A 113,996-nucleotide genomic window follows, 5' to 3' on the forward strand; every position below is an offset into this window, starting at 1 on the left:
CGCATCACCGACTCCCAGGGCCGCACCGTCGACTTCCGCAACACCGTGATCATCATGACGTCCAACATCGGCTCCGAGGCACCCCTGTCCTGTCCGGAGGCCCGCTGACCGGGAGGGGGCATCGCATGTGACGGAAGTGACACGTGTGACCCATGGGGGGAGTGGCCGTCCACCGGGCTGTCCGCGATGCGGGACGGCCCTCTTGACGCCGCCCCGACCTCGATCGACACTCCAGTTGGGGAATCCTAGTGAACAGGTAGGGAAAAGCATGAGGCGCCTTGAACCGGTCACCGTACGAGCGGGCCGTTCGCCTCTCCTTCTCACCTCCCGCCGTCATATCGACCTGCAGCGCGTCTGCAGCGCGATCCGGTTCCAGGGCTGAGCCGCGCCCATCCCGCGCCGACGGCGTCCCCGTGACGTTCACCCGTCCGGCGCGCACCGGGTGAGCCCTGCTCCCTCGCCCGACGTCGCTTCCGCCGCGTGTACGTCCGCGCCCGCTCCCGGGGAGAGTCATGACCGTCACACCGCTGGCCGCCCACGCGTCCAACAGGCCCACGCCCGCCTTCCGGGGGCGTATCGGCCGGGACGCGCGCAGTGGCCACTACGCCGTTCCGGGCCGTTACCGGCTCCATCTGTCGACCGCGTGTCCCGACGGTCTGCGCATCGCCGTCGTGCACAGCCTGCTCGGGCTGGACACGGTGTGTCCGGCGACCTTCCTGTCCGCCGTCCCCGACTGTCCCGAGGGCGGCCACTCGGCCCTGCGTCCGCTGTACGAGGCGAGCGCGCACCGCTACACCGGCCCGGCCAAGGCGCCGGTGCTCAGCGACGACTGGTCCGGACGGATCGTCAGCACCCACGCCCCGGACATCATGCGCGACCTCGCCCGCCGGTTCGGCGGCGACCGCCTCTCGCTCTACCCGTGCGGCGCGGAGTCGGAGATCGAGGCGGTCGAGCGGATGTGCGCGGAGGGCATCGAACAGGCGGCGCAGCGGGCCGGATCGGTCGGCGGGGAGCCAGTGGTATGTCACACAGCACTGGACACACTGCTGGAAACCCTCGGTGCCCTCGAACGCTGGCTCGACGGGCGCACGTACATGATCCGCGACGAACTCACCGCCGCGGACGTCGAGTTGTGGACCGCGCTGGTCCAGCTCGACACCGTGCACCGCAACCACCTGGACGCCTCCGCCGTGCAGCGCATCGCCGGCCATCCCACCCTGTGGGCCTACGCCCGGCGTCTGGCCGCCCACCCGGCCTTCGGTGCCCACCTCGACCTCGACGGCATCGCCCGCCGCCACCACGCCCGCTGCCAGGGGCTGGAGGCCGCCGGAGCCGCCGTCCAGATCCTGGACTGGGCGGCCCACGCCGCCTGTTAGCCGTTCCACCTGGTGGACCGGCGTTGACATCCGTTCGGGCAGTTGTCTTAATTGCCACTCAGAACGGTCATGAGTGTCAGCGACAAGCCCTGGCTTGCTGACCGGCAACCCTCGCGCCGCGGTGGGGTGCCCCAGGTGACGACCGGACCGACGACGTTTCGGTAAGCGCGAGGCCCACAAGGGCCGGAAGAGTGACGGTGACGCCATGTACGCAGCCCCCAGGACGGCCGTACGCCGCCCTCAGGGCTGCGTACGGTGGCACATGAACCTGCTCGTCGCCGATCGCAGCGTCGACCTTCTCCGCGTGAACAGCGCACTGTGTACCGCACCGGGCCGTGCCCGCTGTCGGGGCTGACACCTCCCCTCAGCCCCGCACCCCCTGACCGACACCGCCCGAGCGGTGTGCCGTCGCCCTCCCCGCCCCCGGTGCCCCCGCGAACCCGTGCGCTGAACCAGCCGTAGCAGCGTGCGTCCGACGTGGTCTCCGGGACGTCCGACTCCGCCGGAGCCCACCATGAGTGAACCCCCTGGCACCGCTGTGTCCCTCGCCGAGGCACCGCCCGCCGACGCCCCGTCAACACCCCTGGCGGCACAGCGAGTTCTGCCGCTGCGCCGTCCCGGCCGGTGGATCGCCACCGCCGTGGTCGTGGTCCTCCTGGCCCAGTTCGTGCACGGGCTGGTGACCAACCCCTTCTACCAGTGGGACCGCTGGGGTTACTGGTTCCTGCGCCCCACCATCCTCGACGGCCTGCTGATCACCCTCCAAGTCACCGCCTACAGCGCCGTGTTGGGACTCCTCGGCGGTGTACTGCTCGCCCTGGCCCGGCTGTCGAGGAGCCCGGTGCTGCGCGCGGTCAGCTGGACCTACGTCTGGGCGCTGCGCTCGATCCCGCTCATCGTGGTGCTGATCTTCCTCTACAACTTCAGTGCCCTGTACAAGACGTTGAGCGTCGGCATCCCCTTCGGGCCGGCCTTCTTCTCCTTCGACGAGTCGAGACTCGCCACCGACATGGTCGTGGCCGTCATCGGCCTCAGCCTCAACGAGGCCGCCTACGCGGCCGAGGTGGTACGCGGCGGCATCCTCTCCGTCGACCAGGGCCAGCACGAGGCGGCCGCGGCGCTCGGCCTGCCGAAGGGCTACCAGTTCCGGAGAATCGTCTTCCCGCAGGCGCTGCGCTCGATCATCCCCAACTACGTCAACCAGCTCATCGGCCTGATCAAGGGCACCTCACTGGTCTTCTACGTCTCCCTGCTCGACCTGTTCGGCTCCGCGCAGACCATGGGCTCCACCTACCCCGGCGACATCGTGCCGCTGCTGCTGGTCGTCACCGTCTGGTACCTGATCCTGACCAGCGTCGTCTCCGTCATCCAGTTCTACGTCGAGCGGCACTACGCCCGCGGTGCCACCCGCAGCCTGCCGCCGACACCGCTGCAGAAGCTCCGCACGGGTCTCACCGACCTGCGGGCCCGCATCCGCCGGGAGGCCGCCGTATGACCGCCGACACGCTCAACGCCCTGGCGGACGTCGAGGCCGCCACGGTCGAGGTGCACGACGTGCACAAGTGGTACGGCACCCACCGGGTACTGGACGGCGTCGACCTGACCGTCCGCCCCGGCGAGGTCACCGTGATCCTCGGCCCCTCCGGGTCCGGCAAGTCGACCCTGCTGCGGGTCATCAACCACCTGGAGAAGCCCGAGATCGGCCACGTCAGCATCAACGGCGAGCTGATCGGCGTGAAGCGCCACGGCGAGCGGCTGAAGGAACTCAGCGAGCGGGCCATCCTCACCCAGCGTGGCCGGATCGGCTTCGTCTTCCAGAACTTCAACCTCTTTCCGCATCTGACCGTCCTGGACAACGTGGCCGCGGCCCCCGTCGCCACCGGCCGCCTCGGCAGGGCCGAGGCCCAGGACCTCGCCCGCGAACTCCTCGACCGGGTCGGCCTCGCCGACAAGGCCGGCGCCTACCCGCGCCAGCTCTCCGGCGGTCAGCAGCAGCGCGTCGCCATCGCCCGTGCCCTCGCCCTGCGCCCGGGTGTCATCCTCTTCGACGAGCCCACCTCCGCGCTCGACCCCGAGCTCGTCGGCGAAGTCCTCGCCGTCATCAAGGACCTGGCGTCCACCGGCACCACGCTCGTCATCGTCACCCACGAGATCGGTTTCGCCCGCGAGATCGCCGACCGGGTCGTGTTCATCGACGGCGGACGGATCGTCGAGCAGGGCACGCCCGCCGAAGTCCTCGAACGACCGCGGCACGAGCGCACCAGGGACTTCCTCAGCAAGGTCCTCTGACCGCCGCCGCACCCCCGACCTCCCCCCACGCCACTCCTCTCTCATCACTCAGCGACAAGGAACGGCCATGTCTACCCACTTCACCCGACGCAGCCTGATACGCGGCATCACCGCGGCGACCGCCGTCGCCTCCCTGGCCACCGGGCTCGCCGCCTGCGGTGGCAACAGCGACGCGGCCACCTCCACCGACTCCGCCGCCAAGACCGGCGAGGTCGTCGTCGGCCAGGTCTCCAACGGCGCCGCCAAGCAGACCTCCATCAAGGTCTCCGAGGTCAAGTCCATCAGCGCCGAGCTGCCCGCCGCCTTCAAGAAGAGCGGCAAGCTGGAGATCGGCATCGGCGCCCTGCCGGCCGGCTTCCCGCCGCTGGCCTACGTGGGCAGCGACCAGAAGACCCTCACCGGCGCGGAGCCCGACTTCGGCCGCCTGGTCGCCGCGGTCCTCGGCCTCAAGCCCGAGGTGAAGAACTCCACCTGGGAGAACCTCTTCGTCGGCATCGACAGCGGCAAGGTCGACGTGGCCTTCTCCAACGTCACCGACACCGAGGAGCGCAAGAAGAAGTACGAGTTCGCCTCCTACCGGCAGGACAACCTCGCCTTCACGGTGCCGCAGAAGAGCACCTGGAACTTCGACGGCAACTACGAGAACCTCGCCGGCAAGACGGTCTCCGTGGGCTCCGGCACCAACCAGGAGAAGATCCTCCTGGAGTGGAAGGCCAAGCTGGCCAAGGAGGGCAAGAAGCTCAACGTCAAGTACTTCCAGGACAGCAACAGCACCTACCTGGCCCTGTCCAGCGGGAAGATCGACGCCTACTTCGGCCCCAACCCCGGTATCGCCTACCACAACCGCCAGGTCGCCAACACGCCCAACGCCACACGTACCGCGGGTACCTACTCCGGCGCCGGCGCGAGCCTGCAGGGCCTGATCGCGGCCACCGCTAAGAAGGACAGCGGCCTCGCCAAGCCCCTCGCCGACGCCATCAACTACCTGATCAAGAACGGCCAGTACGCCGAGTGGCTCAAGGCGTACAACCTCTCCAACGAGGCCGTCGCCAAGTCCGAGGTCAACCCGCCCGGACTGCCGCTCGACAACTCCTGACCACCGCGCCCCGGGGACTCCGCCGCCGCTCCGCGGTGGAGTCCCCGCGCCGGACACCCGAGCCGCACACCGGAGACCGCCACACCATGTCCGTCATCGCCCTCGACGCCGCCTCCTCGCACCTCCTGGACAACCCCGCCTGGGCCGCGCTGACCGGCCCGCACGCCCGCTTCGCCGAACTCCCCCACTCTCGAATTCGCTCGAGCGGGGGGACCCCCATCGCCCACGCCGTCCGCTACCAGCAGGACGTGGCCCCTTTCCACGCCCTCTCCGACGAGGACGACCCGCGCGCCTGGGCCGACCTCGCCGCACTCGTCGGCCCCGGCGGCACCGCCGCGGTGCGGGGCGTGACCGAGGCGGCCGAGGGTTGGGAGATCGTGCGCACAGGGCACGGCGTCCAGCTCGTGGACACCGCCCTGCGTGCCGAGCCCGACCCCGAGGCCGTACGGCTCGGCCCCGACGACGTGCCCGAGATCCTCGACCTGGTCGCCCGCACCGAGCCGGGCCCCTATCTGCCCCGCACCGTCGAACTGGGCACCTACCTCGGCATCCGCCACGAGGGGCGGCTGATCGCCCTGGCCGGTGAGCGACTGCACCCGCCGGGCTGGACGGAGATCAGCGCCGTGTGCACCGACCCCGCCCACCGCGGCCGGGGCCTGGCCACCCGTCTGGTCCGCGCGGTCGCCGCCGGCATCAAGGAGCGCGGCGAACGCCCCTTCCTGCACGCCGCGGCCACCAACGCGGACGCGATCCGGCTGTACGAGTCGATCGGGTTCACTCTGCGCCGCCATACCGTCTTCTCGCTCGTCCGGAACACCGGAGCGGCCGTCCTGGAAGAAACGGCATAGCCGTGCGGTTGTCCTTGTCGAAGGTGATGTATCGAGTGGAGGTGGGCCCGATGACACGTGTACGGCGTGCCGTCCGCCTCCACACCCGGCCCCACATCGACCTCCAGCGCGTGGCCGGCGCCCTCTGTTGCTCCTGACCCGTTTCCCCTCCGCCGGCCCACCTCCTCGCGGCCCCGGCGATCTCGTACGGACCTCCAGGAAGGCACCCTCGTGTCCTCGACTCCCTCTTCACATCTGCACCTCGCCGTGGCCCTCGACGGCACCGGCTGGCACCCCGCCTCCTGGCGCGAGCAGGTTGCCCGCCCCCGGGAACTGTTCACCGCCGGATACTGGGCCGACCAGGTCGCCGAGGCCGAGCGCGGGCTGCTCGACTTCGTCACCCTGGAGGACGGACTCGGCCTCCAGTCCTCGGACTACGGCGAGTTGGACGGCCGTACCGACCAGGTGCGCGGCCGTCTGGACGCCGTACTGATCGCGTCCCGTATCGCGCCCCTCAGCCGGCACATCGGCCTGGTGCCGACGGCAATCGTGACCCACACCGAGCCGTTCCACATCTCCAAGGCGATCGCCACCCTTGACTACGTGAGCACCGGCCGGGCCGGTCTGCGGGTCCAGATCTCCGCCCGACCGCATGAGGCCGACCACTTCGGCCGCCGCACCTTCCCGCCGATCGACCTGCGCGAACTGCAGAGCCCGGCCGGACAGGAACGGCTCACCGACCTCTTCGACGAGGCCGCCGACTACGTCGAGGCCGTCCGCCGGCTCTGGGACAGCTGGGAGGACGACGCCGAGATCCGGGACGTCGCCACCGGCCGCTTCATCGACCGCGACAAGCTGCACTACATCGACTTCGAGGGCAAGCACTTCAGCGTCAAGGGCCCCTCCATCACCCCGCGCCCGCCCCAGGGTCAGCCCCTCGTCACCTCCCTCGCCCACCAGACCGTCCCCTACCGCCTGGTGGCCCGCCAGACCGACGTCGGCTACGTCACCCCGCAGGACTCCGACGACGCCCGCGCGATCGTCGCCGAGATCCGGACCGAACAGGAGGCGGCCGGACGCGCCGGCGAACTCCTGCACGTCTTCGGCGACCTGGTGGTCTTCCTCGACGAGGACCAGGCCGCCGCCGAGGACCGCCGCGCCCGCCTCGACGCCCTCGCGGGGGAGCCGTACACCAGCGACGCACGCGTCTTCGCCGGTACGCCCGCCCAACTCGCCGATCTGCTCCAGGAGTTCGCCGAATCGGGACTGAGCGGCTTCCGGCTGCGGCCCGCCGTCGCCGGACACGACCTGCCGGCCATCACCCGCGGCCTGGTCCCCGAGCTCCAGCGCCGGGGCGCCTTCCGCACCGCCTACGAGGCCGACACCCTGCGCGGCCTGCTGGGCCTGCCCCGCCCCGCCAACCGCTACGCCGCCGCCACCGCCTGAGCCGGAAGGACCGCACCCACCATGAGCAAGCCGCAGAAGCAGATCCATCTGGCCGCGCACTTCCCGGGCGTCAACAACACCACCGTGTGGAGCGACCCGAAGGCCGGCAGCCACATCGAGTTCAGCTCCTTCGTGCACTTCGCGCAGACCGCCGAACGCGCCAAGTTCGACTTCCTGTTCCTTGCGGAAGGACTCCGCCTGCGCGAACAGGGCGGGAAAATATACGACTTGGACGTCGTCGGCCGACCCGACACCTTCACGGTCCTCGCCGCGCTCGCCGCCGTCACCGAGCACCTCGGTCTGACCGGCACCATCAACTCCACCTTCAACGAGCCCTACGAGGTGGCCCGCCAGTTCGCCAGCCTCGACCACCTCTCCGGCGGCCGCTCCGCCTGGAACGTCGTCACCTCCTGGGACGCCTTCACCGGCGAGAACTTCCGCCGCGGGGGCTTCCTCCCGCAGGAGCACCGCTACTCCCGCGCCAAGGAGTTCCTGGCCACGACCAATGAGCTCTTCGACTCCTGGCGCGGCGACGAGATCGTCGCCGACCAGGCGACCGGCGTCTTCCTGAACGACGCCAAGGCCGGCTCCTTCGTCCACACCGGCCAGCACTTCGACATCCACGGCCAGTTCAACGTCCCGCGCTCCCCGCAGGGCCGTCCCGTCATCTTCCAGGCCGGCGACTCCGAGGAGGGCCGCGAGTTCGCCGCCTCCTCCGCCGACGCCATCTTCAGCCGGTACGCCACCCTGGACGGCGGCCGGGCCTTCTACACCGACGTCAAGAACCGTCTCGCCAAGTACGGCCGCCGTCATGACGAGTTGCTGATCCTGCCCGCCGCCTCCTTCGTGCTCGGCGACACCGACCAGGAGGCGGAGGAACTCGCCCACGAGGTGCGCCGCCAGCAGGTCAGCGGGGCCACCGCCATCAAGCACCTGGAGTTCGTCTGGAACCGGGACCTCTCCGGCTACGACCCCGAAGGCCCGCTGCCCGACGTCGACCCGGACGTCAGCGACAACCACATCGCCAAGGGCCGCGCCCAGGTCCGTATGTACCGGGACCCGCTGGCCACCGCCCGCGAGTGGCGCGAGCTGGCCGCCGCGAACAACTGGTCCATCCGCGACCTGGTGATCGAGACCAGCAACCGCCAGAACTTCATCGGCTCCCCGGAGACGGTTGCGAGGACCATCAACGAGTACGTCCAGGCCGACGCCAGCGACGGCTTCATCCTCGTCCCGCACATCACCCCCGGCGGCCTCGACGTCTTCGCCGACAAGGTCGTCCCGCTCCTCCAGGAACAGGGCGTCTTCCGCACGGAGTACGAGGGCCCCACCCTCCGCCACCAGCTCGGTCTCGCGCACCCGGACGAGGTCGCGAACGAGCGGGCGGCATCGTGAAGTTCCTCGCGATCACCCTGATCGTGCACCGGCCGGACCCGCTCACCGGGGTCCGGAAGTCGACGCACGACCGCTTCCGCGAGGTCCTCGACAACGCGCTGCTCGCCGAGGAGCTGGGCTTCGACGGCTTCGGGGTGGGGGAGCGGCACGAGCGGCCGTTCATCTCCTCCTCCCCGACCGTCGTACTGAGCCACGTCGCCGCGCTGACCAAGCGGATCCGGCTCTTCACCGCCGTGACGACGCTCAGTCTCCTGGACCCCGTTCGGGCCTACGAGGACTACGCGACCCTCGACCACCTCTCGAACGGCCGACTCGACCTGATCATCGGCAAGGGCAACGGCTCCGCCCAGCGCGACCTGTTCCACGTCACGCCCGAGGACCAGTGGGACCGCAACGCCGAGAGCTACGAGGTGTTCCGGCAAATCTGGCGTCAGGACAAGGTCACCGCGGCGACCCGCTTCCGCCCCGAGCTGACGGACGCGGAGGTGTGGCCGCGGCCGTACCAGCGGCCGGTCCGTGTCTGGCACGGCAGCGCGACCAGCAAGGAGTCCGTCGACCTGGCGGCCCGCTACGGCGACCCGCTCTTCTCGGCGAACGTCACCAACCCCATAGAGCCCTATGCGGAGTTGATCCGCCACTACCGCGAGCGTTGGGAACACTACGGCCACGACCCGGCGCGGATCGCCGTCGGCGCCGGTACGGCGGGCATCTACGTGGCCCCCACCTCGCAGGAGGCGCTGGCCGCGTACCGGCCGATCTTCGAGGCCAATCTCGCCTTCTTCGAGAAGGCGGGACTGCCGGTCGTCTTCGAGACCCTGGAGGACTTCGTCGAGCGCAGCTCGGCGCTGATCGGCAGTCCGCAGCAGGTCATCGACAAGGTGCACCGCTACCACGAGCGGTTCGGGCACACCGTGGTCCATGTGCACGCGGACGCGGGCGGGCTCACCGACACCCAGCACCGTGACTCGCTGGAGCTCTTCCAGTCCGCGGTCGCCCCGGTGCTGCGCAGGGACATCCCCGATCCGCCCTTCGACTGGGCCCCGGTGCTCCCGTCGACGACACAGGAGCCGGCCCATGTCTGACATCCCCCTCGGCGTCCTCGACCTGGTCCCGATCCCGACCGGCTCGACGGCCGCCGACGCGCTGCGCAACTCCATCGACCTGGCCCAGCGGGCCGAACGCCTCGGATACGCCCGCTACTGGTTCGCGGAACACCATCTCAACCCCGGTGTGGCCGGCACCTCCCCGGCCGTCGTCCTCGCCCTGACCGCCTCCGCCACCTCCATCATCCGACTGGGCTCCGGCGCCGTGCAGTTGGGCCACCGCACCGCCCTGTCCACGGTGGAGGAGTTCGGCCTGCTCGACGCGCTGCACCCGGGCCGCCTCGATCTCGGCCTCGGCCGCTCGGGCGGCCGCCCGCCGGGCGAGAAGGCGACGGGCCCGGCGACCACACCGGTCGTCGACGGCCGCGCCCCGAACGGCCTTCTCATCCCGCCCCGCTTCTCCTTCGAACGCCTCCTCGGCTCACCGCGTATCGCCCTGCAACGCAAGCTGCTCCTGCTCCCGAACGCCGAGTCGCAGGACTACGCCGAGCAGATCGACGACCTGCTCGCCCTGCTGGCCGGCACCTACCGCACCCCCGAGGGCGCCGAGGCGCACGTCGTGCCGGGCGAGGGGGCCGACGTGGAGGTCTGGATCCTCGGCAGCAGCGGCGGCCAGAGCGCCGAGGTCGCGGGCGCGCGAGGACTGCGCTTCGCCGCCAACTACCACGTCAGCCCGGCCACCGTCCTGGAGGCGGTGGACGGCTACCGCTCCTTCTTCGAGCCCTCCGACGCCCTCGACAAGCCCTACGTCAGCGTCTCCGCGGACGTCGTGGTCGCCGAGGACGACGACACGGCCCGGGAACTCGCCACCGGCTACGGCCTCTGGGTCCGCAGCATCCGCACCGCCGAGGGGGCCATCCCGTTCCCCACACCGGACGAGGCCCGCGCGCACGTGTGGACCGACGAGGACCGTGAACTGGTCCAGGACCGCCTCGACACCCAGTTCGTCGGATCGCCCGGCCGGGTGGCCGACCAGCTGGAACAGCTCCAGGAGGCCACCGGCGCCGACGAGTTGCTCATCACGATGATCACGCACGACCACGCGGACCGGGTGCGGTCGTACGAACTCCTGGCCGAGGAGTGGCGACGGCGGTGAGAGGTGGGGCGACGGCGGTGAGGCTCAGCAGCCCGACCCCCTCGGCGTGAACTCGATACGGCTGTGCTCGTCCGCCGCCCGGGCCTGGTCGTAGGCGGCTCGGGAGACCTGGTACCAGACGCCGTCCCGGGCCTTGGCGCCGTTCACGTCGTCGAGGCTCACGCACCACCGCTCCGCACGGACGACCCGCCGGTACCTCTCCGTGCCCTGCCGGACCTTCTTGCAGCTCCGGTGGTGCTCGGTGGTGTACCAGGCGCGGGTCTTCCTGTGGGTGCCGGAGCCCGAACTCGACGTGTGCCGGACCCGCTCGGTGGCGGTCGTGCACTTCCTGACGAGGTGCGCTCGGGTGTCCATGACCGTCTTCCGGTCGAGGTGCCGGACGGTGTCCCGGAGTCCGGAGACGGTCTCCGGGCTCGGCTGGGCCTGCCCGGAGCCACCGCCGTGCGTGACCGCACCGGAACCGCTGTCACCTCCACCACATGCGCCGAGCCCCGCCATGAGGACGGCGGCCAATCCGGCCACCATCAGCCGTTTTGTCCTGAACATGTCTCCCCCTGATGTCGGCGGTCAGCGTAGCCGATCTCCGGCCGGAGAAGCCGGAGAAGATCGTCCCGACGGTCTCGGTAAGGGTTCGGCATGAGAACGGTGTGACGGCCGGCGGCGGCCGGGGGCGCGGCGCGGGGGCAGCTCGGGAGCGGCGTAAAGTGCCACGGCGAGTCCGGTCGGGAGGCCGGGGTGCTGGGGAGAGAGGTCGTCATGGGGAGTCTGCCGGAGCTCACACCGGGTCGCCTGCTCTCCTCCTGGCAACCGGACGTGCCCGCGCTGCTGCTCGTTGCCCTGCTCGGCGGACTGTACGGCTGGGGCGTACTGCGGCTCAGGCGCCGGGGCGAGCCCTGGCCCGTGGCCCGGACCGCCGTCTTCGCGGTGGTCGGCCTCGGCGCGCTCGTCGTGGCCACCATGTCCGCCCTCGCCGTCTACGACCGTGAGCTGTTCTGGCCGGCCGCGGTGCAGAACATCCTCCTCGACCTGGTCGCCCCGCTCGGCCTGGCACTCGGCGACCCGCTGCGTCTGGCCCTGCGCGCCCTGCCCGAGCCCGCCGCGGGGCGGGTGCGCCGGGCGATGACCGGGCGGCTGGTACGGCTGCTCACGTTCCCGCTGGTCAGTACGGTCCTGGTGCTCGCGACCGAGCTGACGATCTACTTCACGCCGTACTTCGAGACCGCCCTGCGCGACGGCTGGCTGCACCAGCTGATGTATCTGCACCTGCTGCTCGCCGGCTGCCTGTTCGTGGTGCCGGTGCTCACCCGCGAGGAGGCGCTGCCGGCCTGGTGCACGCATCCGGTGCGGGCGGCGCTGGTCTTCCTCGACGGGATCGTCGACGCCGTACCGGGCATCGTGGTCATGACCCATGGCACACTGATCGCCGGCGCCTGGTACCTCCACCACGCCCCGTCCTGGTCGCCGGACGTCCAGCACGACCAGCAGGTCGGCGGCGGCGCGATGGTCGGCATCGCCGAGCTGGTGGCGCTGCCCTTCCTGCTGGCGATCCTGGTCCAGTGGGCCCGCACGGAACGCGCGGAGACGGTCGCCCTGGACCGCCGCCTGGACGCGGAGCTGGTACCGGCGGCGCCCATGGGAGGCTCGGACCAGGAGCCCGATCGCGTACGGCCCTGGTGGGAGACCGAGAACAGCGCGGTCGCCCAGCGCATCCGGCAGCAGGGACCGGGCGCGTAAGGGCCCTCGATGGCCTTGAACGGCTTCGGCGGCTCTAACGGCCCCGACGCGGTTCGCCGCGATACGTGCCGAAGTACCACCGGTTGCCCTCGGGGTCGCGGGCCGTGAAGTCCCGGGAGCCGTAGTCGGTGAGGTGCGGGTCGGTCGTGATCTCCGCGCCGGCGGCCCTGGCACGGGCGTGTACGGCGTCCGGGTCGGCGGTGACCACGTACGCGCTGAAGTGGCCGGGCGGTGTCGGGCCGCCACCGCTGTCCTGGTCCTCGCGGGCGGAGCCCAGCATGACGCCACCGCCCTCGGGCCAGCTGAGCTGGGCGTGGTCGACGCGGTCGCCGTCGCCGTAGACCACCGTCTCCTCGAAGCCGAACGCCTCGACGAGGAAACGGATCAGGCCACGGGCGTCATGGGCACGCAGGGTGGGCCAGACCTGCGGGGCGGGCGGCTGCCCGGTGCTCTCTCCCGCGGTGTTCTCGATGGTCTCTGGCGTACTGGCCATGGGGATGCGCCTCCGTCACGGAACCCGTCTACCGACCCCACCAGGGTCAGGCCGGGGGATGGTGACCGGATTGGATGTTTCGGAACTCCTGCGCCAGCCAGGCGCTGGGCGTGCAGGAGGCCAGCGCGGCGAACTCGCGGTCGAGGTGGGACTGGTCCGCGTACCCGCAGTCGGCGGCGAGAGCGGCGAGGCCGGGCATACGGCCCGCGAGCCGGCGTCGCGCCACGTCGAAGCGGATGACCCGGGCGGCCGCCTTGGGCGTGAGGCCGATCTCCGCGCGGAACAGATTGCGCAGATGCCGCTCGCTGAAGCCGACGTCGGCCGCGAGCTCGTCGACCCGCAGCCGTCCGTCGGCGCGAACCAGCCTCCGCCAGGCCTCCGCGACCGGCACCGCCGCGAGCTCCCGGCCGTGGGAGAGCCGCCCGAGCAGCCAGTCGTCGACGGCACGGAAACGCCCGCCCCAGCCGGAGGCCTCCCGCAGCCGGTCATGGACCGTACGCACGCCCGCCCCAAGGACGTCATCGGCACGGACGTCGATCCCGGCGAGCTCCCCGGCGGGCAGCCCGAGCAGGACCCGGGCGCCCAGGGGACTGAGCGCGACCTGGATGCCGGACTGCCGTCCGGGCACGTCGATGAGCGCGGGGGTGGTGTGCAGGCCGCCCAGCAGGGTGGGGAAGTCCCCGGGAGCGGCGGCCGGGTCGGGGTGGGAGGCGATGCTGAGAGGTTCGTCGAGCGTGAGGATCAGCGTCAGCCAGGGCGACGGCAGCCCGCGGTGCCGGGTGGCCGGAACCCCGCGCTGCCGATAGCCGGAGTACCAGCCGACCAGCTCCCGCAACGGCGCCGCGGGAGCCACCCGCACCGCCTCGTCCACGATCTCGGCGCCCATACGGCCATTGTCCTGCGCGAGCCCGCCCGCCGCTCACTCCTTCCAGTCGAGCTGGTGCTCGGGCGTACCGACGACCGCTGGAGCGGATCGCCCTCGGTGACGCTCTCGCGCGGGTCCGAAAAGTGGGGCGCGGCACATCTCCCTCCCCCGAAGGCTATGTGCCGCGCCCTTCCCCCGGCGCCGGACAGTGGGTCCAGCCACCGCGTGGGCGGTCCGTGCCGTCACCAGCACATGACCGCTGTCTCCCCAGGACCCCACGCGGAGTACAGACGGACTCGGACGAAGTAGCGTCGGCCCTTGACCAGCCGGGCCCGGATGGTGGTGTTCCGGTCCGTGCCGCCGTCGTCCCGGCCGGCGAGGTAGCGGGGCTCCCCGTCCCGCTCCTCGAAGACCACGGCCACGGCGTCGCTCGCGCCGAAGGTGCCCACCGTGTACTCGCGGGTCTCCGGCGGCTCGACGGTGAAGTCGGCCTGTTCGCCCGGGCCGAGCCCGAGCGGAACGGACCGGAAGGGCACCAGCGCCGGCGGCCGCGAGCGGTCGGCCGGCGGATACCAGCGCAGCACGAACTCCTTGTCCACCGTGGAGAGCGTGCCCGGCGGGTGGAGGCCGCCGCGGAACTGCTCCGGCTCCAGGATCAGCCCGCTCGGGAACGGATACTCCATGATCGACTGCGGGTCCCAGACCGAGCCGTTGACCTCGTCCGGGTCCAGCCGGCGCAGGATGTTGAAGTACGTGGTCTCCCGGCCCCAGAAGTTCGGCGGGCCCGCCAGATCGGCGTAGACCGCCTCGTCGTCCCAGGCCAGGCCGGCGAACGGGCTCTGGTGCTCGTGCAGCATCCCGAGCGCGTGCCCGATCTCGTGCAGCGCCGTCCCACGGTCGGCCGGCGCGGCGAGATCCCAGCCGAAGTTCATCGTGCGGTCGTGCTGACCGGCCCGCAGCGCGTCCCGGCCCACCGCCGACCAGGAGCCGTCGCCCCGCTGGAAGCCGATCCGCAGTTCGGCCTCCGAGCGGTCGCCGACCTCGACGAAGGACAGCCCGATGCCCAGGTCCTGCCACTCCCGGAAGCAGTCGCGCACCACGTCACGCTGCTCCTGGCCACCGCCCCAGGACACCCGCCGCACGGAGCCCGTCCCCGGAACGGGGATGACCGAGCCGTCGGCGTCGCCGTCGAAGAAGTAGTAGTGCAGCACCGTGCCGTTGACCCACATCCGGTTGCCCGAGACGAGCGCACCGCGGCGCTCCGCGGTCAGCTCCGGCCCGAAGGCGGGGGCCGGCTGCCGCGCGAGGCTGCAGTAGCGTCCGGTCATGCGCACAGCCTGCCCGGCCAGGGTCACAGGCGCCTGAGTCGGGGGCTACTCAAGTCACCCTGTATCAGGAGTGAGTACTCGCCCTCATACTCACGTGACGACTTTCGAACGGGATGCGAAGACCCTTGAACTGCCCTGGCAGTTCACCGGACGTGAGGACGAACTGGAGCTGATCCGCCGCTCCCTCACCGCCGGCCACCACGGCATCGTGGTCACCGGCCCGGCGGGCTGCGGCAAGACCCGTCTGGTGACCGAGGCCGTCCGGGGCGGCGACCGCGTCCGCGCGGCCGGGACGCCCGAGACCCGGCACATCCCGTTCGCCGCGTTCGCGCACCTGCTGCCCGAGTCGGTCTCCCTGCACCGCGCGGTCCAGCTCCTGTCCGGCTACCGGCTGCTGCTGGTCGACGACGCGCATCTGCTCGACGGCGCCTCGGCCGCCCTGGTCCACCAGCTCGCCGTGCACGGCCGCACCCGCCTGATCGTCGTCGCGGCCGACGGCGTCGCCCACCCCGGTCCGATCTCCCGCCTGTGGACCGGGGAACTGCTGCCCCGGCTCGCCCTGGAGCCCCTGTCCCGAGTGGACACGGAACTGCTGCTGACCGCCGGAGTCGGCGCGAGCCTGGAGCCGCTCACCCTGGGCCGTCTGCTCCACCTCGCCCAGGGCGATCTGCGACTGCTGCGCGACCTGGTGGACGCGGTGCGCGAGAGCGGACGACACACGCGCGTGCGGGACACCGACGCCTGGACCTGGCGGGGCCCGGTCCCGATGACGGCGCCGATCCGCGAACGCGCCGCCGAGATCCTGGACCGCCCCTCCCGGCAGGAGCGCGCGACCCTCGAACGCCTCGCCTTCTCGGAGCCGCTGCACCTCGCCATGGACGAGCTCGATCTGTGGACCCTCGAAGCCCTGGAGGCCGACGGTCTCATCGCCATCGACGAGCAGGGCGCCGTCCGGCTCGCCCACCCCCTGCACGGCCCGGTGCTGCGGGCCGCGGCCGGCCGGCTCCGGGCTCGGCGGCTCGCCCGCGGCCCGGAGCAGTGCGGCGAGGCACTGGCCGCCGAGACGGCCGTACTCGAGACACGGATCGAACAGTTCGACGTACGCCCGCTGCCGACACCCGTGGGGGAGTGGCTGGCGCGGGAGGGTGCGCACGTCCCGGCCGCGTACGCGGCCGTGCGCGCCCGCTTCTCGCGGCTTCGGGGGGAGCTGCGGGAGGCGGTGGCCTGGGCGAGGGAGGGACTGCGGCACGCGCCGGGGGACGCGTCCTGCCGCACCGAACTCGCCCAGGCCGCCGCACAGTCGGGGGAGGTGCCGGCCGCCGAGCGGGCCGTGGAGGGGCGGCCCGACCTCGTGGACCGGGTCGCCTGGCTCGCCGCGGCCCGCGGTGACATCGATGCCGCGCTGTCCATGATCGGCGACACCACCGACGGCATGGTGCGGCGATACGGCGCCGACCGCGCGCCGGAGACGGAGACGGAGACGGAGACGGAGGGAGAGGCGGAGACGGAGACGGAGGGAGAGGTGGAGACGGAGGGAGAGGCGGAGACGGAGGCCGCGGCCGAGTCCGTCTACGCGCTCTACGACGCCGTACGCCTCGGCGCCCCCGACAAGGCCGCCGCACGCCTCCCGGCCGACAGCGTGTTCGCCCTGCACGCGGACGCGCTCGCGCGCGCGGACGGTCCGGCTCTGGTCCGTGCGGCCGAGGCGCTGGAGGAGCGAGGCTTCCTGCTCTTCGCAGCCGAGGCGCACGCACAGGCCGTACGGGCGCACCGCGACCCGAGCGCCGCGCGCACCGCACGCACGCGTGCCGTCGCGCTCGCCCGCCGCTGCCAGGGCGCCCGCACCCCGGCCCTGTCCGGCCTGGTCCTCGGCGAACTCACCGCCCGCCAGCGGCAGATCGTCACCCTGGCCGCCGCGGGCCTGAGCAACCGTCAGATCGCGGAGCAGCTCACGCTGTCGATCCGCACCGTGGGCAACCATCTCTACAGCGCCTACACCCGCCTCGGCGCGAGTGACAGGGCGGCGCTGCCGTGGCTCGTGGAACTGCCGGATGCGCGGTCGGCCTGAGCCCCCCCAGGGACCGGCGGTCTGACCCCCAGTATTCGGGGGAGGGGTCAGGCCGCCGACTCATGCCTCGGGCCGCGATGTGCCGGCCGCCGTACTCCTGCCCCGGACAGGCGGGTTCAGGCCGCGCCGAATGCCGTGAACGCCCACCCGGTCGCCTGGTGCAGCGCGTCCCCGGGCAGTGCGGCCCGTGCGTCGCGCAGCGCCTCCGCCAGGGACAGGCCCACGCTGAGACCCTTGTGCAGCGCCAGCATCAACGGCACCACGGCGTGGTCGTTGACCGGCGCACTGCTCGCCACCACCCCGGCCGTGCCCAGCGGCAGCAGCGCGGTGACCAGGCCGAGCAGCTCGTCGGCGCCGACCGAGGCGAGGCGGGCCGTGTCGCAGCTGGAGAGGATGATCCGGTACGGGCTGCGGTCCAGGCGCTCGAAGTCATGGACGATGAGCGGGCCGTCGGCCATCCGCAGCGACGAGAACAGGGGGCTGTCGGCCCGGAAGGTGCCGTGCGCGGCGATGTGCGTCAGCGTGGCGCCGTCGATCTCCTCCAGCACCCGCGGCACACGCGCGTCGTCGTGCTCCAGCAGGGTCGGCCGGCCGTACCGGTCGGCCAGGTCGGGCACCTCGGCCCCGCCGGTCGCGAGGCCGGGACCGCGGACCAGCACATGACGGCCCAGCGGTGGCGGCTCGGTCTCCCGCGCCCGCAGCCAGCTGCTCGCCGACGGCGACACGCTGAGCACCCGCTCCCGCAGCGACGGCAGCAGCGCCCACGGCACGCGGTGCAACCGGCCCGGCGGTACGACGACGACGGGCCCGGAGCCCAGCTGCGCGGCGGCCGGCCCGAGCAGGATCTCCTCGAGCCGCCGCCCCATCTCCTCGACCAGCGGCAGCCTGGCCTCCGCCCCGGGGTGGGCGAGCCGCCGCAGCCCCGCCTGGACGTGCTCGGCCTCGGTCTCGGCGTCGGCGAGCCGCCCCGCCTCGAACCGCCGCACCCGTCCCTCCCCGCACAGCAGAACCTGTACGCGCCCGTCGAGCACGGCCAGCTCCACCAGCCGTGTCCCACCGAGCCGTTCGAGCAGTCTGCCCACCTCGAACCGGTCCCCGGCGCCGGCCGTCCCGCCGCGCATGTGCAGGGTCCGCGAGCGGATCTCCCGCTCCAGGCGCCGCTGTTCACGCTCCAGAGCCGGTATGGGCCGGCCGCCGCCGCGTGCCTCCTCCGCGCGGGCGGCGATGTCCCGGAAGGCGGTGAGCTGCCCGAGCAGGGCCGGATCGGCCGGGGGCCGGGTCGGCGGCGCGGACAGGACGGTGGCCCGCCAGCGTTCGCTCCACACCAGCAGCCGGCGCGGTGCGCCCGAGTCCAGGCTGGCCTGCTGGGCCAGCGCGGCCAGCTCCGCGCCCTGCGCGGTGGCCCGGGCCCGCAGTTCGGAGGCGCCCAGCGTCGTCCGGTGGTCGTCGAGCACGTCCAGGCCCCGCCGGCAGGCCTCCAGGACGCCCCGCCCGGAACCCGCGGCCCGGGCCCGCAGCGCCTGCGCGGCCCAGCCGGTCATCCGCGCCAGCGGCGGCCCGCTGCGCCGGCTGCGCGCGGCGACGGCCAGATGCCGTTCCGCGTCCTCGTTCCAGCCGAGGCCCAGCGCTATCCGGCCGGCGAGCAGCGAGGCCTCGGGCGCGGCCGGTGCGCCGAAGGCGGCGAGCCGTTCGGCGACCGAGGCGGCGTCCGCGACGAGCCGTCCCGAGCCGCGCCCGGCGGCCAGCCGCGCCTCGATCAGCACCAGCCGGGCATGCGTCTCCCCCCAGGCGCGCCGCTGTCCGGCGAAGAGCCGTACGGCCGGCACCGCGCGGGCGATCGCGGTGTGCGGATCGCCCGCGAGCCGGGCCGCGCGCGCGGCCACCAGCAGCAGCTCCGCCTTCCGCGTCGACTGTCCCCCGATCCCGTCCAGCAGCCCGATCGCCGTGTCCGCCTCGGCGAGCGCCTCGGGGGCGAGCCCGGCGGCCATCAGGACCTCGCAGCGCCGGATGTAGAGCATGAAGGACGGGGTGCCCAGCTTGGCGTACTGTTCCTCGGCGTCGTCCAGCAGCCGCAGCGCGGCCGGCACATCGCCCTGCTGGAAGGCGGCCAGACCCCGGCTCTCCACGATGTCCGCCTTCTCGTGCGCCTGCCCGGTGGTGTCCCACAGCGCCTCGGCGGCCGCGAAGTCGGCGTCGGCCCGGTCGACCGCGCCGAGCGCGAGATGCACGGTGGCCCGCAGGGTCAGCGCCCGCGCCGTCCAGATGACGTCCTCCGCCTGGCGCAGCACGGGAATCGCCCGCCGTACGTCCTCCAGCGACTCCCGGTGCCGGCCCAGGACCCAGGAGGCGTACGCCCGCCGGTACAGCACGCGCGCGCGGGTGTGCCCGCTGCTGACGGCGACACCCCGCTCCAGCTTCTCCAGCCCCTGGCGGGTGCGGCCGGAGTGGATGAGCGCCACCCCGAGCGTCGCCAGGACGTCACCCTCGCGGTCGAAGTCCTGGGCGCGCGCCGCCAGATCCCGGGCCTGGCGCAGATGCCGCAGCGCCAGCCTGATGTCGCCCCAGTCACGCTGCCAGATCCCGATCACCTGATGCGCCACGGAGGCGCTCCACGGTGACGGACCGGACTCCAGCACGCCCTGCGCCCGGGCCAGAGCCTCGTTCGGTGCGGCGAACACCATCGGCAGCAGTTCGAGAACCGGGTCGCTTCCTGCTGTCACTCCAAGGATGGTAGTGGCCCTGGTTGCGCACCACACCCGTTTGGCGCTGTATCAAGTGCAGGCCGAGTGACTCTCACTGACGACTGCCGCCTCGAGGGGGAGGACACGCCATGGCACCACAGCGATTCCACGAGCAGTTCGACCAGATCCAGCGCTCCATGCCCGACGTCCCGCTGGCCCTGGGACCGGACGACGCGTCGGAGTTCATCTACGAGAAGGGCGTCGTCCTCGCCCGGGACGGCGAGGAGGCCCGACTCGTCGAGGACACCGTGCGCACCCACTTCACGGAGGCCACCGGACTGACCGGGGACCAGGTGCGCCGGGCGAGCCCGGAGACCAACCGCTCCGGCGTCACCCGCATCCAGGTCGGCGACCCCGGCCACGGCGACCACCGCGGCGACCGGGCCGTGGCCCACGCCCTGCGGGCCATGCGCGAACACGAGGGGCGGCAGCGGCGCCGCCTGGTCAGCCGCAACCACATCGTGTCGATCGCCGTCAACTCCTGCCCCGGCGACGAGCCGGTGCCCGCCCCGCTCACCCAGGGCACCAACCCGGCGCCCGCCGAGGTCCCCTACGACGAGGACACCGCCGTGGGCGTCCTGGTCATCGACAACGGCCTCACCCACGACTACGCGTCCGTCCCGCTGCTCGCCCACGTCCAGGGCGACCTGCACGGCACCGAGACGGACAGCGCCGGCGACCTGCTGCAGTACGTCGGCCACGGCACCTTCATCGCGGGTCTGCTCGCCGCCGTCGCACCCAACACGGACATCACGGTGCGCAACACGCTCAACGACGCCGGCGCCGTCCTGGAGTCCGAGTTCGGTCAGCGGCTCTTCGACGCCGTCGACCAGAACGGCTGGCCGGACATCATCAGCCTCTCCGCCGGCACCTCGAACGGCCGCACCGACGGTCTGCTGGGCGTCGAGGGCTTCATGCAGGAGCTGCGCGGACAGCGCACCCTGCTGGTCGCCGCGGCCGGCAACAACTCCAGCGCCACCCCCTTCTGGCCCGCCGCCTACGCCTCCCTGCCCGACTACCAGGACGCCGTGCTCGCGGTCGGCGCGCTGCGCAGCGACGGCGAGTTCGGCGCCTGCTTCACCAACCACGGCTCCTGGGTGAGCGTGTACGCGCCGGGCGAGCGCCTCACCAGCACCCTGACCGGCTTCGACGCGCCGGTGCCGTACACCTACCAGCACAGCACGTACGACGCCTGCCGCTACGGCTTCACCTACGCCTGCACCTGCCAGTACCCGCGCCACACCGGGGCGTTGAGCGTGGCCGGCACGCCGAGTTCCGGCAAGGCGGACCAGGTGATGTTCGAGGGCTACAGCCACTGGAGCGGCACCTCCTTCGCCACGCCGGTCGCCGCCGGCCTGGTCGCCGCCCGGATGACGGCCGACAAGGAGAGCGACGCGCGCGCCGCCGCGAAGCAGCTCCTCGCCACCGAGGCCGTCTACGCCGAAGTGCGCGGGGCGCATGTACCGGCGCTGCGCCCGGCCGGCTGGCGCCCGTCGCCGGTCACACAGCTGGCTCCTCCGGCATGAGGTCCGGAACGGCCCCTTCCACGGCGTACGATGACAGGCCGTACACGAGGAGTGGGGCCGTGGACCGAGCACATGTCGGCGCGCTGGTCCGGGCCGCCGTCGACGGCGACGCGGCGGCCTGGAAGGCGCTCGTGGAGGGGCTGAGCCCACTGGTGTGGTCCGTCGTGCGCTCGCACCGGCTCTCCGACGCCGACGCGCACGAGGTGTACCAGACGGTGTGGTTCCGGTTCGCCCAGCACCTGGGGCGCATCCGTGAACCGGACAAGGCCGGCTCTTGGCTGGCGAGCACCGCACGGCACGAGTCGCTGAAGGTGCTCAAGAGCTTAAGGCGGCTGATGCCGACGGACGACGCGCAACTGCTCGACCGGATCAGCGACGACCGTACGCCCGAGCAGTCGTTCCTCGACCTGGAGGAGGCCGCCGCCGAGACCGAGCGGATCCGGCACCTGTGGCAGGAGTTCGAGGGACTGGGCGAGCGCTGCCGGCAGTTGCTGCGCGTCCTGATGGCCTCGCCGACACCCAGGTACCAGGAGGTGTCCGTGGCCCTCGGGATCGCCGTGGGCAGCATCGGACCGCTGCGCCAGCGCTGTCTGCGACGCCTGCGGGCACGACTCGAGGCACGGGGAGCGGTGTGAGGGACATGGACGACATGGACGACATCGGCGACATCGACGGGACCGGCGACATCGACGAGCCCGACGGCATCGACGACATCGACGGCGACGAAGAGCCCGTCGAGGGCGAGGAGTTCGACCTCGACCTGCTGGAGGAGGAGCTGCGCCGGGCCGCCGCGATCCTGGACCCGGTGCCGCCCGGGCTGCGGCAGATCGCCGTGGAGGCCTTCGCCCTGCACGACCTCGACGCCGAGATCGCCGAGCTGACCTTCGACTCGGTGGTCGACGCGCTCCCGGTCAGGGGAGCCGAGGACGCGCCGCGGATGCTGACGTTCCACGCGGGCGGGCTCACCGTGGACGTGGAACTCGGCGCACACGGCTTGATGGGGCAGGTGCTGCCGCCTCAGACGGCCAGTGTCGAGGTACTCAGCGGCCCACGGGCCGGCTCACCGCTCTCCACCGACGCCATGGGCCGGTTCACCTACGACGAATCCCCCTCCGGCCCCTTCGCCCTCAGACTGCGGACCGACGGGGGAACCCTGGTCACGGACTGGCTGACGGTCTGAGACGGACCGGCCGTCCGTCCGGCCCGCTCAGTCGGCCGACACCGCGGTCACCAGCGCGGCCAGCGCCGACGCGAGTCGGTGCAGCCCAGGACCGGCCGGCCCGCCCGGCTCGGTCATATAGGTGTCGCGCCGGATCTCCACCATGAGCGCGCCGACCCGCGCGTCCTTCCCGTAGAACTCCAGCGGTACGTAGGTCCCGGCGAAGGGGGTGTCGAGTCCTGTCCCTCCGGCCGGCGCGAAGGCCGCCTGCGCCGCCGCCCGCAGCCCGGGCGGCGTGTGGAAGGAGTCGGTGCCCAGGCAGACCGGCGGCCGGGGGCCCTCGCCGTGCAGTTCGTAGGGGAGCGGCGCGGTGGGATAGGAGTGGACGTCGATGATCACGGCCCGTCCCACCGCCGCCAGCCGTGCGGCGACCGCGTCCGTCATGGCCCGCGCGTACGGCCGGAAGTAGCGGTCGATCAGCGGTCGCGGGTCGGTGTCCTCGGCCCGCAGCGCCTCCCGGTGCGTGGTCCGTGTGTACACGGCGCCCATCCCCACGGACAGCATCTCCTCCCGCTCGTCCGGGAACCGCTCCGGATCGACGACCAGCCGCGACAGCCGGTTCACGAACCGCCACGGGGTGACCGCCGCCGCCCGTGCCGCCGCCTCGGCGAGCTCGGCCGTGTGCGCGTCGGTGATGTGGTCCAGCTCCCGCTCCAGCGCGGCCTCGTCCAGCACGATGCCGGACCGCACCTCGGGCGGGATCTCCCGTGCCGAGTGCGGCACGTGGAGGATCACGGGGGAGCCGTCCGCGCCGGGCAGGAACTGGAAGGACGGTGCGCCGGCGTACGGCATGTGCTGCTCCCCGGGGTCGGTGTGGCACCTTCACGGACAGGTCCGCGCACAAGGAGAACACGCGAGGCGCACGTCGACCCACGAGGCGTACGCCTCAGCCCAGCAACTCCCCGACCAGAGCGGCGACCTGCCCGGTCTCGATGAGGAAACCGTCGTGCCCGTACGGCGACTCGATCACCCTCAGCCGGTCCGCGGACGGGATCAGCGCGGCCAGCTCGGCCTGCTGGGCGAGCGGGTAGAGACGGTCGGACTCGACACCCGCGACCAGCGTGGGGGCGGTGACACGGGCGAGGGCCGCGCGTACGCCTCCCCGGTCGCGGCCCACGTCATGGGCGTTCATGGCCTCCGACAGGACCACGTAACTGCCCGCGTCGAAGCGCCGTATCAGCTTGTCCGCGTGATGGTCGAGATACGACTCGACCTGGTAGCGGCCCCCGGTGAAGGGGTCCTCTCCGCCCTGGGGCGTACGCCCGAAACGGAGTTGGAGCTCGGGCTCGCTGCGATAGGTGACGTGGGCGAGGCGACGGGCGAGGCCGAGGCCGGTGTGCGGGCCGTCGGCGGTGTCGTGGTAGTCGCCGCCCTTCCAGTGCGGGTCGCTGCGGATGGCGTGCAGCTGGATGGCGGCCCAGCCGATCTGCTCCGCGCTCGCCGCCGCCGTCGTGGCGAGCAGCAGCAGCGCCCCGGTGCGTTCCGGGTACGACACGGCCCACTCCACGGCCCGCATCCCGCCCATCGATCCGCCGACGACGAGCGCCCACCGTTCGATGCCGAGCGTGTCGGCCAGCCCGGCCTCGGCGGCGACCTGGTCGCGCTGGGTCAGGAAGGGGAACGCGCCGCCCCACGCCCCGCGCCCGTCGGGACGCGGCGAGGACGGCCCCGTACTGCCCTGGCAGCCGCCCAGGACGTTCGGCGCTACGACGAACCAGTGGTCGGTGTCGAGCGGGAGCCCGGGACCGACCAGCCCGTCCCACCAGCCCGGCGTCGGATGCCCCGGCCCGGCCGGGCCGACCACATGGCTGTCCCCGGTGAGGGCGTGCAGCACGAGCACCGCGTTCGAGGCGTCCGGCGCGAGCCGGCCCCAGGTCTCGAACGCCAGCCGGACATGGGGCAGTTCACCGCCGGTCTCCAGCTCCAGCGAGTGCTGTGTGACATACCACTGGCGCCGACCGGGCGGATCCCCCTCCCGCCACGCCCCGGTGGCCGGCGGCAGGGGAACCTCGGGAAGCGGTACGGCGTTCAGGACGCGGCGCCCTTCGCCGCGCGGAATCCGGCCTCCAGGTCGGCCTTGAGGTCGGCCAGGTTCTCGATGCCGACCGAGAGCCGCACCAGACCCGGCGTGGTCCCGGTCGCCGCCAGCTGCTCCTCGTCCAGCTGGCTGTGGGTCGTGGAGGCCGGGTGGATGATCAGGCTCCGGACGTCACCGATGTTGGCGAGATGACTGAACAGCTCGACCGCGTCCACGAACCGCTTGCCCGCCTCCACACCGTCCCGCAGTTCGAAGGAGACGATCGCGCCGGCGCCTCGCGGCAGGTACTTACGGCCGGCCTCGTACCACTTGCTGGACTCCAGGCCCGGATAGTGGACCGCGGCGACCTCGTCGCGCTGCTCCAGCCACTCCGCCAGCGCCTGTGCGTTCGCCGAGTGCCGCTCGATGCGCAGGCTCAGCGTTTCTACACCTTGCAGGAGGAGGAAGGCGGAGTGCGGGGAGAGCGCCGGGCCGAGGTCGCGCAGCAGCTGCACGCGCAGCTTGATGGCGAAGGCGCCCGGGCCGAGCGCCGGCCAGTAGCGCAGACCGTGGTAGCTGGGGTCGGGCCGGTCGAAGTCGGGGAAGCGTTCGGCGTGCGCGCCGAAGTCGAAGGTGCCGCCGTCCACCACCACACCGGCGATCACGGTGCCGTGTCCGCCGAGGAACTTGGTCGCCGAGTGCACCACGATGTCCGCGCCGTGCTCGAGGGGCCGCAGCAGATAGGGAGTCGGCACGGTGTTGTCCACGATCAGCGGTACACCCGCCTCATGGGCGACGTCGGCGACAGCCCGTACATCGAGGACGTTGCCGCGCGGATTGCCCAGCGTCTCCGCGAACAGCGCCTTGGTGTTCGGCCGGATCGCCGCCCGCCAGGCCTCGGTGTCGTCGGGGTCGTCGACGAAGGACACCTCGATGCCGAACCTGGGCAGGGTGTGCCGCAGCAGGTTGTACGTGCCGCCGTACAGCGAGGTGCTGGAGACGATGTGGTCCCCTGAGCTCGCCAGCGTCAGGATCGCCAGGGTCTCCGCGGCCTGGCCGGAGGACAGTGCGACGGCCGCGACCCCGCCCTCCAGGGCGGCGACGCGCTGCTCGAAGACGTCCTGGGTCGGGTTGTGGATACGGGTGTAGATGTTGCCGGGCTCGGCGAGCGAGAACAGGTCGGCGGCGTGCTGGGTGTCCCGGAAGACGAACGACGTCGTCTGGTAGATCGGCGTCGCCCGGGCGCCGGTCGTCGGGTCGGGCGCGGCACCGGCGTGGATCTGCCTGGTCTCGAACGACCAGGCCGAGGTGTCGGGTCCGGCGGGCGACTCCTCGGGGGTGTGACCGGCGGTGACGGAGTCGATGGGCTGGCTCATGGTGCTCCTCGTGCGGGAAGACGGGGTGAAGAGAAGAGAGGGCCGTGGCGGAGCGTCAGCTCACGGCGGGACAACTCATCGTGGTGACACGCACGTAGTCCACGTGGCGTCGGGTCACAAGCACCGTCATGCGACGAGCGAACCACAGCGGATCAGGCCGGGCCAGGTGCATGTCCCGCCCGACATGCAGACTTCACGAACGACGGGGGCGGCAGGCCGTCGACGTCCCGCGCCGGGGCGGAGGCCGCTCAAGCGAGGGAGGATCCGGCCGTGCGGCCGGCCCCCGAGCCCGGCCCGCCGCGCTGGGGAAGAGCGGGCTGGACGTGGACGTCGAGCAGGGAGTGCAGACAGGCGTACGAGGGCGCGGTGTCGACCAGCAGGTGGTACGTGATCGTCGTACCGCTGCCGATCCTGCCGGGGCCGATCCTCAGCTCACCGCCGCGCATCCGGGCCGGCGGGGCCTGGGCCGCGCTCGGCGCGGACTCGGTGGAGAGGATCTCGACGTACGGCACGCCGAGGCTCACCCGGAACGGCTCGCCGCGGTCGAAGGCGCTGCTGGCGATGTCCCGCCGCCCGGGGTTGGTCAGCACCACGGTGACGAGATGGGGATCGGTGAGCAGGGTGCCGTTGCGCCGGATCTCCAGACCTCCGTCGAGACGTCGGCGTACCAGGGGCCGGTGGCTGACCCGGTAGGTGAGGCGCCGCCGGGGATGTGCGACCCGGAACGCGGCCCAGATCGCGCCGAGGCCCACGACGATCGTCCCGGCGACACCGGCCGCGGTCCAGAAGGTGTCCAGCAGGTAGAAGGGGCCGGACGCGAGGGGCAGCGGTGAGGGGGCGTCCATGGGGCGCCGCTCAGAGCGGGTGGACGGGGTCCCCGCCCGTCGAGCCGAGGAACCTGCGCCACTCGTGGGGCGAGAACAGCAGGGCCGGACCGTCGGCCAGCTTGGAGTCCCGGACGGCGACGACACCGGGCGCGGCGGCGACCTCCACGCACGCCCCGTTGCCCGAACTCCGGCTGCTCCTGCGCCAGTCGGCCCCCTCCAGGGCGCCCGGAAGACGCTGTGTGCGCTGCGTGCTCATGCTGGGTGCATCTCCCTTGCGATCCGCTCCAGTGTCGCGGCGGTGTCCTGCGGGTCGGGAGCGGCGGCCCGCACCAGGTCGAAGGTCTGGATGAAGCTGCGTACGTCCCGCTCCTTCTCCAGATAGACGTTGCCGGCGATCGAGTTGACGTAGACGACCGTCGGGGTGTGCGGCTCGAACTCCAGCAGCGAGAAGGTCCCCGCCAGCGCCGCGTGGGCGCCCTTGGCGGTCGGCATGACCTGGATGGTGACGTTCGGCAGGGCCGTCGCCTCGATCAGGTGCTCCAGCTGGGCCGCCATCACCTCCCGCCCGCCCATGGGACGGCGCAGGGCGCTCTCCTCCACCACCACCCACAGCTCCAGCGGGTCCGGGTCACGGGTCAGCAGCGCCTGCCGCTCCTTGCGGAAGCGCACCAACTGGTTCACCTCGTAGGGATCGTTGGGCCGTACGGCCGCGATCACCGCGTGGGCGTACTCCTCGGTCTGCAGCAGGCCGTGCACGAACGTCGGCTCGTAGGAGCGCAGGACCCGGGCGTCGGCCTCCAGTCCGGCGTAGGTGGCCATGCCCGAGGGCAGGACCTCCGCGTAGTGCGTCCACCAGCCCTGCTGCTGGGCGTCCTTGTGGATCTGCATGACCGTCTCGATGCGCAGCGGGTCGGTGACCCCGTACCACTGGAGCAGGTCCCGCACGTCCCGTGCCTTGATGGGGGCCTGTCCGGTCTCCACCCGGCTGATCTTGGACATGGAGCACTCCAGGTGCGTCGCCACGTCCTCGATCCGCCTTCCCGCGTTCTCCCGCAACCGCCGCAGCTCGGAACCGAGTTGGCGCCGCCGCACAGTCGGGCCGCCGGTCGTGGCCATGGCCTCACCCCCAGCAATCAACACCCAGATGTATTGCTCGACGCAAGTGTGCGGCCCATCCAACGGGCTTGTCTTCCCCTTGAGTTGGTTCGAGACATTTGGCTCGCGCAATTGCGTGGAGGAAGCCCCTCTGGCGGAAACGGCACCGCCCCGGCAGGCGGAATGCCTGCCGGGGCGGGACGGCTTGAGGGACCGTCAGTCGTCCGGCGCGAGGAGCCACCGGATGACCCCGGCCTCAGCTCAGGGAAGCCAGCGCCTCGTTCCACGTGGCCGACGGGCGCATGACCGCGGCGGCCTTCGCCGGGTCGGGCTGGTAGTAGCCGCCGATGTCGGCCGGCTCGCCCTGGACGGCCAGCAGTTCGCCGACGATCGTCTGCTCGTTGGCCAGGAGCGTCTCGGCGAGCGGGGCGAAGGCCTTCGCCAGGTCCGCGTCGTCGGTCTGCGCCGCCAGCTCCTGCGCCCAGTACAGGGACAGGTAGAAGTGGCTGCCGCGGTTGTCGATGCCGCCGACGCGCCGGGTCGGGGACTTGTCCTCGTTGAGGAAGGTCGCCGTGGCGCGGTCGAGGGTGTCGGCGAGGATCTTGGCCTTCGGGTTGGCGGTGGCCGTCGCGTACTGCTCCAGGGACGGGACCAGCGCGAAGAACTCGCCGAGGGAGTCCCAGCGCAGGTAGTTCTCCTTGACCAGCTGCTGGACGTGCTTCGGCGCGCTGCCGCCGGCGCCCGTCTCGAACAGGCCGCCGCCCGCCATCAGCGGGACCACCGACAGCATCTTGGCGCTGGTGCCCAGCTCCAGGATCGGGAAGAGGTCGGTGAGGTAGTCACGCAGGACGTTGCCGGTGACCGAGATGGTGTTCTCGCCGCGGCGGATGCGCTCCACCGACAGCTTGGTGGCGTCGACCGGGGCGAGGATGCGGATGTCCAGGCCCTCGGTGTCGTGCTCCGGCAGGTACGCCTTGACCTTGGTGATCAGCTGCGCGTCGTGCGCGCGGGTCTCGTCCAGCCAGAACACGGCCGGGTCGCCGGTGGCGCGGGCGCGGGTGACGGCCAGCTTCACCCAGTCCCTGATCGGCGCGTCCTTGGTCTGGCAGGCGCGGAAGATGTCGCCCTCGGCGACCGGCTGCTCGATGAGCACATTGCCGGCCTGGTCGACCAGACGGACCGTACCGGCCGCCTTGACCTCGAAGGTCTTGTCGTGCGAGCCGTACTCCTCGGCCTTCTGCGCCATCAGGCCGACGTTCGGGACCGAGCCCATGGTGGAGGGGTCGTAGGCGCCGTTGGCACGGCAGTCGTCGACGACGACCTGGTAGACACCGGCGTACGACGAGTCCGGCAGCACCGCGAGGGTGTCGGCCTCCTGGCCGTCCGGGCCCCACATGTGGCCGGAGGTGCGGATCATGGCCGGCATCGAGGCGTCGACGATGACGTCGGACGGCACATGCAGGTTGGTGATGCCCTTGTCGGAGTCGACCATCGCCAGGGCCGGGCCCTCGGCGAGCTCGGCGTCGAAGGAGGCCTTGATCGCGTCGCCCTCGGGCAGGGCGTCCAGGCCCTTGAGGATGCCGCCCAGACCGTCGTTCGGGGAGAGACCGGCGGCGGCGAGCGTGGCGCCGTACCGCTCGAAGGTCTTCGGGAAGAACGCGCGGACCACATGGCCGAAGATGATCGGGTCGGAGACCTTCATCATCGTGGCCTTGAGGTGCACGGAGAACAGCACGCCCTGGGCCTTGGCCTCGGCGATCTGCGCGGTGAGGAACTCACGCAGCCGCGCCACGTGCAGCACCGAGGCGTCGACGACCTCGTCCTCGAGGACCGGTACGGACTCGCGCAGGACGGTGGTCGTGCCGTCCTCGGCGACCAGTTCGATCCTCAGCGCGCCGGCCTCGGAGATCACGACGGACTTCTCGGTGGAGCGGAAGTCGTTCTCGCCCATGGTCGCCACGTTGGTCTTGGACTCGGGGGTCCAGGCGCCCATGCGGTGCGGGTGGGTCTTGGCGTAGTTCTTGACCGACGCGGGGGCGCGGCGGTCGGAGTTGCCCTCGCGCAGGACCGGGTTGACCGCGGAGCCCTTGATCTTGTCGTAGCGGGCCTGGATCTCCCGCTCCTCGTCGGTCTTCGGGTCGTCCGGGTAGTTCGGCAGCGCGTAGCCCTGGCCCTGCAGCTCGGCGATCGCGGCCTTGAGCTGCGGGATCGACGCCGAGACGTTCGGCAGCTTGATGATGTTGGCCTCGGGCGTCTTGGCCAGCTCGCCCAGCTCGTGCAGGGCGTCCGGGATCCGCTGGTCCTCGGTGAGGTACTCCGGGAACACCGCGATGATGCGCCCGGCCAGCGAGATGTCCCGCGTCGTCACGGCGACACCCGCCTGCGAGGCGTACGCCTGGACCACCGGCAGGAAGGAATACGTCGCCAGGGCCGGGGCCTCGTCAGTGTGCGTATAGATGATGGTCGAGTCAGTCACCGGGTGCTCCGCTCCACGTCTGCAACATTGCTCGACATCAAGATATCTCGTGATCGGGTCGGGCTCGACAGGGGTCCGTGCAATCAAACGCCTGATCTCAGCGCGGCTGGACCGACTCCCTCGGCCACAGCACCTTCGAGAACCGTATGAGGTACCAGTACGCCGTCGGCGACCAGTGGCGCCACGACTCGGGTCCGGTCGCCGTGCCCGACGCGGACGACCTCTTCGACAGCCGGCGCTGCACGGGCGGGTGCGCTGGTCCTGTACGCGCTGCGCCAACTGGTCGGCGAGGACGTCTTCCACGCGATCGAGCGCCGTTTCCTCGACCGCTAGCGGGGCTCCTCGGCGACGACGGAGGACTACATCGCCGTCGCCTCGGAGGTCTCCGGCCAGGATCTGTCCGGATTCCTGCGGCGACTGGCTCTCCGGCACCCGGACGCCGCGGATGCCCGGCCACCCGGACTGGACGGTCACTCCGGTGAACTCGGCGTTCGCCTCACCGCACAGCCGCAGGGGCGGGCCCTGGCACGAGAACTCGGCGACCCTCTGACCTTCCGGGTCTCAGTCGAGGTGGGCGGCGCGCGCGTCGCCCACCTCCTCGTGGGCGCGCTGCTGCGGAATGGCGATCGACCCCTGCTGCAGGGCCACCGTCCGCGTGGGCGCCGGAATGCGGATGCCCTCCTCGCCGTAGCGCCGGTGCAGCCGCTTGACGAACTCGTGCTTGATCCGGAACTGGTCGCTGAACTCACCGACCCCGAGGATGACCGTGAAGCCGATCCGGGAGTCGCCGAAGGTGTGGAAGCGGACCAGGGGTTCGTGGTCCGGGACGGCGCCGGTGATCTCGGCCATCACCTCGGCGACGACCTCGCAGGTGACCTGTTCGACATGGTCCAGGTCGCTGTCGTAGGCGACCCCGACCTGGACCGTGATCGTCAACTGCTGCTCGGGGCGCATGAAGTTGGTCATGTTGGCCTTCGCCAGCTCCCCGTTGGGGATCACGACCAGGTTGTTCGAGAGCGCCCGGACGGTCGTCTGACGCCAGTTGATGTCCTCGACATAGCCCTCCTCGCCGCTGCTCAGCCGGATGTAGTCGCCGGGCTGCACGGTCTTGGAGGCGAGGATGTGGATGCCGGCGAAGAGGTTGGCGAGCGTGTCCTGCAGGGCGAGCGCGACCGCCAGACCGCCCACGCCCAGGGCGGTGAGCATCGGGGCGATCGAGATGCCCAGCGTCTGCAGCACCACCAGGAAGCCGATCGCCAGGACCAGCACACGGGTGATGTTGACGAAGATCGTGGCCGACCCGGCGACTCCGGAGCGGGACTGGGTGACCGCCCGCACGAGACCGGCGATCACCCGGGCCGCCGTGACGGTGACGACGAAGATGAGCACCACGGTCAGCACCTGGTTGACGTGGTTCTGGACCGTTCTGGTCAGCGGCAGCGCCGCACCCGCGGAGGCGGCACCGCCCAGGAACGCCGCCCACGGCACCACCGTACGCAGCGCGTCCACGATGACGTCGTCACCGCTCCAACGGGTACGGTCCGCGTGCTTGCCCAGCCATCGCATCACAACGCGCAGCAGAAACGCGGCCAACAGGCCCGCCACCAGCGCGATTCCGGCGATGACCAGGTCGTCCACGGTGAGCGCTCGGTTCACCGACTACCTCCAGGTTCAGGATGTGCGGCGGCTCATCCTGCCTTATCTCGCACAGGGGTTCGTACTGGAGAGGTACCCGGACGGTACGGATTCGGACGAGTTCCGTCTCAGATCACCTTCAGCCGCACCAGCGCCCCCAGCGTCAGCGCGCCCGGCACCAGCGGCAGCCACACGGTGATGATCCGGTACGCCAGCACCACCGCCGTCGCCACGGCCACCGGGCCGCCCGCCGCCACCAGCGCCACGATCAACGCGGCCTCGACCGAGCCCAGTCCGCCCGGTGTGGGCACCAGCGCGACCGCGACCGTCGCCGCGAGATAGGCCACGGCCATGTGCACGGGTGACACCGGCAGGTCGAGCGCCTGGCCGACGAGGACCAGCCCGGCCGCCTGCAGCACGGGGAAGGCCAGCGAGCCGCCCCACAGGGCGAGGGCACGGGACGGCCGGGTGTGCACCGAGCGCAGTTCGCTCAGCGCGGTGCGCAGGAACGAGACGACGGCGCCCCGCAGGCGCCGTACGAGAACCAGGACGGCCGTCGCCGCGACCAGGACCGCGCCCACGGTCAGCAGCAGCGGGCCCGCCGTGTGCCGGGGCAGCAGTGCGCCGAAGCTCAGCGCGTCCGGGAAGGCGAGCAGCAGGGCGGCCAGCAGGCTCAGCCGGGCGACCGACTCCGCCAGCAGATACAGGGCGAGCGCGGCGGAGGAGCGGGCGAGCGGGACCCCGCAGACGGTCATGAAACGGAGATTGACGGCGCCGGCGCCGAGGCCGGTGGGGAGCAGGTGGTTGGCCGAGCCGGCCGCGAACTGGGTGGCCAGCAGCCGTCGCTTCGGCAGCCGGTCGACCACCGCACCCTGCCGGGTGAACGCGGCGGCCACCCAGGTCAGACAGGTGGCACCGATCGCGGCCAGCAGCCAGGGCCACTCGGCCGAGCGCAGATGGCCGAAGCCCGCCACGAGAACGTCACGGTGCCGCGCGGCGACGACGGTGACCAGCAGGAGCGGAACCAGGCACAGGATCTGGCGGACCGGGACGCGACGGGGGAACCGTCCCGGATCGGCGGGGCCTTGGGGAAGTCGAACCGCAGTCACATCTGAAGAGGGTTTCCGCACCGCGCCAACTGCGGGTTGCGGGATCGCGGACAGCGTCTTACGGACGGACAGCGGCTGGGGAGGCGGGGGAGGCAGTGCCATGGGGTCCTTCGGGGGAGGGGGCGCGATGGCGGGAGTATTGACCTCGACAACGGTCGAGGTTCTACGTTCTCTCCCATGAGCATGGAAACCACAGCGTGGACACAGCTGCACAGTGTCATGACCGCCCAGCAGGAGCGCCGACCTGTGGCGCGTGCCACGTTGCGCCGCATCGCCGCGTTCGCCCGTCCGCACCGCGCCCGTATCGCGCAGTTCGTGCTCCTCGGGGTGGTGACCGCGCTGCTGGCGGTCGCGACCCCGCTGCTCGCCGGGCATGTCGTCGACGCGATCGTGTCGGACGGCGACCAGGGCACCGTCGTACGGCTGGCCCTGCTCATCGCGCTGATCGCGGTCGCGGAGGCGACGCTCGGCATCCTCGGCCGGAGGCTCTCGTCGTCGCTCGGGGAGGGACTCATCCTCGATCTGCGCACGGCTGTGTTCGATCATGTGCAGCGGATGCCGGTTGCGTTCTTCACACGCACACGTACGGGCGCACTGGTCTCCCGGCTCAACAACGACGTCATCGGCGCGCAGCGCGCCTTCAGCAACACCCTGTCCGGAGTGGTCAGCAACCTGGTCACCCTGGTGCTCACGCTCGCGGTCATGTTCACGCTGTCCTGGCAGATCACCCTGCTCGCGCTGGTGCTGCTCCCGGTGTTCGTCGTCCCGGCGCGGCGCATGGGCAGCCGTATGGCCCGTATGCAGCGCGAGGCGGCCACGCTCAACGCGGCGATGGGCACGCGGATGACCGAGCGCTTCTCGGCGCCCGGCGCGACCCTGGTGAAGCTCTTCGGGCGCCCGGAGGAGGAGTCGGAGGAGTTCGCCGCGCGTGCCCGCCGGGTCGCGGAGATCGGTGTCCGCACCGCCACGGCCCAGTCGGTGTTCATCACCGCGCTGACCCTCGTCTCCTCCCTGGCCCTCGCCCTGGTCTACGGCCTCGGCGGCTGGTTCGCGCTGCGCGGCAGCCTGGAGCCGGGCGCCGTCGTCTCCCTGGCCCTGCTCCTGACCCGGATGTACGCCCCGCTCACCGCGCTCGCCGGCGCCCGTGTCGAGGTGATGAGCGCCCTCGTCAGTTTCGAGCGGGTCTTCGAGGTGCTCGACCTCAAGCCGCTGATCGAGGAGAAACCGGACGCCCGCGACGTCCCCGAGGGCCCCGTGGCGGTGGAGTTCGACGACGTCCGCTTCGCCTACCCGTCCGCCGACAAGGTCTCCCTGGCCTCCCTGGAGGAGGTCGCCTCCCTGGACACACGGGGCGGTGCCGAGGTCCTGCACGGCATCTCCTTCCGCGCCGAACCCGGGCGCACCGTCGCGCTCGTCGGCTCGTCCGGCGCCGGAAAGTCCACCATCGCCCAACTGCTCCCGCGCCTCTACGACGTCGACGCGGGCGCCGTACGCATCGGCGGCGTCGACGTCCGGGACCTGAGCGCCGGTTCGCTGCGCGCGACCCTCGGCATGGTCACCCAGGACGGTCACCTCTTCCACGACACGGTCCGGGCCAACCTCCTCCTCGCCCGCCCCGAGGCGACCGAGCCCGAACTCTGGGACGCCCTGCGCCGCTCCCGGCTCGACGACCTCGTCCGCTCCCTGCCCGACGGGCTGGACACGGTCGTGGGGGAGCGCGGCTACCGCCTCTCCGGCGGCGAACGCCAGCGCATGACCATCGCCCGTCTGCTGCTGGCCCGTCAGCGTGTCGTCATCCTCGACGAGGCCACGGCCCACCTGGACAACACCTCCGAGGCCGCGGTCCAGGAGGCGCTCACCGAGGCGCTGGAGGGCCGCACCGCGGTGGTGATCGCCCACCGGCTCTCCACGGTCCGGGCGGCCGACCTGATCCTCGTGATCGAGGACGGTCTGATCGCCGAGCGCGGCACCCACGAGGAGCTCCTCGCCGCGGGCGGGCGGTACGCGGAGCTGTACCGGACCCAGTTCGAGGAGCGGCACCGCGCGGACGGCGCTCCGGAGATCGAAGTCGTGGCCTAGCGAAGGCCACCGGCCCCGGGGCGGCGGGGCCGCCCCGGGGCCGGTGGCTCATGGTCCGCCGCTAGGGGGTGACCGGCGCGTCCTTCTTCCGCCGCACCCGGTCGCGCACCACCGCGAAGGCGACCACGGCCAGCGCCACCAGCGTCGACAGGACCACCTGGTCGCGTCCGCCGCCGTCGGCCGTGTCGGTGAGCATGTAGCCGAGGACGAAGGTGATCAGGGCGATGGTCGCCCAGGTCAGGTAGGGGTAGAGCCACATCCTCACGACGAGCTTCTCCGGTGTCTCGCGCTGGATGATCTTCCGCATCCGCAGCTGGGAGAAGCAGATCACCAGCCAGACGAACAGGGCGATCGCACCGGAGGAGTTGAGCAGGAACTGGAAGACGGTGTCCGGCCACAGGTAGTTGAAGGCGACCGCGACGAAGCCGAAGACCACCGAGGCGAGGATCGCCGTACGCGGCACACCGCTGCCCGTGGTGCGGGCGAAGGAGGACGGCGCGTCGCTGCGCCCGCCGAGCGAGAAGGCCATGCGGGAGGCGGTGTACAGACCGGAGTTGAGACAGGAGAGCACCGAGGTCAGCACGATCGCGTTCATGATCTGGGCGGCGTGCGGGATGCCGATGGAGCTGAGGGCGGCGACATAGGAGCCGTCCTTGAGGATCGCCGGGTCGTCCCAGCGCAGCAGGGACACGACGATCAGGATCGAGCCGAGGTAGAACACCGCGATCCGCCAGATCACGCTGTTGGTGGCCTTGGTGACCGCACCCCGCGGGTCCTCGGACTCGCCCGCCGCGAGGGTGACGATCTCGCTGCCCATGAAGGAGAAGACCACCATCAGCACGCCGGTGAGGATCGCGCCGGGGCCGTTGGGGAGGAAGCCTCCGTGCGCGGTGAGGTTCGAGAAGCCGGACGCCGGGTGGTCCGAGCCGGGCAGCAGACCGAAGATCGCGAGCCCGCCGAGGACGATGAAGGCGGCGATGGCGACGACCTTGATGCCCGCGAACCAGAACTCGAACTCGCCGTAGGAGCTCACCGAGACGAGGTTCGAGGCGGTCAGCACCACCATGACGATCAGGGCCCAGCCCCACTGCGGGACCGCGGGTACCCAGCCGGCCAGGATCTTCGCGCCCGCGGTCGCCTCGACCGCGAGCACCACGACCCAGAAGAACCAGTACAGCCAGCCGATGGTGAACCCGGCCCAGCGGCCGAGCGCCCGGTCCGCGTAGGCGGAGAACGAGCCGGAGGTGGGGTTCGCCGCCGCCATCTCGCCCAGCATCCGCATCACCAGGACGACGAGGACGCCGACGAGCGCGTAGGAGACGAGGATGCCGGGGCCGGCGGCGGCGATGCCGGAACCGGAGCCGACGAACAGGCCGGCGCCGATGACACCGCCGATGGCGATCATCGACAGATGGCGGTTCTTCAGGCCGGGCTTGAGGCCGGGCTCGGCGGGCGGACTCTTGGTGATCGTTGAGGTCATCGCGGCACATCCATCAGGGGAGTGGGGACGGTGACCCGGAAATTAGTTCAGGACGATCCAAAAGAACAAGACTTGTTTAAGTGTTCATCATGCTCTATTTTGCGTGCAACGTGGAACAGCCCGTTTGACGTGGGACAGCCCGTTTAAGGTGACCTCGTGGTGAACACAGCGGGCAAGTTCGGGCCCTACAACCAGCAGGGTCCGTCGAGATCGGCGGCGTTCAGAGGGCAGAGCGGATCCGAACTCGTCCGCTCACGGATCGCCCTCCAGGTGCGGCTGATGGCCCTGCCTCCCCAGGAGCGGCTGCCGGACGCCGGTGTGCTGGCCGAGGAGCTGGGTATGGGCGAGATCACTGTGCGCCGCGCGCTGGAGGGCATGTGCCAGGACGGCCTGCTCGACCGCCGACGCGGCCGGGCCGGCGGCACCTTCGTCGCCCAGGGCTGGGAGACGGTCGTACCGTTGCTGCACGACGCCGACGAGGCGGCCTCGCTGGAGGCCTTCCATCTGCTGCTCGAATGCGGTCTGGTCGCGCAGGGCGCGGGCGAGGTGCCGGCCGGGCGGCTCGCGGCGCTCCAGGCGCTGGTCGACGAGATGGACCTGATCGAGGACCCGGCCCGGCTGCTCATGCTGGAGACCCGCTTCCACCTCGACCTCGCCGAGGAGCTCGGCGGCGCGGGCATCCGCGAACTCGCCGCCGACCTGCTGGGCAGGCTCTGTCTGGTCCAGCCCGCTCCGGCCCCCGAGGTCGTACGGGCCCGCAACCGCTGCCACGCCGAGCTGCTCGCCGAACTCGGCCGCGGCGCGCTCGCCCCGGCCGTACAGGCGGTGAAAGCACATCCGCATGCCCGCCCGAGCTGACACCCCCGCGCAGCCGACCGTCGCTTTCGTGCCGCCGCCCAGCAGAAGGAGTCGCCGTCATGCCTGACCCCGAAGGAGTCGGCGCGCCCCAGCGGCTGCGGGGCGGCGTCCTCGGCATGGCGGACATCGCCGCCGCCACCATGGCCAACGTCGGCCCCGCCATGAGCTTCTTCTTCGGCTTCGCCTTCCTCGCCACCACCGCGGGCGTCGCCTCCCCGCTGACCATCCTCGCCGCGGGCGTCGCGGTCGCGCTGCTCGGCAACACGCTCGCCCAGTTCTCCCGGGCGCACCCCTCGGCGGGCAGTTTCATCACCTTCGTCGGCAAGACCTTCGGCCCGGTCAGCGCGGTGACCACCGCCCTGCTGGCCGGGCTCGGGTACATCATCGGGATGGCCGCGGTCATCGCGATCTCCGGCGGCTTCGTCCAGATCACCCTGCACCACTACACCGGCGTCGACCTGCCGTGGATCATCTGGACCCTGCTGCTGACCGGCCTGGCGGTGGTGCTGATGCTGCGCGGAGTGGTGGTCTCCACCAAGTGGGCCGGCTACTTCTTCGGCGTCGAGATGCTGGTCCTCGTCGTGGTCTCCGTCGCGGCGCTCGTCGAACACCGCGGCAACCTCTCCGCCGCCCCCTTCCTGCCCGGTCACATCCAGCACGGCCTCAGGGGCCTCGCCGCCGGCTTCCCGCTCGCGGTCTACCTCTTCATCGGCTGGGAGAACTCGGCCGCCCTCGCGGAGGAGACGGAGAACCCCCGGCGCAACGTCGGCCGCGCGGTCCTCTCCTCCGTCGCCATCATGACCGTGAGCTACATCCTCTTCTCCTACGCCACCGTCACCGGCTTCGACTACGACGTCGCCCGCCTCGGCGAGGCCCGCATCCCGTTCATCGACGTCGCCCACGACACCCTCGGCGCCCTGGCCCTCCTCGCCTACATCGGAGGCCTGACCTCCACCCTCGGCGTCCTGATCGCCGGCATCAACTCCCAGGCGCGGCTGGTGTTCAACGCCGGCCGTGAGGGACTGCTCCCGTCCTTCTTCGGGTACGTCCACCCCACGCGCCGTACGCCGAACAACGCGATCGTCACCTTCGCCGCGATCTCCCTGCTGATCATCGGCGCCTGGGGTCTCGGGCATCTGCTCGGTCCGGACGGCGGCCCGATGAACCCGGTGGTGTTCTTCACCGAGTCCTCCAGCCTCGGTGCCATCCTGATCCTGCTGGTCTATCTCGCGTCCAACATCGCCCTGCCGTTCTACTACCGCCGCTACCGGCCGCAGGAGTTCCGCCTGGTCCGCCACCTGGTGCTGCCGGGCCTCGGCGCCCTGGCCATCCTGGTGCCGCTGTACTACCTGGCCAAGCCGGGCCAACCGGCGCCGTACAGCTGGTTCCCCGTCGCCGCGCTCGCCGCCCTGCTGCTCTCCGTCGGCTACGCGGCCCTTCTCGTCCGGCGTGACCCGACCCTGGCCGAGCGCGTCGGCTCGGTCGTCGCTGACGCGGAGTGAGAGCCGGCCGCACTCTGACGGCCGAGTGCCGGCACGGCGCGCAAGACCCGGTGCGTGAGGGCATGTCTGCAGGTGAGGGCCTTTTTGGCGGGTTCGGGGGCCGGGAGGAGGGCTCAGGACCGGTTGCGAGGCACTCCGGGGCTTTTCACCGTGAGCCCAAGAGAGCTGCACTCGTCAGCCCCTGAAAGGAACCTGCATGTCCCCCCTCGTATCCCGCGGACTGCTCCTGCCGTCCGTCGTCTGCGCCGCGCTGGTCCTCGGTCCCGTCGGCACCGCCGCCGCCACGGTCGGCCACCACCCGGGAGCCTTTGACACCACCTTCGCGCAGTCGTCCGTCGCGGGGGCGACCGCGGCCGATGACACGGAGGACGTCGGCCGGTGGCTCGACGAGGTGAAGCAGCTTGACGGCACCGAATCGCTCGACCCGCTGCTCGGTGTCCTGACCGAGCTCAACGAGCGCGGCGCCGGCCCGCTCGGCGTGGAGGAGGCGGCCCGGTACCGGAAGGCGGTCGAGACGGCGTCCGCCTCCGTCGTACGGGAGCTGGAGGCCCGCGCCGGCACGGTGGCCGACCGCACGAACCGGGCCGGGGTGCGCGCCGCCGACCCGGTCTCGGACGCCGTGGCCCAGATCCAGTCGGTCGTCGCGGATCTGGTCAAGGCCCTGACCTCGCTCGACCTGGGCTCGGTCCTGAGCGCTGTGACCGGACTGCTGTCGCCCGTCCTCTCCCTGGTCACCGGACTCCTGGGCGGTCTGCCCTCGGTGCCGGCCACCGGGTGACCGAGGACCGCAGGACGATTCGGGGCGGACCGCGGGACACGTGGTCCGCCCCGTCGTGTGCGGTGTGACACCAAAACACCACCGGGCCGCGGGAGTTGCCGGATGGCCTAATATCCGAATATCTGAATCAACAGCAGAGAGTGTCCCGGCTCGTGTGCTCCATGAGACGCGTGTGCTCCATGGGAAGGGAGAGGATCACTTGCTCCCGAGGGATCCCATCCAGGAGAACGGCACCCTTCTCGTCGGCAGGCACACGGAGATCGAGCGTCTCTCCGCGGTCGTGACGGAGCTGGCCGAGGGCCGGGGAACGGTCCTGGAGGTCACCGGTGAGCCCGGGATCGGCAAGACGGCTCTGCTCGGGCTGTTCGCCGAGCGGGCTGCCGGGACCGGGGCTCGGGTGGCGCGGGTCCACGCCGCGCGCGGCGCGACACAACCCGGCCAGTTCATCGCAGAGATGCTGGATGCCCTGGGAGTGCCGGACACCCCCGTCGCCCGGCACCCGGACGCCGACGAGGGTGCCGAGGTGCGGAGCGCACTGGGGCGCTGGGCGGCGCGACGCGGCGGTGTGCTCGTCGTCGACAACGTGCATCTGTGCGACGAGCGGTCTGCGAGGCTGATCGCGCGCCTCGTGCGGACCCCGCCGCCCGGTCCGTTCGTCCTGGCGCTGGCCCACCGCCCCCGGCGGTCCGGCCCCGCCTTGCGGGAAGCGCTCGAACACGGCGTCGAGACCGGCTCGGTCATCCGCCTGGCCCCGTCCTCGCTGGACCTCGGGGCGACAAGCACATTCCTCGGCCACCGGGGACTGGCCGGTGGCAAGGGACTGCCCGGCCGTACCGGGGCCCACACGGACACCGCCTCCCGGCCCGCCGTGTCCGACTCGGCCCGCGACCACGCGTACACCGAGTGGCGGGCCTCCCCGGCACCGGTGGTCGACGGCACCTACGCCGAGCGGTTGCACGCCGCCTCCGGCGGCAACCCGCGGATGCTGCGCATCCTGCTCGCCGCGCGGTGGGACCCGGACGAGTGGCCGCTCAGCGCCGGTCAGGACCGGGACGGCATGCTCCGGGAGGCCGCCTCCGTCGTCGGCGAGCTGGATTCCCTCGGCGCCGACGCCGCGCTCGCGGTCCAGGCAGCCGCCGTGCTCGGCGACCCCTTCCTGCCGGACGACGTCGCCGCGGTCTGCGAACTCCGCCTGGAACGAACCCTCGGCGCCTTCACCGAACTCGTCGAAGCGGACCTGATACGGCCGCTGCCCCCGGGCGGCGGCTACGCCTTCCGCCATCCGGTGCTCGGCCATGTCGCCCTGGAACACGCCTCACCGTCCCTGCGCGTCAACACTCACCGACGCGCCCTGGACCTGCTCACCACACGAGGAGCGTCGGCCCTCCGACGCGCCCGGCACGCCGAGCACCTGGCCGGCGCGGGCGGTACGCGGGCCCGGCGGATCCTGATCGAGGGCGCGGCGGAGGCGATGGCCAAGTCCCCGGCCGTGGCCGCCCGTTGGCTGCGCCTGGCGCTGGACCACCTCCCCGCCGGGGAGGGGATCAGCGGCCCCCGGGTCGCTCTGGTGCTCGACCGGTGCCGGGCCCTCGGCGCCGTGGGCCGTCTGCAGGAAGCCCGTTCCCTGGCGCACGATCTGCTCCGGCACCAGTCGGATCTCCCCGAGGATCTGCGGCTGAGCGTCTACGCCGTCTGCGGGGAACTGGAGCGTCTGCTGGGCCGCCACCAGGAGGCCGAGGCAGTCGTCCGCGCGGCACTCGACCTCGTACCCCGCCCCCTGCCCCTTCCGCTGCCCGCGCCGACGGCCGAACTCATCACCACCTACGGGCGGGTGCAGCTGTTCCGCGGCGCCTACGGCGAAGCACGTGACCTGGTCCGCGCGGCGGCGGAGGCCGCCGGAGCGACCGGCCCGGCTGTGCCCTATCTGCGGGCCCTCGGCGCCCTCGGCGACACCCAGCTCGGGCTGCTGCCCGAGGCCGTCGCCGAGGTCACCAGGTGCGCGCGGATCGTGGACGCCTTGCCGGACGCCGCCGCCGTCACCATGCCGGACGTGCTGGCGATGCTCGGCTGCGCGGAGTTGTTCCAGGAGCGGTTCCACGACGCCTACCGGCACCTGGAGCGAGGACTGCAGGCGACCACGGGCGCCACCCGGAGGTTCATCCGGATCAACCAACTCGTGGCCCTGTGCCATCTCGACCAGCTGACGGGGCGTCTGGAGTCGCTGTGCCGCCGCGCCGAGGAGGCCGAGCTGCTCGCCCGGACGAGCGGGGTCGACGAGGCCGCCGGGATCGCCATGGTCCTGCGGGCGTCGGGGCTGCTGTGGACCCGGCCCCGGCGGGACACCGACAGACTGCTCGAACTCTCGGGGCGGGGACTCGCCCTCGCTCTGCGCAAGCGGGGCTGGCGGGCGGCCGTGGCGGTCGGCCTGCACGCGCACGCGCAGCTCCTGGGCGGGGACCCGGCGGGCTGTCTGCGTACCCTCGTCGAGGAGGGCGGCCCGTGGCTGCAACGGCTGCTGCCCGCCTGGCAGCCCTCACTGCTGGCGCTCGCCTCCGTCGCCGCGCTGCGCTGCGGTGACATCGACGCCGCGCGCGACTGGGCCGGGGCGGGGGAGACCGTGGCCGAGCGGCTGGGGCTGCCGCTGCAACGGCACCAAGTGCGCAGGGCCCGGGCCGCGATCCACGCCGCCGAGGGCGAACACCATCGGGCGGCGGAGCTGTTCCACGAGACCGCGGAGTCGTTCCGCCGTGCGGGTCTGCCGGTGGAACACGCCTGGACCCTGGTGACCGGAGCCCCTTCGGCGCAGGCGGCCCAGGGCACCCAACAGGCGCTGGAGTGGCTCGACATCGCGGGCAGGGCCGCTCGCGCCTGCGGCGCGCAGCGGGTCCGCGAGGAGGCGGCGAGGGTCAGGACCCTGCTGCCGGCGTCCCGCGCCGCAACCGGTACGGCTGCCGGGGCGGCCGAGGACGCGGGTGCCCGGGCGACGACCGCCCTGCTCACCGAGCGGGAGCGGGAGATCGCGGAACTGGCGGCAGGGGGAAAGCGCACCAAGGAGATCGCGGAGCAGCTCTTCGTCAGCACCAGGACGGTCGAGACCCACCTCGGCCGTATCTACCGCAAGCTCGACATCCCCTCCCGCGCGGCCCTGCCCCGCGCCCTCGGCCGAGCGGCCCGCCGGCCGGCCGTCTGACCGACCGCGCGCCCGCGTCCCGTCTCCTCTCAGGCGGCGGACTGTTCGTGCAGACTGTGGGCGAGGGCCAGGAACAGACGGAGGTTCGTGACGTCCTTGGCCAGGTGGTTGGACCACAGGACGGCGTCGCCCGACGCGCCGGTGGTCATGATGCTGACCAGGCCGCCCCCGGCACGGATCTCCCGGACCTTCGACCAGGGCATGTCGCCCTTTCCGCGGACGGACACGGCCGTACGCGAGAGTGAGAGCGCTCCGAAGACGACCGTGCCGCCCTCGCCGAGCGTCTCCAGCACGGCCGGCCCCTGTGCGCGCAGGACCGCGTCCTGCATCCGGGCACCCCAGACCTCGGGACTGTCGTAGAGGTCCGTGATCCGCACCGAGCCGTGGCCGGGAGCGCTCGCCGTGTAGACGTATTTGGTCGGCGCGGGCACGCCGTTGATGACGAGCTGGGTGATCTCCTGCTGCAGGCGCAGGGTGTCCCAGCGCAGGGCGACCGGGGCACCGCCGTCCGGCGGGTCCACGACCAGCCCCGCCTCGAACAGGTGCAGCCGCCGGGCGGCCGCCTTCCGGCTGAAGTCGGGGAAGCGGCGCATGGCGAACCAGTAGTACAGCAGCCCGGGGACCACGAAGAACACCATGAGCATCAGGCAGTTGAAGACATGCGCCGTGTACACGGTCCGACGGAGGCGCTTCGGTGCGAACACGAACTGGAGGGCCCCCAACCGATGGCGGGCGGCCAGATCGGCGACCGCGGCCGACGAGGGGGTGAGTGAGGTCATGGTCACGAGCCTCCGAGCCGCGTCCACGTGGTGACGACCGTGGATCTACGTACTTCGGATACGTATCTTCCGCGCTCGGGCCGCCGTTCGGGCCGGTGGCGCCGGTGCGGCTGGTTACCGTACCGGTCATGTCTGACGCTCTTCGGGATCACCATCCACGGGAACTGACCCGGGTCTGGCAGCGGCCGGCGGGCCGGGTGCGGCCCGCGGTGACACTGCGTGGATTCGCCGACGGTCTGGGTGTGGCGGCCGTCGTGCCCGTCGGCGACGGCCGCGTCCTGCTGGCCGCGTCGGGCGATGACGAGGAGGACGACGTGGTACGGCTGTGGGACCCGGTGACCGGCGAGCAGGTGGGCGGCCCCCTGCGGGAGCACTCGAAGCCGGGCGGGCTCGTCGTGGCGTTGGCGGCCCTGCCCGTCGCCGGCGGACACACCCGGCTCGCCACGGCGCACCGCGACGAGGACGACGACGGGCATGTGGTGTACCTGTGGGACACGGTCACCGGCGAGCAGGTCGGCGGACCGCTGCCCGGCCCGGACGGCGTGTCGAACCTGGTCGCCGTACCCGGACCCGACGGGCGGCACCTGCTGGCCGTCACCCCGTACGACGAGGACGAGGTGTGGCTGTGGGACGCGGCCACGGCCCGGCCGGCCGTCGGTCCGCTGAGTGCCCCCGCGGACGCGGACGGTCCGAGCGCGATGACGACGGTGGCGCTCGCCGACTGCCGCACGCTGCTGGTCACCGCCCATGGCCACAAGGAAGGCGCCCTGCTGTGCCTGTGGGACCCGGCGACCGGCGAGCCGGTGCGGACACTGCTGTGCCCGCACGAGGACGAGGGCCGGCCGAGCGCCCTGGCGACGGTCCCGCTGCCCGGCGGAGACAGCCTGGTGGCCCTGTCCTGCAACGACGACGACCACGAGACGGTGCGGCTGTGGGACGTCAGCACCGGCGCTCCGGCCGGCGGCCCGATCACGGGTCACGGACTGCTTGCCGTCCCCATGGCCGACGGGACGACACTGCTCTCGATCGGCTCGGGCCTGTGGGATCCGGTGTCCGGGCGCCGCATCGCCGACCTGGGGACGAACCGTGTCCCCGGCGCGACGGCCGCCGTTCCGTCGCCGGACGGCCCCACCCTGCTCGCGGGCCACATGCCCGGCGGCGCCGTGTGGTTGTGGGATCCCACCACCGTGGAGCCGTCGACCGAGCCGGCGGGAGTCGGCTGGGACGGCCTGGTGGCACCTGTGCCGGCCGCCGACGGGCGCACCCTGCTCGCCACCCGCGGTGACACCACCGTCTGGTTGTGGGACCTGGCCACCGGAGAAGCCGCCGGGCAGCTGCACACCGGTGACACGGATGTTCTTACGGCGATGGCGGCGGCGTCACTGCCGGACGGGCGCACCGTTCTCGTCACCGCGTACGGAAGCGGCGCGCTCCGGTCATGGGATCTGGCCACGGGCGAGCCGGTCGGTTCGCTGCCGCCCGGCCGTACCGGAGCGATCCGGACCATGGTGCCGATCGTGTGCCCCGACGGGCGGACACTCGTGGCCACCGGCGGTCGGACGGGCGTCATCCTTCTTCGCGACCCGGAGACCTGCGAGAGGGCGAGTGATGTCCTCAACCGGCCCGAGCGACCACCGCTGACACTGGCCCCCGTTCCGCTGCCGGACGGACGCACTCTCCTGGCCAGCAGCGAGGCCACCCCCGCCCGGGGCGGTACGAGGGCGGTCCGGTTGTGGGACCCCGCCACAGGGCTGCCGGTCGGCGCCCCCTTCGAGAACCACCGGTACGTGGAGCACCTCGTGGCGCTGCCCATGCCGGACGGCCGGACGCTGCTGGCGGTTCGGGACTTCGACGGTTCGATCCGCGTGTGGGACACCGGCAGCCGTCACCTCGTGGGCGAACTCACCGGCGGCCCGACGGCCGCGATCGTCCCGCCCGGCGGCCACCCCCTGCTGGCCGTCGCCAGACGGGGCGCGATCGAGCTGTGGGATCCCCTGACCCGCCGATGGGCGGGCTCCCGTCCCCTGGAACGACCGGTCACGGCCCTGGCCGGTGTCGGGCCGAACCTCGTCGTCGGATGTACCGACGGCCTCGATGTCCTGGCCGTCGCCGGCTGAAACGTGCGGAGTCGCCGTGCACGGCGCGGTGGAAGGGGAGCTTGCGTTGCCGATCAGATCCGATGATCACCGAAGCGATGGCCCGGCCCGTGAAGGGGCCGCCACGGACGGGCGGTCGATCGATCCGGGGTGGCTGGTGAACGGCGACCCGGAGCAGGTCCTGGCCGCGCTGGACGGCGCCGCCGGGCGGGCGGACGCCCTGGCGGCTGCCGTGTACCGGGCGTCGGGGCATGTGCACCGTGACGCCGGCGCGGTCGTACGGCGGCAGTTGCTGGCGCTGGACGCCGCCCGGTACGGAGACCGGGAGCTGGCGAGGGAACTCGCCGAGGTGACCGCCGGTCAGGAAGGGCCGGAGCCCTGGGTCGTGCGGTGGGCGACCGGTACCGGCCCGGACTCCCGGCTGCGGTACGCGTTGCCCGCGCCGGCCGGGGTGGGAGCGCTGGCGACCGTGGTCGCGGAGGGCCGTGGACTCGCCGTCGCCGGCTGCGAGGACGGCACGCTGCTCTGGTGGGACCTGGCGACGGGCCGGAAGCTCGGCGAGGCGGTGAACGAGCACACCGGGGCGGTCGGGGCCCTGGCGACGGCGGTGCTGGACGGCCGTCCCGTCGCCGTGACCGGCGACTCCGAGGGTACGGTCCGGGTGTGGGACCTCGGCGGGGCAGAACTGGTCGACGTGTTGCGGCCGCACGACGACACCTCCCGTGTCCACCGGCTCGCCACCGCGCTGGTCGAGGGGCGGCCGGTCGTGGTCGGCCACAGCACCGGCCGGGGGCTGCGGATGTGGGACCTCGCCGGCCTCACCACGCGCGGCGAGCTGTTGACCGTGCGCACCGGCCTTGTGAGCTCTCTCGCCACGGCGGTGGTGGACGGCCGTCCCGTCGCCGTCACCGGCCACTCCTACGGAACCGTGCGCCTCTGGGACCTGCTCACGGGACGGGAGTGGGGCGCCAGGAGCGAGGACGACGAGGAGCCCGGCAGCGACGGCGACGGGAGCGACGGCGACGGCGACGGGAGCGACGGTGAGGGCGCGGCACGCGTCTGCGGCACCATGGAGATCAACGCCCTGACGCATGTCCTGGCGACCGACCCGACGTCCGAGTGCCCGTTCGCGGTGAGCGCCGACGCCCACGAGGTGCGCGTCTGGGATCTGGCCACGGGTGAGCCGGTGGGCGAGCCCGTGCCGGCGTGGTTCGCGCAGACGGCGGCGGTGAGCGTGTTCCACGGGCGCCCCGCCGCCCTGGTGGCGAACGACGGTGGCCATGGGCCCGTCGAACTGTGGGACCTCTCCGCCCGCACCCATCTGTCCCTGCCGCTGATCGGCCATGAGGCGACCGTACGAGGAGTGGCGACGGCCGTGGTGAAGGGACGTCACCTCGCCGTCACCGGCGGCGACGACCGCTCGGTCCGGATCTGGGACCTGGACGGCGAGAGCGAGACGGGCAGCCGGCCGACCGGGTACGCGCCACCCGTGCGGGAGTTCACCACGGCCGTCGTGGACGGCCGTTCCGTCCTCGTCACCGGCGGCTCGGACGAGGAGCTGCGGATCTGGGACCTCGACCGTGGCGCGCGGTTCGGCGCGCCCCTGACAGGTCTCACCGGCTCCGTGAGCACGCTGACGACGGGTCCGGTTGAGGGACGGCCCACCCTCCTCGCACGCGGCCGGGACAAGAAGGTGCTGATCTGGGACCTGACCACCCGGGAACAGCTGCACGGACGCTCCACGACGGAGTACACCAGTTCGTCCATCCAGTTCTTCGCGGTGCTGGAGGGTCGCTTCGTCGCCGTGACCTGGCAAGGACGCGTATGGGACCTGACCGCGAGCCGGTGGATCGGAGTGCCGCCGCGCCAGGACGGCGCCGCGGGGGCCCTGGCCCTGGAAGTGATCGAGGGCCGCGCCGTCGTCCTCACCGGCCGCGGGGCGGAGACGGTCCGCCTGTGGGACCTGGCCACGGGTGAACCGGCCGGGCCGCCCCTGACGGGACTCACCGGCAGGACGAAGGCCGGGGCGGTGGGAATGCTGGACGGCCGTCCCACCGTCGTCGCAGGGGGCGACGACAGAATGGTGCGGATGTGGGACGCGACGACCGGACGGCAGATCGGCGCCCACGCCTTCCCGGCCGCGATCAGCGGACTGGCGATGGCGCCGGGTGGTCGGCTGGTGGCCGGTTTCGGCCCGGACATCGCGGTCCTGGCCCACCGCCGGCCGTCCGTCTGACGACAGCTGACCGCGCCTGCGAAACCATGTAGCCTCCGAGGACCGCCCTTGACCCGCGGAAGCGGGCAGGGAGCAGGAACAGACGAATCGGGAGACCCTTCGTGTTTCGTACCATGTTCAAGTCCAAGATCCACCGTGCCACCGTCACCCAGGCCGACCTGCACTACGTGGGATCGGTGACCATCGACGCCGACCTTCTCGACGCCGCCGATCTGCTGCCCGGCGAACTCGTGCACATCGTCGACATCACCAACGGCTCCCGGCTGGAGACGTATGTGATCGAGGGCGAGCGCGGGTCCGGGGTGGTCGGGATCAACGGGGCCGCCGCCCATCTCGTCCATCCCGGCGATCTCGTGATCATCATCAGCTACGCTCAGGTGACCGACGCCGAGGCCCGGGCACTCGAACCCCGGGTCGTGCATGTGGACCGCGACAACCGCGTCGTGGCCCTGGGCGCCGATCCGTCCGAGCCGGTACCGGGCTCGGACCAGCGGCGCAGCCCGCAGGCCGTACCGGCCTGACCCGACCGACTCCCGGACCAGGAGCGTGCCCATGAGCGACATCGAGATCCGCGACGACCGGGCGGCGGGCCGCCTGGAGGCCTTCGGCGACGGTGCGGACGGTGAAGTCGTCGGCCACGTCGAGTACTTCGTCCTCGAAAGCCCCGGGCGCGCCCTGGTCCCCGTCCACACCATCGTGGAGCCGGCCCACGAGGGGAAGGGCATCGCGGGTGCGCTGGCGCGCGAGCTGTACGCCATCGCCGAGCGCGAGGGCGTCGTCGTCGCCCCGCTGTGCCCGTACGTCGTCAAGTGGGCCGAGCGCCACCCCGACGTCGCTCCGACGCCCGACCCGGCGCTGCTGCGTGCGGCGAAGGAGTGGCTGGCGGCGCACCCCGGACGCTTCTGAGCCAGGCGCGTTCGAGATTCGAGAGAGGCCCGGCCCCGCATGCTCGCCCTTCTGCACACCTCGCCCGCGCACGTCCCGGTCTTCGACGCCCTGCGCGACGAAAACCACCAGGGCCTGGGGCTGCGGCACTTCGTCGACGAGGAACTGCTGGTCCGGGCCCGGCGGTTGGGGCCCGAGGCGGTGGCGGGCGAGGTACGGGCCGTACTCTCCCGCGCGTTCGCCGAGGGCGCCCGGGCCCTGTTGTGCACCTGCTCCACCATCGGCGCCGTCGCGGAGGAGGCCGGCGCGCAGGCCGGGGTGCCGGTGGTGCGCGCCGACCGCCCGATGGCGGCCGCCGCGGTGGCCACCGGCACCCGGATCGTCGTCCTCGCCACGGTGGAGAGCACGTTCGGCCCGACGGTGTCCCTGATCGAGGAGGAGGCCCGTCGCGCCGGGCGCCCGGTCCAGGTGCGGACGCGGCTCGTGGACGGCGCCTGGGAGAGTTTCGCGGCGGGGGACGCCGAGCGCTGCGCACACCTGGTGGCGGTCGCGGCCGACGCCGTCACGGACGCCGACGTGATCGTCCTCGCCCAGGGCTCCATGGCCCCGGCCCAGCACCTGACGACCACGGCGGTTGCGGTGCTGTCCAGCCCCCGTGCCGGTCTCGCGGCGGGCGCCGCGGCGGCGCTGGGCGGGTAGGCCCACCTGGGCGCCCGCCGTCATACGGGCGGGTGAGTGGACCAGCGGCCGTCGGGTAGGCGGGGGAGTAGTCCAGAGCCGATGTCGACCGACTGGCCGGAGGACCCCATGACCGACCCGTACCCGGAACCCGTACCGCCGGGGCCCGGCCCCGCGCCGAACCCCCAGCCCCCGGACCCCGTACCGCCAGGACCCGGCCCCACCCCCGACCCGCGGCCCCCGGACCCCTACCCCTCCCCGGTCCCCACCCCCCAACCACCCCCCTCTCCGGAGCCCACCCCGACCCCACAACCACCGTCGCCCCCCAAGCCGGCCCCGCCCCCGTCACCGGTGCCGCCGGGCCCCGAACCGGTGCCGAACCCGGAGCCGGGACCGCCCTTGACCTGAGCGGCCGGTCAACCCCGCGTCGCCGTGACGAAGTTGTCGTACGCGACGAGGAAAGGCCGCCCGTTCTCACGCCGGTCGAGGCCCGGCGACGACAGCGGAGGCGGCGGGGACCCCTCGGGTCGCCCGCCGCCTCGTACTGCTGACCGGTGTCCGCCGTCAGGCGGTGACCTCCGACCGGTCTCCGCCCCACAGCGTGTGGAACGAGCCGTCCCGGTCCGTCCGCCGGTAGGTGTGCGCGCCGAAGAAGTCCCGCTGTCCCTGGGTGAGGGCGGCCGGCAGGCGCTCGGCGCGCAGGGCGTCGTAGTAGGCGAGGGCCGCGGCGAAGCCGGGGGTCGGGACCCCCTGACGGGTCGCGGCGACGACGACCTCGCGCCAGTCGTCCTGGGCGTCGGCGATCTCGCGCGCGAACGTGTCGTCCGACAGGAGGCTCGGCAGGTCGGCCCGGGTGTCGTACGCCGACCGGATGCGGTCCAGGAACGCGGCACGGATGATGCAGCCGCCGCGCCAGATCGCGGAGACCGCGCCCAGGTCGATGTCCCAGTCGTACTCCTCGCGGGCCGCCGCGATCTCGTGGAAGCCCTGCGTGTAGGAGACGATCTTCGAGGCGTACAGGGCCTGCTCGACGCGGTCGGCGAAGGCGCCCGCCTCGGACTCGGAGAGCGGTGTCGCCTTCGGGCCCGCCAGATCGCGGGACGCCTCGCGCAGCGCCGCGTGGCCGGAGAGGGAGCGGGCGAAGACCGCCTCCGCGATGCCCGAGACCGGGACACCGAGGTCGAGGGCGATCTGGACGGTCCAGCGGCCGGTGCCCTTCTGTTCCGCCTGGTCCACCACCACGTCCACGAACGGCTTGCCCGTCGCCGCGTCCACGTGGGACAGCACCTCGGCGGTGATCTCGATGAGGTAGGAGTCCAGCCGGCCGGTGTTCCAGGTGCGGAAGATCTCGGCGATATGCGCGGGGGAGTACCCGGCGACATCGCGCAGCAGCTGGTAGGCCTCGCCGATCAGCTGCATGTCGGCGTACTCGATGCCGTTGTGGACCATCTTCACGAAGTGCCCGGCGCCGTCCGGACCGACGTGCGTCACACAGGGCGCGCCGTCGGCCGCCTTCGCCGAGATCTTCTCCAGCATCGGGCCGAGCGAGTCGTACGACTCCCTCGGGCCGCCCGGCATGATGCTCGGGCCGTTCAGCGCGCCCTCCTCGCCGCCGGAGACGCCCATGCCGACGAAGTGGATGCCCTGCTCGCGCAGCGCCTTCTCGCGGCGGCGGGTGTCCGCGAAGTGCGCGTTGCCACCGTCGATGATCATGTCGCCCGGCTCCAGGAGCGGTGCGAACTCGTCGATCACCGCGTCCGTGGGGCCGCCCGCCTTGACCATGATGACCAGGCGCCGCGGCCGCTCCAGCGCCGCCACGAACTCCTTGGCGGTCTCCGCCGCGATGAAGTCGCCCTCGTCCCCGAACTCCTCGACCAGGGCGTGGGTACGCGCCGCCGTCCGGTTGTGCAGGGCGACCGTGTAGCCGTTGCGCGCGAAGTTTCGGGCGAGATTGCGGCCCATGACCGCGAGTCCCGTGACGCCGATCTGGGCTGTGTTGCTCATTCGGTTGGCTCCTAGAGGATCCGGTATCGGTGGTGCCGGTCGTGCCCGTCAGTATCGCCCCACCGACCATCCTGACGTGCCGGTACGCCGAGCGCATGTCCGGGTCGCCCGCTGCTTCGCAGCCTGATACGCACGACCGGCCCCACCTGCCTCAGCACTTCCGCAACTGCGGTGTATTCCTGTTTCTTTGAGATACAGCACGGCCGAATTGCCGTCTTGTCATGGCCTGTTCGTGCCGCTTACTTTTGGCCCTCCTGACGTATGCGCGTATGTCGAGGGGGACCTTCATGGCCGTACGCGGCCGGCACCGCCGGTATCAGCCGAACAGGATCAACCGGGCCTCACTGACCGTCACCGCCTCAGGCGCCGGTATGGCGATCCCGCTGATCGGCGCCGGCACCGCCCACGCGGCCGACGTGTCCACCTGGAACAAGGTCGCCGCCTGCGAGTCCGGCAACAACTGGAGCATCAACACCGGCAACGGCTTCTACGGCGGCCTGCAGTTCACCCAGTCGACCTGGGAGGCCTACGGCGGCGCCAAGTACGCGGCGCGCGCCGATCTGGCCACCAGGAGCCAGCAGATCGCCGTCGCCGAGAAGGTCCTCGACGGGCAGGGGCCGCGCGCCTGGCCCGTCTGCTCGGTGCAGGCGGGGCTGACCCGCGGCGGGCCCGCCCCGGACATCCGCACCGCGGACGTCACCACGAAGAAGACCGACGTCACCAGGAAGACCGAAGTCTCCCGGGAGAAGTCCTCGGTGAAGGACGTCCGGCCGCAGACCCCGCCCCAGTCGAGGGCGGGCACGGCCGAGATGTACACCGTGGTGCGCGGGGACTCCCTCTCGCGGATCGCCGAGACCGAGCATCTGCCCGGCGGCTGGCAGGGGCTGTACTCCGCCAACCGCGGGACCGTCGGATCCGATCCGGACCTGATCCTGCCGGGCCAGCGCCTGAACCTGCACGGCCGGGCGGCCGCGCCGAAGACCCACGAGAGCCGCGGACCCCGGACGGAGAAGGCCTCTTCGCACACCGAGGTCCGCACCGAGGAGAAGACCTCCACCCGGCACTCCCTGGTCGCCCCGGTCAGCGCCCCGATCGGCACCGGCTATCACGTGGCGGGCTCCTCCTGGTCGAAGGGCTACCACACCGGCGTCGACTTCCTCGTCCCCACCGGCACCTCGGTGAAGGCCGTCGCGACGGGCGAGGTCGTCAGCGCCGGCTGGGGCGGGTCCTACGGCTACCAGGTGGTGATCCGGCACTCCGACGGCCGCTACACGCAGTACGCCCATCTGTCGGCGATCTCGGTGCGGGCCGGCCAGAGCGTGGGCGAGGGGCAGCGCATAGGGCGCTCGGGGGCCACCGGCAATGTGACGGGCCCGCATCTGCACTTCGAGGTGCGGACGGGGCCCGGTTTCGGCTCGGACATCGACCCTGTCGCCTATCTCAGGGCCGGCGGGGTCAGGATTTGACCCGCACCCGGTGCCGGTCCCCGACCGGCACCGGGACGTACGAGCCGCCGTAGAAGGGGCCGTAGAAACGGTACCGGGCGGGATCGGTGAGCAGGTCGTCGCCCTCGTCCGACGCGGCGTACGAGACCTCCAGGACCGCGGGTCCGGCCTGGGCCGGCACCAGGACCGGCTCCCGGGGCACGGACAGCGGGCGCTCGGGGAGCTCGGCGAGCAGCTCCTCGACGGGTGTGGGCTCGGCGAGGACGGGGGTGGCTCCCGCGAGCGGCTCGGCCGGCTCCGGCTCCGCGGTGGTGTGGGCCAGCCGCTCCGTGGTGAGCAGGATCAGGCCACCCGCGGCGACCACACCGCAGCTCAGGGCGAGCGCGGTGCCGGTGGTGCCGTAGCGGAAGGTCTCGCCGAACATCGTGATGCCGACAGCGGCCGCTATCACCGGGTTCACCACGGTGAGGGTGGCGAGCGGGGCGGCGAGGCCCGCGCCGCGGTAGGAGGCCTGGGAGAGCAGCATGCCGGCCGTCGCGAAGACGCCGATCACCGCGAGGGACGGCAGGTCGGAGAGCGTGACCCCGCCGGTCCAGTCGACCGCGACGGTCTTGGTGAACACCGAGGACATGCCGAACGCTATGCCGGAGCCGGTGGCCAGCAGCATGCTGCGCACCGCCGGGTGCCGGTGGGCGGCCCGGGCCGCGATCATCAGGGCCACGACCACACCGCCGGTGACCACGGCGACGGCCACCCGCTGGGCGGTGTCGAGCGAATGCCCGTCCGTGGAGCCGACCAGGGCCAGCAGACCGGCGAGGCCGACGGTCGCCATGATCGCGCCCCGCCAGGCGGTGGCACCGGCCCTGCGGCCCACGAACAGCGCCGCCATCGGCAGCGCGAACACGATCGTCAGGGCGCCCAGCGGCTGCACCAGGCTCAGCGGGCCGTAGGCCAGCGCCACCACGTGCAGCAGCCCGCCGAGGCCGTTCAGCGCGACCGCGGCCCACCAGGTGGGGCGGCGCAGTGGCGCGTACTGCTCGCCCGGCGCGGACACCGCCACATGCTCCTGCACGATCGCCCCGCCGGCGTAGGCGACCGCGGAGACGAGGGACAGGATCACGGACAACGCGAGGGCACTCATGAGCTGCTCCTCTGCGTGAGGCGGGGGCGGTGTCCCCTGCGTGACGAACGGTCGGCCTTCATACCCAACACGATGCCCTGTGGATCTGTTCCCGTCGTCGTCCCTGAGCAGGCATTGGGTCCTACTGCCGATGGAGTACGAATCGGGCACTGTCCTCCCCAGGGTGGGCGACAGGAGGCGGACACCCCCTGGAGGCACCCCCTAGGGGTCTTGGTACTACTGCTCTTCGTGGACCTCGACCCCGATCTCGCCGCCCTCACGCCGCTCGGCGGCTACTTCGTCCTACGCGCGGGCGGAGCGGCTCATGGAGCACTGCCGACGCTCGCGCAGGCGTACGAAAATCGGCCATCGGAGGTTTACGGAAATCTTATTACTTTCCATGTCAAAAAGGTCGCTTCCGTACTGCGCACCGCCGAGTCGCGGATCGCGGCCTCCCTGTTCCAGCAGGGGCTCGCGGCCCGGCTGTGGTCCGTGACGCTGGGCTGCGCGCTGGCGTACGGAGGGATCCCCGACCTCGACCCCCGGCTGCTGCGCTGGGACCCCGACGCGAGCACCCCGGACGACCTGTGGCTGTCCGAGGTCCGCCCGCTGCCCGCCGACGCCCCGGCCATCGCGGACGTCGTCCTGCACGCCCACCTCGAACCCCTGGCCGCGGCCCTGCGCGCGCACCACCGCGTCGCCCCCGGCCTGCTGTGGGGCAACGCGGCCTCCGCGCTCGTGGGAACCGCCCGGCAGCTCGGCCCCGCGGCCCGCCCCCTCACCGCCGAACTCCTCGCCCACCCCCTCCTGTCCGGCACCGGCACCCTCACCGGCAGCTCCTTCCGGCGCCGCAGCTGCTGCCTCTACTACCGGGTGCCCGGCGGGGGAACGTGCGGTGACTGTTGCTTCACACGACCGCCGCGCTCTTCCGCGCACGGCACATCTGGGTGACCATGAAGGAGCCGTTCGTCAAGACATGCAAGACATGGGGGTTGCGGGTGCGAGTGGGACTGCTGACCCGGGAGTACCCGCCGGACGTGTACGGCGGCGCGGGTGTCCACGTGGAGTTCCTCGCCCGGGAGCTGTCCTCCCTGGTCGACCTCGAGGTGCACTGCTGGGGCGAGGGCCGCGGAGTGGGCGTCGTGCGCCACCGTCCCTGGGCCGCCCTGGACGCCACCAACGACGCGCTGCGCACCTTCTCCGTGGACCTCGCCATGGCCGCGGGCCTGGAAGGCCGCGAACTCGTGCACTCCCACACCTGGTACGCCAACCTCGCCGGCCATCTCGGCAAGCTGCTGTACGGCATTCCGCATGTGATGACCGCCCACTCGCTGGAACCCCTGCGCCCCTGGAAGGCCGAGCAGCTCGGCGGGGGATACGCGCTGTCCAGCTGGGCCGAGCGCACCGCGATCGAGACCGCCGACGCGGTGATCGCCGTCTCGGGCGCGATGCGCGAGGACATCCTGACCTGCTATCCGACGCTGGATCCGGCCAAGGTCCAGGTCGTGCACAACGGCATCGACACCACCCTCTACCGCCCCGACCACGGCACCGACGTCCTGGAGCGGATCGGCCTCGACGCCCACCGCCCGTACCTTCTCTTCGTCGGCCGGATCACCCGCCAGAAGGGCGTGCCCCATCTGCTGCGTGCCGTCCGGGACATCGACCCGGGCGTGCAGGTCGTGCTCTGCGCGGGAGCGCCCGACACTCCCGAGATCGACCGTGAGTTCCGCGAGCTCTACCAGGAGCTGAGCCGGGTGCGCGAGCATGTGCACTGGATCCCGCAGATGCTGCCGCGCCCGGACGTGATCCAGCTCCTCACCCACGCCGCCGCCTTCGTCTGCCCCTCGGTCTACGAGCCGCTCGGGATCGTCAACCTGGAGGCGATGGCCTGCGGCACACCCGTCGTGGCCTCCCGGGTCGGCGGCATCCCCGAGGTCGTGGACCACGGCAGGACCGGACTGCTCGTCGACGTGGACGACAGCTTCGAGGCGAATCTCGCGCTGGCACTGGACTCGGTGGTCGGTGACCCCGGGACCGCCCGGCGCATGGGTGAGGCAGGGCGGGAGCGCGCGGTGGGGGAGTTCGGCTGGGATGCCGTCGCCCGCCGTACGGTCCGGCTTTACGAGAAGATCCTCAAGCAGGAGTAGACAAGCCGGAACGGGACGGTCGGGAGTTCGTCGAACAGGCTTACACCCCTCCGCTCGGGGGCAGGCATGGATCAACCACGGTGAGGGGAGCGGCCATGCGTCGTGGCGGACCTTCGGTGCTCGGGATCGTACTGGCGGGCGGAGAAGGCAAACGCCTGATGCCCCTGACAACCGACCGCGCGAAACCAGCGGTCACCTTCGGCGGCACGTACCGCCTCGTCGACTTCGTGCTGTCCAATCTCGTCAACGGCGACATCCTGCGCATCTGCGTGCTCACGCAGTACAAGTCGCACTCGCTGGACCGGCACATCACGACCACCTGGCGGATGTCCAGCCTGCTGGGCAACTACGTCACCCCGGTCCCGGCCCAGCAGCGGCTCGGCCCGCGCTGGTACCTGGGCAGCGCGGACGCCCTGCTGCAGTCGCTGAACCTGGTGCACGACGAGAGCCCCGAGTACGTGGTGGTGTTCGGCGCCGACCACGTCTACCGCATGGACCCCCGGCAGATGCTCAACCAGCACATCGAGACCGGCGCGGGCGTGACGGTGGCCGGCATCCGCGTCCCGCGCTCCGAGTCCTCCCAGTTCGGTGTGATCACCCCGGGCTCGGACGGACTGACCGTCGAGGGCTTCCTGGAGAAGCCCGCCGACCCGCCCGGACTGGCCGACGACCCGGAGACGGTCTTCGCGTCGATGGGCAACTACATCTTCACCACCAAGGCCCTGATCGAGGCGCTGCAGCGGGACGCCGAGGACGAGGACTCGGTGCACGACATGGGCGGCTCGATCCTGCCCCAGCTCACCGACCGCGGCGATGCCCAGCTCTACGACTTCAGCGCCAACCACGTCCCCGGCGAGACCAACCGCGACCGCGGCTACTGGCGTGACGTGGGCACCCTCGACGCCTACTACGACGCCCATATGGACCTGATCGCCGAGCGCCCCGCCTTCAACCTGTACAACCGCCAGTGGCCCATCTACACCCACGCCAACCAGCTCTCCCCGGCCCGCTTCAACGCGGGCGGCATGGCCAGCGAGTCGATCATCAGCGCCGGCTGCCTCATCCGGGGACAGGTCACCCGCTCCGTCCTGTCGCCGGGCGTCAGGATCGACCCGGGGGCGGTGGTCCAGGGCTCGATCCTGCACGACAACGTCCACATCGGCCGGGGCGCGGTGGTGCGCGGCGCGGTCCTGGACAAGAACGTCGAGGTCCCGCCGGGCGCGACCATCGGTGTCAACCCGGAACGGGACGCGGAGCTGTACACCGTCTCCCAGGGCGGGGTGATCGCGCTCGGCAAGGGACAGATCGTCTCCTAGCGGGAGGGGTTCAGCCGGAGGCCTCCTGCATGGCCCGGAAGTTCTTCATGATGGCCTCGCTGGTCGGCCGTACCTCCTCGGTCGGGCTGAACTGCAGGGCCTCGGTGCCCGGTGCGGTGCGCACGGGGACGTGCCCGGGGGGTGCGTAGTAGGCGTCACCCTGCTCGTAGACCTCGTCGCGGTCGGCGTAGTGGAAGGTCAGCTGCCCCTTGAAGACATAACCCCAGTGCGGGCACTGGCACCGGTCGTCGGGCAGGCCCTTGAGCAGCGGTGTGTGATCGACGTTCTCGCGGAAGGTGATGAAGTCCACCGTGTAGTCGTCCAGTTCCTCGGACCGGTCGAGAACGATTCCGAAGTCGCCGCCCTGGGACGCCGTGTCCCTGGATACCTTCGACATGTTCCTCGCCCCTTTTCTGCCCCTCTGTGGTGATGTTCCCCATTCTTCGCCCGAGGCGGCGGGGGAGCCACCGGTGCGTCACACCCCGTCGGTCCGCGACGCGTCGCGGCCGAACCTCACGGGATGCACGGTCAACCGACCATCCGACCGGATCATGCAGACAACGATGTCTCACGCTCCGGAGGCTTTCCGACATGAGATGGACCCGGCGTCTGCGCCTGTGCACGACGGGGGTGGTGGCACTCTCCGCGCTGCTCGCCGCCCCCGCCGCCCGGGCGGCCGAGCCGAGGGACGGCCGACTCACCGATCTGGTGAACCCGTTCATCGGCACCGAGAACGAAGGCAACACCTTTCCCGGCGCCGCCGTGCCCTTCGGCATGGTCCAGCTGTCGCCGGACACCGGCCACAACACCGGCTACGACTACTCCTGGTCCCACATCCGGGGTTTCTCCCTCGTCCATCTCTCGGGCGTCGGATGCCGTATCGGCGGCGATCTGCCGGTGCTGCCGACGACGGGTGACGTCACACAGACGGACTACGCCAAGTACGCGGCGGAGTTCAGCCATGACGACGAGGCAGCGAGCCCCGGCTACTACCGGGTCGGCCTGAAGACCGGCATCGAGGCGGAGCTCACGGCGACCGCGCGCACCGGGGTGCAGCGCTACACCTTCCCCGCCACCGACAAGGCGAACGTCCTGCTCAACGCGGGCCAGGCGCTGCACAGAACGGTCTCCAGCAGCGTCGAGATCCTCGACGACCGCACCGTACGCACCGCGATCACCGGCCATGGCTTCTGCCAGGACACCAAGCCGTACACCGTCTACACCGTCACCCGCTTCGACCGCCCCTTCACCGCCTACGGCACCTGGGACGGCTCCACGGTCACGGCGGGCGCGAAGACGGGCACCGGTGGCGCCTACGTCCGCTTCGACACGACCACGGACCGCACGGTCCAGGCGACCACCGCCCTGTCGTACGTCGACGCGGACGGCGCGGCGGCCAACCTGAGCGCCGAAGGCGGGCGTTCCTTCGACACCGTGCGTGAGGCGGCCCGGCGGGCCTGGGAGGCGCGGCTCGACCTGGTGCGCGTCCAGGGCGGTGACGAGACCCTGCGCAGGACCTTCTACTCGTCCCTGTACCGGAGCTTCCTCGCCCCCAACGTGGGCAGCGACGTCGACGGCCGCTACCGGGGCTGGGACCTGGGCGTCCACCGGGCCACGGGCTTCTCCTACTACCAGAACTGGTCCCTGTGGGACACCTACCGCACCCAGTCCCAGCTGCTGTCCCTCCTCGCGCCGCGCGAGGCCCGGGACATGGCGATCTCGGTGATCAGGATCTCCGAGGACGGCGGCTGGCTGCCCAAGTGGGGCTACGGCACGGTCGAGACGAACATCATGACCGGCGACCCGGTCACCCCGTTCCTGACCAACGCCTATCAGCAGGGGCTGCTCAAGGGGTACGAGGAGCAGGCCTACCGGGCGCTGCGGCAGAACGCCGACGGGGTGCCGCCCGCCGACTCGCCGTACGTGGGCCGGGAGAGCAACCGGGAGTACATCGCCGAGGGGTTCGCGCCCTACGTCAAGGGCCGGCCGAAGACGAAGATGGGCGACTCCGACTACCACCAGGGAGCCTCGGCCACCCTGGAGTTCGCCCTCGCGGACGCGATGCTCGCCCGGATGGCACGCGATCTCGGCCATGACGCCGACGCGACGCGCTATGCGGCCCGCTCGCAGAACTACCGGAACATCTTCGACCCGTCGACCGGCTTCTTCCGCGCCCGTGACGCCTCCGGCGCCTTCGCCGGACCGGCCGACCCGGCGCAGAGCGTGGGCTTCCACGAGGGCACGTCCTGGCAGTACCAGTGGCTGGTGCCGCAGGATCTGCCGGGCATGGTCTCCCTGATCGGCGGCGAGCGGGCGGCCAACGCCCGGCTGGACTCGTTCTTCGCCTACGACAAGCTGATGGCCGACCCGGTGCGGACGGCGCGCGAGGTGTGGGTCGACGGCCCGTACGCCTACTACAACGCCGACAAGTACAACCCGCAGAACGAGCCCGACCTCATCGCCCCGTACACCTATCTGTCGACCGGTCAGCCCTGGAAGACCACCGACGTCGTGCACGCCGCGCTGACCCTGTTCACGGACGGTCCGACCGGGATGACCGGCAACGACGACCTCGGCACCATGTCCGCCTGGAACGTGCTGTCGTCCATCGGGATCTTCCCGGTCCAGCCCGGCTACGACACCTGGGGCCTGTCCACACCGGTCTTCGACCGCGTCGACCTGACCCTGGACCGCCGCTACTACCCGCACGGCACCCTCAGGATCACCGCGCCCGGCACCTCCGCCACCGACCGCTACATCCAGTCGGTCCGCACGGACGGGACGGCGCACGACCGCACCTATGTGACGACCGCCGACCTCCGCTCCCGGCGCTCGCTCGACTTCACCGTCGGCCCGCGCCCGTCGGAGTGGGGTACATCACCCGAAGCGGCGCCACCGGCGCTGAAGTGAGCCCAGGCGCCTCATGCGTCCCGCCCCTCTCAGGGGGCGGGACGAGAGGCTGAACTTAATCTGACGTTAACTGTGCGTAGCAAGATCGTACTTGACCGTAATCGCCCGACGGGGGTTGACTGCTTGCCCACCCGTCGTCGACGCGAGGCAAGCCATTGACTTCTGACCTGCTCGCTCCTCTCGACCTGGCGTTCTGGAACATCGAGTCCGCCGAACACCCCATGCACCTGGGCGCACTCGGGGTCTTCTCGGCCCACTCGCCCACCGCGGGCGCCCACGCCGCCGACCTCCTCGCGTCCCGGGCCGCGGCGGTGCCCGGACTGCGGATGCGGATCCGGGACGTGTGGCGGCCGTTCTCCTTCCGCCCGTCGGCCTTCGGCGGCGCCACCCGGGAGACCGACCCCGACTTCGACCCCCTCCACCACGTACGGCTGCACGCCCCCACCGCCGACTTCCACGTGGACGCCGGCCGTCTGATGGAGCGTCCGCTGGAGCGTGGCCGGCCGCCGTGGGAGGCACATGTGCTGCCGGGGGAGGACGGCACCTCCTTCGCGGTGCTGTTCAAGTTCCACCACGCCCTGGCCGACGGGCTGCGCGCGCTGACGCTCGCCGCCGCCGTACTGGACCCGATGGACATGCCGGCCCGCAGGCCCCGCCCCGAGGAGCCCAAGGGCGGTCTGCTGCCCGATGTGCGCAAACTGCCCGGGCTGGTGCGGGGCGCCGTCTCCGACGTGGGGCGGGCCCTGGACATCGGCGCCTCCCTGGCCGTGTCCAGCCTGGGTGTGCGCTCCTCGCCCGCCTTCGCCGCCGAGGCCACCGGCACCCGCCGCACCGCGGGTGTGGTCCTCGACCTCGACGACATCCACCGCGTCCGCAAGTCCGAGGGCGGAACCGTCAACGACGTGCTGATCGCGGTCGTCGCGGGTGCCCTGCGCCGCTGGCTGGACGAGCGCGGCGACGGCAGCGAGGGGGTCCGGCCGCGCGCCCTGATCCCCGTCTCCAAGCGCCGCCCGCGCACCGCGCACCCGCAGGGCAACCGGCTCTCGGGCTATCTGATACGGCTTCCGGTCGACGACCCCGACCCGCTGGGCCGCCTCGGCACGGTCCGCACCGCCATGGACCGCAACAAGGACGCCGGCCCCAACCGGGGCGCGGGCGCCGTCGCCCTGCTCGCCGACCATGTGCCCACGCTCGCCCACCGGCTCGGCGGCCCCCTGGTCAGCCAGGCGGCCCGGCTCTGGTTCGACATCCTGGTCACCAGCGTCCCGCTGCCCAGCCTCGGTCTGAAGCTCGGCGGCAACCCGGTCACCGAGGTCTTCCCGCTCGCCCCGCTGGCCCGCGGCCAGGCCCTCGCGGTCGCGGTGTCGACGTATCGCGGGCAGGTGCACTACGGTCTCGTGGCCGACGCACGGGCCGTTCCCGACCTGGACCGCCTGGCCGCGGCGCTCACCGCGGAGCTGGAGGCGCTGATCACCGCCTGCGGGTCCTGATCGGGACGGGTTTGGAGGTCGGGCCCGGCGCTCCGTAAAATTCGCTGTTCGACAGCGGGTGCGATCGGAGCGCCGCTCGGGTGATCAGGGAAACGGCAGCGCGATGACGGTGACAGAGGAAGGCTCGGCGGCCATGGACGAGGTCGTCCACGGGCCCGGCATCGACCCGGAGCGGCTCGCCGTCTGCCTCAGCGTGCTCGACGAGCTCGACAAGCTGGAGGTGGACCACCCGGACGCGATCGCCGTGCGCCGGGCCACCGCCGGCGTCTACCGCACGGTCAAGCAGCGCCGCCGCCAGGAACGCCGGGCCGCCAAGACCGCCCACGACAAGGCCGTCACCGAGGCGACCGCGACCGGCTCAGCCCAGCGCATCGACGACGAGACCGAGGGCATCCTCCCGTCGTCGATCACCGAGGAGGGCCGGGTCGCGGGGATACTCCAGCGCCCGCGCTCCTGCTACACCTGCAAGACCCGGTACGTCGAGGTCGACTACTTCTACCACCAGCTCTGTCCCGAGTGTGCCGCCCTGAACCGCGCCAAGCGCGACGTCCGGGCGGACCTCACCGGCAAGCGCGCGCTGCTCACCGGCGGCCGCGCCAAGATCGGCATGTACATCGCGCTCCGGCTGCTGCGGGACGGCGCGCACACCACGATCACCACGCGCTTCCCCAAGGACGCCATCCGCCGCTTCAAGGCCATGGACGACTCCGGGGACTGGCTGCACCGCCTGGAGGTCGTCGGCATCGACCTGCGCGACCCGGCCCAGGCCGTCGCCCTCGCCGAGCAGGTCGCCGAGGCGGGCCCGCTCGACATCCTGGTCAACAACGCGACCCAGACCGTACGCCGGCTGCCCTCCGCCTACGCCGCACTGGTCGACGGGGAGAGCGCCCCGCTGCCCGCCGGTGAGCTCCCCGCCCACCATGTCATCGGCGCCTTCGGCTCCGGCGCGGTCGACGGACTGGCCTCGCTGCCCGCGGGGATCTCCGGCATCGACGCCCAGCAGGTCGCCGACCTCGCCCTGGTCGCGGGCAACGCCAGCGTCGCCCGGCACCTGGACGGCACCGCCATCGACGCGGGCGGCCTCGTCCCGGACGTCGTCGACACCAACACCTGGGTGCAGACCATCGAGCAGATCTCCCCGGTGGAGCTCCTCGAGACCCAGCTGTGCAACTACACGGCGCCGTTCATCCTGATCAGCGCGCTGCGCCCGGTCATGGCCGCCGCCGCGAGGCAGGCCCGGAGCGGACGCGCGTACGTCGTGAACGTCTCCGCGATGGAGGGCGTCTTCGGGCGCGGCTACAAGGGCGCGGGCCACCCCAACACCAACGCCGCCAAGGCCGCCATGAACATGGTCACCCGGACCAGCGGCCAGGAGATGTTCCAGACCGACGGCATCCTCATGACCTCCGTCGACACCGGCTGGATCACCGACGAGCGGCCCCACTACGACAAGCTGCGCCTGGCCGAGGAGGGCTTCCACGCGCCGCTCGACCTGGTGGACGGGGCCGCCCGGGTCTACGATCCGATTGTGCGCGGCGAGCAGGGCGAGGACCTGTACGGCGTCTTCCTGAAGGACTACGCGCCCGGTAAGTGGTGAACAACCACCGATCGTGACGTGTGTGGCCCGGCGCCCCCCGGGAACCCGGACCCTGGTGACAACCGCGCCAGGGAGTGACCATGGGCAGTCCACACAGCATCGATCCACGCGCACACGACGATCCGCGCAATCGCTATCCGACCGACGACCAGTTCTACCGGAGCGACCGGCCGGACCAGGCCGCGCTGCCGGAGGACCGACCTCGTGGAGGCGGACCGACGCATTCGGTGAAGCACCGCGGTACGTGGGCCACGGTCGCGCTCGTCGCCGGCATCATCCTGCTGATCCTCGTGGGGATCGCACTGTTCCCGTGAGGGAGCCATTGCCACCGTCATGAGCGAGGTGGTGCGTATGACCGAAGCAAGTCATGGACGGCGTACCCCGGCCCGGGGTGCGCCGTCCTCACGCGGGTGCCCCCGTCCACCAGCAGATCGGCGCCGGTGATCCACCGGGCCGCCTCCGAGGCCAGCCACACCACCGCCCGCGCGATGTCCTCGGGCTCCCCGATCCGCCCCAGCGGCAGCCCCGCCGCCACCCGCTCCTCGTCCGGCTCCCACACGAACCGCGCCATCTCGGTGCGCACGAGCCCCGGCGAGACGGAGTTGACCCGGACCTTCGGCGCCAGCTCGCCCGCGAGCTGCCGGGTCAGATGCAGCAGGGCCGCCTTGCTGGTGCCGTAGGCCCCGAGGTTGGGCCCGACGTGCTCGGCGCCCTCCGTGCAGATGTTCACCACCGAGCCGCCGTGCTCCCGCATCCACGCCCGCCACGCGCCCTGCACCAGGACGAGCGGCGCCTCGACGTTCACCACGAAGGCATCCCGCCAGGCCCCGGGCTCCGCGTCCATGAGTGGTCCGTAGGGCTGATTGGTCGCCGCGTTGTTGACCACCACGTCGACGCGGCCGAAGGCGCCCATCGCGGTGTCGACGACCTCCCGCAGATGCGCCGGGTCGGCGACGCTGCCGCTGACCCCGACACCGCCCAGCTCGGCGGCCGTACGGCGCACCTCGTCCGCGTCCCGGGCGGTCACGCACACCCGTGCCCCGGCCGCCACCAGCCGCTCGGCGACCGCCCGCCCGATACCCCGGGTCCCGCCCGTCACGACGGCGGCCCGGCCCTCCAGCCCGTCCTGGGCGTACGACGACGTCATCGCCGTACCGTCTCATGACGGTCCGTCAGTCGACAGCCCCGAGGCGGGAGTTCTGTGCCGCGACCAGTTCCAGGACGGTGCGCCAGTCCTCCAGGACGCCGGCGTCGAACCCGGCGGCCAGGCTCTCCTCGTCCGCCATTCTCAGGCGCAGCAGGTCGTCGTCACCGGCGGAGCCGTGCCGGCCGACCAGTCGGTAGACGCGCTCGCCGAGCAGGGGCCGTACGGCCTCGGCCGCACGCTCGGTCCGGCGGGTCTCGTCACCGGGGCTCAGCAGCTGTCCGATGTCGTGCACCAGCCCCGCCACCTGGAGCTCCTTGTCGGCGGGGCGGCTGCGGCGCAGCAGTGCGGCGGTCCGCAGCGCGTGTTGGTACCGGCAGGCGTACAGCAGATCCATCAGCTCTTCGACACTGCGCAGCTCCATGCGTCAGTCCTTCCGCCGGACAAGCCGTTGCCGCCCGTCAGCAGATCATGGCCGTGTTTCGATTCGGCCAACAGGACTTGAACTGCTTGGCCCTTTCACCGCGGTCCGTGAGGGTGGTGATGCGCGGGGGAGGAGTCCTGCTCGGCCGCCGGCGCTCCGCCCATCATCCGCAGCATCGCGGCACCGCCGGTGCGCGCGAACCGCCAGACCAGAACCGCGGCCAGCACCAGGAAGGCGATGTTGAGCCAGGTCGTGTAGTTCCAGGAGATCCCCTCGTCCGGGATGGTCGCCGTGCTGCGGTCGGGGATCAGTCCGAGGCCGCCGAAGACCAGCTCCACGGCATAGCCCGCGAGGACCATCGCCGCGTAGAAGGTGGCCAGCAGGAAGGCGGTCATCCGCGGGCCGTAGTACTTCCGGTAGATGTTCAGGATCGGCAGGATCAACAGGTCCGCGAAGATGAAGGCGACCACACCGCCGAAGCTGATACCGCCCTTCCACAGCACGACGGCCAGGGGCACGTTCCCGATCGAGCAGACGAACGAGGCGATCGCCACCAGTGGTCCGAGGAGCGGGCCCACCAGCTTGGCGGCGAGCGGATGGCCCTCCAGGAAGAGGGACTGCCAGAAGGAGTCGGGTACCCAGGCGGCGATCGCGCCCGCGATCAGCAGGCCCGCCACCAGGTCGCGCAGGATCGCCGCCCACTCCATGACGAAGACGTGGGAGACCGAGGTGAAGCCGTCCCGCGACAGCAGCCGCCGTACGAACGACCCCTCGCCGGCGACCGACATGTCCATCGCGGCATGGCCTTCCATGGACCCCGCCACCCCGCGTTCGGCCTGCTCGCGGGCCTGGCGCAGCAGGCGCTCGCGCAGGAAGAGCCGGAACAGGACGGCCAGCAGCACGATCATGACGGGACCGCCCGCGAACTCCGCCAGCGTGAACTGCCAGCCCATCAACAGGGCCAGGATCACGCCCAGTTCGACCACCAGGTTGGTGGAGGCGATCTCGAAGGCCATGGCCGCGGTGAAGTTCGCGCCCTTGCGGAACAGGGAGCGGGCGAGGGCCACGGCGGCGTAGGAGCAGGACGAGGAGGCGGCGCCGAGGGCCAGGGTGCGGGGGCGGTCGTCACCGAGGAGGCGGACGACCGTGGCGCGGCGCACCACCGCCTGGACCACGGCGGACAGCGCGAAGCCGAGGATCAGGGCCCAGGTGATCTCCCAGGTCATCGAACCGGCGATGGACAGGGCGTGGAGGATCGCGGACATGCGGACGAATGTACCCCCGAGGGGTATCAGTGACACCTGCCCGTCACGACCGGGACGCAGGTCTCAGTAGCGCCTGCCCGTCACGGCCGAGAAGCAGTGCAGGTCGTCCGGGTGGACCGTCACGCGCAGGGCGGATCCCTTGCCGTGCGTGGGCCGGCCCGGGAGCCGGACGGTGATGTGCCCGAGCCCCCCGCCCGGCTCCGCGGTGGCGTGCACATAGGCGACGGCGCCGGTGTCCTCGACCGCCTCGACCACCAGGGTGAGGCCCGGGGTCGTCCGGTCCTCGGCCGGGAGGAACGTGAACCGCTCGGGCCGGACGCCGAGCACCACCGCGTCGGCGCCCTCGGCCGCGGCGGCCGCCAGGACCGGTCGGGGCAGTGTCACCTCCAGAGCGCCCAGCCGGACACCTCCGGCGCGCAGGGGCAGCCGGAACAGGTTCATCGCCGGCGAGCCGACGAAGTCGGCCACGAACGTGTTGGCGGGGCGCGCGAACACCTCCCGCGGCCGGCCCACCTGCTGCAGCACCCCGTCCCTGAGCACGGCGACGCGGTCGCCCATGGCCATCGCCTCCGTCTGGTCGTGCGTCACGTACACCGTGGTGACACCGAGATGGTGCTGGGTGCGGACGATCCGCCCCCGGGTCTGCGCCCGCAGCCGGGCGTCGAGATTCGACAACGGCTCGTCCATGAGGCAGACCCGTGGATCCCGTACCAGCGTCCGCCCCGCCGCCACCCGCTGCCGCTGACCGCCGGACAGCGTCCCGGGGCTGCGCTCCAGATACTGCTCGAGGTCGAGGACGGACGCGGCGAAGTCGACCCGCCCGCGGGCGTGCCGGCGCGGCATGCGGGCGATCCGCAGCGCGAAGCCCATGTTGTCCGCAGCCGACAAATGCGGGTACAGCGCGTAGTTCTGGAACACCATCGCGACGTCCCGGTCCCGGGGCGGAAGATGATTGACGTCCCGGACGCCGATACGGATGGACCCCGTGTCGACGTCCTCCAGTCCGGCGAGCAGCCGCAGACAGGTCGACTTCCCGCACCCGGAGGGTCCGAGCAGCACCATGAACTCGCCGTCCGCTATCTCGAGATCGAGCGCGTCGACGGCCGGCCGGTCGCCCGACGGGAAGCGCCGGGTGACCTTCTCGAAGGTGACGGACGCCATGACCTCCCCCTTCCGTACTGGTCCTGGAACCCAGAGTGGAACGGGTGTTGCCCTTCGGCACGCCTCTAGACCGAACGAGTGAAGGGAGATGGGGATGAAACAGGGCGTCTCGCAACGGTAACCCCAAGTTTTCGACCCCATAGAGCGGGGTGCCGCTCATTTGGTTAATCTAAAGCGGACGGACAGCACCACAGGGTCCCACCCACACCCACGTCCGTCCCGGGGCGAGCCGACAACGGCCTGCTCGTACACGAGTTACCGGCGCCACCGCGTCCGAACTGCTTTCGACTCACACCCGAGCGGGCGTCAGGCGCCGGACCGCCAGTGGTCGGCACGCCCCGAGGGTTACCCGACACAGAAGGAGTGCGCGGTGACACCGGAGAAGACGAATCGCGAACAGCGCCCCAAGGAACGCACGGAGCGCGCCGGCCGGCGCTCGGACGAACTCGGCAGCCTGGAAGTCTGGGCCCACGCGGCCCCGATCCGCCTGGCGGGCTACGAGGACGACCTGGCCGAGCCCCACATCCTGCCCAGCGTCGACTGAGACCCCCGCGGGACCCTCGCGATCGCCGACCGCATGGGCGTGCCACACTCACGCCCATGCAGATCAGAGAAGCCGCGGCCGAGGACTGGCCGCGGATCTGGCCTTTCTGGCACCGCATCGTCGCCGCCGGTGAGACCTACACCTGGGACCGGGACACCTCCGAGGAGGCGGCCCGGTCCCTGTGGATGAACCCGGCCAAGCAGGTCTACGTCGTCGAGGACGAGACCGGCGCGATCGTCGCCTCCGCCTTCGTCACCCCCAACTACGGCGGTCCCGCCGCCGGTATCGCCAACGCGGGCTTCATGGTCGACCCGGACCTGGCGGGCCGGGGCATCGGCCGGGCCCTCGCCGGGCATGTCGTCGAGGCGGCCCGGGGCGCCGGCTACCGCGGAATGGTCTTCAACGCGGTCGTGGAGACCAACCCGGCGGTGAAGCTCTGGCTGTCACTGGGCTTCGAGATCCTCGGGACGGTGCCGGAGGCGTTCGACCACCCGCGCCACGGACGGGTCGGGCTGCATGTCATGTACCGGGCCCTGTAGACGCCGCTTCCCCGGCGGCCGGGGCCCTGGTCAGTCCTTGCGTCCCGTCACCGCCACCGTCACGCCCAGGCCGATCATGGTGAGGCCGCCCGCACCGCCGATCAGCGAGAGACGGCGCGGGGAGCGGGCGAACCAGGCGCGTGCCGTGGACGCGGCCAGGCCCCAGACGCTGTCGGAGGCGAGCGCGATGGCGTTGAAGACCAGGCCGAGCAGCAGCATCTGCGGGGTGACATGGCCCGCGCCGCGGTCCACGAACTGGGGCAGCACGGCCGCGAAGAAGACGATCGTCTTGGGGTTGGTGACCCCCACCGCGAACCCCTCCCAGAAGGTGCGCAGCGCGCTGTGGGCGGGGGCGGCGCCGGTGAACACGGCCCGCAGGGAGCCGCGGTCGCGCCATGCCCTGACGCCGAGGTACACCAGGTAGACCGCGCCCGCGAGCTTGAGCGCCGTATAGACGAACACCGACCGCTCCACGACGGAGCCGATGCCGACCGCCACGGCCACGACGAGCAGATAGGCGCCGAGCGTGTTGCCCACGACGGTCGTCAGCGCCGCCCGGCGCCCCTGGGCGAGGGCCCGGCCGATCACGAACAGCACGCTCGGCCCGGGGATCACGATCAGCAGGAAGGACAGCGCCGCGAAGGCGAGCAGACGGTCGGTGGACATCATGCGGTCCATGCAAGCACGGGCGGGGGCCCGGCCTCAGCTCTATTTCCGCGGGCTCAGTCCAGCGGAGCCGTCCGCCGCCACGGATGCAGCGTCTCCAGCTGCCCGGCCACCGCGAGCAGCAGCGCCTCCGAGCCCGGGCGGCCCACCAGCTGTACGGCGGTCGGGGCGCCCGAGGGCAGGGTGCCGAAGGGGACGGACATCGCGGGCCAGCCGGTCAGGTTCCAGGGCGGGGTGAGGGGCGAGTAGTTGGTGTTGGCGAGGATGTTGGCCAGCCAGCCCCGCTCGTGCCAGGCCACCGACCTGGGCGAGCGGCGGGCCAGCGCCGGGGTGAGCAGGACGTCGTACTCGGCGAAGAACGGTTCCATACGGCGGCGCAGCCGGTCCCGGCTGTCGCTGGTGCGGACGGTGTTCAGGAAGCGGCGCCCGATGGCGGCGTGGACGCGGGTGCGCCGGTCGAGCAGACGTGGATCGAGGCCCTGGGCGTCCACCGCCGTGCCCGCCGTCCAGTGGGCGAGGGAGGTCGTGCTCAGGGAGAGCGGGTACGGCGGGTCGGCGCGGCGGACCTGGTGGCCGGCCTTGATCAGGACGCCGGCGGCGTCACGGGCCGCGGCCGTGTAAGGCCTGGTGATGGTGATGCCGGCGAGAGGACTGCGCAGCGAGACGGCGATGCTGCGAGCCGCGGGCTCGGGCGGCCGTACGGTCTCGGGGCCGGTGTCCGCGAGGACCGCCAGCATCAGCCGGGCGTCCTCGACCGTCGTCGCGAGCGGACCGTTCTCCGACATGCCGAACCAGTCGCCGTCGCCGATGCCGGCCGGGACCACGCCGTGACCCGGTTTGATGGTGACCAGGCCGCAGTTGGCGGCCGGGATGCGCAGCGAGCCCATGCCGTCGTTGCCGAGGGCGATCGGAGTGAACCCGGCCGCGACGGCGGCACCGCTGCCGCCCGAGGAGCCGCCCGCCGTACGGGTGAGGTCCCACGGGTTGCGGGCGGTGCCGTGGACGCCCTCGGTGGTCCCGAAGACACACAGCTCCGGGACGTTCGTCAGACCGACGACCACCGCGCCCGCCGCCCGCAGCCGGGCCACGGTCACATGGTCCTCGGCGGCGGGCGTGTCCGGTGTCGCGGCGGAGCCGACGAGGGTGGACTCGCCGCGCACCGGCAGATTGTCCTTGACGGCCACCGGCACGCCCGCGAGGGGCAGTTCGGCCAGATCGGCGCGCGAGGCCACCTCGTCGGCCTCGGCCAGGGCCGCCCGGGCGCGCACCACGCGGAACGCCCCGACCCGCTCGTCCAGCCGCTCGATCCGGTCGAGATGCTCGGCCACCACCTCCCGGGGCGTGGCCCGCTTCTCGCGTACGGCGGCGGCGATCTCGGTGGCACTCCGGCCGACCCAGCTGGTCACGGGCGCTCCTCTACTGGCGAGTATCTAGGGAGAACTGTGCCCTCGCCGAGGCGCCGCGTCGAGGGGCGGCCGGTCTTGGACATTCGGGCCCGTCTTCTTGGACTTTTCGAGCGCCGGTTCCGAGGACGTGCTCCTTGACCAGCGGATCATCCGACCAATGGCTCAACTCGCCTGCTTCCGCGCCCCATTGACAGCACCTGATGGCAGCCCAATGATCAGACATCCGATGAATTGGAGTCGCTCATGAGCATGAGTCCCCATCCAAGACGTCAGGTACTGGGCGCCGTGGCGGGAGCCGCCGCGGCGGCCGCCCTTCCCCTCACCACCGCCACCGCGGCCCAGGCCGCGGAACCCGCGGGCGACGGCGCCGCCGCCCCGGCCGGATCCCCATGGGTGCCCGTCCCCGACCCGCTCCCCGTGCCCCTCGACACCCTCTTCGACAACGACGGCATCGACACGGCCGCCGCGCGGGGCGGTGACTTCGACGGCTCCGGCTACACGTTCCCGGGCGAGGAACTCCCCGCGGGCCGCATCGAGGTCGACGGCATCCCCTTCGACTTCCCGGCCGCGACCGCCGGAGCCGGCAACAACCTGGTCGCGCTCGGCCAGCGCATCGACCTGCCCCGGGGCCGTTATCTCTCGGCCGCCTTCCTCACCGCCGGCAGCTACGGCGACGCCTCCGGCAGGGCCACCGTCCACTACGCCGACGGCACCACGACCACCGCGGTGCTCAGCGGCGCCGACTGGTACGCGGCGGGCGGCCCGCTCTCGGCGCCCTACCGCTACCAGCCGGACGGAAGCAGGGACGAGCACGCCGTCGGGATCGGCACCTCGGAGGTGTGGGCCGACCCGCGGCGCGAGGCCGTCGCGATCACCCTGCCGGTGACCAACCCGGCACAGGCCGGAACGACCGCGCTGCACGTCTTCGCGCTCTCGCTCCAACCCGCCGCCCAGGGGCGGGCGTTGGCCCTGCGCAGCGCCCGCTCCACCGGCTCGCTGCTCGACCGCACCGGTGCCCAGGGGGTCGAGGCGACCGTCGTCAACGCCGGCACCGTCGCGATCCTCACCGGCGACGACGTCTCCGTACGCGTCGACGTCCCCGGCGCCCGCACCGTCGAACCCGCCCGCGTCCGCCGCCTCGACCCGGGCGAGCAGACGCGGGTCCGCGTCGGCATCCGCAACCGCGCGGGCACCGCACCCGGCACCGAGCAGGACGGCACGGTGCGCGTCAGCGGTCGCGGCACCCGGGTCGCCACACGGTCCGCCACCCTGACCCTGGGCACCGCCGACTACCGGCCCACGGAGGCCTCCCTCTCCGGCCACCAGGCGCCCTACTGGTTCAACGACGCCAAGTTCGGCATCTTCATCCACTGGGGCGTGTACTCGGTGCCCGCCTGGGCGCCGGTCGGCACCCAGTACGCCGAGTGGTACTGGGACCAGATGCAGGACCCGGACAACCCGACGTACGCCCACCACCGGGCCACCTACGGCGAGGACTTCGCCTACGACGACTTCATCCCGCGCTTCACCGCCGAGAAGTTCGACCCACGGGCGTGGGTCGAGCTGTTCCGCGACGCCGGCGCCCAGTACCACGTGCTCACTTCGAAGCACCACGAGGGCTTCGCGCTGTGGGACTCCAAGGTGTCCGATCGCAACGCCGTGCGGCTGGGGCCCCGACGGGACCTGGTCAAGGAGCTGTTCGAGGCGTCCCGGCGGTACGCGCCCGAACTCCACCGCGGTCTCTACTTCTCGATGCCCGAGTGGTTCAACCCGGACAACCCCTGGATGGGCCACGCCCCGCGCAATCCCTACACCCTCGCACCCGTCCCGTACACCGGATACACCTCCGGCAAGGACTATGTGAGGGACTATCAGGCCCCGCAGATGCTCGAACTGGTCCACGGCTACGACCCGGAGATCATCTGGTGCGACATCGGCGGAGTGAACGACAGCCTCCACGTTCTCGCCGAGTACTTCAACCACGCGAAGAACAGGGCCCGTCCGATCGACGTGACGGTCAACAACCGGTCGGGCATCGCCTTCCACGACTTCACGACGCCCGAGTACACGACGTACGAGAACACGGTCGTCGCCAAGTGGGAGTCCAGCCGGGGACTCGACCCCTTCAGCTACGGATACAACAGCGCGACCCCCGACGACGCCTACATGACGGCCGAGGAGGTCGTGCGCGGACTCGTCGACATCGTCTCCAAGAACGGCAACTTCCTGCTCGACATCGGTCCGCGCGCCGACGGCACCATCGCGGAGATCCTGCAGACCCGGCTGCGGGAGACCGGCGCCTGGCTGCGCACCAACGGTGAGGCGATCTACGACACCACGTACTGGTCGCGGATGGCCGAACTCGGTGAGGACCTGCGGTTCACGGTCCGGCCCGACGAGGCCTTCTACATCCACTCGCTGGCCGAGCCGGGCGCGCGGCTCGTCGTGGAGGCGCCGGTGCCGGTCCGCGCCGGCGACAAGGTGACGATGCTGGGCCACGACCGGCCGCTGAGCTGGACCGTACGGGGCGGGGCCCTGGTGATCGACGTTCCCGAGACGGCCCGGAAGTCGGGTCGGTACGTGTGGGTGTTCAAGGTGGAGTGGCATGGGTGAGTGGAGAGACAGAGCGCTGCGTCTGCTCGGCGCGGCGGCGGCGCTGACGCTGCTCGTGGCGCCGACCTCGGCGGTCGCGCAGGAGCAGCCGAAGGCACCGGTGACGGTGCCCGCGCTGGCCAACTGGTCGGCGTGGCAAGGTAGTTACGTGTTCGTCCCAGGGGCACGGCTGGTCGCCGGCACTCCGGCCGAACGCCGGGTCGCCGGCACCCTCGCCGACGATCTGCGGGCGGCCGGCCACGGCACCGTCCCGGTCGTGCCCGGGGGCGCCCGTGACGGCGACATCGTGATCGACGTCCAGCCGTCCCGAAGCGCCCTGGGCGCCGAGGGATACGAACTTCGGGCGGGCAAACGCCTGTCGGTGACCGGCGCCACCGAGACCGGCGCCTTCTACGGCACCCGCACACTCCTCCAACTCCTCGCGCAGGGCGACCGGATACCGGCCGGGCGGACGGTCGACGTACCCCGCTACAAGGAGCGGGGCGTCGGCGTCTGCGCCTGCTACATCCACATCACGCTGCCCTGGCTGGAGAACCTCGTCCGCGAGATGGCGTACAACAAGCTCAACCAGCTGCTCGTCGAGCTGAAGGTGAAGAGCGACGCCCATCCCGAGGCCGACACCTGGGGCTACTACACCAAGGACGAGATACGGCGGCTTGTCGCCCTCGGCGACCGGTACCACGTCGAGATCATCCCCGAGATCAACTCCCCGGGCCATATGGACCCGTGGATAGAGAACCGCCCTGATCTGCAGCTCACCGACTCCGACGGCGCCAAGCAGCCCGCCAGGCTCGACGTCACCCAGCAGGCGGCCTTCGACTACTACACCGGCCTGATGGACGAGTACGCGCAGGTCTTCACCGCGAAGTCCTGGCACATGGGCGCCGACGAGTACATGCTCGGCTCCGACTACTCCAAGTACCCGCAGATGCTCCGGTACGCCCAGCAGCAGTACGGTCCCGACGCCACCCCCCAGGACGCCTACATCGACTTCATCAACCGGGTGCGGGCCTACGCCGCGAGCAAGGGCAAGCGGCTGCGCATCTGGAACGACGGGCTGACCGGCGCCAACACGGTCCCGGTGGCGGCGGGCACGACCGTCGAGCACTGGCTGAACGTGGCCGTGAAACCGAGTCGGCTGATCGCCCAGGGCTATCCGTTGATGAACGCGGCCTATTCGCTCTACCTGATCCGCGGCGGCTTCCACTCCGACACCGGGTCGCTGTACGACCAGAGCTGGGACCCGCGCGCTTTCGACGGCGAGAAGCTCGCCTCCAGCAAGGGCATCACCGGCGCGAAGATCAGTCTCTGGCCGGACAACGGCCGCGGCGAGACCGAGAACGAGGTGGCAGTCGAACTGTGGCCCGCGCTGCGGCACATCGCCCAGGCCACCTGGGGCGATCCGCATCCCGACGCCACCTACGCCGAGTTCACCGCCCGCGGCACGGCCGTCGGACACGCACCGGGCCGGCGGGACCTCACCCGACTCCCGGTGGCGCAGGGGACGTACACCTTCCAGGCCGACGGTGTCTCCTTGGACGCCTCGGTGACCCGTACGGCCGACGGCTACGCGGCGTTGAGGACCTCGGCCGGCTGTCTTGAGGTGACCGGCGGCAGGCTCACGCTCAATGTGCCGCTCCAGCCCGGCGTCGAACTCGACCGGGCGGCCTGCGACAGCGCGAACACCTTGCAGCGCTGGCAGTTGGAGCCCTCCGGGGGCGGCTACCGCCTCGTCAACGCCATCACCCGGATGGCGGTGGTCGTGACCGGCGACGGCCGGCTCGTGCAGTACCCGCCGGACCAGCGCACCCCCGCCGTATGGCATCCGACCGACCACTGACCCGAGGAAGCACAACGCCATGGCACTCTCCAGACGCCTCTTCGTCGCGTCGGCCGCCGCGACGGTCTCCGCCCTCGCCTCGACCGGATTCCCCGCGGCGGCCGCGTCCGGCGCACCACGGCCGGCCGCCGACCGCTCCCTGATTCCCGTCAGCCCCGACGACACCCCCGACGAACTCGTCCGCAAGGCCTCCCAGGTCCGGCCCACCGCACGCCAGATCGCCTGGCAGCGGCTCGGACAGACGGCCTTCCTGCACTTCGGGGTCAACACCTTCACCGGCCTGGAATGGGGCACGGGCGACGAGGACCCGAATGTCTTCCAGCCCACCCGCCTGGACACCGACCAGTGGGCGCGGGCCCTGGCCGACGGCGGCTTCGAGCTCGCCATCCTCACCGTCAAGCACCACGACGGCTTCGTCCTCTACCCCTCCCGCTACACCGACCACACGGTGGCGTCGAGCAGTTGGCGGGGCGGCCACGGCGACGTCCTGCGCTCCTTCGCCGACTCCATGCGCCGCCACGGCCTCAAGGTCGGCGTCTACCTCTCGCCCGCCGACGAGAACCAGTATCTGCACGGCGTCTACGCCAACGGCAGCGCCCGCTCGACACGCGTCATCCCCACCCTCGTCGACGGCGACGACCGCACCCCGGACCGCTTCTGCACCCTGGACGCCACCGACTACGGCGCCCATATGCTCAACACCCTCTACGAGGTGCTCACCGAGTACGGCCCCGTCGACGAGGTCTGGTTCGACGGCGCGCAGGGCCGTATCCCGCCCGGGAAGGTCGAGGACTACGACTGGGACAGCTGGTACACGCTGGTGCGCTCGCTCGCCCCGGACGCGGCGATCGCCGTGACCGGCCCCGATGTGCGCTGGGTCGGCAACGAGGGCGGCACCGCGCGCGAGAACGAGTGGAGTGTCCTGCCGGTCAAGGAGAACCAGTACGGGCGCACCGACTGGGCGCTGTCGTACGACACCCCCGACGAGGGGAGCCGCAGCGCGCTCGTCACGGCGCAGCCCGACACCGACCACCTGCAGTGGTGGCCCGCCGAGTGCGATGTGTCGATCCACGACGGCTGGTTCTACCACCCCGACCAACTCCCCAAGAGCGTCGACGACTTGATCGACATCTACTTCGGTTCGGTGGGCCGCAACGCGGTCCTGCTGCTCAACGTCCCGCCGGACACCGACGGCCTGCTCGCGGACCGGGACGTGACCCGGCTGCGTGAGTTCCGCGCCCGGATCGAGGCCGAGCTGCCTGCCGACCTGGCCCGGGGCGCGCGGGTCACGGACGCGGCCGGGGTGCGCACCGTCGACCTCGGCGCGGCGCGTGAGGTGGACCGTGTCCGGCTCGCGGAGGACATCCGGCACGGTCAGCAGGTCGAGGGCTGCGTGGTGGAGGCCGTCGTCGGCGGCTCCTGGACGCGGGTCGCGACCGCCGGCACGATCGGCGCGAGCCGCATCCTGCTGCTGGAGGCACCGGTGCGGGCCCGGCGCTGGCGGCTGCGGGTCACGGCGGCACGGGGGCCCGTACACCTCGCGGAGTTCGGGCTGTTCCGGTCGCGGGTCTGAGGGGAGCCCGCGGTCACGCGTGGTCGCGGCGGTACCGCCGGACTCGCCATACGACGAAGGCCACCACGGCGAGTCCGGCCGCCACCAGGGCGACGGTCCGGCCGACCAGGCTCTCGGCACGCTGGTAGGCGGCTCCGGCGGCATAGCCGAGCAGGGCGTTGCCGACGCCCCAGATGACGCCGCCGAGCGCGTTGTAGAGCAGGAAGCGGCGGTACGGCATGCCCGAGGCGCCCGCCATCGCCGGGACGAAGGAGCGGAACAGGGCGACGAAGCGGCCGAGGAAGACCGCGGCCGGGCCGCGCCGCCGGATGAGGTCGCGGGACTTCTCCACCCGTGCGGCCTTCCGGCGCAGCGGGCGGCTGCCCAGCAGGCGTGGGCCCAGCCGCCGGCCCATCTCGTAGCCGACCCCGTCCCCGGCGATCGCCGCGACGACGACGGCCACGGTGAGCCAGGCCAGGTCGACGACGCCCCGCCGGGCCAGCACTCCACCGACGATCACGGCGGTCTCGCCGGGGAGCACGAACCCGAAGAACAGCGCGTCCTCGGCGAACACCAGTGCCACGACCACCGCGTACACCACGGGCCCGGAGAGGTCGTCGAGCCAGTGGAGAAGCGTGTTCATGGTCCCCGGGTACCCCGTCCGGACGGATCAGCGGACTTTCGCCGCGATCGTGGTCAGGACCCGCGATCGCTCGGGCTCAGTACTCGGCCAGGACCCGCTCCAGGAAGCCCACCGAGTCCGCGGCCGACAGCGCGACCACGCTCAGCCGGTCCATGACCGCCAGATAGTGGTCGACGTCCTCGGGCTTGTCGAGGTAGAGGGCGCTGGAGAGCTGCTCCAGATAGACGATGTCCGGCAGATCCGGGACCGGGAAGCGCAGCACGGTGATCGGACCGCCGGCCGCCGCGTGGCCGCCTACGTGGAAGGGGAGCACCTGGAGGGTCACATTGGGCAGGGCGGCCGCCTCGACGAGCCGGCGCAGCTGGTCGCGCATCACCTCGGGGCCGCCGAGCGGACGGCGCAGGGCCGCCTCGTCCACCACGACCCACAGCCTGGGCGCGTCGGTCCGGGAGAGCAGGGCCTGCCGGGTCATCCGGAGTTCGACGCGACGCCGGATCGCGTCCTGGGAGGTGACCGGGCGCCCGAGCCGGACGACGGCCTCGGCGTAGGCGGCGGTCTGCAGCAGGCCCGGCACGAACTGGACTTCGTAGGTCCGGATCAGGGAGGCCGCCTCCTCCAGCCCCAGGTGCTGCTCGAACCAGGTCGGGAAGGCGTCGCCGTACGCCCGCCACCAGCCGGGCCGGTTCGCCCGCCGCACGGAGTCCACCAACTCCTCGCGTACGTCCGGGTCGTGCACGCCGTACAGGGTGAGCAGGTCGGCGACGTCACGGACCTTGAAGCCCACCCGGCCCAGTTCCATACGGCAGAGCTTGGCGTCCGAGGCGCGGATCGTCGACGCGGCCGCCTCCCGGGTGATGCCCAGGGACTCACGCAGTCGGCGCAGCCGGGTGCCGAGCATGATGCGCTGCACGGTCGGGCCACCGCGCCTCAGGCTCAGGACGTCCGGATCCGGGGGGACTTGTTCTGCTGGAGCTGCCGCCATGGTCATCCCCTCGGCCGCCGCCGTGCCCGCGCCACCTGTGTGGCGCGGGAACTCGGCAAGGAGAGTAGCACCCAGGGGTCGTCTCGCCTCGCGTGTGGGAAGTGGCCTGAGGGCGGCGGTGGTTGACCGCCGCCCTCAGACCGTCCGCGGGGTTGCCTGACCTCGGCGGCCGGGGAGTGGACCGTCGAAGTCGCCGTCCTTCACACCGCGGACGAAGGCGGAGATCTCGGCGCCGGTGTACACGAGCGCGGGACCTTCGGGATGGCGGGAGTTGCGTACGGCGATGCGGCCGTCCGGGAGCGCGGCGAGCTCGACGCAGTTGCCCTCGGGGTTGCTGTGATGGCTCTTGCGCCAGACCACACCGGTCAGTTCGGTCGCCGGCATGCCATTGCTCACCTGCTGCATCTGAGGCCTCTTTGAGATCAACTCGCATGACAGACACTGCAATTGCATCAGGAGGACATTACCAACATCATCTGCAATTGCAGCGGTAATTGCACTTCTGCCCGTGATGTGGTCAGGCCTTGCGGCCGATGCCGCAGATCGCGTCCACGTCGGAGGGGGAGCGGCCGACGTCCACCGGTTCGGGGTGCCACTGGGAGGTGGGCACGATGCCGGGTTCGACCAGCTCCAGACCGTCGAAGTAGGCCGCGATCCGCTCGGGTGGGCGCAGATGGTAGGAGCTCGCGGAGTTGGCGTTGTAGACGGCGATGGCCTGGTTGAGCGCCTCGCTGGTGTCGGTGCCGTCGGCGAGGGCCAGGCAACTGCCCGGGGGCAGGGCGTCGAGGTAGCGCGCCACCAGGGCGTGCGGCTCGTCGGAGTCGGGGATCTGACCCAGGATGCCGAGCATGGTCAGCGCGATCGGCCGGTCGAAGTCCAGGGTCCGCGCCGCCCCTTCGAGGATGCGCTCGGGGTCGCGGACGTCCGCCTCCAGATAGGCGCAGGCTCCGTCCGGGGTGCTGGTCAGCAGCGCCTCGGCGTGCACCAGCACCAGTGGGTCGTTGTCGACGTAGACGATCCGGCTGTCCGGGGCGACCCGCTGGGCGACCTCGTGGGTGTTGTCGACGGTGGGCAGTCCGGTGCCTATGTCCAGGAACTGCCGGATGCCCGCCTCCCCGGCGAGCCGGCTCACGGCCCGGACCAGGAAGCGTCGTTGGAGGCGCGCGAGCAGGGCGATGTCCGGGAACATCTGGAGGATCATCTCGCCTGCCTGGCGGTCGGCGGCGTAGTTGTCCTTGCCGCCGAGCAGGAAGTTCCACACACGCGCCGAGTGGGGCTGGTCCAGCTGCAGCCGGTCGGCCAGCGGGTCTTCGGAAGTCATGGGGAAAGCGTCACACGAACCACCCCACGCTGTCCGGAAGTTGACGGCTCAAACACCCGCACCGCCCGCGCCGGCCCGCCGTGGGCCTAGCCCGGGGACGGTGTGGTCGGCAGCTGGGCGAGGAATTTCCTGGCCGCCGACTGCCCGTTCTCGAAGAGCCGCGCGCGCTTCGCGTCGTCGAGATGGAAGTCGGTCGCGGAGATCCCCTCCGTGTCGACGTAGATCGTCCGCTGGTTCACGCCCTCGTCCCGGAGGTGGTAGCGGTTCCAGTCGCCGGTGAGCGTCTCCAGGCAGGACACGGCGATACCGAGCGGGGTGCCCACGGGGCGGTCCTTGGCGACCTGGGGCTGCGCGGACAGCTTCACGCCGTACGTGGGCCACCGTGAGGGGACGCCGTCGGTCCGGTCGAAGACGGTGATCGGGAAGTTGGACAGGAGTCCGCCGTCGACCCAGGTGACGCGGCCGGTCTCCGTCTCCACCTCCACGGGCTGGAAGTAGAACGGAATGGACATCGACGCCCGCACCGCGTCCACGACCCGCTCCGTACCCGCGTCCTTCCCGTACTCGGAGAAGTCCCAGGGAAGCCGCACCAGGGCCCGGCGGGACACGTCGCTGACATGGACCACCAGGGTGTACTGCTGGTGCGGGGCGAGCGAGCTGAGCCGGGCCTCCTCGGGCGTGAGGGCCAGATCGGAGAAGGTCTCCACGCCGACCTCGCCCAGTACCCCGCCGAGCCATTCGACCAGGTAGTCACCGGTGTGCATGCCCTCGTGCACCAGCAGGTCGATGCCCCTGCCCAGCGGCCCGGTCAGCTTCTCCAGCGTGGACTGCTGGGCGAACCGCTCGTAGTCCAGGGAGTTCATCACCTCGACCAGATCGCTGAGTTTGCGGCCGGCCTTCTGGTACGAGGCGACCAGCGCGGCCACGATCGCGCCGGCGCTCGTGCCGGCGATCCGAGGGAACCTGTACCCGGCATCGGAGAGGGTGAGCACTGCGCCGAGCAGCCCGATTCCCTTGACACCACCGCCTTCCAGTACCAGGTCGACGTTGGGTGTGCCGATGCCTTGGGGAACGCCGGATGTGCCCGCCACTTCGATCACCTCATCGAGGGAACAGCGACAGCGCTGTGGTGTGTGTCACTTCATGGTAGGCAGGTGACGGGATCAGCCGGAAGGGGAATCAGCTCCCCAACTGCGTCCGGAGCCACTGCTCCACTTCTCCCACATGCGCGGCCGCCGCCGCCCGGGCCGCCTCCGGGTCGTGGGCCACCAGGGCGCGGTGGATCGCCGTGTGCTCGCGGCGGGTGCGCTCGAAGGCGCCCTCCTCCTGGTAGCCGCGCCAGACACGGGCCCGGAAGGTACGGGAGGACAGGCCCTCCAGGATGGCCGCCATGGTGTCGTTGCCGGCCGCCGCGGCGATCTCGCGGTGGAAGGCGAGGTCGTGGGCGAGGATCTCCTCCGGGTCCTCGGTGGCGTTCATCGCGGTCAAGTGCTTCTCGACCTCGGCCAGTTGGTCCGGGGTGATCCGGGCCGCCGCCAGCGCCGTGGCCGTCGACTCCAGGATGCGGCGGACCTCCAGGAGCTCCACCAGACGCGGGCCCCGGGACAGGTCGGCGACCACGCCGAACGTCTCCAGCAGATCGCCGGCCTCCAGCTGGGTGACGTAGATGCCGGAGCCGTGGCGGGCCTCCAGCACGCCCAGCACCGTGAGCGCGCGGATCGCCTCACGCATGGAGCTGCGGGAGATGCCCAGCTGAGCGGCGAGGTCGCGCTCGGTGGGCAGGCGCTGGCCGGGCTCGAGACGTCCCTCGGCGATCATCGCCTTGATCTGCTCGATGGCGCGCTGCGTCACCGTGCCCTTCTGTGGGGCGGTCTCGTCCACGCTCGTTCCTCCTGTCGCCGGTGCGCCGCAGTCTAACCTCCGGGGTGGTCCGACCAATACCGTCAGAAGAGGCGAAAAAATCGCGTCGGAGGGTGTTGTTTCCCAGAAGTGGTCTGATAAATATGCGGGCATCTGCTCGAACCCGCTCAACGAGGAGCCGCCCACATGCCCGGCACGACAGCGCGCAAGCAGTACAGGCCACGGATCGTCGGCGCGATGGCCGCGGTCGTCGGCGCCTCTCTCCTACTCACCGCCTGCGGCAGTACGAAGGACACCGGCTCCGGCAGCACCGGAGGCGGCGGGACCGGCAAGGTCGGGGTGATCCTGCCCCTGCTGACCTCGCCTTTCTGGCAGTCGTACAACGACTACGTGCCGAAGATGGCCAAGTCCGAAGGCGTCGACGCGCTGAAGACGGTCAACTCCAACAGCGACCCCTCGCAGCAGATCACCGACATCAACAACCAGCTCAACCAGGGTGTGAAGGGCCTGGTCGTGGCCCCCCTGGACAGCGCCGCCATCGAGGCCGGCCTCGACCAGGCGGACCGCAAGGGCGTGCCGGTCGTCGCCGTCGACGTGGCGCCCGACAAGGGCAAGGTCGCCATGGTGGTGCGCGCCGACAACGTCGCCTACGGCACCAAGGCCTGCGACTACCTCGGCCAGCACGTCACCAGCGGCAAGGTCGTGCAGATCATGGGCGACCTTGCCTCGGTCAACGGCCGCGACCGCTCCCAGGCCTTCCGCACCTGTGTGAAGACGAAGTACCCCAAGCTCAAGGTCCTGGAGATCCCCGCCAAGTGGGAGTCCGACACGGCCGCCTCCCAGCTGGGCACCCTGCTCAACGCCAACCCCGACATCAAGGGCATCTACATGCAGGCCGGCGGCGTCTACCTCGCGCCCACCCTGCAGACCCTGAAGTCGAAGAACCTGCTGAAGACGGCGGGCCAGAAGGGCCACATCGTCATCGTCTCCAACGACGGCATCCCGCAGGAGTTCGACGCCATCCGCAAGGGCGAGATCGACGCGACCGTCTCCCAGCCCGCCGACGCCTACGCCAAGTACGGCATGTACTACATCAAGGCGGCGATGGAGGGGAAGACGTTCAAGCCGGGCCCGACGGACCACGACTCGACCATCGTCAAGCTGCCGAGCGGCATCCTCGAGGACCAGCTGCCCGCGCCCCTGGTCACCAAGTCCAACGTCGACGACCCCAAGCTCTGGGGCAACACGGTCAAATGAGCGCTCAGAAAAGCCCGGTCGTACCGCTTGTCGAGGCACGCGACATCGTCAAGCGGTACGGCCCCACCACCGCCCTCGCCGACGGCCGGCTCACCGTGCTGCCCGGCGAGTCCCACGCCCTCGTCGGCCGCAACGGCGCCGGCAAGTCGACCCTGGTCCGTGTCCTCACCGGACTGGAGGCGCCCGACGAGGGCACGGTCCGCTTCGACGGTGAGCCCGCGCCCGCGCTCACCGACCGCGACGCCTGGCGCCGCAAGGTCGCCTGCGTCTACCAACACCCCACCGTTGTGCCCGAGTTGACGGTCGCCGAGAACCTCTTCATCAACCGCCAGCCCCTCCAGCGCGGTTTCATCAGCTGGCGCAGGCTGCGCGCCGAGGCGGCAGCGCTGCTCGACACCTGGGACGTCCGCGTCGACCCGGACGCCCGCACCGCCGACCTCAAGGTCGAGGACCGCCAAATGGTGGAGATCGCCCGGGCGTTGAGCTTCGGCGCCCGCTTCATCATCCTCGACGAGCCCACCGCCCAGCTCGACAACCGTGAGATCGAGCGGCTCTTCGCCCGCATGCGCGGCTTGCAGGACTCGGGCGTCACCTTCCTGTTCATCTCCCACCATCTGCAGGAGGTGTACGAGGTCTGCCAGACCGTCACCGTGCTGCGCGACGCCCGCTGGATCACCACCGCCCCCGTCGCCGAACTGCCCAGGGCGGCCCTGGTCGAGGCGATGGCGGGGGAGTCCATCGAGGTGATCGCCGAACAGGGCCTGCGGGAAAGGTCCGTCGACGAGGCGGCCCCGGTCCTGCTCGACGCACGCGGGCTCACCTCGGACACGTACGACAACGTCGACCTGACCGTCCGGCGCGGCGAGGTCGTCGGCCTCGCCGGCTCCAGCGCCAGCGGCAAGATCGAGCTGGCGGAGGCCTTCGCGGGCCTGCGCACCCCGACCGGCGGGACGGCCGAACTCGACGGCGAGCGGCTGAGGTTCGGCTCGGTGCAGGCCGCCCTGGAGGCCGGTGTCGGCTGTGTGCCGCGCGACCGGCACGAACAGGGTCTGGTCGCCGGCATGAGCATCGGCGACAACTCCACCATGACCGTCCTGGACCGGCTCGGCCGCTTCGGCTTCATCGGCACCGACCGCAGACGCGGCTTCGCCGCCGAGCTGATCGACCGCCTCGACATCCACGCCGAGGGCCCCGAGCAGCCGGTCTCCGCCCTGTCCGGCGGCAACGCGCAGAAGGTCGTCATGGCCCGCGCCCTCGCCTCCGACCCCAGGCTGCTGGTCCTCATCAACCCCACCGCGGGCGTCGACGTGAAGTCGAAGGAGTCACTGCTCGCCCGTGTGGACAGCGCCCGCGAGGACGGTACCGCCGTCCTGGTCGTCTCCGACGAACTCGACGACCTCAGGCGCTGCGACCGCGTCCTCGTCCTCTTCCACGGCCGTGTCGTCGCCGAGCACTCGGCGGGCTGGCGCGACCACGAGCTGATCGCCTCCATCGAAGGAGTTGACCATGGCTGACACCAAGGCTCCGCCGGTGAAGCCGGTGAGGGTGCCCGATGCTCGGTCGGCTCGCGCCGTGCTGCTGCGCCGCGCTCGCGAACTCGCCCTCGTCCCTGCGCTGTTGCTGCTCCTTCTGCTCGGTGCCCTGCTGAACGACTCGTTCTTCACCGAAGACACCCTGATCTCCATCCTGGCCTCCTCCGCCGCGCTCGCGATGGTGGTGCTCGCCGAGTCGCTGGTGCTCATCACGGGCAAGTTCGACCTGTCGCTCGAATCGGTGGTCGGCGTCGCGCCGGCGGTGGCCGCGCTCCTGGTGCTGCCGGCCGCCCAGGCCGGCTGGGGCACGGAACTCCCCGCCGGGCTGGCCCTGCTGGCCATCCCCCTGGTGGGCGCGGTCATCGGTGCCTTCAACGGCATCCTCGTGGTGAAGGTCAAGCTCAACGCGTTCATCGTCACGCTGGCGATGCTGATCATCCTTCGCGGGCTCCTGGTCGGCGCCACCAAGGGCAAGACGCTGTTCGGCATGCCGGACTCGTTCTTCTCGCTGGCCACCTCCACGTTCCTGCGCATCCCGCTGTCGGTCTGGGTCGCCGCCGCGGCGTTCGCCGTCGCCGGTCTGGTGCTCAAGTACCACCGCGTCGGCCGCTCGCTGTACGCCATCGGCGGCAACCTGGAGGCGGCCCGCGCCGCGGGCATCCGCGTCGACCGCGTCAGGCTCGGCGTCTACGTCGTCGCGGGTGTCCTCGCCTCCCTCGGTGGCCTGATGTACACCGGTTACGTCGGCGCGATCGGCGCCAACCAGGGCCAGAACATGATCTTCACGGTGTTCGCCGCGGCCGTCATCGGGGGCATCAGCCTCGACGGCGGCCGGGGCACCATGTTCGGGGCTCTCACCGGCGTGCTGCTGCTCGGCGTGGTCAAGACCATGCTCACCATGGCCCAGGTGCCGTCGTTCTGGATCGACGCCATCTACGGCGGGATCATCCTCGTCGCCCTCATGATCGCCCGCCTGACAACGGGCCGCGCCCAGGACTGACCCCACCCAGCCCCCGACCGAAAGGCCCTCCGTGTCCCCGACGCCCGTCCGCATCACCGCGGTCGACACCCATGACATCCGGTTCCCGACCTCGCGCGAGCTCGACGGCTCCGACGCGATGAACCCGGACCCCGACTACTCGGCCGCCTACGTCGTGCTGCGCACCGACGACGAGGACGGTCCGCAGGGGCACGGCTTCACCTTCACCATCGGGCGGGGCAACGATGTCCAGGTCGCCGCGATCCACGCGCTGGGCCACCACGTGGTCGGACGGTCCGTCGACGAACTGTGCGCCGACCCTGGCGCGGTCTACCGCGACCTGATCGGGGACAGCCAACTGCGCTGGCTCGGGCCCGAGAAGGGCGTGATGCACATGGCGATCGGCGCGGTCACCAACGCCGTGTGGGACCTCGCCGCCAAGCGCGCCGACAAGCCCCTGTGGCGGCTGCTCGCCGAGGCCGACCCCGAATGGCTGGTCGGGCAGATCGACTTCCGGTACCTCACCGACGCCCTCACCCCCGAGGAGGCGCTGGACATCCTGCGCCGGGGCAGGGAGGGGGCGGGTGAGCGCACGGAACACCTGCTGGAACGCGGCTACCCCGGCTACACCACCTCCGCCGGCTGGCTCGGCTACAGCGACGAGAAGCTCACCCGGCTCGCCGCCCAGGCCGTCGCCGACGGCTTCACCCAGATCAAGCTGAAGGTCGGCGCAGACCTGGAGGACGACATCCGCCGCTGCCGGGTCGCCCGCTCGGTCGTCGGCCCCGACATCCGCATGGCCGTCGACGCCAACCAGCGCTGGGACGTGGCGGAGGCGATCCGCTGGACCAAGGCGCTGGCCGAGTTCGACCCGTACTGGATCGAGGAGCCCACCAGCCCCGACGACGTCCTCGGCCACGCCGCGATCCGCGAGGCCGTCTCCCCGGTCAAGGTGGCCACCGGCGAGCATGTGCAGAACCGGATCGTCTTCAAGCAGCTGCTGCAGGCCGGCGCCCTCGACATCGTCCAGATCGACGCGGCCCGCGTCGGCGGCGTCAACGAGAACCTCGCCATCCTGCTGCTCGCCGCCAAGTTCGGCGTCCCGGTCTGCCCGCACGCCGGCGGTGTCGGCCTGTGCGAACTCGTCCAGCACCTGTCGATGTTCGACTATGTGGCGGTCACCGGCACCACCGAGGACCGGGTCATCGAGTACGTCGACCATCTGCACGACCACTTCCTCGACCCGGTGGTGATCCGCGAGGGCCACTACCAGGCACCCACCGCGCCCGGATTCTCGGCCGCCATGCGTCCCGAGTCGATCGCGCGGTACACCTTCCCCGACGGCGAATTCTGGGTCGCCGACCTCGACGAGAAGAAGGGACAGGCTGCATGACCGACTTCGAGGGGCTGAAAGCCCTGGTCACCGGCGGAGCCTCCGGCATCGGACGGGCCACGGCCGACCTCCTCGCCGCCCGCGGCGCCCAGGTCGCCGTCCTCGACCTCGACCCGTCCGCGGTGGAGAAGCCGCTGCTCGGCTTCCGCGCGGACGTCACCGACGACACCTCGGTACGGGAGGCGGTGGCCACCGCGGTCGCCGAGCTCGGCGGTCTCGACGTGGTGGTCAACAACGCGGGCATCGGCGCCCAGGGCACCGTCGAGGACAACGACGACGCCGAGTGGCACCGGGTCCTGGACGTCAACGTGGTCGGCATGGTGCGCGTGAGCCGCGCCGCGCTGCCGCATCTGCGCGACTCGCGGCACGCGGCGATCGTCAACACCTGCTCCATCGGCGCCACCGCCGGCCTCCCACAGCGCGCGCTCTACTGCGCGACCAAGGGTGCCGTGTACTCGCTGACCCTCGCCATGGCCGCCGACCACGTCCGTGAGGGCATCCGCGTCAACTGCGTCAACCCCGGTACGGCGGACACCCCGTGGGTCGGCCGCCTGCTGGACAAGGCCCCGGACCCGGCCGCCGAACGCGCCGCCCTGGAGGCCCGCCAGCCCACCGGCCGCCTGGTCTCCGCAGCCGAGGTCGCGGGCGCCATCGCCTACCTGGCCAGCCCCCTGTCCGGCTCCACCACCGGCACCTCCCTCGCCGTCGACGGCGGCATGCAGGGACTGCGCCTGAGGCCGGTGGGCCGGTGAGCACGCCCCAGGGACTCGGTTTCGGTTCGGCCGGCATCGCCGGCCTCTACACCGAGGTCACCGACGAGCAGGCGCACGAGGCCGTCTCCGCCGCGTGGCAGCGCGGCATCCGCTACTACGACACCGCACCCCACTACGGGCTCGGCCTGTCCGAACACCGCCTCGGCGCGGTCCTGCGCGAGCACCCGCGTGAGCAGTACACGCTCTCCACGAAGGTCGGCCGCCGTCTGGAGCCCTCGTCCGACGGCGGGGACGACCTCGCGCAGGGCTTCGCCGTCCCCGCCACCCACCGCCGGGTGTGGGACTTCACCGCGGACGGCATCCGCCGCACCCTCGACGCCAGCCTGGAACGGCTCGGCGTCGACCGTGTCGACATCGTCTACCTCCACGACCCGGACGACCACGCCGAACAGGCCTTCCGGGAGGCGTATCCCGCGCTGGAGAAGCTCCGCTCGGAAGGCGTGGTCGGCGCGATCGGCGCGGGGATGAACCAGGCCGGGATGCTCACCCGTTTCGTCCGCGAGACCGACGTCGACGTGGTGCTGTGCGCCGGCCGCTACACCCTGCTCGACCAGAGCGCACTCACGGAGCTCCTCCCCGCGGCCGTCGCCCGAGGCGTCTCGGTGGTGATCGGCGGAGCCTTCAACTCGGGCCTGCTGGCCGATCCGAAGCCGGGCGCGACCTACAACTACGCGGCGGTGCCGCCCGAGTTGCTGGAGCGGGCCCTACGCATGCAGGAGGTCGCCCAGCGGCACGGCATCACCCTGCGGGCCGCCGCCCTGGCCTTCTGCATGGCGCACCCGGCCGTCACGAGCGTGCTGGTCGGAGCCCGTTCGGCGGCGGAGGTCCACGACTGCGCCGACCAGTTCGCGACACCGGTGCCCCCCGCCTTCTGGCAGGAGCTGCGGGAGACCGGTCTCCTGAGGACCGAGGAACCGTCATGAGAGTCGCCCTGCACACCAAGGTCCGGGCGGACCGCGTCGCCGAGTACGAGGCCGCCCACCGCGAGGTCCCGAAGGAGCTCACGGACGCCATCCGGGCGGCCGGCGCGTCCTCCTGGACCATCTGGCGCAGCGGCACCGACCTCTTCCACGTCCTGGAGTGCGAGGACTACGCCCGTCTCCTCGCCGAGCTGGAGAAACTCCCGGTCAACGTCACCTGGCAGGCCCGTATGGCGGAACTGCTCGACGTCGTGCACGACTACTCGGACGAGGGCGCGGCGGCGGGCCTGCCCGTCGTCTGGGAGCTGCCATGACGGTGGACGCCCACCACCACGTCTGGGACCTGTCGGTCCGCGACCAGGACTGGATCCCCGAAGACAGCCCGATCCGCCGTACGTTCACGATCTCCGACCTCGAACCCGAGGCGCGGGCGGCCGGCGTGGACCGGACGGTCCTCGTCCAGACGATCACCGTCCCGGAGGAGACCCCGGAGTTCCTGGCGCTGGCCGCCTCCCACGACCTGATCGCGGGCGTCGTCGGCTGGACCGACCTCACCCGTCCGGACGTCGCCGACGAGCTCGCCCGGCTGCGTGAGCTCCCGGGCGGCGCGTACCTGAAGGGCATCCGCCACCAGGTGCAGGGCGAACCGGACCCGGAGTGGCTGCTGCGCCCGGCGGTGCTCCGGGGCTTGGCCGCGGTGGCCGAAGCGGGCCTGGTCTACGACCTGGTCGTCCTTCCGCACCAGCTGCCCGCCTGCGCGAAGGCCGCCGCGTCCCTGCCCCGACTGACCTTCGTCCTGGACCACTTGGGCAAGCCGCCGATCGCCTCCGGCGCCCTGGAACCCTGGGCTTCCGACCTGCGCGCACTCGCCGCCCTGCCCAACACGGCCGCCAAACTCTCCGGCCTGGTCACGGAGGCGGACCCGGCCTCCTGGACGGTCGCCGACCTTGGCCGGTACGCCGACACGGCTCTGGAGACCTTCGGCCCCGGCCGGCTGATGTTCGGCTCGGACTGGCCGGTGTGCACCACGGCCGCGTCCTACACCCAAGTCACCTCGTGCGCCGAGGCGTTGGTGTCCCACCTGACCCCCATGGAACGCGAGGAGGTGTTCCGGACGACCGCGGCCCGCGTGTACGGCCTGTGAAGGCCGCGGGGGCGACACCGTCACCCTGGCCTCGACGCATGTCTCAGGACGGTCGGCTCACCCCCGCCAAACGGGTGGGCGGCAGATACTCCCGTACGTACGTCCGCTCCCAGCACGCCCCTGTCTCCCTCAGCTCCCGCCAGCTCGTGTACCGGTAGCGGAACAGCCGCGCCCGGATGAAGCGGGGCGGGGCGTCCGGGGGGAACGGGGAGCGGCGCAGGAGCCGCAGGGTGTCGCGGTCGTTCTCCAGGAGGCGTTCCACCAGCGTGCCGAACCACGAGCCGGCGTAGGACGGGGAGAGCGCGGCGAACCACATCAGCCAGTCCAGGCGCAGATGGTACGGGGCGAACTGGCGCGGCCAGCGCCGCGGGTCGCCCGGCTTGCCCTTGAACTCGTACTCCCGCCAGTCCGAGTCCTCGCTCGGTACCTCGTCGGACGTGCCCTCGATCACCACCTCGTACCGGAGCCGGCTGACGCTGCCGAACGCGCCGTAGGTGTTGACCAGATGGAGCGGGTCGAAGGAGCGGTTCATGACCTGGCGGCGGGAGATCATGTTGGCCACCGGGCGCCGGCTGAGGGCGATGAGCAGGGCGGCCACCGCGAGGACCAGCACCTCGTACCACAGCGGGGCGTCCGGCACGGAGGGCGCGTCCGCCGGGAGCCGCAGCGCGGAGACGGCCAGGACGATCGTGATCCAGTTCAGCCAGGAGAAGTTGCCCGACAGGACCAGCCAGAGCTGTGTGACGATCATCAGGGAGGCCGCCCCCGTGGCCACCGGCTGCGGGGCGAACAGGAGGACCGGCACGACGAGTTGGGTGAAATGGTTCGCGGCCACCTCCACCCGGTGCGCCGGCCTCGGCAGATGGTGGAAGAACCAGCTCAGCGGGCCCGGCATCGGCTGGGTCTCGTGGTGGTAGTCCAGACACGTCAGCTCGCGCCAGCAGGCGTCGCCACGCATCTTGATCAGCCCCGCGCCGAACTCGACCCGGAACAGGATCCACCGCAGGAGGAACAGGACGACGAACGGGGGAGCGACCTCGTCGTTGCCGAGGAACACGGCGAGGAAGCCGACCTCCAGGAGCAGCGACTCCCAGCCGAACGCGTACCAGGTCTGGCCGACGTTGACGATCGAGAGGTAGAGCGCCCAGGGCAGCAGCCACAGCGACATCCCGGCCCAGAGGGGGAGCCGGCCGTCCAGGCCCGCGAGCAGGGCCAGGGACACCGCGCAGCCCGTCCCCGCGCAGACCGCGAAGAAGCGGTCGGAGTAGTGGAGTTGGAACAGGCTCGGCGCCTGTCTGAAGGGCACCCGCGCCGTGAAGCGCGGGACCGGGAGCATGCCGCGCTCGCCGAGCAGCGCGCGGAACTGCAGAGCCGCCGTGAGGAACGCCACCAGATACACACCGGCCAGCGCGCGCTGGAAGACCAGCCGGCTCATCCAGTAGTCGGGTGCGGTGAACCAGTCCACGGCCGTGCCCTCCTCGCTCCAGTGTCGCGCCGGAACCCTATGTCACGCTCCGTGTAACCCTCCTCCGCTTGCGTAACCCAGGAGAGTGAAGCAGACAATGGTGACGAATTGCCTGAAGTGAGGCAGGAGGACCAGGTGCACAGAGTCACCGGAACCCTCGTCACCGCCTGTGCGCTCTCGGCGGCGCTCATCGTCGCCGGCTGCGGCGGCAACGGCGACAGGGCCACGAGTTCGAACAGCCAGAGCGGAGAGGTGTTCCTGCAGCCGGCCGCGGCCCGGGGACCGGACCCGTTCACCGACTCCACCGCCACCTCGCCGGCCGGCAGGTCGCCGGCCACCCCGTCGCCCGCCGCCCGGGCGACCCCGGTCGGCGCCTCCCGGGCCGTGCGCTCGGTCTCCGGCTCCACCCCCGGCCTCTACGGCGGGACGGAGCGCGTCGGCAGCTGCGACGTGAACCGGCAGATCGACTACCTGACCTCCGACCCGTCCAAGGCCCGCGCCTTCGCCCGCGCCGAGGGCATCTCCGAGGCCTCCGTCCCGGACTATCTGCGCGGCCTCGCCCCCGTCGCGCTGCGCGCCGACACCCGCGTCACCAACCACGGCTTCCGCGACGGCGGGCTCACCACCTTCCAGTCCGTCCTCCAGGCCGGCACCGCCGTCCTCGTCGACGGCCGGGGCGTCCCCCGGGTGCGCTGCGCCTGCGGCAATCCGCTGCGGCCCCCCGTCGCCGCACAGGGGACCCACGGTGTCAACGGGCGCCCCTGGTCCGGCTACCGGCCCACCGAGGTGATCGTCGTGACCCCGGCACCCCAGGTCGTCACCCACATCACGATCGTCGACGTCGTCGGCAACACCTGGATCGAACGGCCCATCGGGCACGACGTCCATCACGACCACGTCGTACCGCCCCCGGAGCGTCCGAAGCCGAAGCCGACCCCGACGTACCCGACGACGCCCGCCCCCAGCCCCGGCGACAGCGAGAGCGGCACCGGTCCCGGCAGCGTCGGCGCCTCGCCGAGCGCCGGGAGTTCCGCTCCGGCGTCCGCACCCGCCACCCACTGCGCGCGCCCGACCGTGACCGTCACCCCGGGCGCCACCACCGGCGCCGTGGCCACGGGGAAGCCGTCCGCCCCGCCCACCGGCTGCCCGACGGCGACGGTGACCGCCACCCCGGGGACGACCACCCCGACCGGCCCGACCACCACGCCCGGGAAGCCACGGGCCCCCGGGACCCCCTCCGCCGACATCGGCCCGCCGACCGTGCCCGACACCCCCGACCAGCCCGACGGTGGCGTACCGGTCCCCGACGGCACCACCACCGGCAGCATCTTCGACAGCCCCACCGACGTCCTCGGTGGCTGACCGGGGCAGGGCCGCGGCCCGAACTCCGGTGAACCAACCCTGTCGTCCCGGTCGAAGAATCGGGCAAACCCTGGCAAGGTGGCCCCATGGTTGATCGGGGAGTGAGCGCCCTGTCTCTCCCGGACGACTGGCCCGCCCACCCGGACCCGATCCTGGCGCTCAACCGCATGGGCAGCTTCGACTGGGACCTGGACAGCGGTCTGTTCCACATGGACGCCCAGGCCCACGAGGTCTTCGACCTGCGCCCCGAGGAGTACAACGACCACCCCGAGACCCTGGCGATCCGCGTCCCGCGCGCGGAGGCCTACCGGCTCGACACCCTGGTCGCCCAGGCACTGAAGGACGGCAGCGAGAACTACGGCGCCTACTTCCGCATCCGCCGGCGCGACGGGAGCCTGCGCTGGACCCACACCCAGGGCTACATCCGCCGCGACGACACGGGCCGCCCCCGCAGGATCATCGGCATCGTCCGGGACGCCACCGACGAGCTCGACGAGCTCGCCGCCCGCCGTGAGCAGGCCGACCAGGACGCGGCCCGGCGCGAGCAGACCAACGTCGTCCAGCTCACCACGGCCGCCCTCGCCCACGCCCGTACCGTCCAGGACGTCATCGACGTCCTCAAGGACACCCACGGCCTGACCCATCTCGGCGCCACCAGCCTGGTCATGGGCCTGGTCGAAGCCGGCCGCATCCGGCTGATCGCCGAGGGGCCGGCGGGCAGCTTCGTCCCCGGCACCCTGATCACCCGTATCGACGAGCCCTACCCGATGAGCGAGGTCGTACGGACCCTCACGCCCCGCTTCATCGAGTCACCGGAGGAGTTCGCCGAGGGCTACCCCATCCTGTGGCCGCACCTCACCGACCTGAACATCACGGCGGCCGCCTACCTCCCGCTGATCGTCCAGGCGCGCCCGATCGGCGCCATGGGCCTCCTCTACAGCGACCGCAGCGGTTTCTCGCCGGAGGAGCGCAACGTCCTGCTCGCCCTCGGCAGCAGCATCGCGCAGAGCCTGCAGCGAGCGACCTTCTACGAGCAGGAGAAGGACGTCGCCAGCGGTCTCCAGCAGGCCATGCTGCCGCGCACCATCCCCAGTGTGCGCGGTGCCGACGTCGCCGTCCGCTACCGCTCGGCCTCCCTCGGCCGGGACATCGGCGGCGACTGGTACGACCTGATCCCGCTGCCCGGCGGACGGGTCGGCGCCGTCATCGGCGACGTCCAGGGCCATGACACCCACGCCGCCGCCGTCATGGGCCAGCTGCGCATCGTGCTGCGCGCCTACGCCGCCGAGGGGCACACCCCGGCCACCGTGATGGCCCGCGCCTCCGTCTTCCTCCACGAACTCGACACCGACCGCTTCGCGACCTGCCTCTACGCCGAGGCCGACCTGTCCACCGGGGTCGTGCAGGTGGTCAGGGCCGGCCATATCGACCCGCTGATCCGGGGCACCGACGGCAGCTGCCGCCGTGTCTCCGTCGAGGGCGGTCTCCCGCTCGGCCTGTCCGCCGAGTTCGGCAGCCTCGAATACCCCGTCGGCACCCTCGAACTCGACCCCGGACACACCCTCCTGCTGTGCACCGACGGCCTCGTCGAACAGCCCGGCGCCGACCTCGACGACGGCATGAAGGCCCTCACCGCGCTGATCAAGGACGGTCCCGACGACGTACGCGACCTGGCGGACCGCCTCATCGACGTCGCCGAGGAACGCGGCGGCGACGACGACGTCGCCCTGCTCCTGCTGCGCCGCCGGGGCCTGGACGCCCCGCGGTCCGCCGGCCGGCTCCAGCAGCACGTGGCCCCCGGCGACCCGGAGGCCCTCACCCACGCCCGCCACATGATCCGGGCCGCCGTCCGGGCCTGGGGCGCACGGGACCGCGCCGACGAGGTCGAACTGGTCGCCGACGAGCTGATCACCAACGCCCTGATGCACACCGAGGGCTCCGCGATCGTCACCCTCAGGGTCCTCACCGGCACCGACCGCCGGCTGCGCGTCGAGGTCGAGGACTCCTCCAGCGCCCTGCCGCGCCGCCGGGAGGCGGGGGAGTCGGGTGTCTCCGGCCGGGGGCTGCTCCTGGTCGACCTGCTCACGGACGTGTGGGGTGTGGAGGCGCGGGGCGGCGGCAAGTGCGTGTGGTGCGAGTTCCTGGTGGGCGGGCACCCCTGACCCGCGTGGCGCTGTCGGTGCCGGGTGGCACTCTGGACGTATGCCGGAACTTCCCGAGGTCGAAGCGCTCAAGGACTTCCTGACCGAGCACCTGGTCGGGCACGAGATCGTGCGGGTGCTGCCCGTCGCCATCAGTGTCCTGAAGACGTACGACCCTCCGCCGGGCGCGCTCGAGGGCCGCGAGGTCACCGCCGTCCACCGGCACGGCAAGTTCCTGGACCTCGCCACCGACGGCGGCCCGCACTTCGTGACCCACCTCGCCCGCGCCGGGTGGCTGCACTGGAAGGACCGGCTCCCCGACGGCCCGCCGCGCCCCGGCAAGGGCCCCCTCGCCCTGCGCGTCGCCCTGGAGACCGGCGAGGGTTTCGACCTCACCGAGGCCGGCACCCAGAAGCGCCTCGCGGTCTACGTCGTCCGGGATCCACGGGAGGTCCCGGGCATCGCCCGCCTCGGCCCCGACCCCCTCTCCGAGTCCTTCGACGAGCAGGCGTTCGCGGACCTCCTGCGACCCGAGAGACGCCAGCTCAAGGGAGCCCTGCGCGACCAGAGTCTGATCGCCGGGGTGGGCAACGCCTACAGCGACGAGATCCTGCACGCGGCGAAGATGTCCCCCTTCAAACTCGCCGCGTCCCTCACACCCGAGGAGACCACCCGCCTCTACGGGGCCCTGCGCACCACCCTCACCGAGGCGGTCGAGCGCTCCCGGGGCGTGGCGGCGGGTCGTCTCAAGGCCGAGAAGAAGAGCGGCCTGCGCGTCCACGGCCGCACCGGTGAGGCGTGCCCTGTCTGCGGCGACACCGTCCGGGAGGTCTCCTTCAGCGACTCCTCGCTCCAGTACTGCCCCACCTGCCAGACGGGCGGCAAACCACTGGCGGACCGGAGGATGTCGAAGCTGCTGAAATAGCGCACCTCCGCAACAGCCGCGGGCCCCGCGGGGGTTCAGCGGGGGTTCAGCGTCACCAGGTGCTCGCCCTGCTCGGTGCGCACCTCGTACTTGGCGATCTCGCCGGTGTGCATCGCGGTGCTGCCCCGCATGGTGATGGGGCGGGCGTCATGGCTCGGGACGGCCCAGCTGGTGACGGTCTGCTCGGAGCCGTCGTCGCCGATGGCGATCAGCCGACAGGAGCGGGGGCCCGCACCGTCCTTGATCTCCAGCTCGACATCACTGCCCATGTCCTGGTCCGTCGTGGTGATCCGCGCCCACACACCCGTCCTCGCGTCGGTCGCCGCGATCTGCGTGGCGTCGTGGTGGTCCCCGCCGGCCGCGAGCATCATGACCCCGGGCCCGGCCGCGGCGATGGCCACCGAGGCGGCCAGGCCGTACAGGAAGCGGCGGCGGGTCGCCCGGTGCCGGGTCGCCACCGCACCCATCAGCCGGTCGAGCAGCTGCGGGCCGGGCCGGGTCATGGGGTTCACGAACCTCGGCGTCGCCCGGCGGTACAGCATCATCTGACGGGTGACCGGCCCGAACTCGGTCACGTGAGCGGCGCAGCGCGCGCACTCCATGAGGTGGTCCTCGAAGCGGAAGGCGTCCGCCTCGTCCAGCACGCCGAGCGCGTACGCGGCGACGTCGCGGTGCGTTTCCTGGGACCTCATGCCGAATCCTCGTGCCGTTGGGTGCGGGGTGGGTTACTCCTTGCTCCCACCGGTACGCACCAGACCGCCGATTCACTCAAGGCACACACAGAATCGTGAACCCGGGTATTCGTAGCGGGAGGGCACGAGGATTGGTCCCGATCGAAACGAATCTAAAAAAGGTGGATGGCGAGATGCCCCAGGGGCAGTCCGAGCTGCCAGGCCTTCGTCCACACCTTCGGACCTTCGTCCTCGCCGACCCCTACGGCCCCGCCGGGCACCGCGTTCAGGTCGGGCGCGAGCAACTCGGTCTCCTCCAGCCAGCGCCAGGCCGCCTCGGCCAGATCCAGGTCGGGCGCGGGGGCGCACGATTCGGCCGCCACGGCGGTGAGATCGGCCATCCGCTCCCGTACCCAGTCCTGCCACGGCTGGTCGTAGGCGGTCAGCGACAGCCAGGTCTCCAGCTGGGTGACCACCCGGATGCCGGAGAGTTCGCCGTCCTTGTCCGAGAGGAAGATGGTCAGCGCGAGGGCGTCGCGCCCCGCGCGGAACTCCATGGACGTCGGCGGCATCAGATCGCCCGTCCTGAGCAGCTCGTCGGCGATGTACTCGGCGTACAACCAGGCCATGGGAACGACCAGTTCACCGCCGCCGGTGCCGTCCGTGCTCTCTTGACCTCTGTGCAGCATCCCTTCCTGCCTTCCTCCGGTGCGTGCGCGTCGCCCGGCGCAGGGTCCGTTGTGTGGACCCCGAGCCCCCCAGTCCGGAACACGGATGAGGACAGCTGATGGCCCAACAGGGGTCCTCAGCAAGGCGCTTTACGGAGGTTTGACTCAGCCCTCGGTTTCACCGCAGGTCGGCCGCATATCCGGGAAGCACCCGGCGCAGGGCGCGCAGCGCGTAGTACGCGCGGGACTTCACGGTACCGGGCGGAATCCCGAGGGCCTCGGCGGCTTCGGCCACACTCGCCCCCTGGAAGTACACGAGCACCAGGACTTCACGGTGCTCCGGAGTGAGTGTCTTCACAGCCTCGCGCACATCGAGGGCGGCGGCGGCCCGCTCGGCATGGTCGGCGATCACCCGGGCGTTCTCCAGCACCGCGTCCCCGACCTCGGCCGGCCGGGCCTGCCGGGCCCGCCGCGCGTCGATCGCGAGCCGCCGGCCGACGGTCATCAACCACGGCCGTACGGAGTCGAAGTCGTCGGCGCGCAGCGCCTCGGGATGCTGCCAGGCGCGCACGAGGGTCTCCTGCACCAGGTCCTCGGCGCGTTGCCGGTCGCCGTCGCAGAGCCGGAGGAGAAGCGCGAAGAGAGGCCGGCCGTGCTCCCGCTGCAGTGCGGCGAGCTCGTGCTCGGCGGTCGCCTGGTCGGTGAGGGTGGTTCCGGCCGTCATGCGCGTATGGCACCGCAGGGGGCTGCCGCGGGACAGGTCCCGTGCCGGGATCTGCGGCGGACGGTCGATCGCGTCGACGAACGGTACGACGAACGGTCCCCATGCCCGGTACGGACGGCTCCGGATGTCCTGTGCCGCGCGCCGGACGGGCTAATCGGCGGGTCGGAGCCGGGGGCGACCCGCGCCACTCCTTACGGTTTGTCAGTAAATATGACCAACATGGGGTGAGCTGATGATTGCACGCAGACAGCAGGTTGCCCTGGCTCTCACGGCCGTCCTCGCCGGAGGCGCCGCCTGCCAGGCCCAGCACCACCAAGCGGCGTCGAAGGCCGGACCCCCGGCCCCGGCCCGCGGATTCACGCTCGTCGCCTCCGGTGACGTACTCCCGCACAGCTCGATCATCGACCGCGCCCGCTTCGACGGCGGCGGCAACGCCTACGACTTCCGGCCGATGCTGGCCGGTGTGAAGCCTGTCGTCTCCCGGGCGGACCTGGCGCTGTGTCATATGGAGACCGTCTACGGAGCGAACGGCGACTACACCGGCTATCCCACCTTCAAGTCCCCGCCCGAGGTCGCCCAGGGCCTCGCCGCCACCGGCTACGACGGCTGCTCCACCGCCTCCAATCACACCCTCGACGACGGCGCCGAAGGCATCCGCCGCACCCTGGACGCCCTGGACGCCGTGGGCGTCCGGCACTCCGGCTCGGCCCGCACCGAGGCCGAGGCGCACACCGTCACGATCCTGCGGGCGGGCCCGGCGAAGGTCGCCCATCTCGCCTACACCTACGACACCAACGGCTTCCCGCTGCCCGCGGGCGAGCCGTGGGCCGTCAACCTGATGAACCAGAACCAGATCATCGCGGACGCCCGGGCCGCCCGCGGGGCCGGCGCCGATGTGGTCGTCGTCTCCCTGCACTGGGGCACCGAGTGGCAGGACGAGCCCGACCAGCAGCAGCTCGCGCTCGCCCAGCAGCTCACGGCGTCCCGCACCGGAGGCCGGCCCGACATCGACCTCATCCTCGGCACCCACGCCCACATCCCGCAGGCGTACGAGAAGGTCAACGGCACCTGGGTCGTCTACGGCATGGGCGACCAGATCGCCGGTGAGATGTTCAACAACCAGGGCGTCCAGGACCCGCGCGGCAACCAGTCGACCATCGGCCGCTTCACCTTCGCGCCACCCCGTCGGCCGGGCGGACGCTGGGAGGTGACGAAGGCCGAGTTCATCCCGCAGCTGTTCGACATCGACGCCGGTCGGGTGGTGAACCTCAACCGGGCGATCGAGCAGGGCGCGGATGTGCAGGGCGTACGGGACCGGATCAGGGACGTCGTGCTGAGCCGGGGGGCGGCCAAGGATGGGTTGGTGATGGGGAAGTAGCCGGATTGACACGCAACCGGCATATTTCATGGATTATATGACGCTTCGCCCCAATTGAGTTCAATCCACGTCCACATGGTCGAAGGTCCGCAGCATCTCCTTGAGTACGCGTACGCACGCGCGGAGCTCGGCCTCGGTCAGCTCGCCCCCGACCTGCCGGTTCAGGGCGTGCTCGCGTGCCAGGATCGCGGTGATCACGCCCTCGCCCTCGTCGGTGATCCGGATCAGTGAGGACCGCTGATGTGCGGGGTTGGGTGTGGCCTCGGCCCAGCCCCGGTCCATCGCGTCATTGACCATGCGCTGGACGAACTGCCGGGTCAGCGCCATGACCCGGCCCATCTGAGGCACCGTCATGGGCCCGTACCGGTGCAGCAGGACGAGGACGGAGCGTACGCCGACGGAGGCTCCCTCGACCTCCTCGCCCTGTTCGAGTTTGCGCAGGCCGCGCCGGTAGAGCGCGCCGATCAGGTCGAACACCTCGCTGACGCGATGGCCGAGATCGTCGGGTGGCAGGGGTGCGTCCATGTCGTTCACCCGGCCATCATGCACCGAGTCATCATGACAACCGGGTTGTCAAAGTCGACTGAGGATGACACCTTGGTTGTCATGACAGTTGCTTCGGAACTCAGCCGCTACGCATCCACCGACGGCGACCTCGCCTACCGCGACACCGGGGCGGGCGATCTCGTGGTCCTGCTCCACCCCGGCTATGTCGACCACCGCGTCTTCGACGCCCAGACGCCGGCTCTCGTCGCGGCCGGATACCGGGTGATCGCCGCGGACATCCGCGGCCACGGCTGGTCGGCCAACGCGAGCGAACCCTTCCGCTGGGCCGACGATCTCGCCGGCCTCCTCCAGCATCTGGACGCCGGTCCGGCGGTCCTGGTCGGTGTGTCGATGGGCGGCGCCGCGGCGAGCGACACGGCGATCGAGTACCCGGAGCTGGTGCGGGCGATCGTCCTCAGCGGGGCCACGACCAGTGACTTCCAGTACAGCGACCCCCGGGTCCGGGAATTCGTGACGGAGTCCGCCCGGCTGCTGCACTCCGGCGATGTCGAGGCTTGGCTGAAGGTGTTCCTGCGGGCGGTGGCCGGCCCGAACCGCACAATCGACGACATCGACCCGGCCATCCTGGAGCGATTGGCCGAGATGGCCCTGCACACCCTCGCCAAGCACACGCCGGGCGAACGGAACTGGCATGTTCCGATGGCCGACACCTGGCCCCGGGTGCCGAGGATCGACGTCCCGGTCCTCACCGTCAACGGCGCCCTCGACGCACCCGACCTGATCGCCGACGCCGAACGCTTCGCGCGTACCGTCCCGGACGGGCGCGCGGTGCTCGTCGAGGGCACCTCCCACCATCCGAACATGGAGCGCCCCGAGGAGTTCAACAAGCTGCTCCTCGACTTCCTCGGCACGCTCTGACCGAACGGCAGTACAGGAAGGAGATGCCGGCCGGTGGCCGCAGGTGACAGGGCAACATGGTGGCGCACCCTGTCACCTCACGAAGGCGGAGAAGATGACCACGCCGGCCCACCCCGTCGACCACGAGCTGATCCGGGCCGCGGCCCAGGTCGCCCGCACCCGGTGCCGGGGCGACAACCACACCATGGCGGCCGCCGCCCGCGCCCGGGACGGGCGCATCGTCACCGCGGTCAACGCCTACCACTTCACCGGGGGCCCGTGCGCGGAACTGGTCCTCATCGGTGCGGCGGCCGCGCAGGGCGTCTACGAGCTGGACACCATCGTCGCCGTGGGCGACCGCGACCGGGGAGTCGTCCCCCCGTGCGGCCGGTGCCGGCAGGTGCTCCTCGACTACTTCCCGGCCATCGAGGTCATCGTCGGCGAACGCGACCACCTCCGCACCCTCCCCGTCACCCACCTGCTGCCCGAAAGCTATGTCTGGGCCGACCACCAGCTCGACGAAGAGGCCGGATGAACTCGGCGAACAGAGCGGACGAAAGCGATGAGACGGGCGGTCACCTCGCGTACTGGAACGGCCCGGGCGCGACGAAGACCTTCACCCACCCCGTGCACCACGGCTGGCTGGCGTCCGTCGCCCGGGACGCCCGGATCCTGGACTACGGCTGCGGATACGGCCGGGTCACCGCCGAGCTGACGGACCTCGGCTTCGACGACGTGTCCGGGGTCGATCCGTCACCCGCTCTGGTCGAACGCGGCCGCAGGTCAAGGCCCGATCTGCGCCTCGCCGTACTCCCGTCCCCGCCGGCCCTGCCCCACCCGGCGGCGAGCCTCGATCTCGTCCTGCTCTTCGCGGTGCTCACCTGCGTCCCCGACGAGGCGGCACAGCGGGCCCTGATCGCCGAACTGGTCCGCGTCCTGGCCCCCGGCGGGCTGCTGTACATCAGCGACATGACCTTGCAGGAGGACGCGCGCGACCAGGAGCGCTACATCGCCCACGCCCGCCGGTTCGGCACACCGTACGGGGTGTTCGCCACCGACGACGGCGCCCTGTGCCGGCACCACGACCTCGCCGGGCTGCGCGCCCTGCTGGGGGACCTCGACCTCCTGGCCGAGCGCCGGATCGACGTCCTCACGATGAACGGTCACCGGTCGCGGGGGGTGCAACTGCTGGCCCGCAAGGGATGACGCCTACGGCACCACCGTCACCGGCCACCGTCCCGCCTTCACCAGCCGCACTGCCACCGACCCCACGATCCGGTGCCCCGCCTGCTCCGAGGCGCCCACCACCACCGCGTCGGCCTTCAGTTCGTCCGCGGCCTTCACCAGGCCGCTGTACGGATCGCCGCGGAAGGTGTGGAACTCCCAGCGCACATCGAATATCCCCTTGGTGCGCTCGGCCGCCTCACGGATCTCGGCGACGAGGTTCTCCGCGATCTCGTCGGTCGTCTCGGCGACCGGCGCCCCCATCGCCGCGCCCGCCGCCATCACCGGCTGGACATAGACCACGGCCAGCAGCGCCCGCTGCCGCCGGGCCAGCCCGCCGGCATATGCCGCCGCGCGCAGGGAGGAGTCGGAGCCGTCCACTCCGACCACGATGACCTTGGGCCCGTCCGTGCCCCGCTCGAACTGGTGCGAGTGCTGTTCCGTCACGGCTGCGAGGCTATCGGAAACCGCAGGTCCCGCCGCCGTCCGGGCCCCTTCGACGGGCGAGGCGCCCGGCGGCTTCCTACAGTCGGAACATGAGTGCCACCGCCCAGGCCGCCCCCACCGAGGACACCCCGGGTCCGATACGGCCCCCCGGCAGCGGCCCGCTGGGCAGGGTGCCCGAGGGATTCGCGGCCTTCTTCGGCGCCCTCGGACTCCTCTGCGCCCTGCTGGCCCTCATCCCACCCCTGCGCGCCCTGCTGCGCCCCGTCGTCCGCTTCCTCGACCTGCTGATCGTCCCCGTCAGCGCCAACCTCGCCTACGCCGTCTTCCTCTTCCTGCTCGCCGCCGCCACCGCCGCCCGCAAGAAGATCGCCTGGTGGCTGGTCGTCGTCTATCTGGGACTCCTCGTCCTCGACGACATCCTGGGCGTGGCGCTCGGCCTCTACGCCGCGTCCATCCCCTCCCTCGTCGTCTGCGGCCTCGCCCTCGCCGTCCTGATCGTCGCCCGCAAGGAGTTCTACGCCGCCTCCCGCCGTGCCGCCCTCCGCCGCGCCGTCGTCGTCCTGCTCGCCGGGCTCGCCGTCGGCATCCTCGTCGGCTGGGGCCTGGTCGCCCTGTTTCCCGGCACGCTGCCGGAGAGCCAGCACCTGCTGTGGGCCGCCAACCGGGTCTGCGGCGGCCTGGTCTCCGGCCGTTCCTTCGACGGCCGCCCGCCCCGCGCCCTGTTCTTCCTGCTCGGCCTCTTCGGCGCCCTCGCCCTCCTCAACGCCGCCGCCACCCTGTTCCGTTCGCAGCGCATGGAGTCCGCCCTGCACGGCGACGAGGAACCCCGCATCCGAGCCCTCCTGAAGGCCTACGGCGACCAGGACTCCCTCGGCTACTTCGCCACCCGCCGCGACAAGGCCGTCGTCTTCTCGCCGAGCGGCAAGGCCGCCGTCACCTACCGCGTCGAGGCCGGCGTCTGCCTCGCCAGCGGCGACCCCGTCGGCGACCGGGAGGCCTGGCCGCACGCCATCGCCGTCTGGCTGGACGTGGCCCGCCGGCACGCCTGGGCGCCCGCCGCGATGGGCGCCTCGGAGGACGGCGCGAGGGCCTACTCCCGCGCCGGGCTCGGCGCCCTCCAGCTCGGCGACGAGGCCATCGTGCACGTCGCCGACTTCGACCTCGACGGCCGCGACATGCGGGTCACCCGCCAGGCCGTGCACCGCGTCCGCCGTACCGGCGCGAGCTGCCGCATCCGCCGCCACGCCGCCCTTACCGACGAGGAGATGGAGGAGGTCGTCGACAAGGCCGACGCCTGGCGCGACACCGAGACCGAACGCGGCTTCTCCATGGCCCTCGACCGCCTCGGCGACCCGGCCGACGGCGACTGTCTCCTCGTGGAGGCGCTCGGTCAGGACGGCCGTCTCCTCGCGCTGCTCTCCTTCGTCCCCTGGGGCCGCGACGGTGTCTCCCTCGACCTGATGCGCCGTGACCGCAGCGCCCCCAACGGGGTCATGGAGTTCATGGTCGCCGAACTCTGCGCCGCCGCGCCGAAGCTGGGTGTACGCAGGATCTCCCTCAACTTCGCCGTCTTCCGCTCGGCCTTCGAGGAGGGCGCCCGCATCGGCGCCGGACCGGTGCTGCGGCTGTGGCGGCGGCTGTTGCTGTTCTTCTCCCGGTGGTGGCAACTGGAGGCCCTGTACCGCTCCAACGCCAAGTACCACCCCGAGTGGTATCCGCGCTTCATCTGCTACGGCGACACCGGCGCCCTCGCCCGTATCGGCCTGGCCTCCGGAATCGCCGAAGGCTTCGTTTCGGTACCGTCCCTGCGCAAACTCTGGGGAAAGGGGCACCCGAAGGGCGCGTCCAGGCCCGCCACCACCCAGGGCCTGCCGTCGCTGTCGGCGCTCGGCCTCGACGGAGGGGACGAGGCCGGGGCCGACACCCCCCTCGCGGGCCTGCCCGAACAAGTACGGCTGCGGCACCACAAGCTGGACCGGCTGCGTGCCGACGGCACGGATCCCTATCCCGTGGGGATTCCCGCACGCACCCACGCCCTCGCCGACCTCCCCGAGCGCGGTGACGTCACCGTCGCCGGCCGGGTCATGCTCGTCCGCGACTTCGGCGGCATCGTCTTCGCGGTCCTGCGCGACTGGTCGGGCGACCGCCAACTCGCCCTCACCCGCGTGGAGTCCGGCCCCGCCCTCGACCGCTTCACGGCCGACATCGACATCGGCGACCACATCACCGCGACGGGCCGCGCGGGCACCAGCGACAAGGGCGAACCGACCGTCTTCGTGGCCTCCTGGCAGCTCACCGGCAAGTGCCTGCGCCCGCTGCCCGACAAACGCCGGGGCCTCGCCGACCCCGAGGCCAAGGTCCGGATGCGCTACCTCGACCTGGTCTCCAGCCCCGACGCCCGCCGGGTCGTCCGCAACCGCTCCACCGCCGTACAGGCGCTGCGCCAGGGCCTGCTGGAGCGCGGCTATCTCGAAGTCGAGACGCCCATGCTCCAGCAGATCCACGGCGGCGCCAACGCCCGCCCCTTCACCACCCACATCAACGCCTACGACCTCGACCTCTACCTGCGCATCGCGCCCGAGCTGTACCTCAAGCGGCTGTGCGTCGGCGGCCTGGAGAAGGTCTTCGAGATGGGCCGCACCTTCCGCAACGAGGGCGTCTCCCACAAGCACAACCCCGAGTTCACGATGCTGGAGGCCTACCAGGCCTTCGCCGACTACGACGTGATGCTCGACCTCGCCCGGGAACTGATCCAGGGCGCCGCCACCGCCGCCTTCGGCACACCCGTCGCCCACAAGGACGGCGAGGAGCACGACATCTCGGGCATCTGGCCCGTGAAGACGGTCCACGGCGCGCTCTCGGAAGCACTGGGGGAGGAGGTCGACGCCGACACCGGGCTGCCGGCGCTGCGACGGCTGTGCGACCGCGCAGGAGTCCCGTACACCGCCGACGACGGCCGCGGCGACGTCGTACTCGAGATGTACGAGCGCCTGGTCGAGGAGAGGACCCTGCTGCCGACCTTCTACAAGGACTTCCCGACCGACGTCTCCCCGCTCACCCGCCAGCACCGCGTCGACCCGCGCCTGGCCGAACGGTGGGACCTGGTCGCCTTCGGCACGGAACTGGGGACCGCGTACTCGGAGTTGACCGACCCGGTGGAACAGCGCCGCCGCCTGACCGCCCAGTCGCTGCTCGCCGCCGGTGGCGACCCCGAGGCGATGGAGCTGGACGAGGACTTCCTGGACGCCCTCGAATACGCGATGCCGCCCACCGGAGGCCTCGGCATCGGTGTCGACCGCCTGGTCATGTTCCTCACCGGTCTGACGATCCGCGAGACCCTGCCCTTCCCCCTGGTCCGCCGTCGCTGACCCACCGCAGCGGGCACCCGGTGGGCCAAGCGGGTGTTTTCCTGCCGCCGCACCGGTGTCGGTGGGGGGCGTCGGGCCGTCGCCGGGCGACTGATGAGTCATGAAGAAGGATCAGTTGCTCACGCGGCGCCGGGCGTTGATCGCCGGCGTCGCCGCTCTGGGCGCGGCCGGCACCGCCGGTGTGTTCGCGCTCGGTCAGGGCGACGAGCCGGTGCGGCGGCCCGCCGTACCGGCCGCCGGCCCGCAGGCGCGCGCCGCGCTCAAGCCCTCCGCCTACCGCCTCCAGCCCCTGACCGGATACGGGCCGCCCCGCGCGGCACCCGGCCGGCCCCCCGTGCGGCACGAGCCGTTCCTGCGGATGTCGGGCCGTGGTCGCACCATGTTGCTGACCTTCGACGACGGCCCGGACCCCCGCTACACCCCGCACATCCTGGACACCCTCGCCGAGTACGACGTGCGTGCCACGTTCTTCGTGTGCGGGGAACAGGCCGACTGGAACCGGGACCTGCTCGCACGGATGGCCGACGAGGGCCATGTCGTCGGCAACCACACATGGTCCCACCCCTTGCTGACCACGCTCACCCGCTCCGGGATCCGTTCGGAGATGGAACGCACCAGCGATGTCATCGAGGACGCCTACGGGGAGCGCCCGCAGTGGTTCCGCGCTCCCTACGGCGCCTGGAACCGGGCCGCCTTCCAGCTCGGCGCCGAACTGGACATGGAGCCCCTCGCCTGGACGGTCGACACCCTCGACTGGACCACCCCGGGCACCCGGAGCATCGTGCACCGCGTCGAGGACGGCGCCGCCCCCGGCGTCGTGGTGCTCTCGCACGACGCCGGGGGCGACCGCACCCAGAGTGTCCGGGCGCTCAAGGACTATCTGCCGCATCTGCTGGACTCCGGCTACCACATGACCGTACCGAGACGGCGTTACGCGTAACCGGATTCCGCCCGCCCGGTCGGGGAACGCTCAGCGGACCTCGACCAGGCGGGCGAAGACGACGACATTACCGTCGTAACCATGCTGCTTGGAAAAGCCGCCCCCGCAGGTGATGACCCGCAATTCGGCGTCACCCTTCGAGCCGTAGACGCGATCCCCGGGAAAGTTGTTCTTCGCGAAGACCTCGATGCCGTAGATCTCGAAAAGCGCCGTCTTTCCGTCCTTGCGGGCGACCTCGACGCGATTTCCCTTCTTGAGCGCCCCGAGTCCGTAGAAGACGGCGGGGCCCATCTTGTTGTCGACATGGCCGACCACCACCGCGGTGCCCTTCTCACCGGGCGAGACCGCCCCCGTGAACCAGCCCGCCAGATTCGGGTCCTCCGGCGGCGGCGCCCCGACCCAGCCGTCCGTGTCCAGACCGACCGGCATCACCGGGGCGTCCACCCGGATCGAGGGAATCCTGACCCGGTCCGGCGCGGAGAACGGCAATGCCTGGGTCCTGGCGAAGGAACCGGGCACCCGGCTGTCCGCCGCGGCCGCCGAGGCGGGCTGCGGCGGACCCACGTCGAACTCTCCCGAACCATTCCGAATGAGCGCGAGGCCGGTCAGCAGAACCAGCGCTATCACGCCCCAAGGAGCGCGCTTCTTCGGCTGCTCCTCTTCTTCGGCCAGCTCGAACGCAGACATTCGGCTTCCCCTCTCGACGCGGCCGTCGCCCCGTCATTCGCGCATACGAGAACGCTAAGTCCCGCACGCCGAACCGGCGACGGGGCGGAGGCGAACGGGTGGCCCGTACGACAGGGGTGCGCCATCCGAGTCGCCGTCGAAAGTTATTTTCTGACGGTCCGTGACCTGCGGTGATATCCGATTGTGCGCTCATTGCCCGGCGTGTCCTCTCACCAGGACGGACCATCGCCGAAATGCGGGCCCGCGCACGGCAACTGAGGGTTTTTCCGGGAGGCGCTTTCTCGCCGACATGCCGGGGACCGGACCCGGGGCGTCTTCCGCGGAGGATCACATGCGTACCACTCGTGCCCTGGCGGCCGCTGCCGCCGTGGTCGCCACGCTCTCGCTCGCCGCGCCCGCGGCGGTCGCCGACGGCATGCCCAATACCCTGAGCAACCTCATCGCGCTGCCCAGCGTCATCGCCCGCGGTGGGCAGTTGACCATCACCGTGGACGGCTGCGGGGCGGGCATGGCCACCGCGACCTCCGACGCGTTCTCGCCCACGATCCTGAGGCGCGTCGACTCCAGCAACACGTCGAGGGGTACGGCGACCGTCAACAACAACGCCTCGACTGGGTCCCATAGCATCACGGTCACCTGCAACAGCCAGACCCTGACGAACCCGGCTGCCTTCACCATCATCGGTGGTGTCCGCGGCGGTCTCGGCGGCGGCAGCACCACGGGCGCCACACCGACCGACATGGCGATCGGCGGCGGTCTCGTGGCCGCGGCCGTCGTCGGTGGCGGACTGTTCTGGATGCGTCGCCGCGCGGAGAAGCGGATCTGAGCCCACCCCGCATTCCGGGCTCGCCCCCGCTCTTGCCGGGCAACGCCTTCGCCCCGGAACCTCCGAGAGGTTCCGGGGCGATGAACTGTGCGGTCAGGCGCCGCCTTCGCCGGTGCGGCGGCGCGAGAAGTGGTACGCCGCCGCGACCGAGCCCGCGATGAGCGCCGCGCCGAGGCCGATCTCCTTGAGGTCGAAGCCGGCGATGGAGCCGCCCTCACCGGCGCGCACACCCCGGTCGGGATTGAGCGGGGCGATGGGGTTGACCGGGTTGATCGGCAGCGGTGTCGGGCCCACCGGTCGGCCGCCCGCGATGGTCAGCGCCGTCGACCCGCTCACGCCGTCACAGGTGAACGTCACCTGATACGTGGCTCCGGGCTTGGCGTCCCAGTCGACCGTCGCGGTCGCCGCCGAGCGTCCCGGGGGGATCGTGACCGCGTCGAAGACGGCCGAGGTGACCGTCGCCGGCCCTCTGCAGCCGCCGTCCCGGTTGAGCTGCAGCGTGACCTGGCCGCCGGCCGCGATGGTCGAGGGCAGGACACTGAAGCCGAACGGCGTGATGTTGCCGCCACCGCTCGCGACGGCGGCCGGTGCGGAGAGGGTGAGGGCGCAGACGCCCAGCAGTGCGGCCGAAGCGACGCGTATCGCGCGCATGTGAATCCTCCGGGTCCCCGAGGAGCAGCTGCGGACCTTTTCCGCTTGCGCCAGAAATGCACCTCGATGACCGAAACGCTAGGAACAGGTGTGCGCCTGCGCGATCGCAGTCGGGCGAATGGGGCAAGAGTGTGGGCCACCCAGGGGACATGCGCGGCGTGGCGGCTGTCTCCCGGACGGCCCGTTGGGTGAGGGGCTGTCAGGCCTTGATATGAGGAAAGAGGTTCAGGAAGGGCTCCGCCGAGGCGGTGATGCCGCGGCTGTAGGGCGCGTCGAAGTCCCAGATGAGGAAGAGCAGGAAGGCGATCAGCGCGGAGAACAGTCCGGCTAGGATCAGTTCGCGCGCCGTGCGCCGGATCTGCAGTGCGAAGATCATGCCGATGGTGATCACCGCTCCGGCCAGCAGCCCGAACCACACGACGCCCGGCATGGTCGCCCCCAGTGAGTCCGAGCGGGCGCTGCGCGCCTGGTCGGCGGCGGTGACCTGGTCGAGAAGCGGTTGGTAGGCCTGTGCCTCGAAGTCGTTCTTCGGCTGGTAGTCGGTGACATCGGTACGGATGCGCTGGAAGAGCTCGCTGCCGCGCGCGGTCACCCTGCCGTGGTCGGCCATCGTCTTCCACTCCGTGGTGACGACTTGTCCGACATAGGCGTTGACATCGTCCCGAATGCGGTCGCGGACGTCGGGCGGATAGACCCGCACCCGCTGCGAGATCTCGTGCAGCGCGACCGCCTCCGCCTGGACGTGGTCCTGGGCGGCGCTGCGGCCCTCCCACACCCCGGCGATGGCCAGGCCGAGGACGATGGCGTACACCACGCCGATCCACATCGTCATGTACTCGATGACGTCCGGGGTCTCACTGGTGTCCTCGTCCTCGGGGGCGGCCTTGTGCCGTACGACGGTGACGATGACCACCACGGCGCACGCGGCGAGCATCGCGAGGGTGAGAACAAGCCAATTCGACAAGAGAGCTCTCCAAGGGTCAGCGGGGCCGCAGCGCGGCGACGGCGATCGCGGCGGGCGCGGTGATGAGCAGGACGAAGACGAGGGGGGAGGGGCTGTCGTGGGTCGGGCGGCTGGGCATCGGGGCCCGGTACCGCGGATAACTCACGGGTGCCACCGAGGGATGCGGGGTGGGTTCCGTCGAAGGTGAAGGCGACGGAGGCGGGGGTGGAGGCGGCGTCGGTGCCGGGGCCGGCGGGGGAGTGGGGGCGGGGCGCGGCGCCACGGGCCGCGGAGGAGGCGGCGGCACGGGCTTCGGTGCCGGCTTGGGGGTGGGGGTGGGCCTGGGCTTGGGGGGCGGAGTGGGCCGCGGTGTCGGAGTCGGCGTGGGGGTGGGACTCGGACAAGGTGGTGACGGGGTCGGTGTCGGAGTGGGTGGCGGAGTCGGTGTGGGCGTCGGGCAGGCCGGTGGAGTCGGCCAGTCGAGGTTTCCGGCGACCGCGGTCCCTCCGGCGACCGCCACCGCCCGGGTGCCGTCCGGGCCGGTCGAGGCGGACGCGCAGGCGTCGGCCGCGGCCACGCCGGCCGGCGCCCCCGCGAGCAGCCAGGTCAACGTCACCAGTGTCAACACCCGTGCGGTGAAGGCGGTTTGGGTCGGTTCGGGTCCATGCACGACGAAGATCATGAGGCCTTGCGCGCCCGCGCGGGGCGGAGCGCGCGGTGATTGGCCCGAACGGGGGATTGTGGCCGCACGGCGGTTTGATCGGCGTCCACTCGGACGGTCGTAGACGCGCACATGTGTGCGAGATGGCCGGGGCGTGGCACAGGTTCCGAAAAGAAATTTGTGAGGCGGTTGAACACAACCGCAGGTCCCATGCGTACCCATGCTCGTGCGGCGACAGAGCAGGGCGCTGCAACAGCCTTGCGACTATGGGGAGTTGTTGACGATGAAGACCTCCTGGCGGAGCGCCTCCTTCGTGGTGGGCGCCGCGGCCATCCTGGCCCTCACGACCGCGTGCGGCCAGGGCGGCGGCAATACGTCGGTGGGCAGCCAGAACGTGGGCGCCACGGCCCCGGCCGGCGGATACGGCAGCGTGGGCGTCGGCGCGAGCGCCAGCGCCAGTCCCGGCAACGGTTATGGCGCCGACGGACAGCAGGGCGCGGCGGCCCAGACCACGCCCGCCGGTCAGCTCACCGTCAGCGACAACGCCGAGCTCGGCAAGACGCTGACCGACAGCGCCGGTCTCACCCTGTACCGCTTCGACGAGGACACCGCCGAGCCGCCGAAGTCCAACTGCAACGGCGACTGCGCCAAGACCTGGCCGCCGGTTCCCGCGGACGACGCCACGGCCGGTGCCGGTATCGACAAGTCCCTGCTCGGCGAGGTCACCCGCGCCGACGGCACCAAGCAGCTGACCATCGGCGGCTGGCCGGCGTACCGCTACGCCAAGGACACCCAGGCCGGGGACACCACCGGGCAGGGCGTGGGCGGCAAGTGGTTCGCGCTCGCCCCCGACGGCAAGAAGGCCACCCTGGCCAGCCTGCCCGGCCTCTCCGTCCGCAAGGACCCCAAGCTCGGCGACATCGTCGTCGACAAGAACGGCAGGACGGTCTACCGCTTCCTGAAGGACGTGGCCTGGCCGAAGCCGATCTCCAACTGCACCGGCTCCTGCCTCGAGAAGTGGCCCGCGGTCGGGATCGTCTCGCCGGACGACACCAAGGGCATCGAGAAGAAGGGCCTGATGGGCTTCACCCGGCCCGACGGCGTCAAGCAGATGACCGTCGACTGCTGGCCGGCGTACACCTTCTCCGGTGACACCAAGCCGGGAGACACCAACGGCCAGGGTGTCGGTGGCACCTGGTACGTCATGTCGCCCGACGGAAAGCCGATCGGCGCGCCGAAGAAGTAGGCGTCACCTCCCCAGGGTTGACCGCACCGGACGCGCGCACGATCGCAGGTCCGCCCCCTCCGCACCGCACGGAGGGGGCGGACCGCTTTTGGCGTTGCGGCATTTTGTCGTTTTTTCACCGGGTGCCTACGACACGTGCCGCAGGCAGTGACCGGGAACGGATGGTCAATTTCCGTTTCCGCTCGCCCCGTTGGCAGGCGATCAGTAGCCTCAGCTCGAACACCGGATCGCCCGAGCCTTGGAGAGATAGATGGAGCGTCCCGCCTGGGCCCCACTGAGCATCGACATCTCGGTGCCGAGCGTCTCCCGGATCTACGACTTCTACCTGGGCGGTTCGCACAACTTCGAGGTCGACCGGGAGGCGGCCCGCAAGGCGATGGAGTTCATGCCGGGCCTGCCGAAGATCATGCAGGCCAACCGGGCGTTCATGCGCCGCGCGGTGCGGTACGCGGCGGGCGAGGGCATCACCCAGTTCCTCGACGTCGGTTCGGGCATCCCGACCTTCGGCAACGTCCATGAGGTCGCCCAGTCGGCCAGCCCCGGCGCCCGGGTCGTCTACGTCGACCACGACCCGGTCGCCGTCGCACACAGCCAGGCGGTCCTGGAGGGCAACGAGGACGCGGGCGTCGCCGCGGCCGACCTCCGCAAGCCCCGGGAGATCCTCGACAGCGACGAAGTACGCCGCCTGATCGACCTGAACCGGCCAGTGGCGCTGCTTCTCGTTGCCATACTGCACTTCGTGGAAGACGCGGACGACCCTTATGAGGCGGTGGCCCGGCTGCGCGACGAACTCGCGCCCGGCAGCCTGCTGATCCTCACCCATGCCTCGTACGAGGGAATCCCGCTTCCACCGGAGCGGGCCGCGGGCACGGTGGACGTCTACAAGGACATCCGCAACCCGCTGATCATGCGTTCGCGCGACGAGATCGCGCGGTTCTTCGAGGGGTACGACATGGTGGAACCGGGACTGGTGCCGATGCCTCACTGGCGGCCGGACACGGCACCGCAGGACGAGGATCCTTATGCCTTCTCCGGGTTCGCCGGCGTGGGGCGTACCGCGTGATCGCCGAGCCGGACGGGCCGGAGGACAGACTGCGCCGGTTCGCGACGATCTGGAGCCGGGCGGTCTTCCCGGTCACCTCCACGTCGCTGACCCGGCCGGAGTTCGAGGAGGAGCTCCTGCCGCTGGCCCGGCGGCTGAGCCAGGCCCTGCACACCCGTACACCGGCGGCGGACGAGGGCCGGGCGGTGGGCGCCGCCCTTGTCTCCGCGCACTGCACCGACCCCGAGGCGCTGAGCCGCACCCTGGACTGCGTGGACGCCTATCTCGTCCTGTACTGCGGTGAGAACGGTGACCAGGAGGAGCTCAGGGCCCGTTCCGCCAAGCTCCAGCACGCCATGGCGGCCGGCTTCGCCCAGGCGCTGCGCGAGCGGACGCTGGCCGAGCAGGAGGCCATCTCCGCGGCCGCGTTGAAGGCGCAGGGCGTGGTCGCCCAGGCGCTGCACGCGACCGAGGCCCGCTTCCGCGCCGTCTTCGAAGGCGCGGCCATAGGGATCGGCATCGCCGACCTCGAGGGCAACATTCTTCAGGTCAACGGCGCGCTGCTGCGGATGTTCGGCATCACGGACCCGATGATGCGCGGACGCAGGGTCCAGGAGTGGACCCACCCGGAGGACGCCCCCCAGACCTGGAAGCTCTACGACGAGCTGGTCCGCGGCGAGCGCGAGCACTACCACGTCGAAAAGGCCTTCTACCGCCCCGACGGAACGGTCCTGTGGACCAACCTCACGGTCTCCCTGCTGCGTGACACGGACGGCAGCCCGCAGTACCAGCTCGCCCTCATGGAGGACACCACCGAGCGCCGGCTGCTCAACCTCCGCCTGCGCTACGAGGCCACCCACGACGCCCTCACCGGCCTGCCCAACCGCACCTTCTTCTTCGAACGCCTGGAGAAGGCCCTCGGCGCGGGTGAGGGCCAGCGGTTCGGGCTGTGCTACCTCGACCTCGACGGCTTCAAGACGATCAACGACAGCCTCGGCCACGCGGCCGGCGACCGGCTGCTCGTCGAGGTCGCCGACCGGCTGCAGGGCTGCACGACCGCACCCGGCGAGATGGTCGCCCGGCTCGGCGGCGACGAGTTCGTGGCGCTGACCACCGGCACCGACACCGAGAGCGAGGTCGACGAGCTGGCCGCCCGCATCATGGGCGCCCTGATCGCCCCGATCAGCATCGACGGCCGCGAGCTGACGGTGCGCGGCTCCATCGGCATCGTCGAGGGCCCGGCGGGCGAGCGCAGTCCGGCGGAGGTGCTGCGCAGCGCCGACATCACCATGTACCGGGCCAAGTCGGCGGGCGGCAACCGCTTCGAGCTCGCCGACGAGGAGGCCGACGCCCGCGCCATCACCCGGCACGGGCTGACCACGGCCCTGCCGGCCGCGCTGGAGCGCGGCGAGTTCTTCATCGAGTACCAGCCACTGGTCCACCTCGGCGACGGCAGCGTCCGCGGCGCGGAGGCCCTGGTCCGCTGGCTGCATCCGCAGCACGGCGTCCTCGGCCCGGACCGCTTCATCCCCCTG

General features: G+C 71.5%; 101 protein-coding genes, 1 pseudogene and 1 riboswitch (1 of these 103 running past the window's edge). Of the genes and pseudogenes, 62 read left to right on the forward strand and 40 right to left on the reverse strand.

Translation table 11 applies throughout. The annotated features are described in order from the left end of the window. Nucleotides 1–3 precede the first annotated feature (3 nt). From ABZT17_RS04075 to ABZT17_RS04130, 12 genes are all read left to right on the forward strand, one after another. On the forward strand, nt 4–108 hold the full coding sequence (locus ABZT17_RS04075) for an AAA family ATPase (protein WP_356343735.1): 105 nt from the start codon (nt 4–6) through the stop codon (nt 106–108). A gap of 160 nt (nt 109–268) precedes the next feature. Continuing rightward, nucleotides 269–382 (forward strand): putative leader peptide, encoded by a 114-nt coding sequence (locus tag ABZT17_RS04080; RefSeq protein ID WP_356343394.1) that lies wholly within the window; start codon nt 269–271, stop codon nt 380–382. Nucleotides 383–512: 130 nt separating this feature from the next. After that, complete coding sequence (locus ABZT17_RS04085; protein WP_356343396.1) at nt 513–1,376, forward strand: glutathione S-transferase C-terminal domain-containing protein; 864 nt, start codon at nt 513–515, stop codon at nt 1,374–1,376. A gap of 65 nt (nt 1,377–1,441) precedes the next feature. Beyond that, nucleotides 1,442–1,550: riboswitch (SAM riboswitch) on the forward strand. Nucleotides 1,551–1,890: 340 nt separating this feature from the next. Next, the gene (locus tag ABZT17_RS04090; RefSeq protein ID WP_356343398.1) at nt 1,891–2,871 is read left to right on the forward strand and encodes an amino acid ABC transporter permease; all 981 of its coding nucleotides are present in this window, start codon (nt 1,891–1,893) and stop codon (nt 2,869–2,871) included. Beyond that, nucleotides 2,868–3,665 carry an amino acid ABC transporter ATP-binding protein gene (locus tag ABZT17_RS04095; RefSeq protein WP_356343401.1) on the forward strand — a complete coding sequence of 266 codons (798 nt, stop codon included), beginning with the start codon at nt 2,868–2,870 and terminating at the stop codon, nt 3,663–3,665. Before ABZT17_RS04090 ends, ABZT17_RS04095 begins: the two co-directional genes overlap by 4 nt. A 67-nt stretch (nt 3,666–3,732) precedes the next feature. Continuing rightward, a complete protein-coding gene (locus ABZT17_RS04100) occupies nt 3,733–4,761 on the forward strand; it encodes an ABC transporter substrate-binding protein (RefSeq protein WP_356343403.1) in 1,029 nt (342 codons plus the stop codon). Nucleotides 4,762–4,847: 86 nt separating this feature from the next. Then, nucleotides 4,848–5,609 carry a GNAT family N-acetyltransferase gene (locus ABZT17_RS04105; protein WP_356343405.1) on the forward strand — a complete coding sequence of 254 codons (762 nt, stop codon included), beginning with the start codon at nt 4,848–4,850 and terminating at the stop codon, nt 5,607–5,609. 50 nt (nt 5,610–5,659) lie between these two features. Beyond that, nucleotides 5,660–5,746: a putative leader peptide gene (locus ABZT17_RS04110; protein ID WP_356343737.1), complete on the forward strand. Its 87-nt coding sequence runs from the start codon at nt 5,660–5,662 to the stop codon at nt 5,744–5,746. 73 nt (nt 5,747–5,819) lie between these two features. Beyond that, nucleotides 5,820–7,034 carry an LLM class flavin-dependent oxidoreductase gene (locus tag ABZT17_RS04115; RefSeq protein ID WP_356343408.1) on the forward strand — a complete coding sequence of 405 codons (1,215 nt, stop codon included), beginning with the start codon at nt 5,820–5,822 and terminating at the stop codon, nt 7,032–7,034. A gap of 21 nt (nt 7,035–7,055) precedes the next feature. Then, nucleotides 7,056–8,429 (forward strand): NtaA/DmoA family FMN-dependent monooxygenase, encoded by a 1,374-nt coding sequence (locus ABZT17_RS04120; protein WP_356343410.1) that lies wholly within the window; start codon nt 7,056–7,058, stop codon nt 8,427–8,429. Beyond that, entirely contained in the window at nt 8,426–9,511 is a 1,086-nt protein-coding gene (locus ABZT17_RS04125; RefSeq protein ID WP_356343412.1) for an LLM class flavin-dependent oxidoreductase, read from the forward strand. Before ABZT17_RS04120 ends, ABZT17_RS04125 begins: the two co-directional genes overlap by 4 nt. Then, nucleotides 9,504–10,628, forward strand: coding sequence for an MsnO8 family LLM class oxidoreductase (locus tag ABZT17_RS04130; protein WP_356343414.1), 1,125 nt, complete (start codon nt 9,504–9,506; stop codon nt 10,626–10,628). Before ABZT17_RS04125 ends, ABZT17_RS04130 begins: the two co-directional genes overlap by 8 nt. 24 nt (nt 10,629–10,652) lie before the next feature. Here the strand turns inward: ABZT17_RS04130 and ABZT17_RS04135 are convergent, their stop codons facing one another. Beyond that, nucleotides 10,653–11,174 carry a hypothetical protein gene (locus ABZT17_RS04135; protein ID WP_356343417.1) on the reverse strand — a complete coding sequence of 174 codons (522 nt, stop codon included), beginning with the start codon at nt 11,172–11,174 and terminating at the stop codon, nt 10,653–10,655. 210 nt (nt 11,175–11,384) lie between these two features. Here ABZT17_RS04135 and ABZT17_RS04140 point away from each other — a divergent pair, with 210 nt between their 5' ends. Continuing rightward, complete coding sequence (locus ABZT17_RS04140; protein WP_356343419.1) at nt 11,385–12,362, forward strand: cytochrome c oxidase assembly protein; 978 nt, start codon at nt 11,385–11,387, stop codon at nt 12,360–12,362. A 34-nt stretch (nt 12,363–12,396) separates the two neighbouring features. Here the strand turns inward: ABZT17_RS04140 and ABZT17_RS04145 are convergent, their stop codons facing one another. The 3 genes from ABZT17_RS04145 to ABZT17_RS04155 form a co-directional block, all read right to left on the reverse strand. Beyond that, nucleotides 12,397–12,855 carry a VOC family protein gene (locus ABZT17_RS04145; protein WP_356343421.1) on the reverse strand — a complete coding sequence of 153 codons (459 nt, stop codon included), beginning with the start codon at nt 12,853–12,855 and terminating at the stop codon, nt 12,397–12,399. A 46-nt stretch (nt 12,856–12,901) separates the two neighbouring features. After that, nucleotides 12,902–13,741 (reverse strand): AraC family transcriptional regulator, encoded by an 840-nt coding sequence (locus tag ABZT17_RS04150; RefSeq protein WP_356343424.1) that lies wholly within the window; start codon nt 13,739–13,741, stop codon nt 12,902–12,904. 221 nt (nt 13,742–13,962) lie between these two features. Next, nucleotides 13,963–15,048 (reverse strand): M12 family metallopeptidase, encoded by a 1,086-nt coding sequence (locus ABZT17_RS04155; RefSeq protein ID WP_356343426.1) that lies wholly within the window; start codon nt 15,046–15,048, stop codon nt 13,963–13,965. Between the two features lie 94 nt (nt 15,049–15,142). Between ABZT17_RS04155 and ABZT17_RS04160 the strand changes: the two genes are divergently transcribed. Further along, nucleotides 15,143–17,116 carry a LuxR C-terminal-related transcriptional regulator gene (locus tag ABZT17_RS04160; protein WP_356343429.1) on the forward strand — a complete coding sequence of 658 codons (1,974 nt, stop codon included), beginning with the start codon at nt 15,143–15,145 and terminating at the stop codon, nt 17,114–17,116. A 116-nt stretch (nt 17,117–17,232) separates the two neighbouring features. On the opposite strand, the gene ABZT17_RS04165 is transcribed toward ABZT17_RS04160, so the two are convergent. Next, the gene (locus ABZT17_RS04165) at nt 17,233–19,797 is read right to left on the reverse strand and encodes a CHAT domain-containing tetratricopeptide repeat protein (protein ID WP_356343739.1); all 2,565 of its coding nucleotides are present in this window, start codon (nt 19,795–19,797) and stop codon (nt 17,233–17,235) included. Between the two features lie 149 nt (nt 19,798–19,946). Between ABZT17_RS04165 and ABZT17_RS04170 the strand changes: the two genes are divergently transcribed. The 3 genes from ABZT17_RS04170 to ABZT17_RS04180 are packed head-to-tail and all read left to right on the forward strand — an operon-like array spanning nt 19,947 to nt 22,563. Then, nucleotides 19,947–21,383, forward strand: coding sequence for a S8/S53 family peptidase (locus ABZT17_RS04170; protein WP_356343431.1), 1,437 nt, complete (start codon nt 19,947–19,949; stop codon nt 21,381–21,383). Between the two features lie 59 nt (nt 21,384–21,442). Next, on the forward strand, nt 21,443–22,018 hold the full coding sequence (locus ABZT17_RS04175; protein WP_356343434.1) for a sigma-70 family RNA polymerase sigma factor: 576 nt from the start codon (nt 21,443–21,445) through the stop codon (nt 22,016–22,018). Between the two features lie 14 nt (nt 22,019–22,032). Then, nucleotides 22,033–22,563, forward strand: a complete 531-nt coding sequence (locus ABZT17_RS04180) for a hypothetical protein (protein WP_356343741.1) — start codon at nt 22,033–22,035, stop codon at nt 22,561–22,563. A gap of 27 nt (nt 22,564–22,590) precedes the next feature. On the opposite strand, the gene ABZT17_RS04185 is transcribed toward ABZT17_RS04180, so the two are convergent. From ABZT17_RS04185 to ABZT17_RS04215, 7 genes are all read right to left on the reverse strand, one after another. Next, the gene (locus tag ABZT17_RS04185) at nt 22,591–23,394 is read right to left on the reverse strand and encodes an N-formylglutamate amidohydrolase (RefSeq protein ID WP_356343436.1); all 804 of its coding nucleotides are present in this window, start codon (nt 23,392–23,394) and stop codon (nt 22,591–22,593) included. 94 nt (nt 23,395–23,488) lie between these two features. Then, nucleotides 23,489–24,634, reverse strand: a complete 1,146-nt coding sequence (locus ABZT17_RS04190) for a homoserine O-acetyltransferase (protein ID WP_356343743.1) — start codon at nt 24,632–24,634, stop codon at nt 23,489–23,491. Continuing rightward, nucleotides 24,631–25,995 (reverse strand): bifunctional o-acetylhomoserine/o-acetylserine sulfhydrylase, encoded by a 1,365-nt coding sequence (locus ABZT17_RS04195; RefSeq protein WP_356343438.1) that lies wholly within the window; start codon nt 25,993–25,995, stop codon nt 24,631–24,633. Before ABZT17_RS04195 ends, ABZT17_RS04190 begins: the two co-directional genes overlap by 4 nt. A gap of 248 nt (nt 25,996–26,243) precedes the next feature. Further along, nucleotides 26,244–26,840, reverse strand: a complete 597-nt coding sequence (locus tag ABZT17_RS04200) for a hypothetical protein (protein WP_356343440.1) — start codon at nt 26,838–26,840, stop codon at nt 26,244–26,246. A gap of 10 nt (nt 26,841–26,850) precedes the next feature. Next, the gene (locus ABZT17_RS04205; protein WP_356343443.1) at nt 26,851–27,078 is read right to left on the reverse strand and encodes a DUF397 domain-containing protein; all 228 of its coding nucleotides are present in this window, start codon (nt 27,076–27,078) and stop codon (nt 26,851–26,853) included. After that, nucleotides 27,075–27,938 (reverse strand): helix-turn-helix transcriptional regulator, encoded by an 864-nt coding sequence (locus ABZT17_RS04210; RefSeq protein ID WP_356343445.1) that lies wholly within the window; start codon nt 27,936–27,938, stop codon nt 27,075–27,077. Before ABZT17_RS04210 ends, ABZT17_RS04205 begins: the two co-directional genes overlap by 4 nt. Nucleotides 27,939–28,173: 235 nt before the next feature. Then, nucleotides 28,174–30,393: an NADP-dependent isocitrate dehydrogenase gene (locus tag ABZT17_RS04215; protein ID WP_356343447.1), complete on the reverse strand. Its 2,220-nt coding sequence runs from the start codon at nt 30,391–30,393 to the stop codon at nt 28,174–28,176. A gap of 98 nt (nt 30,394–30,491) precedes the next feature. On the opposite strand from ABZT17_RS04215, the pseudogene ABZT17_RS04220 reads away from it, so the two are divergent. Next, a pseudogene (locus tag ABZT17_RS04220) lies at nt 30,492–30,943 on the forward strand (M1 family aminopeptidase); the annotation flags it as partial. 11 nt (nt 30,944–30,954) lie between these two features. Here the strand turns inward: ABZT17_RS04220 and ABZT17_RS04225 are convergent. Together ABZT17_RS04225 and ABZT17_RS04230 are read right to left on the reverse strand one after the other, a co-directional pair. Next, the gene (locus tag ABZT17_RS04225) at nt 30,955–32,049 is read right to left on the reverse strand and encodes a mechanosensitive ion channel family protein (RefSeq protein WP_356343449.1); all 1,095 of its coding nucleotides are present in this window, start codon (nt 32,047–32,049) and stop codon (nt 30,955–30,957) included. 107 nt (nt 32,050–32,156) lie between these two features. Continuing rightward, a complete protein-coding gene (locus ABZT17_RS04230; RefSeq protein WP_356343451.1) occupies nt 32,157–33,137 on the reverse strand; it encodes a lysylphosphatidylglycerol synthase transmembrane domain-containing protein in 981 nt (326 codons plus the stop codon). 183 nt (nt 33,138–33,320) lie between these two features. On the opposite strand from ABZT17_RS04230, the gene ABZT17_RS04235 reads away from it, so the two are divergent. Continuing rightward, the gene (locus tag ABZT17_RS04235; RefSeq protein WP_356343746.1) at nt 33,321–35,216 is read left to right on the forward strand and encodes an ABC transporter ATP-binding protein; all 1,896 of its coding nucleotides are present in this window, start codon (nt 33,321–33,323) and stop codon (nt 35,214–35,216) included. 61 nt (nt 35,217–35,277) lie between these two features. On the opposite strand, the gene ABZT17_RS04240 is transcribed toward ABZT17_RS04235, so the two are convergent. Next, entirely contained in the window at nt 35,278–36,696 is a 1,419-nt protein-coding gene (locus ABZT17_RS04240) for an amino acid permease (RefSeq protein ID WP_356343453.1), read from the reverse strand. Between the two features lie 156 nt (nt 36,697–36,852). On the opposite strand from ABZT17_RS04240, the gene ABZT17_RS04245 reads away from it, so the two are divergent. The 4 genes from ABZT17_RS04245 to ABZT17_RS04260 all read left to right on the forward strand — a co-directional run bounded on the left by ABZT17_RS04245 (nt 36,853) and on the right by ABZT17_RS04260 (nt 43,024). After that, nucleotides 36,853–37,554: an FCD domain-containing protein gene (locus ABZT17_RS04245; protein WP_356343455.1), complete on the forward strand. Its 702-nt coding sequence runs from the start codon at nt 36,853–36,855 to the stop codon at nt 37,552–37,554. A gap of 59 nt (nt 37,555–37,613) precedes the next feature. Then, the gene (locus ABZT17_RS04250; protein ID WP_356343458.1) at nt 37,614–39,056 is read left to right on the forward strand and encodes an APC family permease; all 1,443 of its coding nucleotides are present in this window, start codon (nt 37,614–37,616) and stop codon (nt 39,054–39,056) included. Between the two features lie 196 nt (nt 39,057–39,252). After that, nucleotides 39,253–39,834, forward strand: a complete 582-nt coding sequence (locus ABZT17_RS04255) for a hypothetical protein (RefSeq protein ID WP_356343460.1) — start codon at nt 39,253–39,255, stop codon at nt 39,832–39,834. Nucleotides 39,835–40,033: 199 nt separating this feature from the next. Continuing rightward, the gene (locus ABZT17_RS04260; RefSeq protein ID WP_356343462.1) at nt 40,034–43,024 is read left to right on the forward strand and encodes a LuxR C-terminal-related transcriptional regulator; all 2,991 of its coding nucleotides are present in this window, start codon (nt 40,034–40,036) and stop codon (nt 43,022–43,024) included. Nucleotides 43,025–43,053: 29 nt separating this feature from the next. On the opposite strand, the gene ABZT17_RS04265 is transcribed toward ABZT17_RS04260, so the two are convergent. Beyond that, complete coding sequence (locus tag ABZT17_RS04265; protein ID WP_356343464.1) at nt 43,054–43,803, reverse strand: DUF6585 family protein; 750 nt, start codon at nt 43,801–43,803, stop codon at nt 43,054–43,056. Between the two features lie 128 nt (nt 43,804–43,931). Here ABZT17_RS04265 and ABZT17_RS04270 point away from each other — a divergent pair, with 128 nt between their 5' ends. From ABZT17_RS04270 to ABZT17_RS04290, 5 genes are all read left to right on the forward strand, one after another. Then, nucleotides 43,932–45,920: a hypothetical protein gene (locus ABZT17_RS04270; protein ID WP_356343466.1), complete on the forward strand. Its 1,989-nt coding sequence runs from the start codon at nt 43,932–43,934 to the stop codon at nt 45,918–45,920. A 136-nt stretch (nt 45,921–46,056) separates the two neighbouring features. Then, entirely contained in the window at nt 46,057–48,135 is a 2,079-nt protein-coding gene (locus tag ABZT17_RS04275) for a WD40 repeat domain-containing protein (protein ID WP_356343469.1), read from the forward strand. Nucleotides 48,136–48,236: 101 nt separating this feature from the next. Further along, a complete protein-coding gene (panD, locus tag ABZT17_RS04280) occupies nt 48,237–48,656 on the forward strand; it encodes an aspartate 1-decarboxylase (protein WP_356343471.1) in 420 nt (139 codons plus the stop codon). Between the two features lie 31 nt (nt 48,657–48,687). Beyond that, entirely contained in the window at nt 48,688–49,041 is a 354-nt protein-coding gene (locus tag ABZT17_RS04285; protein WP_356343473.1) for a GNAT family N-acetyltransferase, read from the forward strand. A gap of 39 nt (nt 49,042–49,080) precedes the next feature. Continuing rightward, complete coding sequence (locus ABZT17_RS04290) at nt 49,081–49,719, forward strand: aspartate/glutamate racemase family protein (protein ID WP_356343475.1); 639 nt, start codon at nt 49,081–49,083, stop codon at nt 49,717–49,719. 543 nt (nt 49,720–50,262) lie between these two features. Here the strand turns inward: ABZT17_RS04290 and gndA are convergent. Further along, on the reverse strand, nt 50,263–51,702 hold the full coding sequence (gene gndA / locus ABZT17_RS04295) for an NADP-dependent phosphogluconate dehydrogenase (protein WP_356343477.1): 1,440 nt from the start codon (nt 51,700–51,702) through the stop codon (nt 50,263–50,265). A gap of 287 nt (nt 51,703–51,989) precedes the next feature. Here gndA and ABZT17_RS04300 point away from each other — a divergent pair, with 287 nt between their 5' ends. Continuing rightward, complete coding sequence (locus ABZT17_RS04300) at nt 51,990–53,168, forward strand: transglycosylase family protein (protein WP_356343479.1); 1,179 nt, start codon at nt 51,990–51,992, stop codon at nt 53,166–53,168. Here ABZT17_RS04300 and ABZT17_RS04305 read toward each other — a convergent pair. Next, nucleotides 53,158–54,288 carry a DMT family transporter gene (locus ABZT17_RS04305; RefSeq protein WP_356343481.1) on the reverse strand — a complete coding sequence of 377 codons (1,131 nt, stop codon included), beginning with the start codon at nt 54,286–54,288 and terminating at the stop codon, nt 53,158–53,160. The two genes, ABZT17_RS04300 and ABZT17_RS04305, sit on opposite strands and share 11 nt — an antisense overlap. Before the next feature lie 210 nt (nt 54,289–54,498). Between ABZT17_RS04305 and ABZT17_RS04310 the strand changes: the two genes are divergently transcribed. The 3 genes from ABZT17_RS04310 to glgC all read left to right on the forward strand — a co-directional run bounded on the left by ABZT17_RS04310 (nt 54,499) and on the right by glgC (nt 57,733). Then, nucleotides 54,499–55,218: a (2Fe-2S)-binding protein gene (locus ABZT17_RS04310; RefSeq protein WP_356343483.1), complete on the forward strand. Its 720-nt coding sequence runs from the start codon at nt 54,499–54,501 to the stop codon at nt 55,216–55,218. 47 nt (nt 55,219–55,265) lie between these two features. Continuing rightward, nucleotides 55,266–56,417, forward strand: a complete 1,152-nt coding sequence (glgA, locus tag ABZT17_RS04315) for a glycogen synthase (RefSeq protein ID WP_356343749.1) — start codon at nt 55,266–55,268, stop codon at nt 56,415–56,417. 95 nt (nt 56,418–56,512) lie between these two features. Further along, nucleotides 56,513–57,733 carry a glucose-1-phosphate adenylyltransferase gene (glgC, locus tag ABZT17_RS04320; protein WP_356343485.1) on the forward strand — a complete coding sequence of 407 codons (1,221 nt, stop codon included), beginning with the start codon at nt 56,513–56,515 and terminating at the stop codon, nt 57,731–57,733. Nucleotides 57,734–57,743: 10 nt separating this feature from the next. Here the strand turns inward: glgC and ABZT17_RS04325 are convergent, their stop codons facing one another. Then, nucleotides 57,744–58,130, reverse strand: coding sequence for a hypothetical protein (locus ABZT17_RS04325; protein WP_356343487.1), 387 nt, complete (start codon nt 58,128–58,130; stop codon nt 57,744–57,746). 194 nt (nt 58,131–58,324) lie between these two features. On the opposite strand from ABZT17_RS04325, the gene ABZT17_RS04330 reads away from it, so the two are divergent. The 4 genes from ABZT17_RS04330 to ABZT17_RS04345 all read left to right on the forward strand — a co-directional run bounded on the left by ABZT17_RS04330 (nt 58,325) and on the right by ABZT17_RS04345 (nt 64,044). Beyond that, complete coding sequence (locus ABZT17_RS04330) at nt 58,325–60,643, forward strand: GH92 family glycosyl hydrolase (RefSeq protein WP_356343489.1); 2,319 nt, start codon at nt 58,325–58,327, stop codon at nt 60,641–60,643. A gap of 155 nt (nt 60,644–60,798) precedes the next feature. Further along, on the forward strand, nt 60,799–62,133 hold the full coding sequence (locus ABZT17_RS04335) for a wax ester/triacylglycerol synthase family O-acyltransferase (protein WP_356343492.1): 1,335 nt from the start codon (nt 60,799–60,801) through the stop codon (nt 62,131–62,133). A 103-nt stretch (nt 62,134–62,236) separates the two neighbouring features. Then, nucleotides 62,237–63,730 carry an SDR family NAD(P)-dependent oxidoreductase gene (locus ABZT17_RS04340; protein ID WP_356343494.1) on the forward strand — a complete coding sequence of 498 codons (1,494 nt, stop codon included), beginning with the start codon at nt 62,237–62,239 and terminating at the stop codon, nt 63,728–63,730. A gap of 80 nt (nt 63,731–63,810) precedes the next feature. Next, complete coding sequence (locus tag ABZT17_RS04345) at nt 63,811–64,044, forward strand: hypothetical protein (protein WP_356343497.1); 234 nt, start codon at nt 63,811–63,813, stop codon at nt 64,042–64,044. A gap of 17 nt (nt 64,045–64,061) precedes the next feature. On the opposite strand, the gene ABZT17_RS04350 is transcribed toward ABZT17_RS04345, so the two are convergent. The 4 genes from ABZT17_RS04350 to ABZT17_RS04365 form a co-directional block, all read right to left on the reverse strand. Next, nucleotides 64,062–64,877, reverse strand: coding sequence for an SDR family oxidoreductase (locus ABZT17_RS04350; RefSeq protein WP_356343499.1), 816 nt, complete (start codon nt 64,875–64,877; stop codon nt 64,062–64,064). Nucleotides 64,878–64,902: 25 nt separating this feature from the next. Then, nucleotides 64,903–65,298 carry an HD domain-containing protein gene (locus tag ABZT17_RS04355; RefSeq protein ID WP_356343501.1) on the reverse strand — a complete coding sequence of 132 codons (396 nt, stop codon included), beginning with the start codon at nt 65,296–65,298 and terminating at the stop codon, nt 64,903–64,905. Nucleotides 65,299–65,393: 95 nt separating this feature from the next. Next, a complete protein-coding gene (locus ABZT17_RS04360) occupies nt 65,394–66,563 on the reverse strand; it encodes a permease (protein ID WP_356343504.1) in 1,170 nt (389 codons plus the stop codon). 63 nt (nt 66,564–66,626) lie between these two features. Further along, nucleotides 66,627–67,724 carry an ATP-binding cassette domain-containing protein gene (locus tag ABZT17_RS04365; protein WP_356343506.1) on the reverse strand — a complete coding sequence of 366 codons (1,098 nt, stop codon included), beginning with the start codon at nt 67,722–67,724 and terminating at the stop codon, nt 66,627–66,629. A 370-nt stretch (nt 67,725–68,094) separates the two neighbouring features. On the opposite strand from ABZT17_RS04365, the gene ABZT17_RS04370 reads away from it, so the two are divergent. Next, a complete protein-coding gene (locus tag ABZT17_RS04370; protein ID WP_242776315.1) occupies nt 68,095–68,268 on the forward strand; it encodes a hypothetical protein in 174 nt (57 codons plus the stop codon). 56 nt (nt 68,269–68,324) lie between these two features. Further along, nucleotides 68,325–68,807, forward strand: coding sequence for a GNAT family N-acetyltransferase (locus ABZT17_RS04375; protein WP_356343509.1), 483 nt, complete (start codon nt 68,325–68,327; stop codon nt 68,805–68,807). Between the two features lie 30 nt (nt 68,808–68,837). Here the strand turns inward: ABZT17_RS04375 and ABZT17_RS04380 are convergent, their stop codons facing one another. Together ABZT17_RS04380 and ABZT17_RS04385 are read right to left on the reverse strand one after the other, a co-directional pair. Beyond that, nucleotides 68,838–69,476 (reverse strand): LysE family translocator, encoded by a 639-nt coding sequence (locus ABZT17_RS04380; RefSeq protein ID WP_356343751.1) that lies wholly within the window; start codon nt 69,474–69,476, stop codon nt 68,838–68,840. 53 nt (nt 69,477–69,529) lie between these two features. Further along, nucleotides 69,530–70,879 (reverse strand): amidase, encoded by a 1,350-nt coding sequence (locus ABZT17_RS04385; RefSeq protein ID WP_356343512.1) that lies wholly within the window; start codon nt 70,877–70,879, stop codon nt 69,530–69,532. A gap of 249 nt (nt 70,880–71,128) precedes the next feature. On the opposite strand from ABZT17_RS04385, the gene ABZT17_RS04390 reads away from it, so the two are divergent. From ABZT17_RS04390 to ABZT17_RS04400, 3 genes are read left to right on the forward strand one after another with little or no spacing between them, the layout of a single operon-like run. After that, nucleotides 71,129–73,492, forward strand: coding sequence for an alpha-L-fucosidase (locus tag ABZT17_RS04390; protein ID WP_356343753.1), 2,364 nt, complete (start codon nt 71,129–71,131; stop codon nt 73,490–73,492). Then, nucleotides 73,485–75,332, forward strand: a complete 1,848-nt coding sequence (locus ABZT17_RS04395; protein WP_356343514.1) for a beta-N-acetylhexosaminidase — start codon at nt 73,485–73,487, stop codon at nt 75,330–75,332. The genes ABZT17_RS04390 and ABZT17_RS04395 overlap by 8 nt, the downstream gene beginning before the upstream one ends. A 19-nt stretch (nt 75,333–75,351) precedes the next feature. After that, nucleotides 75,352–76,905, forward strand: coding sequence for an alpha-L-fucosidase (locus ABZT17_RS04400; RefSeq protein ID WP_356343517.1), 1,554 nt, complete (start codon nt 75,352–75,354; stop codon nt 76,903–76,905). Between the two features lie 13 nt (nt 76,906–76,918). Here the strand turns inward: ABZT17_RS04400 and ABZT17_RS04405 are convergent, their stop codons facing one another. From ABZT17_RS04405 to ABZT17_RS04430, 6 genes are all read right to left on the reverse strand, one after another. Next, nucleotides 76,919–77,527, reverse strand: a complete 609-nt coding sequence (locus ABZT17_RS04405) for a DedA family protein (protein WP_356343519.1) — start codon at nt 77,525–77,527, stop codon at nt 76,919–76,921. A gap of 76 nt (nt 77,528–77,603) precedes the next feature. Beyond that, a complete protein-coding gene (locus tag ABZT17_RS04410; protein WP_356343522.1) occupies nt 77,604–78,509 on the reverse strand; it encodes a helix-turn-helix transcriptional regulator in 906 nt (301 codons plus the stop codon). A 135-nt stretch (nt 78,510–78,644) separates the two neighbouring features. Beyond that, nucleotides 78,645–78,914, reverse strand: coding sequence for a DUF397 domain-containing protein (locus ABZT17_RS04415; RefSeq protein WP_356343524.1), 270 nt, complete (start codon nt 78,912–78,914; stop codon nt 78,645–78,647). Between the two features lie 112 nt (nt 78,915–79,026). After that, the gene (locus tag ABZT17_RS04420; RefSeq protein ID WP_356343526.1) at nt 79,027–79,830 is read right to left on the reverse strand and encodes an SAM-dependent methyltransferase; all 804 of its coding nucleotides are present in this window, start codon (nt 79,828–79,830) and stop codon (nt 79,027–79,029) included. Nucleotides 79,831–79,916: 86 nt separating this feature from the next. Continuing rightward, nucleotides 79,917–80,921, reverse strand: coding sequence for a patatin-like phospholipase family protein (locus tag ABZT17_RS04425; protein WP_356343529.1), 1,005 nt, complete (start codon nt 80,919–80,921; stop codon nt 79,917–79,919). 88 nt (nt 80,922–81,009) lie between these two features. Next, nucleotides 81,010–81,711: a FadR/GntR family transcriptional regulator gene (locus ABZT17_RS04430; RefSeq protein ID WP_356343531.1), complete on the reverse strand. Its 702-nt coding sequence runs from the start codon at nt 81,709–81,711 to the stop codon at nt 81,010–81,012. A gap of 165 nt (nt 81,712–81,876) precedes the next feature. Here ABZT17_RS04430 and ABZT17_RS04435 point away from each other — a divergent pair, with 165 nt between their 5' ends. The 8 genes from ABZT17_RS04435 to ABZT17_RS04470 are packed head-to-tail and all read left to right on the forward strand — an operon-like array spanning nt 81,877 to nt 89,688. After that, nucleotides 81,877–82,947: a sugar ABC transporter substrate-binding protein gene (locus ABZT17_RS04435; RefSeq protein WP_356343533.1), complete on the forward strand. Its 1,071-nt coding sequence runs from the start codon at nt 81,877–81,879 to the stop codon at nt 82,945–82,947. Then, complete coding sequence (locus ABZT17_RS04440; protein WP_356343535.1) at nt 82,944–84,461, forward strand: sugar ABC transporter ATP-binding protein; 1,518 nt, start codon at nt 82,944–82,946, stop codon at nt 84,459–84,461. Before ABZT17_RS04435 ends, ABZT17_RS04440 begins: the two co-directional genes overlap by 4 nt. Continuing rightward, entirely contained in the window at nt 84,454–85,479 is a 1,026-nt protein-coding gene (locus ABZT17_RS04445; protein WP_356343538.1) for an ABC transporter permease, read from the forward strand. Before ABZT17_RS04440 ends, ABZT17_RS04445 begins: the two co-directional genes overlap by 8 nt. Before the next feature lie 31 nt (nt 85,480–85,510). Continuing rightward, nucleotides 85,511–86,851: an L-fuconate dehydratase gene (locus tag ABZT17_RS04450; RefSeq protein WP_356343541.1), complete on the forward strand. Its 1,341-nt coding sequence runs from the start codon at nt 85,511–85,513 to the stop codon at nt 86,849–86,851. Continuing rightward, on the forward strand, nt 86,848–87,603 hold the full coding sequence (locus tag ABZT17_RS04455) for an SDR family oxidoreductase (RefSeq protein ID WP_356343543.1): 756 nt from the start codon (nt 86,848–86,850) through the stop codon (nt 87,601–87,603). The genes ABZT17_RS04450 and ABZT17_RS04455 overlap by 4 nt, the downstream gene beginning before the upstream one ends. Beyond that, nucleotides 87,600–88,547, forward strand: coding sequence for an aldo/keto reductase (locus ABZT17_RS04460; RefSeq protein WP_356343545.1), 948 nt, complete (start codon nt 87,600–87,602; stop codon nt 88,545–88,547). Before ABZT17_RS04455 ends, ABZT17_RS04460 begins: the two co-directional genes overlap by 4 nt. Beyond that, nucleotides 88,544–88,858, forward strand: a complete 315-nt coding sequence (locus tag ABZT17_RS04465) for an L-rhamnose mutarotase (RefSeq protein ID WP_356343547.1) — start codon at nt 88,544–88,546, stop codon at nt 88,856–88,858. Before ABZT17_RS04460 ends, ABZT17_RS04465 begins: the two co-directional genes overlap by 4 nt. Further along, nucleotides 88,855–89,688, forward strand: a complete 834-nt coding sequence (locus tag ABZT17_RS04470; RefSeq protein ID WP_356343550.1) for an amidohydrolase family protein — start codon at nt 88,855–88,857, stop codon at nt 89,686–89,688. Before ABZT17_RS04465 ends, ABZT17_RS04470 begins: the two co-directional genes overlap by 4 nt. A gap of 43 nt (nt 89,689–89,731) precedes the next feature. Here ABZT17_RS04470 and ABZT17_RS04475 read toward each other — a convergent pair whose 3' ends face one another. Continuing rightward, nucleotides 89,732–91,153 (reverse strand): lipase maturation factor family protein, encoded by a 1,422-nt coding sequence (locus ABZT17_RS04475; protein ID WP_356343552.1) that lies wholly within the window; start codon nt 91,151–91,153, stop codon nt 89,732–89,734. 135 nt (nt 91,154–91,288) lie between these two features. Between ABZT17_RS04475 and ABZT17_RS04480 the strand changes: the two genes are divergently transcribed. The 3 genes from ABZT17_RS04480 (at nt 91,289) to ABZT17_RS04490 (ending at nt 95,581) form a co-directional block, all read left to right on the forward strand. Next, entirely contained in the window at nt 91,289–92,515 is a 1,227-nt protein-coding gene (locus ABZT17_RS04480) for a DUF6777 domain-containing protein (RefSeq protein WP_356343554.1), read from the forward strand. A gap of 86 nt (nt 92,516–92,601) precedes the next feature. Further along, on the forward strand, nt 92,602–94,677 hold the full coding sequence (locus tag ABZT17_RS04485; RefSeq protein ID WP_356343557.1) for a SpoIIE family protein phosphatase: 2,076 nt from the start codon (nt 92,602–92,604) through the stop codon (nt 94,675–94,677). A 40-nt stretch (nt 94,678–94,717) separates the two neighbouring features. Further along, on the forward strand, nt 94,718–95,581 hold the full coding sequence (locus ABZT17_RS04490) for a DNA-formamidopyrimidine glycosylase family protein (protein WP_356343559.1): 864 nt from the start codon (nt 94,718–94,720) through the stop codon (nt 95,579–95,581). 35 nt (nt 95,582–95,616) lie between these two features. On the opposite strand, the gene ABZT17_RS04495 is transcribed toward ABZT17_RS04490, so the two are convergent. From ABZT17_RS04495 to ABZT17_RS04505, 3 genes are all read right to left on the reverse strand, one after another. Further along, on the reverse strand, nt 95,617–96,273 hold the full coding sequence (locus ABZT17_RS04495; protein ID WP_356343561.1) for a zf-HC2 domain-containing protein: 657 nt from the start codon (nt 96,271–96,273) through the stop codon (nt 95,617–95,619). 152 nt (nt 96,274–96,425) lie between these two features. Next, complete coding sequence (locus ABZT17_RS04500) at nt 96,426–96,941, reverse strand: hypothetical protein (protein ID WP_356343563.1); 516 nt, start codon at nt 96,939–96,941, stop codon at nt 96,426–96,428. Nucleotides 96,942–97,098: 157 nt separating this feature from the next. Continuing rightward, nucleotides 97,099–97,644: a sigma-70 family RNA polymerase sigma factor gene (locus ABZT17_RS04505; RefSeq protein WP_356343566.1), complete on the reverse strand. Its 546-nt coding sequence runs from the start codon at nt 97,642–97,644 to the stop codon at nt 97,099–97,101. Nucleotides 97,645–97,876: 232 nt separating this feature from the next. Here ABZT17_RS04505 and ABZT17_RS04510 point away from each other — a divergent pair, with 232 nt between their 5' ends. Continuing rightward, nucleotides 97,877–99,022 (forward strand): CapA family protein, encoded by a 1,146-nt coding sequence (locus tag ABZT17_RS04510; RefSeq protein WP_356343568.1) that lies wholly within the window; start codon nt 97,877–97,879, stop codon nt 99,020–99,022. Between the two features lie 60 nt (nt 99,023–99,082). Here the strand turns inward: ABZT17_RS04510 and ABZT17_RS04515 are convergent, their stop codons facing one another. Then, on the reverse strand, nt 99,083–99,556 hold the full coding sequence (locus ABZT17_RS04515; RefSeq protein ID WP_356343570.1) for a MarR family winged helix-turn-helix transcriptional regulator: 474 nt from the start codon (nt 99,554–99,556) through the stop codon (nt 99,083–99,085). A gap of 72 nt (nt 99,557–99,628) precedes the next feature. Between ABZT17_RS04515 and ABZT17_RS04520 the strand changes: the two genes are divergently transcribed. The 3 genes from ABZT17_RS04520 to ABZT17_RS04530 all read left to right on the forward strand — a co-directional run bounded on the left by ABZT17_RS04520 (nt 99,629) and on the right by ABZT17_RS04530 (nt 101,632). Beyond that, nucleotides 99,629–100,447, forward strand: coding sequence for an alpha/beta hydrolase (locus tag ABZT17_RS04520; protein WP_356343572.1), 819 nt, complete (start codon nt 99,629–99,631; stop codon nt 100,445–100,447). A gap of 94 nt (nt 100,448–100,541) precedes the next feature. Continuing rightward, nucleotides 100,542–100,961, forward strand: coding sequence for a cytidine deaminase (locus ABZT17_RS04525; protein WP_356343574.1), 420 nt, complete (start codon nt 100,542–100,544; stop codon nt 100,959–100,961). Then, on the forward strand, nt 100,958–101,632 hold the full coding sequence (locus tag ABZT17_RS04530; protein ID WP_356343577.1) for a class I SAM-dependent methyltransferase: 675 nt from the start codon (nt 100,958–100,960) through the stop codon (nt 101,630–101,632). Before ABZT17_RS04525 ends, ABZT17_RS04530 begins: the two co-directional genes overlap by 4 nt. A gap of 3 nt (nt 101,633–101,635) precedes the next feature. Here the strand turns inward: ABZT17_RS04530 and ABZT17_RS04535 are convergent, their stop codons facing one another. Next, complete coding sequence (locus ABZT17_RS04535) at nt 101,636–102,097, reverse strand: universal stress protein (protein WP_356343579.1); 462 nt, start codon at nt 102,095–102,097, stop codon at nt 101,636–101,638. A gap of 89 nt (nt 102,098–102,186) precedes the next feature. Between ABZT17_RS04535 and lysX the strand changes: the two genes are divergently transcribed. Both lysX and ABZT17_RS04545 read left to right on the forward strand, forming a co-directional pair. Continuing rightward, on the forward strand, nt 102,187–105,465 hold the full coding sequence (gene lysX, locus ABZT17_RS04540; RefSeq protein ID WP_356343581.1) for a bifunctional lysylphosphatidylglycerol synthetase/lysine--tRNA ligase LysX: 3,279 nt from the start codon (nt 102,187–102,189) through the stop codon (nt 105,463–105,465). A 100-nt stretch (nt 105,466–105,565) separates the two neighbouring features. Next, nucleotides 105,566–106,405, forward strand: a complete 840-nt coding sequence (locus ABZT17_RS04545) for a polysaccharide deacetylase family protein (protein ID WP_356343583.1) — start codon at nt 105,566–105,568, stop codon at nt 106,403–106,405. Between the two features lie 30 nt (nt 106,406–106,435). On the opposite strand, the gene ABZT17_RS04550 is transcribed toward ABZT17_RS04545, so the two are convergent. After that, nucleotides 106,436–107,092: a class F sortase gene (locus tag ABZT17_RS04550; RefSeq protein ID WP_356343586.1), complete on the reverse strand. Its 657-nt coding sequence runs from the start codon at nt 107,090–107,092 to the stop codon at nt 106,436–106,438. 331 nt (nt 107,093–107,423) lie between these two features. On the opposite strand from ABZT17_RS04550, the gene ABZT17_RS04555 reads away from it, so the two are divergent. Next, nucleotides 107,424–107,918, forward strand: coding sequence for a hypothetical protein (locus ABZT17_RS04555; RefSeq protein WP_356343588.1), 495 nt, complete (start codon nt 107,424–107,426; stop codon nt 107,916–107,918). Between the two features lie 93 nt (nt 107,919–108,011). Here ABZT17_RS04555 and ABZT17_RS04560 read toward each other — a convergent pair whose 3' ends face one another. Both ABZT17_RS04560 and ABZT17_RS04565 read right to left on the reverse strand, forming a co-directional pair. Then, nucleotides 108,012–108,569, reverse strand: coding sequence for a hypothetical protein (locus ABZT17_RS04560; RefSeq protein WP_356343590.1), 558 nt, complete (start codon nt 108,567–108,569; stop codon nt 108,012–108,014). A 199-nt stretch (nt 108,570–108,768) separates the two neighbouring features. Beyond that, nucleotides 108,769–109,533 carry a DUF4239 domain-containing protein gene (locus ABZT17_RS04565; RefSeq protein WP_356343593.1) on the reverse strand — a complete coding sequence of 255 codons (765 nt, stop codon included), beginning with the start codon at nt 109,531–109,533 and terminating at the stop codon, nt 108,769–108,771. Between the two features lie 923 nt (nt 109,534–110,456). Here ABZT17_RS04565 and ABZT17_RS04570 point away from each other — a divergent pair. The 3 genes from ABZT17_RS04570 to ABZT17_RS04580 form a co-directional block, all read left to right on the forward strand. Further along, nucleotides 110,457–111,419 (forward strand): SCO0930 family lipoprotein, encoded by a 963-nt coding sequence (locus ABZT17_RS04570; RefSeq protein ID WP_356343595.1) that lies wholly within the window; start codon nt 110,457–110,459, stop codon nt 111,417–111,419. Nucleotides 111,420–111,669: 250 nt separating this feature from the next. Continuing rightward, a complete protein-coding gene (locus tag ABZT17_RS04575; protein ID WP_356343598.1) occupies nt 111,670–112,482 on the forward strand; it encodes an SAM-dependent methyltransferase in 813 nt (270 codons plus the stop codon). Continuing rightward, nucleotides 112,479–113,996: the 5' portion of an EAL domain-containing protein gene (locus tag ABZT17_RS04580; RefSeq protein ID WP_356343600.1), read on the forward strand. It continues 618 nt past the right edge of the window; the window shows 1,518 of its 2,136 coding nt (coding positions 1–1,518); the start codon lies at nt 112,479–112,481; its stop codon lies beyond the right edge, outside the window. The genes ABZT17_RS04575 and ABZT17_RS04580 overlap by 4 nt, the downstream gene beginning before the upstream one ends.

The sequence above is a fragment of the Streptomyces sp. NPDC005648 genome (assembly GCF_040605395.1).
Classification (GTDB): Bacteria; Actinomycetota; Actinomycetes; order Streptomycetales; family Streptomycetaceae; genus Streptomyces.

What these genes read in the sequence shown, in the direction of transcription:
- ABZT17_RS04255 (WP_356343460.1), top strand. Translation starts at nt 39,253, where the DNA reads ATGTCCCCCCTCGTATCCCGCGGACTGCTCCTGCCGTCCGTCGTCTGC.
- ABZT17_RS04530 (WP_356343577.1), top strand. Translation starts at nt 100,958, where the DNA reads ATGAACTCGGCGAACAGAGCGGACGAAAGCGATGAGACGGGCGGTCAC.
- ABZT17_RS04520 (WP_356343572.1), top strand. Translation starts at nt 99,629, where the DNA reads ATGACAGTTGCTTCGGAACTCAGCCGCTACGCATCCACCGACGGCGAC.
- ABZT17_RS04285 (WP_356343473.1), top strand. Translation starts at nt 48,688, where the DNA reads ATGAGCGACATCGAGATCCGCGACGACCGGGCGGCGGGCCGCCTGGAG.
- ABZT17_RS04270 (WP_356343466.1), top strand. Translation starts at nt 43,932, where the DNA reads ATGTCTGACGCTCTTCGGGATCACCATCCACGGGAACTGACCCGGGTC.
- ABZT17_RS04575 (WP_356343598.1), top strand. Translation starts at nt 111,670, where the DNA reads ATGGAGCGTCCCGCCTGGGCCCCACTGAGCATCGACATCTCGGTGCCG.
- ABZT17_RS04135 (WP_356343417.1), bottom strand. Translation starts at nt 11,174, where the DNA reads ATGTTCAGGACAAAACGGCTGATGGTGGCCGGATTGGCCGCCGTCCTC.
- ABZT17_RS04265 (WP_356343464.1), bottom strand. Translation starts at nt 43,803, where the DNA reads ATGACCTCACTCACCCCCTCGTCGGCCGCGGTCGCCGATCTGGCCGCC.
- ABZT17_RS04555 (WP_356343588.1), top strand. Translation starts at nt 107,424, where the DNA reads ATGCGTACCACTCGTGCCCTGGCGGCCGCTGCCGCCGTGGTCGCCACG.
- lysX (WP_356343581.1), top strand. Translation starts at nt 102,187, where the DNA reads ATGAGTGCCACCGCCCAGGCCGCCCCCACCGAGGACACCCCGGGTCCG.
- ABZT17_RS04390 (WP_356343753.1), top strand. Translation starts at nt 71,129, where the DNA reads ATGAGTCCCCATCCAAGACGTCAGGTACTGGGCGCCGTGGCGGGAGCC.
- ABZT17_RS04330 (WP_356343489.1), top strand. Translation starts at nt 58,325, where the DNA reads ATGAGATGGACCCGGCGTCTGCGCCTGTGCACGACGGGGGTGGTGGCA.
- ABZT17_RS04165 (WP_356343739.1), bottom strand. Translation starts at nt 19,797, where the DNA reads ATGGTGTTCGCCGCACCGAACGAGGCTCTGGCCCGGGCGCAGGGCGTG.
- ABZT17_RS04105 (WP_356343405.1), top strand. Translation starts at nt 4,848, where the DNA reads ATGTCCGTCATCGCCCTCGACGCCGCCTCCTCGCACCTCCTGGACAAC.
- gndA (WP_356343477.1), bottom strand. Translation starts at nt 51,702, where the DNA reads ATGAGCAACACAGCCCAGATCGGCGTCACGGGACTCGCGGTCATGGGC.
- ABZT17_RS04140 (WP_356343419.1), top strand. Translation starts at nt 11,385, where the DNA reads ATGGGGAGTCTGCCGGAGCTCACACCGGGTCGCCTGCTCTCCTCCTGG.
- ABZT17_RS04410 (WP_356343522.1), bottom strand. Translation starts at nt 78,509, where the DNA reads ATGGCGGCAGCTCCAGCAGAACAAGTCCCCCCGGATCCGGACGTCCTG.
- ABZT17_RS04470 (WP_356343550.1), top strand. Translation starts at nt 88,855, where the DNA reads ATGACGGTGGACGCCCACCACCACGTCTGGGACCTGTCGGTCCGCGAC.
- ABZT17_RS04235 (WP_356343746.1), top strand. Translation starts at nt 33,321, where the DNA reads ATGGAAACCACAGCGTGGACACAGCTGCACAGTGTCATGACCGCCCAG.
- ABZT17_RS04500 (WP_356343563.1), bottom strand. Translation starts at nt 96,941, where the DNA reads ATGCTGCACAGAGGTCAAGAGAGCACGGACGGCACCGGCGGCGGTGAA.
- ABZT17_RS04560 (WP_356343590.1), bottom strand. Translation starts at nt 108,569, where the DNA reads ATGCGCGCGATACGCGTCGCTTCGGCCGCACTGCTGGGCGTCTGCGCC.
- ABZT17_RS04300 (WP_356343479.1), top strand. Translation starts at nt 51,990, where the DNA reads ATGGCCGTACGCGGCCGGCACCGCCGGTATCAGCCGAACAGGATCAAC.
- ABZT17_RS04420 (WP_356343526.1), bottom strand. Translation starts at nt 79,830, where the DNA reads ATGACTTCCGAAGACCCGCTGGCCGACCGGCTGCAGCTGGACCAGCCC.
- ABZT17_RS04120 (WP_356343410.1), top strand. Translation starts at nt 7,056, where the DNA reads ATGAGCAAGCCGCAGAAGCAGATCCATCTGGCCGCGCACTTCCCGGGC.
- ABZT17_RS04495 (WP_356343561.1), bottom strand. Translation starts at nt 96,273, where the DNA reads ATGAGGTCCCAGGAAACGCACCGCGACGTCGCCGCGTACGCGCTCGGC.
- ABZT17_RS04360 (WP_356343504.1), bottom strand. Translation starts at nt 66,563, where the DNA reads ATGTCCGCGATCCTCCACGCCCTGTCCATCGCCGGTTCGATGACCTGG.
- ABZT17_RS04195 (WP_356343438.1), bottom strand. Translation starts at nt 25,995, where the DNA reads ATGAGCCAGCCCATCGACTCCGTCACCGCCGGTCACACCCCCGAGGAG.
- ABZT17_RS04440 (WP_356343535.1), top strand. Translation starts at nt 82,944, where the DNA reads ATGAGCGCTCAGAAAAGCCCGGTCGTACCGCTTGTCGAGGCACGCGAC.
- ABZT17_RS04355 (WP_356343501.1), bottom strand. Translation starts at nt 65,298, where the DNA reads ATGGAGCTGCGCAGTGTCGAAGAGCTGATGGATCTGCTGTACGCCTGC.
- ABZT17_RS04525 (WP_356343574.1), top strand. Translation starts at nt 100,542, where the DNA reads ATGACCACGCCGGCCCACCCCGTCGACCACGAGCTGATCCGGGCCGCG.
- ABZT17_RS04145 (WP_356343421.1), bottom strand. Translation starts at nt 12,855, where the DNA reads ATGGCCAGTACGCCAGAGACCATCGAGAACACCGCGGGAGAGAGCACC.
- ABZT17_RS04200 (WP_356343440.1), bottom strand. Translation starts at nt 26,840, where the DNA reads ATGGACGCCCCCTCACCGCTGCCCCTCGCGTCCGGCCCCTTCTACCTG.
- ABZT17_RS04455 (WP_356343543.1), top strand. Translation starts at nt 86,848, where the DNA reads ATGACCGACTTCGAGGGGCTGAAAGCCCTGGTCACCGGCGGAGCCTCC.
- ABZT17_RS04240 (WP_356343453.1), bottom strand. Translation starts at nt 36,696, where the DNA reads ATGACCTCAACGATCACCAAGAGTCCGCCCGCCGAGCCCGGCCTCAAG.
- glgC (WP_356343485.1), top strand. Translation starts at nt 56,513, where the DNA reads ATGCGTCGTGGCGGACCTTCGGTGCTCGGGATCGTACTGGCGGGCGGA.
- ABZT17_RS04250 (WP_356343458.1), top strand. Translation starts at nt 37,614, where the DNA reads ATGCCTGACCCCGAAGGAGTCGGCGCGCCCCAGCGGCTGCGGGGCGGC.
- ABZT17_RS04350 (WP_356343499.1), bottom strand. Translation starts at nt 64,877, where the DNA reads ATGACGTCGTCGTACGCCCAGGACGGGCTGGAGGGCCGGGCCGCCGTC.
- ABZT17_RS04325 (WP_356343487.1), bottom strand. Translation starts at nt 58,130, where the DNA reads ATGTCGAAGGTATCCAGGGACACGGCGTCCCAGGGCGGCGACTTCGGA.
- ABZT17_RS04395 (WP_356343514.1), top strand. Translation starts at nt 73,485, where the DNA reads ATGGGTGAGTGGAGAGACAGAGCGCTGCGTCTGCTCGGCGCGGCGGCG.
- ABZT17_RS04150 (WP_356343424.1), bottom strand. Translation starts at nt 13,741, where the DNA reads ATGGGCGCCGAGATCGTGGACGAGGCGGTGCGGGTGGCTCCCGCGGCG.
- ABZT17_RS04210 (WP_356343445.1), bottom strand. Translation starts at nt 27,938, where the DNA reads ATGGCCACGACCGGCGGCCCGACTGTGCGGCGGCGCCAACTCGGTTCC.
- ABZT17_RS04445 (WP_356343538.1), top strand. Translation starts at nt 84,454, where the DNA reads ATGGCTGACACCAAGGCTCCGCCGGTGAAGCCGGTGAGGGTGCCCGAT.
- ABZT17_RS04465 (WP_356343547.1), top strand. Translation starts at nt 88,544, where the DNA reads ATGAGAGTCGCCCTGCACACCAAGGTCCGGGCGGACCGCGTCGCCGAG.
- ABZT17_RS04080 (WP_356343394.1), top strand. Translation starts at nt 269, where the DNA reads ATGAGGCGCCTTGAACCGGTCACCGTACGAGCGGGCCGTTCGCCTCTC.
- ABZT17_RS04155 (WP_356343426.1), bottom strand. Translation starts at nt 15,048, where the DNA reads ATGACCGGACGCTACTGCAGCCTCGCGCGGCAGCCGGCCCCCGCCTTC.
- ABZT17_RS04305 (WP_356343481.1), bottom strand. Translation starts at nt 54,288, where the DNA reads ATGAGTGCCCTCGCGTTGTCCGTGATCCTGTCCCTCGTCTCCGCGGTC.
- ABZT17_RS04340 (WP_356343494.1), top strand. Translation starts at nt 62,237, where the DNA reads ATGACGGTGACAGAGGAAGGCTCGGCGGCCATGGACGAGGTCGTCCAC.
- ABZT17_RS04180 (WP_356343741.1), top strand. Translation starts at nt 22,033, where the DNA reads ATGGACGACATCGGCGACATCGACGGGACCGGCGACATCGACGAGCCC.
- ABZT17_RS04365 (WP_356343506.1), bottom strand. Translation starts at nt 67,724, where the DNA reads ATGGCGTCCGTCACCTTCGAGAAGGTCACCCGGCGCTTCCCGTCGGGC.
- ABZT17_RS04490 (WP_356343559.1), top strand. Translation starts at nt 94,718, where the DNA reads ATGCCGGAACTTCCCGAGGTCGAAGCGCTCAAGGACTTCCTGACCGAG.
- ABZT17_RS04380 (WP_356343751.1), bottom strand. Translation starts at nt 69,476, where the DNA reads ATGATGTCCACCGACCGTCTGCTCGCCTTCGCGGCGCTGTCCTTCCTG.
- ABZT17_RS04130 (WP_356343414.1), top strand. Translation starts at nt 9,504, where the DNA reads ATGTCTGACATCCCCCTCGGCGTCCTCGACCTGGTCCCGATCCCGACC.
- ABZT17_RS04375 (WP_356343509.1), top strand. Translation starts at nt 68,325, where the DNA reads ATGCAGATCAGAGAAGCCGCGGCCGAGGACTGGCCGCGGATCTGGCCT.
- ABZT17_RS04415 (WP_356343524.1), bottom strand. Translation starts at nt 78,914, where the DNA reads ATGCAGCAGGTGAGCAATGGCATGCCGGCGACCGAACTGACCGGTGTG.
- ABZT17_RS04290 (WP_356343475.1), top strand. Translation starts at nt 49,081, where the DNA reads ATGCTCGCCCTTCTGCACACCTCGCCCGCGCACGTCCCGGTCTTCGAC.
- ABZT17_RS04095 (WP_356343401.1), top strand. Translation starts at nt 2,868, where the DNA reads ATGACCGCCGACACGCTCAACGCCCTGGCGGACGTCGAGGCCGCCACG.
- ABZT17_RS04400 (WP_356343517.1), top strand. Translation starts at nt 75,352, where the DNA reads ATGGCACTCTCCAGACGCCTCTTCGTCGCGTCGGCCGCCGCGACGGTC.
- ABZT17_RS04510 (WP_356343568.1), top strand. Translation starts at nt 97,877, where the DNA reads ATGATTGCACGCAGACAGCAGGTTGCCCTGGCTCTCACGGCCGTCCTC.
- ABZT17_RS04090 (WP_356343398.1), top strand. Translation starts at nt 1,891, where the DNA reads ATGAGTGAACCCCCTGGCACCGCTGTGTCCCTCGCCGAGGCACCGCCC.
- ABZT17_RS04185 (WP_356343436.1), bottom strand. Translation starts at nt 23,394, where the DNA reads ATGCCGTACGCCGGCGCACCGTCCTTCCAGTTCCTGCCCGGCGCGGAC.
- ABZT17_RS04110 (WP_356343737.1), top strand. Translation starts at nt 5,660, where the DNA reads ATGACACGTGTACGGCGTGCCGTCCGCCTCCACACCCGGCCCCACATC.
- ABZT17_RS04550 (WP_356343586.1), bottom strand. Translation starts at nt 107,092, where the DNA reads ATGTCTGCGTTCGAGCTGGCCGAAGAAGAGGAGCAGCCGAAGAAGCGC.
- ABZT17_RS04085 (WP_356343396.1), top strand. Translation starts at nt 513, where the DNA reads ATGACCGTCACACCGCTGGCCGCCCACGCGTCCAACAGGCCCACGCCC.
- ABZT17_RS04205 (WP_356343443.1), bottom strand. Translation starts at nt 27,078, where the DNA reads ATGAGCACGCAGCGCACACAGCGTCTTCCGGGCGCCCTGGAGGGGGCC.
- ABZT17_RS04505 (WP_356343566.1), bottom strand. Translation starts at nt 97,644, where the DNA reads ATGACGGCCGGAACCACCCTCACCGACCAGGCGACCGCCGAGCACGAG.
- ABZT17_RS04170 (WP_356343431.1), top strand. Translation starts at nt 19,947, where the DNA reads ATGGCACCACAGCGATTCCACGAGCAGTTCGACCAGATCCAGCGCTCC.
- ABZT17_RS04435 (WP_356343533.1), top strand. Translation starts at nt 81,877, where the DNA reads ATGCCCGGCACGACAGCGCGCAAGCAGTACAGGCCACGGATCGTCGGC.
- ABZT17_RS04545 (WP_356343583.1), top strand. Translation starts at nt 105,566, where the DNA reads ATGAAGAAGGATCAGTTGCTCACGCGGCGCCGGGCGTTGATCGCCGGC.
- ABZT17_RS04100 (WP_356343403.1), top strand. Translation starts at nt 3,733, where the DNA reads ATGTCTACCCACTTCACCCGACGCAGCCTGATACGCGGCATCACCGCG.
- ABZT17_RS04345 (WP_356343497.1), top strand. Translation starts at nt 63,811, where the DNA reads ATGGGCAGTCCACACAGCATCGATCCACGCGCACACGACGATCCGCGC.
- ABZT17_RS04485 (WP_356343557.1), top strand. Translation starts at nt 92,602, where the DNA reads ATGGTTGATCGGGGAGTGAGCGCCCTGTCTCTCCCGGACGACTGGCCC.
- ABZT17_RS04405 (WP_356343519.1), bottom strand. Translation starts at nt 77,527, where the DNA reads ATGAACACGCTTCTCCACTGGCTCGACGACCTCTCCGGGCCCGTGGTG.
- ABZT17_RS04570 (WP_356343595.1), top strand. Translation starts at nt 110,457, where the DNA reads ATGAAGACCTCCTGGCGGAGCGCCTCCTTCGTGGTGGGCGCCGCGGCC.